Genomic DNA, 115,343 nt, shown 5'->3' with positions numbered 1-115,343 from the left:
GGTGTCGTACTCCTTCTTCGCGATCCGGTCCCAGGCCAGCGTGCGCAGGAACTCGTCGTTCTTGACCTGGCCCGCTCCGAACATCTCGGACAGCCGGCCCGAGGTCATGTGGCGGCGCACGTCCATCTCGTAGAACCGGTCCTGCGCCTGGACGAAGCCCTGGGCCATGAACAGGTCCGCGTCGGACGAGGCGTAGATCTGCGGGATCCCGTTGCCGTCGCGCTGCACGGTCACAGGCCCTGACAGCCCGTCGATACGAATGGATCCCTTGGTCTGCGGGAACGAGGCACGCACCGTGCTGATGCTCCAGTACGCGCCGAAGGCGATGCCCCCGATGATGGCGAGAACCAGGACAATCAAGAACAGTCGGGCTTTGCGCCCCTTCTTCCTGCCGGACTTGCCGGGCTGCTGGCCGGAAGAGGCGGTGGTGTTGGGGGGCATCGCTGTCCTTGCTGTCCTAACGCGAGCGGCAGGCGGTCCTGGAGTGCTGGGGCAACCATAGGCGCAGGGCCTACCGCGCCTTGACGCGGAGTAGGAAACCGGGGAGCACGACTGTTCGATCCTGCCTCCGGGAACGTCAAGAAAGCGTCAAGAGTTAGGTAAGGTAACGAAGTACTTGCATCGAAGTGGCCGGCTTCCGGTGCTCGGATCCGGAGGCCGCCCGCGGCGGGACCGGATCGGCGAGAAAGGAACAGCCCCTGACTGTCCACCACCTCAACCAGCTCCTGCTCGTGTGCTCGCTCGTCCTGCTCATCGCGGTGGCGGCGGTCCGGATCTCCTCACGCAGCGGGCTCCCCACGCTGCTCGTGTACCTGGGGATCGGCGTCGCGATCGGCCAGGACGGAGTCGGCGACGTTCATTTCAGCAATGCCGAACTGACCCAGGTCATCGGGTACGCGGCCCTGGTCGTGATCCTGGCCGAAGGCGGACTCGGCACGAAGTGGAAGGAGATCAGACCGGCCCTGCCGGCTGCCTCCTCGCTGGCAACGGTGGGCGTCGCGGTGAGCGTCGGTGTCACGGCCGCGGCCGCGCACTATCTGATCGGCCTCGAATGGCGCCAGGCGTTCATCATCGGGGCGGTCGTCTCGTCGACGGACGCGGCGGCGGTCTTCTCGGTCCTGCGGAAGATCCCCCTCCCCACGCGCGTGACGGGCATCCTGGAGGCCGAATCGGGCTTCAACGACGCCCCGGTGGTCATCCTGGTCGTCGCGTTCTCCACCGCGGGCCCGGTGGAGCACTGGTACGCGCTGCTCGGTGAGATCGCGCTGGAGCTGACCATCGGCGCCGCCATCGGCATCGCGGTCGGCTGGCTGGGCGCGTACGGACTGCGGCACGTGGCGCTGCCCGCCTCCGGCCTGTACCCGATCGCCGTGATGGCGATCGCCGTCGCGGCCTACGCCGCCGGCGCGCTCGCCCACGGAAGCGGCTTCCTCGCCGTCTACCTCGCCTCCATGGTGCTCGGAAACGCGAAGCTGCCGCACTGGCCCGCCACGCGCGGCTTCGCAGAGGGGCTCGGCTGGATCGCCCAGATCGGCATGTTCGTGCTGCTCGGCCTGCTGGTCACCCCGCACGAGATGGGCGACGACATCGTCCCGGCCCTCCTCATCGGCCTGGTACTGACGATGGTGGCGCGACCGCTGAGCGTGGTCGTGGGCCTGCTGCCGTTCCGCATCCCGTGGCAGGAGCAGGCGCTGCTGTCCTGGGCGGGGCTGCGCGGCGCCGTGCCCATCATCCTGGCGACGATCCCGATGGTGAGCGGCATCGCGGAGAGCGAGCGGATCTTCAACATCGTCTTCGTCCTGGTCGTCGTCTACACCCTCGTCCAGGGTCCGACCCTGCCCTGGCTGGCCCGCAAGCTCCGTCTCGGGGAGTCCGCCGGGGCCGCCGACCTGGGCATCGAGTCGGCCCCCCTGGAGCGGCTGCGCGGCCATCTGCTGTCCGTGGCGATCCCCGAGGGGTCGCGGATGCACGGTGTCGAGGTGGGCGAGCTGCGGCTGCCCCCGGGCGCGGCGGTCACGCTCGTCGTCCGTGAGGCGGAGTCCTTCGTGCCCATGCCCACGACGGTGCTGCGGCTCGGCGACGAACTGCTGGTGGTGGCGACCGACCCGGTCCGGGACGCGACCGAAAGACGCCTCCGCGCGGTGGGCCAGGGCGGCAAGCTCGCCGACTGGCTGGGCATCGGCGACGGCGGAACGGAGCACCGGACACAGCACAGAACAGGCCTGTGACGGTCTCGGGTGTCGAGGGTCCTACGAGGCCGTCGCGGGCGTCGAGAGCCGCCGCCGGCCCTTACGCGACACCGGACGGCCCCTTGCGAGATATCGAACGCGATCTCGAAAAGGATGGGCATTCACAGGCCCACGGCCACGGAGTGCTCTTTTTCACAGGCCCGGCACTACGGTCACCCCCTGTACGATGAAACGCACACCTTGATCGAACCAACTCTGCCTGACGCAGAGCTGGCGCGACCGTATGGCGGCCGAGACGTCCCTCCGCAGGGATGCCGGTATCTACCGCAGATCCGCGCAAGAGGACAGCTCTCGGCGCCCCCCGCACGGGCGCGCTACCAGGCGGCAGAAAGGCACGGGCCGTGGCATCCACGGTCACCTCCCGTCCTGGCTACGGACAGCTGCTGCGTACCCGCGGCGCCTGGACGTTCCTGCTCCCCGGCTTCGCCGCCCGGCAGCCGTTCGCCATGCTGACGATCTCCATCGTGCTGCTCGTGCAGCACACCACCGGCTCGTACGGCGCGGCCGGCGCGGTCGCGGCCGCCACCGGTGTCTCCATGGCGCTGTTCGCGCCCTTCACCGGGCGTCTGGCCGACCGGTACGGGCAGCGGGCCGTCCTGCTGCCCGGTGTCCTCGTGCACGCCGTGGCCGGCTTCACCCTGACCGCGCTCGCACTGGCGGACGCTCCCTTGTGGGTACTCTTCGTCGCCGCCGTGCCGACCGGTGCCTCGGTGCCGCAGGTCAGCCCCATGGTGCGGGCCCGATGGGGCGTGAAGCTCCAGGGCTCGCCCCTGATGCCGACCGCGGCCGCCTTCGAGTCCGTCACGGACGAGCTGACCTTCGTCTTCGGCCCCCTGCTCGCCACCGCGCTGTGCACGGCCGTCACCCCCGCCGCGGGCCTGCTGACCGAGGCGTCACTGACTCTGGTCGGCGGTCTGCTGTTCGCCGCGCAGAAGAGCACACAGCCCGCGGTCTCCCCCGCCGGGCACGCGCGCGTGGAGCACGGTTCCGCTCTGCGGATCCCCGGGGTGCGCGTTCTGATCATGACGTTCCTGGGCATCGGCTCCGTCTTCGGCGGCATGCAGGTCTCGCTGGCCGCGTACAGCGAGTCGATCGGCGAGCCCGGCCTGAACGGTGTCCTGTACGGCGTCTTCGCGGCGGGCAACATGCTCTCGGGCATCGTCTGCGGCGCGATCGCCTGGAAGGTGGCCCCGCAGCGACGGCTCGTCGTCGGGTACGCCGCCCTCGCGCTGGCCGCCTCCGGGCTGTGGGCCGCGAACTCGGTGATCGTGCTCGCCGGCCTCGGCCTCGTGGTCGGCATGTGCATCGCTCCGAGCCTGATCACCGGCTACACCTTGGTCGAGAGCCTCGTTCCGCAGGGCGCCCGCACCGAGGCCTTCACCTGGCTCACCGGTGCCGTCGCGCTCGGCCAGGCGGCGGCCGTCACGGTCGCCGGACAGCTGGAGGACAGGCTCTGGGACGGCGCGGGGTTCCTGGTGCCGATGGCCGGTACGGCACTGGCTCTGGCGACCCTGGTGGCGCTGCGTTCACGCCTCGCCTCACACACCCCGAGCCGCGCCGTCGCACGTGGCGTCGGTCACCGCGTGCCGGTGACAGTGGACTGATCTCGCGGAATACGTCAGTATGGACCGTCGTTAGCACTCACTGAGTGAGAGTGCCAGGAGGAAGACAAGTGCCGACCTACCAGTACCAGTGCACCGAGTGCGGCGAGGGCCTCGAGGCGGTGCAGAAGTTCACCGATGACGCCCTGACCGAGTGCCCCGAATGCAACGGCCGCCTGAAGAAGGTGTTCTCGGCCGTCGGCATTGTCTTCAAGGGCTCCGGCTTCTACCGCAACGACAGCCGCGGCTCGTCGTCGAGCAGCTCGCCCGCGTCGAAGCCGTCCACGTCCTCGACCTCGGACGCGAAGTCCTCGTCGTCGGCGTCCACCTCGTCGTCCTCGGACACGAAGTCGTCGAGCACCGGCTCGGCCGGCAGCTCCGCCGCTTAAGGACTCCTCGGTCCGGGGCTCCCGCCCCGGCCCGGCCGTCGCCGCCTTCGGGCCCACACGGCCGTCCAAGGCTTTCCACGGGACCCCGTCGTCGTACGACGACGGGGTCTTCGGCGTTCCTCCGTCCAAACAGCCCTTAGGGTGCCGTTCATGGCGAACACGGAGAACCCACAGACCCCGGCCGGGGTGCGGTCGACGGCTTCGGCCGAGATCGGCGTCATCGGCGGCTCGGGCTTCTACTCCTTCCTCGACGACGTGACCGAGCTGCGGGTGGACACCCCTTACGGGCCGCCCAGCGACTCCCTGTTCCTCGGGGAGATCGCCGGCCGGCGGGTCGCCTTCCTGCCCCGCCACGGCCGCGGCCACCATCTGCCGCCGCACCGCATCAACTACCGGGCCAACCTGTGGGCGCTGCGCTCCGTCGGCGCCCGCCAGATCCTCGGCCCCTGTGCCGTGGGCGGGCTGCGTCCCGAGTACGGGCCCGGAACCCTGCTCGTTCCGGACCAGTTCGTGGACCGTACGAAATCACGGTCGCAGTCCTACTTCGACGGGCTGCCGCTGCCCGACGGCACGGTGCCGAACGTGGTGCACGTGTCGCTGGCCGACCCGTACTGCCCCGTCGGACGTGAGGTCGCCCTGCGAGCGGCCCGTGGGCGGGACTGGGAACCGGTGAACGGCGGCACGCTCGTGGTCATAGAGGGTCCGCGGTTCTCCACCCGGGCCGAATCGCTCTGGCACCAGGCGCAGGGCTGGTCGGTGGTCGGCATGACCGGGCACCCCGAGGCCGCGCTCGCCCGCGAACTGGAGCTCTGTTACACGTCGTTGACGCTGGTCACCGACCTCGACGCGGGCGCCGAGAGCGGCGAGGGCGTCTCGCACGACGAGGTGCTGAAGGTGTTCGCGGCGAACGTGGACCGGCTGCGGGGCGTGCTCTTCGACACGGTCGCGGGACTGCCGGCGAACGGATCGCGGGACTGCCTGTGCACGAGCGCGCTGGGTGGGATGGATCCCGGCTTCGAGCTGCCGTGACCCGTGTCGAACGGGGGCGGAACCTCCCGTTCGGGTGAGGGGGTTGTCCACAACCCCTGGGTCGTCCACGGACGTCTGCGGGCTTCGCCGCGAGACCTCATCGTGGGATCGCAAGCCGGTCCCTCGTCGCAGGTGGTGGTCACCATGGCACAACTCTCCCCATACATCCGCCCGCCGGGCGCGGACACGCCTCCGACGTGCGAGGTGCCGCAGTTCGCGCCCGTCCGTGTGCGCGGCGGGCACGGCAGGCTGCGGCTCCTCGCACGGCACAGGAGGCGGGCGGCCGCCGCGGGCCTGGCCATGACGACGGCCGCGCTCGTGGCGGCCGGCCCCGGCGGCACCGAGGGGGCACGCGGGCATCCGGCGCCCACGCCCTCCGCGTCCGCCTCCACGGCTTCCGCACCGATGCGCGGCCCGGGCGCGGCCGAGACGGTGAGGGCGCCGGTCCGGATCGCCGACGGTGCCACGGTGAACCTGGTGCGTCCCGGCGACCGGGTCGACGTGGTCGCTGCGGGCAGCGGCGGCGAGGTGCGGGTGGTCGCGTCCGGGGCGAGGGTCACCGGGGTTCCCGACGTCGGCACCACCGACAGCGGAAGACTGCTCGTCCTGTCCGTTCCGCGTGCGACGGCCCTGCGGCTGGCCGGCGCCGGCACCACGTCACGGCTGGCGGTGACCCTGCGATGAGCGGCGAAACCGTGTCAAGTCTCTCCTTCGCGCTACCCAGTTGGACGGGCCCGGCACGCCCTGCCGTAGGTTGCGGAGCTGTTTGTTCCACAACCTGTGCGGAGGGGCCTCCTAGTGAGCGACAACAAGCAGCCCAGCGTCTGGGAGGGCTTCAAGGCCTTCCTGATGCGGGGCAACGTCATCGACCTGGCCGTCGCCGTGGTCATCGGCGCGGCCTTCACCAACATCGTCAACGCCGTGGTGAAGGGCATCATCAACCCGCTGGTCGGCGCTGTCGGTACGAAGAACCTCGACAGCTACAGCTCCTGTCTGGAGGGCCGCTGCACGGGCACCGGAGCGGACGCGGGCATCCGCATCATGTGGGGCTCGGTGCTGGGCGCCTCGCTCAGCTTCCTGATCACCGCCAGCGTCGTCTACTTCCTGATGGTGCTGCCGATGGCCAAGTTCCTGGCCCGGCAGGCGGCCCGCCAGAAGGCGAAGGAAGGCGCGAAGGAGGTCATGGAGGTGTCCGAGCTGGAGGTGCTGAAGCAGATCCGCGACGAGCTGGTCGCCCAGCGCGGTCAGGGGCGCCGCGACTACTGACGGCGAGGCCGGGGGCACGCGCCCGGGAACCCGTCGGGCACCGCCGCCGGGAGCCCGGGGGCGGCGCATCCCGGGGCGAGGACACCCGGGGCAGGGTTCAGAGGTGGTGGGGCGGCTTCTCGTCGAGGAAGCGCTTCAGGTCGGCGGCACTGTCACCGGTGCTGTCGGCCCGCTCGCCCCACCCGCGGTCCGTATCGTCCGAGGACTGCTGGTTCAACGGATCGTCGAAGACCAGTGCCGGCTTCGGATCGCGCGGTTCGGGGGCGGGGGCGGGACTCATGCCCCAAGCGTACGCCGCGGGGGCGCCGGCCCGGCCCGGCCGAGCAAGGGTCGCTCGTGAAGGCTTTCACAAGAATTTCCGGCACTTTTCTGCTGTGCTTGGCCCTATGACCTCCCGTTCCGCTCCGGAATCCGCCTCGGCACCACGGCCCGCGAGCCACCGGCCACTGCGCAGAATGAGCGCCCGGGGCCGTGACGAGGCACACCGGGTCGCGTCGCCGCTGGAGCTCCTGTTCGACCTGTGTTTCGTGGTGGCCATCGCCCAGGCGGGCGCCGAACTGGTGCACGCCGTGGCGGAGGGGCACGCGGGGCAGGGCATCCTCGACTACGCGATGATCTTCTTCGCCATCTGGTGGGCGTGGATGAACTTCAGCTGGTTCGCGTCGGCCTACGACAACGACGACGTGCTCTACCGGGTCGTCACGCTGGTGCAGATCGCGGGCGTCCTGGTGCTCGCGGCCGGGGTGTCCAAGGCCTTCGAGAACCATGACTTCCTGGTCGTCTGGCTGGGCTACGCGATCATGCGGTTCGCGATGATCGCGCAGTGGCTGAGAGTGGCCCGGTCCACCGAGGGGACCGAGAGAACCATGGCGCTGCGGTACGCGGGCGGTGTACTGCTGTGCCAGATCGGCTGGCTCGGCCTGCTGTTCGCGCCGGAAGCCGGCCGCCCGTGGGTCTTCCTGGTGGTGGCCGTCGCCGAGCTGTGCGTCCCGCTGTTCGCGGAGAAGGCCTTCACCACGCCCTGGCATCCGCACCACATCGCCGAGCGGTACGGCCTGTTCACGATCATCGTGCTGGGCGAGACGATCGCCGCCGCCACCGTCGCGGTGAAGTCGGCCGTCGACGAGCACGACGCGCTGGGCGAGCTGCTCCCCATCGCCGCGGGCGGCCTGCTGATCGTGTTCTCCGCCTGGTGGATCTACTTCGTGGTGCCGATCCACGGCCATCTGCAGTCCAACGGACAGGCCTTCCTCTGGGGGTACGGCCACTATCTGATCTTCGCGTCGGCCGCAGCGATCGGTGCGGGCCTGGAGGTCGCGGTGGAACAGACGGTCGGCACGGCGCACATCTCGGCACTCTCGGCGTCCGCCGCGGTGACGCTGCCGACCGCCCTGTACTTCCTCGCCGTCTGGGCACTGCACTCTCGCCACTTCAAGGTCGGCATCGCCCAGCAGATCGTCCTGCCGACCACCGCGCTGCTCGTCATCCTGTGCACCTTCCTGGGCGACTGGGCGGTGCTCGCCGCGGGGATCGTCTCCGCTCTGACCGTGGCGGTCGGGGTGGTGATGACCACGCGCGTGGTGACGGGGGAAACGCCAACCGGCGCGGCACGAAGCGCGTAGCCCGGCGCGCGCGAACACCCGCCGGGGCCCGCGGCCAGGGAAGACTGGAGGGTATGACAGTTGACGCTCTGACAGATGTCGCAGGTCTGCGGGTGGGGCACGCGACGTGCAGCGGGAACGGTTGGCTCACGGGGACGACGGTGGTACTCGCTCCCGAGGGAGGTGTGATCGCCGCCGTGGACGTGCGCGGCGGCGGGCCCGGCACCAAAGAGACGGACGCGCTCGATCCGCGCAACCTCGTGCAGAAGATCGAGGCGGTCGTGCTGACCGGAGGCAGCGCGTACGGGCTGGACTCGGCGTCGGGCGTGATGGCGTGGCTGGAGGAACGGGGACGCGGGGTGCGCGTGGGGCCGGACCCGGCGCACGTCGTGCCCGTCGTGCCCGCCGCCTGCGTCTTCGATCTCGGGCGCGGCGGCGACTTCCGGTCGCGGCCGGACGCCTCCACCGGGATCGCCGCGGTCGAGGCCGCCGCCGCGAGCGCGCTGCGCGCGCCGGTGCGGGAGGGCGGCGTGGGCGCCGGTACCGGGGCGGTGGTCGGTGCGCTCAAGGGCGGGGTCGGGACGGCGAGCGCCGTGCTGGAGTCCGATGTCACGGTCGCCGCGCTGGTGGTGGCCAACGCGGCGGGCTCGGCGGTGGAGCCCGAAACGGGGGTTCCGTACGGGGAGTTGGCGCGAGGGCGTACGGCGGGTCCGTCCGCCGCGGTGCGCGAGGCGGCCCGGCTGCGGCTGGCGGAGACCGCCGCGAGGAACGCGCCGCCCCCGTTGAACACCACGCTCGCCGTCGTCGCCACCGACGCCGGGCTGACGCGGGCGCAGGCACAGAAGCTCGCGGGTACGGCGCACGACGGAATCGCGCGTGCCGTACGGCCGGTGCATCTGCTGAACGACGGGGACACGGTGTTCGCGCTGGCCACGGGTGACCGGCCGCTCGACGCCGGGAACCCCCTGGCGCTCAACGAGATCCTCGCGGCGGGCGCGGACCTGGTGACGCGCGCGATCGTGCGCGCCGTACGCGCGGCGGAGTCGGTGGACGGGCCGGGCGGGGCGTGGCCGTCGTACGAAGAGCTTTACGGGGACGGCGGGTTGGGGGACCGTCCCGGTTCTCCCGCTTGACGGCGTACGGCTCGGGGCTGCGGGCGGCGGGTCGGCAGGGGCCCACGCCGGCGCGCGCTGCGCCGAGCCGCGCCGAGCCGGGCCACGGCCGAGCCGGGTCCGCGTGGTGGAGCGGGTCAGGACTCGCTCGCCGGGGTCGTCTTGTAGCGGTCGGGAACTGGTGCGGCAAGGGCACCTTGCCGGACAATGGGCGCAACGGCCGGAACCTTTCACGGGGTGCGTCGACCGCTGAAAGTGCCGTCTGACGAGGGCTTATTGACGTCCTGACGAGCCGCGGGGGAACTTACCGCGCGGCCCGCCCGTTTTCCGTCCGTACGTTTTCTCGGTTCGCGGACATGATGTCCGACCGAGGGGCTACGGTATGCACCCACAAGGTGACATGCAGCAACGCCGGGAGAAACCTTGAGCGTTCCGTACGAGACAGCAGCGTACGAACCACCCGAGTCGCCCGAGTCTCCGGAGGAGCATCTCGCACGACTTCTGGGCCGCGCCCTGAACTCGTTCGAGCTGCCCGACGAGGCGATACGACGGCTGGACTGCGCGCTGGCACACGACAGCTCGCTGCACTCCGCGCACCACAGCGCGGGGCTGCACCGGGAGACGTACCGGCACACCTGGCTGCTCGCCGACGGTTCCGCCGTCACGCTGTGGGAGCTGGTGCACAACACGGCGACCGGGCACGAAGCCCAGCACGAGGTCTACGTCGACGAGGAGGAGCTGCGCACCGCCACGGCCCGGCTCCCGCTCCCTCCGGACGCACCGGACTTCGAGCTGCCCGTGTTCGTGCAGCTGTCGTCGATCCCCGAGCCGCGTCACACCTATGTGCCCGACGACTCCGCCGATCACGCGCGCCGGCTCCTGCGGCGCGCGGAGAATCCGGACCGGCCGGGCGCCGACCTCACGTCGCTGCTGCTCCGGGAGGCGTTCGCGCACCAGATCACGCAGGCTTTCGGGCGCCCTTGCCGCGCCGGACAGGCGGGGCTGTGCTTCTCGCTCTACGAGCACGCGTTCCTGCTGCGCGACGGGCAGGAGATCTCCTTGTGGGAGGTCGAGCACACGGCGACCCCGGACCGGCGGCACATGTGCGAGGTGTACGCGACGGAGGACGCGGCCCGGGACGCGATGGAGCGCCGGGCGGCACGACTGGGCTGAAGCCGGAAGGGGCCCCGGCACCTGAGGTGCTGGGGCCCCTTCCGGCTCGGACCTCCGCGTCACGCGGTTGACGGCGGACCTGGGCGGAGATCAGCCCACGAATTCCGGCTTCCGGTCCTGCTCCTGCCCCTTGTCCTTGCCCAAGGCCCTGTCCTGGCTCTGGTCCTGGGCATCCGGCTCGTCCTGCGCACCCTCCACATGCTGGGCCGGCTGCTTCGGCAGGGCGAACATGAGCAGGAAGATGACGGTCAGCACCGCGGCGACCCAGCCCAGCGCGTGCTCGAAGGCGTTCGCGAAGGCCGGACCCACCTGGGCCGGGGTCAGCCGGTCGCTGATCTCGCCGAAGAAGACGACCGAGACCAGGCCGAGGCCGAGCGCGTTGCCCATCTGCTGCACGGTGTTGATCAGGCCCGACGCCGAGCCCGCGTGCTCACGCGGGACGTCCGAGAGCACCGCGTCCGTCAGCGGGGCGACGATGAAGCCCATGCCCGCTCCCATGACCACCAGCGGGAGGGCCATCTGCCAGGAGGCGATGTCCATGCCGTACCGGTCGGACTCCCAGATGTAGAGCAGCACGCCGAGCGCCATGACCAGGGCGCCCGCCTGGAGCACCTTGCGCCCGAAGCGCGGGACAAGCAGCTGCACGGACATGCCCGCCGCCGCCGAGACCGCGATCGAGAACGGCACCCCGGTGAGCCCGGCCCGCAGCGCGCTCCAGCCCAGCCCGAACTGCATGTACAGCGTCCAGACCAGGAAGAAGATGCCGAGCGCGATACCGAAGACGGTCTGTACGGCGATGCCAGCCGCGAAACTCTTCACCTTGAACAGCGACAGCTCGACCAGCGGTGAACCGTCCCGCGCCGTCTTCCGCTTCTCGTACGCCACCAGCCCCGCGAAGACCACGAGGGAGCCGGCCATCGAGACGTACCCCCACAGCGGCCAGCCCAGCTCACGGCCACGGGTCAGCGGGTAGAGGAGCATCAGCAGGCCGAGCGTGACGAGGGCGACGCCGACGAGGTCGAGCTTCAGGGCCTTCGGGGCCTTGGACTCGCTGATGAAGCGGCGGCCCAGGATCAGCGCGAGGATGCCGACCGGCAGGTTGATGAGGAAGATCGGCCGCCACTCCAGGCCGAAGAGGTTCCACTCGATGAGCAGTGCGCCGAGGAGTGGACCGGAGACCGCGCCCAGGCCGACGATCGCGCCGAAGAGGCCGAAGACCTTGCCCCGCTCGTGCGCCGGGAAGGTCGCGTGCACGATCGACAGCACCTGCGGCACCATCATCGCGGCCATGGCGCCCTGCAGAATGCGCGAGGCGACGAGCATCTCCGGGTTCGCCGCGAAGCCGCACAGCGCCGACGCGACCGTGAAACCGGCGATGCCGAGGAGGAAGAGCCGCTTGCGGCCGTAGATGTCGCCGAGCCGCCCACCGGTGACGAGTCCCGCGGCGAAGGCCAGCGCATAGCCCGCGGTGATCCACTGGATCTGGCTGAACGTGGCCCCCTCGTCCCGCTGGATCGACGGGATCGCGATGTTGACGATCGTGACGTCGACGAGGTCCATGAAGGCCGCGGTCATCACGATGGCGAGGGCGAACCAGCGCCGCCGGTCGGCCGCGTCGCCGGGTGCCGGGCTGCTGAGAGCTGTCTCAGAGGTGTCGGTGGAGGTCATGCCATAAAGGTAGGGCCCGATTAGGTCAGATCATGTCCTAGTTCTCCGGCACCCTGGAAACATGACGACCGATACTCCGGCCCGGCTTCTCCAGCTCCTCTCCCTCCTCCAGACGCCCCGCGAGTGGCCCGGCGGCGAGCTGTCCGAGCGTCTCGGGGTGTCCCGTCGTACGGTCAGGCGCGATATCGACCGGCTCCGCGAGCTGGGCTATCCCGTGCAGGCGACCAAGGGAGCGGACGGCGGTTACCGGCTGGTGGCGGGCACGGCGATGCCCCCGCTCGTCCTCGACGACGAGGAGGCCGTGGCCATCGCGGTGGGGCTGCGGGCCGGCGCCGGGCACGCGGTCGCGGGTGTGGACGAGGCCTCCGTACGGGCGCTCGCCAAGCTGGAACAGGTGCTGCCGTCCCGGCTGCGCCACCGCGTGTCCACGCTCCAGGCCGCGACCACGCCCCTGACCAGCGGAGACGGGGCGAGCATCGCGCCCGAGACGCTGACCGTGATGGCGTCGAGCATCGCGGGGAAGGAGCGGCTGCGGTTCGCGTACCGCTCGGGGGACGGAACGCCGTCGCGGCGGCTGACCGAGCCGTACCGGCTGGTCTCCACCGGCCGCCGCTGGTATCTCGTCGCGTACGACCTCGACCGCGGCGACTGGCGGACGTTCCGCGTCGACCGGGTGACCGAACCCTTCGCGACGGGAGCCCGGTTCACGCCCCGCGAGCTGCCGACGGGGAACGCCGCCGAGTTCCTGCGGCAGTCGATGTACCGGCGCCAGGACACGTACACGTTCGACGTCACCTTCGCCGCCCCGGCCGACTTCGTCGCGGCGCGCGTGCCCGCCTGGGTCGGCGTGCCCGAGCCGATCGACGGGCACAGCTGCCGGCTGCGGGCCTCCTCCAGCGACTCGATGGAATGGCTGGCGGTGCGGATCGCGATGGTCGACTGTGACTTCACGGTGCGAGAACCGCGAGAACTTGTGGATTACGTAAGGGAGTTGGGTGCGCGGCTGAGTCGGGCGGGGGGAGTGCCGCAGACTGACGGCGCTTGACGGTCGACCGTCCGCCACGGGGGGGCGGTGACACCCGGTGGACCGTCGGCGACGGCTGGTTACGCCGCTGTGGCAGAATCTGCCGTCCGGGTCACCCCGGGGTTCAGGTTCGGGGTGGCCCGTCCGCGTCCTGCCCGGAAACCCTCCGCGCTCGCCCGACCTCGTCGGAGTCGGCAACTCCCGTACCCCGGAACGAAAATGGAACCGAGCTCCGGCGCCGGGGGGGGGGAGGCGCCGAAGCTCGGCTCTGGGAGAGTCCCGGCGCGGGGGGGGGTGTGCGTCGGGACTCGGTTCTTGGGAGCGGGGTGCTTCCGTTCGGTGAATCCGCTGAGGACTTCCGCTCGGTGTTCCGCTCGGTGGTTCTGTTCGCTTCTTCCGCTCGGACGGGGCCCGAAGCGTGGGCCCTGAAGTCTTGTTCCCAGGGCCCGGCAGGTTGAAGCGGCCTTACATGGCCATGTCTGGTCGACTTGTGGCCATCGAGGCGAGGGTGCCCGTGCGCGGACTGGCACAGAGGGGTCCGGCGCCCGCGCGGCGATTCAACCCGTACGGCCCACTCGCCCCTCTCGCTCGGCCCGCCCCGTACGTTCCGCGCGCCTCGTCCCCGCTACGCCGCCGCGTCGAATCCGGTGTCGCGCGCCAGCTTCTTCAGTTCGAGCAGGGCGTGCTTCTCGATCTGACGGATGCGTTCACGCGTGAGCCCGTGCTCCTTGCCGACCTCCGTGAGCGTCCGCTCCCGGCCGTCCTCGATGCCGTACCGCATCTTGATGATGGAGGCGGTGCGCTGGTCGAGGTGGCCGATCAGATCGTCCAGCTCCTCACTGCGCAGCAGCGTGAGCACCGACTGCTCGGGCGAGACGGCGGAGGTGTCCTCCAGCAGGTCGCCGAACTGGGTCTCGCCCTCGTCGTCCACCGCCATGTTCAGCGAGACCGGGTCGCGGGCCCAGTCCAGGACGTCGCCCACGCGCTCCGGCGTCGAACCGAGCTCGGCGGCTATCTCCGTGTGCTCGGGCTCGCGCCCGTTCTCACGGTTGAACTCACGCTGCACGCGACGGATCCTGCCCAGCTCCTCGACCAGATGGACGGGGAGGCGGATCGTGCGCGACTGGTCGGCGATCGAACGGGTGATGGCCTGACGGATCCACCAGGTGGCGTACGTCGAGAACTTGAAGCCCTTGCGGTAGTCGAACTTCTCGACCGCGCGCACCAGGCCGGCGTTCCCCTCCTGGATCAGGTCGAGCAGGGGCAGACCGCTGCGCGGGTAACGGCGCGCCACGGCCACGACCAGCCGGAGGTTCGAGCGGATGAAGACGTCCTTGGCGCGCTCGCTGTCGGCGACCAGCGCCTCCAACTCCTCGCGGGACGCGTCCGCCTTGGCCTCGGCCTCACCGTCGAGGATCTGCCGCGCGAACACACCCGCCTCGATGACCTGGGACAACTCGACTTCCTTGGCGGCGTCGAGCAGCGGTGTACGCGCGATCTCGTCGAGGTACATGCCGACCAGGTCGCGATCGGCGATTTCGCCGCCTCCGGCGCGAACACTGCGTGCCGCGTCGGATGTCCCGCCAGTGGCGGACTTACGACGGGCGACGGCACGGGTTGCCATGCGTGCTCCCTTGCGTGGTGGGCTTGCGGGTGGTCCAGGACATCCGGTTTCACCCTCCCGGGTGCCCGGCATCCGATGGAAACAACGACTGGAATCAGGACAGAATTCCCAACCCGCACCTTGATTTTTCTGAGCATGCAGTACCCTGTCGCACCACTCGGGAGGTCTGATGCGGTCAGAACGTACAGATGTGCAGGTCAGGCCGGGGGTCGCAGCCGACCTGGGCGCGCTTACGGAGCTGTACAACCACTACGTCCGTGAGACACCCATCACGTTCGACACCATCGTCTTCACGCCGGAGCAACGTCGCCCGTGGCTGCTCTCCCACCCTGAAGACGGACCGCACCGCCTGATGGTTGCCACAAACGCGGATTCACAGGCGATTCTGGGGTACGCCACATCCAGCGCTTTTCGCGTGAAGCCCGCCTACGCGACCTCCGTGGAGGTGACGGTCTACGTCGCCCCCGACGCCGCACGCCGGGGCGTCGGCACGCTCCTCTACGAAGCCCTCTTCTCGGCGCTCGCCTCCGAGGACCTGCACCGGGCGTACGCCGGCATCGCGCTGCCCAACGAAGCGTCCGTGCGCCTGCACGAACGCTTCGGGTTCCGGCACATCGGCACCTATCGGGAGGTCGGCCGCAAGTTCGGCCGCTACTGGGACGTCGCCTGGTACGAGAAGGAACTCACCCGCGTCAACGACCCTGCGGGTCAATACAGCTAGGACGCACGCGAACGCCCGGACCGGGACCGTCGGGCGGTCGGACCGTCGGGCGTGATGGACGGCCCGACCATCGGACGTTACGGACGGTCGGGCCGTCGGCCGCTCAGTCGAACTGCACCGACCGCTTCGCCATCCCCAGCCAGAATCCGTCGATCACGGACCGCTGCCCGCCGAGCCCCCCGGCGGCGTCCGCCGCTCCCATGGTCACGAAGAGCGGGGCGAAATGCTCCGTGCGCGGGTGGGCGAGACGGCCCGCCGGGGACTTGCGCTCGAAGTCGAGCAGCGCGTCCACGTCACCGGCCTCCAGCGCGCGGTGCCCCCAGTCGTCGAACTCGCTCGACCAGGCGGGCACTCCCCCGCCGGTGTGCCGCAGGGCCGCGAGGTTGTGGGTGAAGAAGCCGGAACCGACGATCAGCACCCCCTCGTCACGCAGCGGCGCCAGCTTCCGCCCGATCTCGAACAGGCGGACCGGGTCGAGCGTCGGCATGGAGATCTGGAGCACCGGGATGTCGGCCTCGGGGAACATCTCCTTGAGGGGGACGTACGCGCCGTGGTCGAGTCCGCGGTCCGGGATGTCCTGCACCGGCGTGCCGGGCGCGCGCAGCAGCTTCCGTACGGACTCGGCGAGCTCCGGAGCGCCGGGGGCCGCGTACGTCACCTGGTAGTAGTGCTCGGGGAAGCCCCAGAAGTCGTACACGAGAGGGACCGTCTCGATCGCGCCGAGGGCGAGCGGGGCCTCCTCCCAGTGCGCGGAGACCATGAGGATCGCCTTGGGGCGGGGCAGGCCGGCGGACCATGCGGCGAGCTGGCCGGGCCAGACCGGGTCGTCGGCGAGCGGCGGGGCACCGTGACTGAGGTAGAGGGCGGGCATGCGCTCCGGCGCGGGGCGCTCCTCGGTGGCGGCGGACATGGCTGCTCCCTCCAGAGGGTTCCATCGTACGGCGGCAGTGCTTGATCTTTGAAGCACTTTACTTAAAGTCTCAAGTTCCAGGTCGAGACTACGACGCATTTGTTTAAGTTTCAAGAAGGGGCTCGTACAGTGGGGTCCATGAACACGGCACCCGCTCCCGCTGAAGAGCCGCGCTGGCTCACCGACGAGGAACAGCGCATCTGGCGTGCGTACATGCACGCCACGACCCTCCTGGAGGACCACCTCGACCGTCAGCTCCAGCGCGACGCGGGCATGCCGCACATCTACTACGGCCTGCTCGTGCAGCTCGGGGAGGCGCCGCAGCGCCGGCTGCGGATGACGGAGCTGGCCATGAACGCGAAGATCACCCGCTCGCGGCTCTCGCACGCCGTCGCGCGGCTGGAGAAGAACGGCTGGGTACGCCGCGAGAACTGCCCGTCCGACAAGCGGGGCCAGTTCGCGGTGCTGACCGACGAGGGCTACGAGGTGCTGCGGCGCACCGCGCCGGGCCATGTCGCCGCCGTACGCCAGGCACTGTTCGACCGGCTCGGGCCGAACCAGCGGAAGGCCTTCGGCGAGGCCATGCGGATCATCGCCGAGGGGCTCCAGCCGAAGGACGCGGGGGCGGATCTGCCCTGGCTGCGCTAGGAGCGGGCGGCCGGGGTGGCGGGCCCTGCTGACGAGTCCGGCCGGGGCGATGCGCCTCTGCCGCCGAGTCCGACCGGGCAGCGGACCGCCTGGACAGCAGACCGCCCGGACACGGGACCGCCCCGGTTCCGTCTGGCGTGGAACCGGGGCAGTCTCCGGAGTCGTACGGACGAGGCGTCCCCATCCCCGTCCGTACGCGAAGCACCGTCGTACGGACCGCGGAGGTACCGGGCCGTGGGCTACGGAAGTACCGGAGTACGGGGCGGGCGCCGGGTCAGTGAGCGACGACCGGCACCTTCAGCTCGTCCTCGGCGCCTTCGCCCGTGCCCGAGCCGACGATCGCGGAGGCGTCCGGACGGCCGGTGTTGATCAGGGTGAAGGCGATTCCCGCGGCGACCACGAGGATGCCGACGGCGAACCAGATCGCGTTGCTGTAGCCGTGCACCATGCCCTCCGCCTGGACCAGCTGCTGCTGCGCCTTGGTCCCGGCGCCCGCCATGTGGTCCTTGATGTAGGCGGTGGTCGCGGAGGCCGCGATCGTGTTCAGCAGGGCCGTGCCGATCGCACCGCCGACCTGCTGCGAGGTGTTGACCATCGCCGAGGCGACACCGGCGTCACGCGGCTCGATGCCGTGCGTGGCCAGCGACATGGCGGGCATGAACGCCGTACCCATGCCGAGACCGAGCAGCAGCATCGCCGGCATCACCAGGGAGACGTACGACGAACCGATCTCCAGCTGCGCCAGGAACAGCATGCCGACCGCGGCGACCAGGAAGCCGGGGCCCATCAGCAGGCGCGGCGCGACCCGGGTCATCAGACGGGCGCCGATCTGCGTGGAGCCCGTGATCATGCCCGCGATCATCGGCAGGAAGGCGAAGCCGGTCGAGATCGGCGAGTAGCCCTTCACGATCTGGAGGTAGTAGGTGAGGAAGAGGAACGTGCCGAACATCGCGATGATCGCGAGGCCGAGGGAGAGGTAGACGCCGCCGCGGTTGCGGTCGAGGACGACGCGCAGGGGCAGCAGCGGGGCCTTGACCTTGGACTCGGTGAAGACGAACGCGGCCAGCAGCAGGGCGGAGGCCACGAACAGGCCGACCGTCATGGAGTCGCTCCAGCCGTCGGACTCGGCGCGGGTGAAGCCGTAGACGAGGGAGACCAGACCGAGGGTGGACAGGACGACGCCCGGGATGTCGAGCGGCGAACGGTTGCGGCCGCCCTTCGGCTCACGGATGACGAAGTACGCGCCCGCGGCCGCGACGATCGCGAACGGGATGTTGACGAAGAAGGTCCAGCGCCAGTTCATGTACTCGGTGAGGACACCGCCGAGGATGAAGCCGACGGCGCCACCGCCACCGGCGATCGCACCGTAGATGCCGAAGGCCTTGGCGCGCTCCTTGGCGTCGGTGAACATCACGGCGAGCAGCGAGAGCGCCGCGGGTGCCAGCAGGGCGCCGAACACACCCTGAAGGGCGCGGGCGCCGAACATCATCGCGCCGCTCTGTGCCGCGCCGCCGAGGGCGGAGGCCAGGGCGAAACCGACCAGACCCACGACGAACGCCCGCTTGCGTCCCCACAGGTCGGCGATGCGGCCGCCGAACAGGAGCAGACCGCCGAAGGCGAGGGCATAGGCCGTGACGACCCACTGCCGGTTGCCGTCCGAAATACCCAGGTCCTGCTGGGCCGAGGGCAGGGCGATGTTCACGATCGTGGCGTCGAGCACCACCATCAGCTGGGCCAGCGCGATGAAGACGAGCGCTTTCCAGCGGTTGCTGTGCGCGTCGGACTCCAGGTCCGGAATCGCTTTGGACGTGCCTGTTTCAGACATGGGGGTACCCACTCCGGGACTTCGTAGCGAAAAATGCAGTGAAAAGGGACGGCTCGTCGACGGTGACGGCCGGGAACGCCTCGGCGCGGCTCGGCGCGGCTCGTCCCAGATGACGAGTGCGCCTCGCGCGTGACGCGTACGGGCCGTACGAGGTGTACGGGCTGTACGGGCGATGAGTCGTGCGTTATTGAGTACGAGTTCGGGTTACGAGTCCTGACTGCCGCCGGGCGCCGGACTCATCGGTCGCCGGTCGACCGATCACTTCGGCTGCCACTCCAGCACCGGTCACACTCGTCGCAGTTCCTCCAGGTTGGCGGCCACTCCGGGCAGTTCGGAGCGGGCCGGAGCCCGCATACCGTCCAGGAACAGCTGCAGATGACGGTGCACGAAGCGGTCGATGCCCTGGCACGCGGTGCCGGGCAGCGGCCTGGTGAGCTGACTGACGGCGATCATCAGATCGCCCAACTCGACGTCGGGGCGCAGCTGTCCGGCCTCACGCGCGCGGGCCATCAGCTGCTGCAGCAGATCGGTGATCCGGTCGCGCGCGGCGACCAGGTCGGGATGGTTCTGGTCGAAGTTCTCGGAGAGCATCGGGCACAGGGCACCGATCCGCTCGTCCGCGGCGAAGTGCACGAAGCCGCTCAGCGCCTCGAACGCGTCGCCGTCCACGGCGAGCGCCTCCTCGACCCACTCCGAGGTGCGGTCCATGACCGAGCACACGACCTCGCGGGCGAGTGCGTCGCGGTCGGGGAAGTTGCGGTACACCGTGGCGTTGCCGACACCGGCCCGGCGGGCGATCTCGTCGAACGGCACCTCGGCGCCGAACTCGACGAACATCTCGCGGGCGGCGGCGACGATCCGCTCCCGGTTGCGCAGGGCATCGGCACGGGGCCGGGCCACTCGGCGCTGCACGGGGGTCGCGGTCTCCACGGCGTCCTCCTCGGAACTTCTCGGAACGTGTATGCGATCCGGGGATTCCGTCCCCGTTTCGCTCGGACGTATGGCTAAACGGGGAAACGATCCCCGGTTATTTCCCGGATCGAGAAGAGAATGATGTGACCTACGTCACACATTCTTCCTCCCTTCGGCACCTCCCGCAGATGAACCCGATCGGGCCCATCCAGCGCGCGCCCGGCGAGTCGGCGACTCAGGGTGATCGAAAGGGTGCAGTCGGAGACCGGTGGCTGCCGTGGAGCGAAGGGCCCCTGCATGCTGCCGTCCAGCCGCCGCATACGCCCGCGCCGTGTGGCCGCGCTGGCCACGGTGACCGTTCTGACGCTGGCGGTCAGCACCTCCGCGGGCACCGGACATCTGACGGCCGGGTCCGCCACGGCGGGCTCCGCGGCGCTGGCCCGCTCCACGGCGCTCGGCCCCTGCCTGATCAACGGCCCGTCGGACGTCCAGATGGGGGAAGGGATTCCGACCGCACCCGGATACGCCCGCTCCACCGGCACCCTGCGGGCTCTGACGCTGATGGTCGACTTCTCCGACGCGCCCGGCAAGGGCAGCGCCCGCGACCGGTACGACGAGTTCTTCCCGAAGACGCAGGAATGGTTCCGCACCGCCTCCTACGGCCGCCTCGACTACCGGCCCAAGGCCCCCGTCCGGCACTGGCTGCGCATGCCCAAGCCCTTCAAGGCGTACGGGATAGAACGCGGCGCGCCCTTCGACCCCGGGTACCGCGAACTGGTCCAGGACATCGTGGCCACGGCCGATCCCGAGGTCGACTTCCGGTCGTACGACATCCTGAACGTGCTGGTCACACCGAATGCCGGGCCCTCCGCGCTGGACACCGTGCTGTCCGTGACCTTCGCCGGCAACACCGAGGCGCCGGTGGCCGACGGCGTCCCGGTCGCCAACGCGTCCTTCGTCTACAGCCGCCAGGACGACGGCTCGGGCTCCTACGCCGACACCGGCTACCGCGTACTCCCCCACGAGAACGGTCACACGTTCGGCCTGCCCGACCTCTACACCCAGGACGGCGGCGGCGCGGTCGGGCACTGGGACATCATGAGCGAGGACTGGGGGGCCGACAACGACCTGCTCGGCTGGCACAAGTGGAAGCTCGGCTGGCTCGACCCCTCCCAGGTGAGCTGCGCGGCCGCACACGGCACCAGCGAGTACACGCTGACCCCGATGGCCCTGCGGGGCGGCGCCAAGCTCGTCGTCATACCCGTCGGCCCCCGCAGCGGATACGTCCTCGAACTGCGCACCCGCGCGGGCAACGACTCCGCCGTCTGCCGTCCCGGCGTCCTCATCTACAAGGTCGACGCCGACGTGGACACCGGGAACGGGCCCGTCACGGTGTACGACTCCCACCGCGACAGCGGCGGATGCACCCGTTCACCCAACGTGCAGGCGGAACTCTCCGACGCGCCCTTTTCCCCCGGTGAGACCTTCAAGGTCGCCAAGGCGGGACTCACCGTCCAGATCGCGTCGACGGACGCCGCGGGGAAGTACCGGGTGTACGTGACGCGCCGCTGAGCACGGGGCGAGCCGCCGGACCAGCGGACGGACGATCGAACGGCCGGACGGCCGGACGGCCGAGCTCGGAGCGAGCCGCCGACGGCCCGGCGGGGAAGCCCGAGACAGCCGGACCGAGGCCCGAAGCCCAACCGGACGGGGCCCGAGGCACAGCCGGACGGAAGCCCGAAGTGCAGCCGGACGGAAGCCCGAGGCACAGTCGGACGGAGAGGGCGCGCGGCAGACCGGCGCCCGTGCCCAGAAGCGGCCCACCTTGCCCACCTGCTTCACCGGGCGGGCAAGCACTACCGTGGCTCTTCTGAGATCCGCCACCGGTGACTCGTCCGAGATCCGCCGCACAGTGACTCTTCTGAGAGCCCCACCGGAGAGCCCATGCCATCAAGCCCCAGGTCATCAAGCTCCAGGCCATCAGGTTCCAGGCCATCGAGCCCCACGTCGTCGTCCCCTGTCACGCCGGCGAACCGCGCGTCGGCCGGGACGGGCAACGGTTCCGCGGTGTCCGGCTCCGGAGCCGGGGCCGGGGCCGAAGTGCCGGACGAGGCGGTCACGCCGCTCATCCGCGGGCTCGCCGTGCTGCGCAGGATGACCGAGGCGGACGGTTCGGCCAGTCTGAGCGGACTCGAACGGGCCACCGGGCTCGCGCGGTCCACCGTCGACCGGATCACCGCGACCCTGGCGCGCATGGGCTACCTGCGCCTCGACGGCCGGGATGCCGTACTCGCCCCCCGCCTGATGGAGCTCGGCAACGCCTATCTCGCCGCCCTCCGGCTTCCCCGTGTCCTGGACGCGTACGCCGACGCCCTCGCCGACGAGCTCGACGAGTCGGTGTCCATCGCCGTCTGCGACCGGGACGGCATCCGCTTCATCCATCAGGCGACCCGGCGCCGCGCGATGTCCCTGAGGTTCCGCATCGGCGACCTGCTCCCCGCCGAACGCACCGCACCGGGACCGCTGTTCGCGTCCGAGTGGAGCGAGGAGGAGTGGACACGCTGGCGGAAGCGCCGCGCGGCCGATCCGGAGGACCGCGGCTTCCCGGCCGTTCCCGCGCGGAGCAGACCGTACGAGGGCATGGCGGACACCTCCACTCTGCCGGCTTCCCAACGCCCCACCCTCGGCGACGACTTCGAGCAACGGGCGGCCGAAGCGGGCGAGACCGGCTGGGCGTTGGACGACCAGCTCATCGAACCGGGCCTCGTCGCGCTCTCGATGCCCGTACGGGAGGCGGGGCGGATCGCCTGCGTGGTGAACGTGGTGAGCCATACGAGCCGGCACGGCGCCACCGAGCTGCGGGACGCGCTGCTGCCGCGCCTACGGACGGCCGTGGCCGAGATGGAACGGGCACTGGCACGGGACGACGAACCGACGCCGGAGCCGAAGGCCGAGCTCACGCAGAGCGACGCACCGACCGGAACGGGCGACGCGGGCGGTGCGAGCGGCACAGCCGACGCCGGAAGCCCCGGAACCGCGGGAATTCCGGGATCCGCGGGAAGCCTCGGAAGCGCACGGAGCGCGGAACCCCCGGGAAGCACGGAACCCCCGGGAAGCACGGAACCCTCGGGGAAGGCCACCACCCCCTCCGGGCTCGCCGACTGGACCGGCGCCTCCAAGCAGGAACTGGGGCGGGAGTTCATCGAGTCGCTGGCGCGGGGCCTGACCGTGATCACGGCCTTCGGCGAGGGGCGCGGCGAACTGACCCTCACCGCGGTGGCCCAGGCGACAGGACTCGCCCGCGCGACCGCGCGCCGCGCCCTGATCACGCTGGAACACCTCGGATACGTCACCACGCACGACCGCGTCTTCCGCCTCACCCCGCGCGTCCTGGGGCTCGGCTTCCCGCCACTCTCACGGACCACGCTCCCCGAGATCGCGGCCCCGCATCTGACCGAACTCTCCCAACGGCTGCGCGACTCGGTGTCGCTCGCGGTGCTGACGGGCGGCGAGATCCAGTACACCGGGCACGTCTCCACCCGGGGCATCATGAGCGTCCACGTCACCGTCGGCACACGGCTGCCCGCGTACGCCACCTCGCTGGGCCGGGCGATCCTGGCCGATCTTCCGGAAACCCGCGCGACGGAGATACTGGCCGGCGCGCCCGAGGCCGTCTCCGGGCGGACCGGCACGGACCCGGAGCTGTTCAGGGCCGAACTCGACCGGGTACGGACGGCCGGATACGCCCTGGTCGAGGCGGAGTTGGAGCAGGGACTGCGATCCATCGCCGTCCCGGTGCGCGACCTCGCCGGACGGACCGTGGCCGCGGTGAACGTCGCCATGCACAGCAGTCGCCGCACCGCCGAGGCCTGCGTCAGCGACGTGCTGCCCGAACTCCGAGCGACAGCGACCCGCGTCGAGGCGGACCTGCACATCGCGGGCCGCTTCCGCCGGGTGCCACAAAGCTGAGCGGAACACCGGGCCACCGGACTCCCCCACCCCTCTTCACTCTTCACTCTTCAACCAGCCATATCCCCAATGGAGTTACCACCTGGCGTGAAGATGATCTGCGCGGCACAGGCCCCGTTGACAGATCCAAAAGCGGGTTTCTAGCGTCTCTCGCGGCAGGACAAACAGCAGCCGAACGACAAGGGGCGTCCGGGTGATCGCGTCGTGGTGAGGCAGGAGAGGTCCGAGCGGACCAGGCACAACCTGATCCGGGCCGCCTCGACCGTGTTCGACCAGTCCGGCTACGAACGGGCCACCCTGTCCGCGATCAGTGAACGGGCTCAAGTCACCAAGGGCGCCCTGTTCTTCCACTTCGCGGCCAAGTCCGACCTGGCCCGTGCGGTCCAGGCGCAGGCCTGCACGACGTCGGGGGCCGCACTGAGGAAGCTGGCGCGGCGCGAGACGCCGGCGTTCGAGACAGCCACCGCCATGGCGCACACCCTCGTGGACCTCATCGAAAGCGACACGCTCGTTCGCGCGGGGGCACGTCTGGCCCAGGAGATCAGGACTCCCGACGACCCGTCACTCCACTGTCACACCAACTGGCTCGGGGCCCTGCACGGGATCCTGGACCGGGCCCGGAACGACGGCTCGCTGCTCCCCGACGTCGACGTCGGGGCGGCGGCCGTGCTGATGCTGTCCATGATCACCGGCACGACGGCCCTGCCCCGCCTCCCCGGCACTCCCCGGTCCCCTCACCCGCGACACACCTCGGCCCCCCACTTCGCCTCCCGCTCCCCCCAGGCGACGGGCGACCTGTGGCTGACCCGCATGCTCCACCTGACCCGCCCGGCTCTCTCGGGCCTCCCGACCAGCTGACCGACAGCCCCGAACGGCCGCCGCGACCACGAGGCCGGGGCGATTGTTCGGAACCGTCACACACCACCGACACCCAGCCACGTACCGCCCACCGCGCACCGAACCCACCGACCGGCCAGCGGACCGCCCGGCATCCAGTAGTCCTGCCACCGGGTGAGACGGTCGGCAGCCTGCTCGCCTCGCTCCGCCCGGCCGGCACCAGGCAGCAAGGCGGACGCACATGCCTGACGCGAGTCGGACCCGCCGGCCGTGGCGACAGGCACGACGGTGATCACGGACGGCACTCACCTCGGCATCGAGGTTTGACGGACCGAGTCGCCTGGCCCCTGCCTACGGGGCCGACGCGGCCCTGCTGATCTGCATCGGCTACGCCTGGCTGAGCAACTCCGTCGTCCGAGCCAAGATCACCCACGCCCTCGCCGCCCAAGCCAGTGCGCACATCTCTCCGCCCTCGGATCAGGCACCACCCGCTACACTGACCGCGGTGGCTATGCCCTCACGGGCTGCCGCCATGGCCTGTCGCCAAACAAGCCTGAGCGGTCCGCCGATCCCGGCAGACTTTCAGACACGTTTTCCGACAGATCCCGGCCTTCGTAGCTCAGGGGATAGAGCACCGCTCTCCTAAAGCGGGTGTCGCAGGTTCGAATCCTGCCGGGGGCACACGATTAAGGGCCAGTTCAGAGGCTTGATCCTCTCGAACTGGCCCTTTCGTATGATCGCGGCCGTGCCACACCCGTGCCACAAGGTCCGCTAGTCGTCTGTCTCGCCCCGCGTCTTGCGGATCATCGAGCCGAGCCGATCGGCGATCTCACGGTCACGGCCACTGACCACGTGCTGATAGATCAGCGCCGCGCGGGGCGTGCTGTGACCCATCCTGGTCATCAGCTCCCGCAGGCTCGCACCTGATGCGACCAGGGTGTTGCCGGTATGCCGTAGATCATGGAAGTGCACGTCTACGCTGATGCGCGCCTTGGCCCGCGCCTTGATCCAGTCGTCCCGGAAGTTGCTCCGCCGCAGCCGCCCGCCCTGGGGGCCCAGGAACACGTGTCCGTCACGGCCGGCCCCAGCGAAGCCGTCGAGGTGACCTTTCACGTCCGGCAGGAGTTCGGTCGGGAAGGCCACCGGCCGGACCCCGGCATCGGACTTGGGCGCCTTGTCGAAGAGCGCGCCCGTCTGCATCTCCGCCTGTGAGCGCTGGACCATGAGCGCCGCGTTCGTCGTGTCGACGTCCCGCTGGCGGAGCGAGGCCAACTCACCGAAGCGCAGTCCGGTGAACGCAGCCAGGAGAACGAGCAGCCGGTAGCGCGGGCCGATCGCGTCGGCCACGGCAAACACCTCCGCCACGGTGAGGGTGGGACGCTCCGGTACGTCGTAGCGATCGGCGCCCTTGATCCGACACGGGTTGCGGCGGATCAGCTCATCGTCAACGGCCGTGTTCAGGACCGCTCGCATGATCTGGTACGCCTTGACCACGGTCGGCTCACCGGTCCGCGCGAGGCACGCTGTACGCCAGGCCCGGACCTGCCCCGTCGTGATCGAGGACAGCGGACGTCCACCGAAGGTGGGCAGCAGGTGGAGCCGGATCACCGACTCGTGCCGCTCCCGCGACCGGGCAGCCAGCTTCCGGTCCTTGAGCCACGCCGTGGCGTACTCGCCGAACTGGACCTTGCCCGCGTCGGGATCGGACCACTGGCCGCGGGTTATGTCAGCCTCGATGTGGGTCAGCGCGACTTCCGCGTCGGTCTTGGTGGCGTACGTCTCCTCCGCGGTCCGGAGCTGCCCAGTAGCGGGGTCGCGGTAACGCGCCTGCCAACGACTGGATTTGAGCTGACGGACGGAACCGAAACGGCGACGCCTGCCCTGGTTGTTCGCCATCAGGCCACCCTCCGGAGCACGCCAGGCCGAACCGTCACCGGCTGAACGGTGTGCTCAGCGATGTAGGCGGACACAGCGCTCTCAGGTATGCGGACGTGCCGCCCAACCCTCACGAAGGCAATCCGGCGCTCTTCGATCAGGCGCCGGGGGAAGCGCACTCCCGTGCCGAGGAGTTCGGCAACGTGCTGCACGCTGAGAAGTCGATCCACGATCACCACTCCCCCTCTGTCTCGTGATCCGGCATGTCGGCCAGGGCTTCGCGTGCGGTCTCTCGGTTCAGGCGGATGTCCTTCGCGATCGAGGCGGCGAGCCAGGACTCACCGGGGGTGTGGCCCTGTCCGGCGTAGGTCCAGTGGGCGAGCACCAGCGTGGAGCCCTCCGAGTCGTCGAGGTCCTCGGGCAGGCCCCGTTCGCGGCGTTCCTGGCGTGCGCGGAAGTCGGCGCGAACCTGGCGCCGCTCGCCCAGGGTGGTGGAGTAGGCGCGGGACTTGGTCATGAAGTGGCCCCGGAAGCCGAGCATGTGGGCCCAGCGCCACAGCATCCGGTCCGGATAGGCGTCGTCCAGGTCCCGGCACGCTTCGATCAGCCGTCGCGTGTGCGGGGGCAGCGGCAGGCCGTCGAGTTCCGAGAGCTCCCCGATCCGGCGGTCCACGGTCTCGGTCGTCTCGGCTGCCTTGGTGGCGTACTTGGCGACGTAGGAGGCGACCGCCCCGTCGGTCAGCTCGATGCCCTCGATGCCGCCGATGGCCTGGACGTCGACCTGACTGCCCCAGCACAGGACACGGGCGGCGAAGGCGCCGGCGGACGGCACCGGAACCGAGACCCGACCGGCGGCAGCACGGATGGCGTCATCCAGGAGCGCGACCGTCGCCCAGGCCGGGGGCGGGGAGTCGGGCCCGTCCGGTCCGTCCATGCGCACCACCGCGTGGAAGTGCACGGCGCCGCGTTTCTGGAACTCGGCGACCTTGCCGAAGGAGACCCGGCACACCTCCTTCATGGCCGTCTGGGACAGCCCCGCACGAGCGGCGATCTCCCGGCGCAGGTAAATGGTGAAGCGGCGCCACAGATCCCCAGCATGGTTGTTCCACAGCACGGCGCCCGCGTAGTCGTACCGCGCCGGATCGAGGGCCGTGCCGAGCGCGGGATCGTCCTCCGCGTGGGAGCTCCCGCAGCGGCAGCGGCCGGACGCGGGCCGATTGTGCACGGGCCCGAACGAGGGCGCGGTCAGGGTGGCGAAGACACCGGGATGCTGACGGATCTCCCCGGAGATACCCATCCGGGAATCACCGGTGATCCCGGCACGGATCAGGTGGTAGACGTCTCCGGCGTAGGTCCAGGCGCACGACGGGCAGCGCGAGGCACGGCGGTTGCCGCACGCGACCCGGAGCATGCCGCCCGGCTCGTGCTCGGTGCTGTAGGAGTACAGGACGTCACCGGTCGCCCGGTCGCGAGTCACGGTCTGGCCCTGGAGCCGGATCGGGTGCGAGCAGCCTCCGGTACGACGTACCTGTTCCTGCCAGCGGTCGAAGTCCGGGGAGCCAGCGACCCGCAGGAGATCAGCGAGGGTCAGGGGGTCGGTGCCCATGGAGGCCGCAGCACCGGCCACGGCCTCCGGGGGGACGGGGAACACCGTCACGCGGCCACCTCCAGCGGCTCGACCACGGGCAGCGGAGCCGAGACGGGGGTGTAGCCGAAGGTGCGGTCCTTCGGGCAAATCAGGTCACCGTCGTGGGTGAGGATGCGCATGTCATCGGCGCGGACCCAGCGCCAGTGCGGGGCGTACGCCTCGCAGCCGGGGCAGACGGGCGGGACGGCGTCGAGCAGGTCGTAGCAGGACGGGAAGATGCTCATGCCGCCACCGCCTCAGCCGCCATGGCGCGCAGGTGACGTCGCACCGTCGACATCTGCCCCTTGGTCAGGGAGCAGTGGATGATCCGGTAGTTGTCGAACCGGGCGCGGTGAGCCGACCAGGCTTCAGCCGTGGAGGCGTCGTCGTCGCACATCTGCCAGAAGGCCACCAGGTGGCAGGTGCTGTTCATCAGCTCCGGCAAGCCCCACCGGTTGGCGCCATCGACCATGAAGGCCGCGACCTTCTCCAGGTCCGGACGCCGCTCGTGAACGTACTCCGAGGCGTACAAGGCGAGGATCAGCGCCACGTTCGGCAGACAGGCCAGAGCCGCAGGCGACAGCCGCACGGAGTGTGCGTGCGCGGCTAAGAGCTTCGAGTGCATGATGGTTGCTCCCTTTGAGGGACGTGGGGCGACGCATCTGCTTGGCGGTAGGGGCGTCGCCCTGCTGTGTGTCTAGGAGGCTTCACGAGACAACCTCTCTAGACATCTCCCATGAGAGCGCACATGTATAGAGACGTCAAGTCATCTGTATAGAGATGTTGGTCTGCGGTCGATTCGGGCTACACGCGCAGGGTGGCGCGTAGGCCTATGGCCTAGGCTGTCTAGAGAAGATGGGAGGGCTTTCGAATGGCCAGCACCGACGACGACCGTCGACCGAAGTACCAGCGGATCGCCGACTCTCTGCGCGAGGCGATCCAGTCGGGCGAATACGGTCCCGGTGATCGGCTTCCGGGCGAGAACGACTTGATGACCACCCATGAGGTGGCGCGCATGACTGCCCGCCAGGCTCTGAGCGTGCTCAAGGCTGAAGGCCTGGCCGAGTCCCGCAAGGGCGCCGGCGTCTTCGTCCGATCGTTCCGTCCGCTTAGGCGTCGAGGCATTCAGCGCCTGTCTCAACAGCAGTGGGGGAACGGCAAGTCCATCTGGTCGGCTGACATCGAGAATCGCGCGCTTGTGGTTGACCAAGTGACGGTGTCAGAGGAGTCGGCCCCTGATCACGTAGGTGCTGTCTTGGACCTGTCCGACGAGGACACAGTCTGCGTTCGGCGTCGACGCTTCGCGTTGGAAGAGAAGCCCGTCCTGCTCGCCACGAGCTACCTACCCATGTCTGTGGTGACAGGCTCGGCGATCACGGAGGAGAACCCCGGCCCGGGGGGCATCTACGCGAGGCTGGCCGAACTCGGTTACAAGCCCGTGCACTTCCGCGAAGAGATCCGCTCCCGCATGCCTTCCAAGGATGAGGCGGAGCAGCTCAGCATCTCCGCAGGAACGCCCGTGATCCTCATTTGCCGGACCGCCTTCGCGGACGAGGGGCGCCCTGTAGAGATCAACGAGATGACTCTGGATGCGGCTTCCTACGTCCTGGAGTACGACTTCGACGCGTGACCCGACGCAGGCCGTTACGGATTTCTCTACCTCATCAAGTGCCCGCGCGAGCGCGGGCTGGCCCTTGGGCTTGGCCCCTCTGCGCCTTCGGCGCCGGGGCCAAGCCCTGGGCCGCAGCGAGTGCGGGCCCGAGTCGAGAACGGTAAACACGCTGATGGGGCGGTTGGCTCCGAGACTTTAGGCAGCCACCATGGGGCGAGCCTCGAAGATCATGGCCCCAACGTCGTGCTTTACGGGCAGGTCCACAGACTGCCCGACTCGCGATGAGCTTACGGGGCCATGATCACTCGCCCCATGGCAGCTCCCGCCCAAAGTCTCGAAGCCAACCTCTCGACATCGTCGACTGCAGGTTAGTTACCTGAACAACCAACCGTGCCCGAATCGCGTGCAGTTGGCACGAGCGATAGCCTGTTAAGTGAGTCCAAATGCGGAAATTCCGTACTGGAGGTACAGCTATGGCTGTCGCAAAGGACGTCAGAGACGTTTGGACAATCAAGCAAAGCAATGGCCCCGAAGTACACTTCACCATCAATCAGCAAGATCACGATGGTACCTTCGCCTCGCCAGACAATACGGCGAAGTACAGCGACGATCACGGAACGATCGACGACGCCAGGGCTACCCTTGACGAGATCTCGTTCCGAGTGAATTGGAGCCAAGGGCCCAAGGGTCGGTACGTCGGACGGTTCGACTTCCAGGGACGTTTGACCGGCTTCTCCTTCGATGAAACCAATCCGGCAAGCCAGGCAACGTGGGTCTGCACCAGCAAGACCTTTGGCAACTTCGAGCCTTAGAGGCATGGTCTGCGCGGTTAACTTCCGGTTGACGCGGCACGGTTAGCTTCACCACCGGGGGCAGGCCGTCGTACAGCAGCGCAGTACCGCAACTTCAGCGACTGGTCCCGCTCGTTTCCGCCCCTGCGAGGCCGTGAGGCAACCAGCATGACCGTCGCTGACCGATCTATCTAGAGCTACGGATCAGAAGGCGTAGCGTGGTTGGCGGTGAGGTCGTCCGCACGGTAAAGGCCGCGACCCGGGGTGCGACAAGGGTCGGCTGCCTCACCACCACCTCAAGCCCGTGCCACTCTCGTGCCAGAACGGGCGGGGACTCACGGGGACTCGGCGACAACAACGGTGCATGAGCGCGCACTTACCCCAGTGCACGTCTCCGCAGCTCACCCCAGCAACCACCCAACCTCGCTCCTAAAGCGGGTGTCGCAGGTTCGAATCCTGCCGGGGGCACCAGGGAAAAGGTCCCGGACCGATCATGGTCCGGGGCCTTTGACATCCACGATTGACCTCAACGAGCACGGTCACTGTGGCTGAGGACCTCCATTGATCGCCTTTCGTCGTTCGCTCGCCTGATGGGTGCGAGGCCGTGTAGGCAGGTGGCATGTCACGCACGACACGGGGGCCGATCGCCCTCGCCGGGATCGCACTGGCGCTTGGGCTCGCAGGCGCAGCGGGCCGCTGGTGGGTGGGCGAATCCTGGGCCACCGTGATCACCATGTGCTGCTTCTCGGTGTTGATCCTTCTGGGCGCGGCGGGAACGCGGCGAGTGCGGCGGAAGCAGTAGCGACTCCCACGAAATCCGTCTTCAGAGAAGCGCGGCGATGGCTTCCGCCATGGGTGCCGGGACGCCGAGGCGGGCACGCGGGGGCGGGATGTCGATGGGCGTATCCGGTGCGGGTGTGGTGGTCGGCGACGCCTCCAGGTAGATCCCGGCCGCGCGTCCGATCTGGGCCAGACGGATAAGCTGGGTGACCATCTCGTCGCGCCGTTCCTCGTCCCTGCGAGGGGGGGCGTGGAGGAAGGGTTCGGCCACCTGGTCGACGAACAGGACGATGGGGATGGGGCGTACGTCCTCGGGGCCCCCGATGCCCGAGGTGACTCGCCCATGGAGACTCCACCGACTGCTGCGGGACCTGTCGTGATGGTCCCGGTCAGTACCCGGTTGCTCCTTGTGAAGATTCCTTGCCCGACGGGTCATCTTGATCGCGCTTCGGCCGGTTGGGCACATTCCCTCCTTCTGATCGCCCTCACTCACCCGTGCCCGGACTGTCATGCCCGCTGCGTGCCCGACCGCGGCGACCATCGGGGAACAGCGGTTCGGCGCCCGCCGGAGCGCAGCCGGCAACCTAGTTCTGCGGTGCCAGGGTGCGTAGGACGTCGAACTCGTTGCCCTCGGGGTCTGCCATGACCACCCAGTTCCGGTCCGGGCTTTGGCCCACGTCCGCCTTGGTGGCGCCGAGACCGAGCAATCTGGTCACCTCGTCCTCGGTGCTGCCGTCGATCGGGCTGACGTCGAGGTGAATCCGGTTCTTCACGGTCTTGCCCTCGGGCACCTGGATGAACAGCAGGGTGGGCGACATCTGGCGGGCCCGAACGTCCTCGACGGTCGGCACCCAGGAGCCGATCTCCACCTTGCCCTGGCTCCGGTCGATCACCTTGAAGTCCAGGACCTCGCACCAGAACGCCGCGAGCCTCTCCGGGTCGTGGCAGTCAACGACCAACTCGGTGAACCTACTTGTCATGCCTCTCCCAGATGGTTCGGACGGGCTCAGGGTATGCCGCCCGTCCGGCAGACCCGAGATCGTTGGCAACTCTGGGGCCTGTCCGCAGCCGCTGGCGACGATCCGATCAGGTCGGGAGACGTCAGCGATGCCGCAACCAATCCTCACGGTCGTTGAAGGACTTGGAGCTCCGTCGAGTATTCCGAACCATCGGATCCTTTTCACTGGCACACGAATTCCCGCACGGCGACTGGCCACGGGTTCTTCCTCAAATCGCGCTCAGAGAACTGTTCGTTTTCTTCAGGCGGCCTCGGTCGGCTCATAGTGTTCGGGGATCCGACAGGCCGGTGGGCCGTGGTCGTCATTTGGGGGCGCGTGGACAGCGGCAGCGGCAAGGTCCGGCGTGGGGTTCCGGGGTGTGTGCGGCTTCTTGGCTGGGTGTTGGTTCCGGGGCTGCTTCTGACGGGGTGTACGGCGGATCCTGAGCCGGGGGGTCGTCCCGTCGGTTCCTCGTCCCCCGACGGGCATCGCACGGCGCGGCAGACGGAGACGAAGCTCGCGGCAGAGGTCCAGTCGGCGCTCGATGCCGTTCCCGCCCAGGGGGCCATGGTCGAGTCAGGGGTGGAACGCGTGACCGAGGGCATCCACACGCGGCCCACTCTGGACGACGGGGCCGGCTACAGGCTCACCGTCGTGTGCGTAGGCAAGGGCGAGGCGGAGATCGCGTTCAGTCCGGCCGGAGCCGGCTCGGGGCGGATGGTCCCCTGTGACCGGTCCCTCGTCTTCGAGCGGCTCACCGGCCGGAGCGGGCTCGCTCTTGACGTCCGGGGCAGGCCGGACGCGGCGGGGATGATCGCCTGGCGGATCGAGAAGGTGTGAACGAACCCCGGGGCCTGTCCCGGCACCGGGGCTCGTCGCACATTTCGTGAGGACGCGCGAACACGCGTCCCCGGGATGGAGCGGGGCGGGATCGGCGTTTCCGTTTCCCTTCTCTACGCGGCGCCGCTGATGTCGGGGGCGATGTAGCGCCGGTGGAGCGGGTTGATGGAGGTGTCGGGGGCGCCGGTCATGCCGGCCTTCTGGATCGCGGGGGCGAGGCGTTCGGCGAAGAAGGCCTCGAACGCCTCCTGGGACTCCCAGACGTCGGTGACGTGCAGCCCCTGCGCGTCGAACCAGGCCACGTGCATCTGACCGCCGGCCCCCGGGACCTCCTCCCACTGCACCGCGTCCCGCACGGTGTCGTACTGCTCCGGCGTGGCTTCCGCCCAGTGCATCGACATCACGATTGCCATGTCCGGCCCCTTGCTGCTCGTAGTGGTGACGCGTTCTCGGACCAGCAGACATCCGCTCGCCACCGCTCACATCTCCACGGCGGCCAAAGGCGTTCCCCTGCCGGTACCGAGCATCGGGATCGTTCCACCCGCCGAGCCGCGCCGGACAGAGCGCGCGGAGGCACACCGGCGCCTGCGGCGAGCCTCGTACGCTCGCCTCGGGTGCTCCGCTCCCAGGGCGACGACGACACGGTCGCCGCCCCCTTCCACGGAGGCCTCCCCCGAGTCGGACCGGGCGCCCGCCGTCCGCCGTCCGCCGTCCGCTCAGTACCGGTAGACCCGGTTCAGTACTGGTAGACCCGGTCGGTTCCCGGGCCGCCGGAGAGGGTGTCCGTGCCGGAGCCCCCGTGCAGGAGGTCGTTGCCGCTGTTGCCATAGATCTTGTCGTTGCCGGCGCCGCCCTCGAGGCGGTCGTTGCCGCGGCCGCCCTCGATGTGGTCGGCGCCCGCGTTGCCGTAGACGATGTCGTTGCCGTCGTCGCCGAACAGACTGTTGTCGTAGTCCCGGTAGCTGCCGTCGGCCTCGCTCACTCCGCCGCTCAGCACGTCGTTGCCCGCGCCGCCGTGGCAGGTGTAGCCGCAGGAGCCGAGGACGTCGTTGCCCGCGCCGCCGAAGGCGCCCTCGCCGTAAACGCCGCCGCCCCCGTACAGGTGGTCGTTGCCGTCCTGGCCGTAGAGGACGTCACGGCCGTGGCCCGTCAGGGAGTCGTTGCCGGACCCGCCGTAGATGCGGGAGTAGCCGCGGTTGTCGGGGTCGACCGTCGCGGTGTCGTTGCCGTCCCCCAGGTTGACGATCAGGGTGTCGAGGTCGGAAGCCGAGGTGTTCGGCTCGGTGACCGTGCAGACCGCCTGGGTGGTGTCGCCCGATGCGGGACGGACACAGCCGGCGCCGAGGGAGATCTTCACGCTGTCGTCGAACGTGTAGATGAAGTCGGCGAGTTGGGAGTCGGGGTCGGTCGCGCCGAGCGCCCAGGAGATCTTCAGGTGGTTCGTCTGACCGGCGGCCGCCGTGTAGAAGAGCTTCTGGCCTGTGGACGCGGCGGTGGCGCTCGTGGTGGTCGCGGCGCTCGCCGGGGCCACGACCGCCGCGGAGACGGCTGCCGTGGCGGCGGCCATCACCAGCACTTTCGGAAGGACGGAGTTACGGCGACTGAACATGCTTCCCCCTCGGTGGGATTCCCCGGCTCGGCGGGCCTGACGGCGCCGCCGTTCCTGCGTTCCGGGCGCCCGGAACGTATGTGTCCGGACATTCCTTTCGACACCGGCGGAGGAAGGGTGGTTGTGACCCCTGTCGTACAACTTTCCTTGGTTCAGGGAGAGTTCACCTCGGATTGTTCCTCTTTTGGCGCGGACGGCTCCGGGCGTTGGCCCTCCGGGGGCGCTGCGCGGTGCCGGAGCAGCGAGGGGGCCAGGGTCAGCGTCACGGCGATCGAGGCGGCGGCCATCACGGTCATCGCCGCTGCTGGCGAGGCGAGTTGGGCGATCCCGCCCGCCAGCGCCGCGCTCACGCCCTGCATGGTGAGCATGCCCGCCGTGTGGAGCCCGAGGGCGTGGCCGCTGAGTTCGTCGGGGATCAGGGCCACCAGGCGTTCCTGCTGGATCAGGCTCGACCCGAAGCCGATCGAGGCTACGGCGACGAGAACGGCGGCGACCGCCACGCCCGGACGCAGGACGAAGAACAGGTACGGCGTCGCCAGGAGCAGCAGGAACGGGACGCCCAGGCGGGCACGGACCCGGGGCGGCAGCAGACGTCCCGTCGTCACGTCCCCGACGAACATGCCGAGGGCCGCGAAGGCGAACAGCGCGCCGGCCCGGCTCGGCGCGTACGACACGTACAGCGATTCGCAGCCGACGACCAGGCCGTTCGGCAGCCAGAGCAGGAGATAGAGGGTGCGGCGCTCCGGTGAGGAGAAGAGGCGGGCGTTGGTGTGCCAGGTCCGGGCGATGGACGGGCGGCCCAGGGCTCGGGGCGCCCTGGGTGTCAGGCCGAGCCGGGCGGTCAGGGCGGCCGCCAGGTACAGCCCGGCCGCCAGGAGGAGCGTGACGCGCGGGGACAGCAGGGCCACGAGGACGCCACCGGTCGCGAATCCGGCGATCTGGGCGATCCCGCTCATCATGTTGAACACCGAACGCCCCAGCAGATATCCCTCCTTGGCGAGGATCTCGGTCAGCAGGCCCCACAGGACCCCGCCGCCGAAGGACTGGATCAGGCCGAGGAGCAGGAGGAGGGCGAAGATCGTCCAGATCGGCAGCCCGGGGATCGCCATCGCCGCCGTGCCGAGTCCGAAGAGGAGCGCGATGCCCGCCACGGTCGCGCGCGGCGGCAGCCGGTCGGCGGCCGAGAGCATGGTGGCCGCGCCGACCATCTGGGCGAGCGAGGGCCCGAACATGCTCAGCGCGGTGAGCAGTGGCGAGTCGGTGGCCCGGTACACCAGGGTGCCGAGAGCCAGACCGCTCACCGTCGAGGCGGCGGTCCGGAAGCAGGAGGACAGGAAGAGCGGGGTGAACTCCCGCGTGCGGAAGAGCTCGGAGTAGCTGCGCATCCGCGGAGTCTGCGGGGTCGTACGGACGGTCGATATTGTTTCGCGCGGGCGCGAAAGGTTCAGGGAGAGCGGACGCGAAGGGCCGGGCCGGAGCGGACGCGAAGGGCCGGGCCGGAGCGGACGCGAAGGGCCGGGCCGGAGCGGACGCGAAGGCCGAGGCGCACGCGAAGGGGCCGGGCAGAGAAACGGGGGCCCGGCACGCGAAGGGCCCGGGGAGAACAGGGCCCGGCACGCGAGGTTCCGGGCCGAGGCGGGCGCGAAGAGTCCGGAAGAGAACAGGGCCGGCACGAGTGGGCCCGGGAGACAGGAGGCGGCCATGGGCTGGTGGCAGGTGAACGCGGACACCCTCGCCGGGAGCCGTTTCGTGCTGTCGCCGCTCGCCGAGACGTTCGCGTGCCTGAAGCTGCTGCACGCGGAAACCGCCACGCACCCCGGTGAACGCGCCTGGCTGAACGTCCATCTGCCGGCTTACCGCGGGCGGCTGGCCGCCGACCCCGTCACCGCGCTGCTCGTGCGCTGCGGGCTCGGGCAGGCGTGGATCGCCGACTTCCTCACCCCGACCCCGTACGGCGACGAGACCTTCGAGACCGAGGCCGCCCGGGTGCGGGAGGTCTCGCCCCGGGACGCCCACGGCCATCTCGTCCGCTCGGTGGGCGGCCCGCTGCCCGCGGCTCTCGCGGGCCGTGACGATCTGCCCGAGCGGGCCGCCGCGCTGCTCACCGCCGTCTGGGAGGAGTCCGTACGCCCTGACTGGGAACGGCGGCGGCGCGTCCTGGAGGCCGATGTGGTGGCCCGGACCGCGCGGTTGGGCCAGGGCGGCTGGGCGGCGGCGCTGAACGGGCTGCGGCCCGGGACGCGCTGGCTCGGCGGCAACCGGCTCCAGGTCAACCTCCACGAGTACCCGCCGCGCGAGATCTCCGGCGCCCAGCTCGTCTTCGTCCCCGTCACGCCGAAGGCCGGATGGGTGTCCTGGGAGGGGTCCAGCCGCTACGCCGTGGTCTACCCGTGCGCGGGGGCGCTGGCCGACGTACGGGCCGCGGTGGTGCCGGAGAGTCTGGGGGCGCTGCTCGGGACGGCGCGGGCCGGTGTCCTGGTCCGTCTCGACTCGCCCCTGTCCACCAGTCAGCTGGTCGCCGTGACCGGGCAGGGACTGGGGTCGGTCGGCCGTCATCTGCGGGTCCTGCTGGACGCGCGGCTCGTGGAGCGGCGGCGGGCGGGACGGTCGGTGCTGTACTCGCGCACGGCAGCCGGTGAGGTGCTCGTCACAGCGCAGCGCCAGGGCCCGGGCGGCGGACCGGAATCGCCGGACGGGCGCCGGGAGCGGACCGGCGGGACCGGCGGGACCGACACCTAGCGGAGTTAGCATCCGCTTATGACTACTGACAACACCGGTTCCTCTGTGCTCGCCGTCGAGATCGGAGCCCTCCAGGGGGGTTCCGCCGACCTGTCCCAGTACGCGGGCAAGGCCGTCCTCATCGTGAACGTGGCCTCCAAGTGCGGGCTGACCCCGCAGTACGCCGGCCTTGAGAAGCTCCACGAGCGCTACGCCGGCCAGGGCTTCACCGTCCTCGGCGTGCCCTGCAACCAGTTCCTCGGCCAGGAGCCCGGCAGCTCCGAGGAGATCGCCGAGTTCTGCTCCGCGACCTACGGCGTGACCTTCCCGATGACCGAGAAGGTCGACGTGAACGGGGACGCGCGGCACGGGCTGTACGAGCGTCTGGTGGGCACCGCCGACGCCGAGGGGCACTCCGGTGACATCCGCTGGAACTTCGAGAAGTTCCTGATCGGGCGGGACGGCACGGTCGTCGGCCGCTTCTCGCCGCAGACCGAGCCGGAGTCGGCCGAGCTGGTCTCCGCCGTGGAGAAGGCCATCGGCTGACTCTCGCGGCTCCACCGTTGACCTTGCCCCTGGGGCAAGGGGGAGCGTCCCTGTCACCGGGCGGAAGGCGCCCGGTGACGGAGGATGACAGGGTGGACAAGGACCTGCTCACCATCGGCGCGTTCGCCTCGCGGGCGCGGCTCTCGGCGAAGGCCCTTCGGCTGTACGACCGGCTGGGGCTGCTGACCCCGGCGTACGTCGACGAGGTCAGCGGCTACCGGTACTACCGGGCCGAGCAGACCGAACGGGCCCGGCTCGTCGCGCTGCTGCGCCAGCTCGACATGCCGCTGGCGCGGATCGCGGACGTGGTGGAGGCGCGCGGCACGGAAGCGGCCTCGCTGCTCGCCGCGTACTGGGACGGTGCCGAGGCCCGCTTCGCCTCGCAGCGGGCGCTCGCCGACTACCTCCGTGGACGTCTTTCCGGGAGGAGTTCCGAGATGTACGAGAAGTTCGTCGTCGAGACCGCCGAGGTGCCCGAGCAGGCCGTGCTGACCGAGAAACGGCACGTCCTGGCGCCCGAGCTGCCGGTGTGGATCCCCGCCTCGCTGGGCCGGCTGGAGGAAGGCGCCCGGGAGGCCGGGGGCATCACGGGGCCGCCGTTCGTCGTCTATCACGCCGAGGTCGGCGTGGAGAGCGACGGTCCGGCGGAGACGTGCGTGCCGGTGATCGACGAGGCCGCGGCACGGGCCTGGGCCGAGCGGCAGGGCCGGGCCACCGGGGCCGGAGTGCGGGTCGAGCCGGCCCGGCGCATCGCGTTCGTCCGCATCAGCAAGGCGCAGGTCGCCCACCCGCAGATCCTGGCCGCGTTCGAGGCGGTCGAGAGCTGGGTCACCGACCGGGGGCTGTCCGTCGACGGCCCGTGCCGGGAGATCTACTTCGCCGACTGGGACGCGGCGGGGCCGGAGGACCTGGTGTGCGACGTGGCGTTCCCGGTGAGGTGACCTGAAGGGACCGCGTCGAGGTGGGCGGGGCGCGCACTTTCGTGTGATGCCGCGCCCATCTCGCCCGGTGCAGCGCCCACCTTCGTGTGACATTGCGGGCACCGCACCCGGGAGACGTGTACGAGTGGGTGTTTCGGTGGTCTCGTCCCCTCTCGGGAGTTCGCTGTGCCTTCTGTCGCTTCCTCGGTCCATGTTCTCGTCCCGGTGCCGAAAGGCGTGGCATCCACGGAAGTGGCGGAGCACCGGCTCTCGTGGGAGGGCTACGGGTACACCGCGCGGGTCGCCCGCCACGGCCCCCCCGTCACGGAGCCGCTGCTCGTGCTCGGCGGGTCGGACCAGACGCGGTACTCGTGGATGCGGCACGAGCGGTGGCTCGGGGAACTCGGGACCGTCGTCACCGTGGATCTGCCCGGGTTCGGGGACGCGGACTTCCTGCCCGCCGAGCACGGGATCGACTTCCTGGCCGAGTGCGCGGGCCACATGCTGCGCCGGCTCGGGCTCGGCCCGGTCAACCTGTACGCGGGGTGCTACGGCGGGGCGGTCGGGCTCCGGCTCGCCCAGCGGTATCCGGAACTGCTGCGCCGGGTCGCCGTGCAGGGGATGTCGGACCATATTCCGGACTGGTTCGCCGAGGCGCTCGTGGGCTGGGTCCGGCTTCTGGAACAGGGACGCGTCGAGGAGACCGCCGAGGAGTTCGTACGGTGCTTCGTACCGCCGCCCGGCGACCGCACCGTACGCAAGCACGCCGCGCTGACCCGGCTCATGTACCAGCAGTTCGCGGCGCAGACCCCGCGCGATGTCACCGTCACGGTCGAGCGGAACCGGCGGCTGCTGGCCCACGAGTGGTACCGGCGGGCGCCCGTCCCCGCGGTCCCGTATCTCGTGTTCACCGGCGAGCACGACACGCTGACCACGCCCGGCATGGTCCGCTCGGTGGCGGCGGACCTGCCGGGCGCGTGGTTCACCACGATCGCGGAGTGCGGCCATCTGGCCCATCTCCAGCGGCCCCAGGACTTCTGCGATCTGCTCGTCCGCTTCTTCCGCGACGGACGGCCGCAGGACGCGGGCCTGTCCTACTGCGGGCCCTTCGAGCGGTACTAGTGCACCGACAGGCAACGTTCGCGCGACGGGGTGAACGTCGCCTGCCGGGGCACTGGAGCCGTCGCGGAGGGGTCAGCGCAGCTCCTCCGGGCACGGTGTCCCCCGCGGGAGCTGGTACGGCGCCGCGAGCCGGTAGGTGCCCGGCTTCGGGGCGAGCAGCTCCGTCCAGATGTCTCCCGCCGCGGTCTCCTCCGTCGGCGTCAGGCAGCCGTTGAGGTTCTCGTACGTCTTCGGGGCGTCGTCCGTGCGGCGCTTCGACGCCTTCGTCTCCTGGGGCGCCTTCAGGCTCTTGCCGTCCTCGTCGACGATGCTCAGCCACGGCGAGTACGGGATGCGGATGAGGATGCGGCCCGCTTCCTTCACCTCGATGGTCATCTCGCCCTGCTCGGCCAGGTCGACCACGGCGTGCGGCTCGGCGAGCGGAGTGGGGTCGGTGACGGTGAAGAGCTGCCAGTTGGCGTCGCCCCAGATCTGCCGCAGATACGGCATGCCCCGCTGGACGAGCTCGCGTTCGCGCTGGCCGCCGTCGCCGTCCGGTTCGCCCTTGGGCAGCACGACGTAGTGGATGGCCCAGCGCTGGAGCCACTCGTGGTAGTTCGCGGAGTTGAGCGTGTCGTCGTAGAAGAGCGGGTTGCGCTCCATGTCGGCCTGACGGTTCCAGCCGCGGGCGAGGTTCACGTAGGGGGCGAGGGCGGAGGCCTCGCGGTGCGAGCGGGCCGGGACCACCTCGACGCGGCCCTTCTCGGCGTCCGCGAGCTGGAGCTGGTTGACGAGCGGGGCCAGCTCGCGCGCCCAGGAAGCCGCCGGGGTCGTGTGCACGATGTCGTCGACCGTCTTGAAGCCGATCCAGCCGGTGAACACGGTGAGGGCGATGACGGTGGTGTACCACTTCCGTGACTTCGGCACGGTGAAGGGCAGCGCGGCGACCAGGGCGACTCCCGCGAACAGCATCGCGAGGCGCGTGATGTTCGAGCCGATCTGGGAGCTGATCAGCCAGACGAGGAGCACCGCGAGGCCGTACACCGCCGCCGTGATCCGTACCGTCGTCCACTCCTTGGGCACCACGTAGTAGACCGAGGCGGCGGACGCGAACGGCAGGATGACCGAGAAGAACGTCATCGGCTGGGTGCCCGAGAAGGGGAACAGCAGGGCCGAGAGCCCGACCACGACCGTCGGGGCGATACCGAGCGCGTAGGCACCGGGACGGCGCCTCTGGAGGAACATGGCCGCGGCCAGCAGGCCCACGAACAGTCCGGCGACCGGCGAGGCGGCCGTCGCGAGCGCGGCCAGCGGCGCCGCGCACAGGGCCTTCGCCCAGCGTTTGTAGCGCCAGCGGTGGGGCCAGCAGAAGACGACGGCGACCGCGCCGAGCGCGAACGCCGTGCCGAGGCCGTACGTCACCCGGCCCGAGATGGCGTTGCAGACCAGCGCGAAGACACCCGCGAGCGAGGTGGCGATCGGGTTCCGGACGACCCGGCTGCGCAGGAGGATCAGCGTCAGCAGGCCGGCCGAGACCGTCCCGGCGATCATCATCGTCGTCCGGACGCCGAGCACCGACATCAGGTACGGCGACACCACGCTGTAGGAGACCGGGTGCATTCCGCCGTACCAGGCGAGGTTGTACGCCGAGTCCGGGTGCCGGCCGACGAACTCCGCCCACGCGTCCTGCGCCGCGAGGTCACCACCACTGTTCGCGAACGTGAAGAACCACACAATGTGGAGCACGCCGGCGAAGGCGGTGAGGAGGAGGACGGGGTAACGGCGGAGAAGGCCGAGCGCCGCGGCTCCGGCCGTCGCGGCCTTCCCCGCCGACTCGGTCCCGCCGGTTTCCCCGGGCTCCCCGGCGGCGCCACCGGCCGGGTCCGCGGCTGCGCCCGCGCTCACGCCCGGGTCCGCGACTGTGTCCGTGCTCGCGCCCGTACCCGCGCTGGCGCCTGCGCCTGCGCCTGTGTCCGCGACTACGTCACGGACCACCTCGCGCGTGCCGGCGCGCAGCGGTATTCGCGGGCCCGTTCCCTGGCCCGCATCGGCGTCGTCGGCGTGTGTCGGCTCCGCTGTCGCCACTGCAAGGTTCTCCCCGTGTCCCGTTTGGTCCGTTCTGGGCCGGGACCCGCGGCTCGCGAGCAGCCCCGATTAGCGCGACGCTAGCACGCACTCCGCCGGACAGCCCCCGAGTGGGGCACCGTCCGGCGGAGTGCGGGTGCGGGTGCCGCTCCCCGCCGTACGTCACCGATGTGTGCGCGCGTACGTCACCGGTGTGCGTGTCCGCTCAGCCGACGCGGGTCACCTTCGCGCCGAAGCCGGGCTCGGCGAGGTCCGACTGGAGCGCGACGGGGATCCGCACGGCCTCGCTGGAACCGTCGCCGACCCTCAGCTCGCCGACGACCGTGCCCGCCTCGCCGGTGTGCGGGACGGCCGACTTGCCCTGGCCGATGCTCAGCTCGGTCTTCAGGCCGGGCCACCCGACCGCGGTCATGTTCTTGGTGGCGACGACCGGGGTCCGGCCGCCGAGCTGGTCGTCCACGTAGCCGACGACCTGGCCCTTCTTCACCACCGTGGCGGTGATCAGGCTCTTCTGGACCTTGTCGATCAGTTTCTGGCTGTTCGTGATCGCCAGCTGGAGGCTGTCCCAGAGCTTGCCGGTGCCGGCGTTCTGGTTCATCACCGCGCCGTAGATCGTCTGCGTCTTGCCGTCCACGACCTTGGTCGCGGCCCACACCAGGTTGCCGCCCGCGGGCGTCGACGAACCGGTCTTCAGGCCGATCACGCCGACCTGCTTCACCAGCAGGTCGTTGTTGTTGTAGATCGTGCCGGGCAGCCCCGGGATGTCCGCCTTGGCCATCCCGACGATGCCGCGGAACACGTCGTTCTTCATGACCCGCTTGGCCAGCTTGATCTGGTCGGTGGCCGTGCTGACCGTCGTCTTCTGCAGACCGCTCGGGTCCGTGTACGTCGTGTTCGTCATGCCGAGATCCTTGGCCGCGGCGTTCATCTTGGCGACGAAGCTCTTGGCGTCGGAGTCCCAGCGGCTCAGCAGCCGCGCCACGTTGTTGCTCGAGGGGATCATCAGCATCTGGAGCATCTGGCGCTCGGTGAACTGCTGGCCCTTCGTCATCGGCGCCTTCGACTCGTCCGGCAGCTTCGACTCGTCCTCGGCCTGCTGGTCGACGGTGATCTTCTCGCCGTCCTCGTTCCCCTTGAGCGGGTGCTCCTGGAGGATCACGTACGCCGTCATGATCTTGGCGACGCTCGCGACGGGGGCGGGGGTCTGCTTGCCGTCGGTACCGAGACTGCCCACGCCGTCCACCTCGATCGCGGACTGGCCCTGACCGGGCCAGGGCAGGTCGAGGGTGCCGCCGCCGAAGGTGTACGTGCTGTCGGCGCTGAGCGTGAGAGCCGGGGCCGGCAGCGGGCGGAAGGCCTGCGCGACTGCAAAGATCACCACGAGCAGCAGAACCAGCGGCGTCCAGATCTTGACCCGCCGTACGAGGGTGCGGACCGGGGTCTGCGGCGGCGGCGGAGTGTTCGTCAGCTCGGCGAGCAGGTCCAGCGGGGGCTTCGGCGGAAGCGGGAGCTGGGTGGTGCGCTCGGGGCCGACCTGCGGAATGGCAGCGGTGGCCGCCGCGGGCTTGTCGGCGAACTTGGGCGCGGGGGCGGGGGCAGGCGCGGACGCGGTCCGCTCGGACTTCGCGGCCCACTCGGGCTTCGCGGTCCGCTCGGGCTTCGCGGAGGGCTCGGGCTTCGCGGAGGGCTCGGGCTTCGCGGAGGGCTCGGGCTTCGCGGAGGGCTCGGGCTTCGCGGAAGGCTCGGGCTTCGCGGAAGGCTCGGGCTTCGTGGAAGGCTCGGGCGTCGGCTTCGGGCGCGCCGGAGGGGCGAAGTCGTCGAGCCGGTTGAGGGGGACGAACTTGCTGGTGCGCACGGGGGCACCGGCGGGCTTGGCGCCGGGCTCGTCGGTGGGCTGCTCGGCGGGCTTGTCGGCGGCCTTGTCCGCGGGGGTGTCCGTCGGTCCGGCAGCGGGCTTCCCGTCGGCCGGCTTCCGGGTGGCGCCGCCCAGCTTGAGCATGGTGGTGGGCTGATCCACGGCCGGGCGTCGCGGGGTCTTGAAGACGGCGGTGGGCTGATCGACGGGGGGCTCGGGGGTGGGGGCCTCGCCGGCCTCCGTGTCCGAGGGCTCGTCGGAGGAGTCGCTGTCGCCGTCGAGCCCGCCCTCGGGCGCGTCCGAGGGCTCGTCCTCGGGTTCGGCGTCGCTGCCGCTCCCGGGCTCGTCCTTGGAGGCGGACGCGGGCTCGTCGTCGTCCGCCTGGTCCGCCTGGTCCGCCTGGTCCGCCTGGTCCGCGGAAGTCTCGTCGGAGGCGGCTTCCGGCTCCTGGTCGGACTCGGGCTCCTGATCGGACTCGGGCTTCTTGCCGGTGTCGATATCGATGTCGAGGTCAGGGCCGAGGTCGGCGGCGGGTTCGGCGGCCTCCTCGTCCGTGCCGGACGCCACGTCGGACGCCGCGGGCTCGCCCGGCTCCTCGGCGAGCTCCGCCTCGGCGTCGGCGTCGGTGTCGGTGTCGGTGTCGGTGTCGTCACCCTCGACGGCGTCGGCCGGCTCCGTGTCGTCCGTGTCCGCGTCGCTCTCGCCGGCGTCGGCGTCAGCGGCTTCGGCGTCGTTCACGGCGTCGTCGCCGCCCGTGGGGCCGTCATCGTCCGCGGGCTCGTCGCCACTCCCGGAGCCGGCCCCGGTCGCGTCCGCCGGAGCGGGCTCGTCCGGTCCGGCGACCCACGCGGCCACCGCCGCGCGCAGCCGGGTGTCACCCTCGGCGTTCTTGCCCCCGGCCTCGCCCTCGCCGCCCGCGGACTCGGAGACACGCTCCGGTTCCGTCGTGCGGGCCTTCTCGGCCGAGAACGCCTTCGTGGAGAACACCGCCGTCGCCTGATCCACCCGTACCGTGGCGGCCCTCTCGCGGGCCATCGCCATCCGGGGGTCGGCCGGAGCCGAGCTCTGGGTCGACGTCGACGCCGGAGCGCCCGACCGCGCCGGACTCGGAACCGACGCCGGGGTCACCGGCGTCGCTTCTGCCGACGACGCCGACGACTCGTGCTGCTTCGACCTGTCGGGGGACTCGCCCGCCACCGATGCCTCCTCCATGCGGCGCGCGCCCGCCGCGCGCCGAAAACGAACCGTCAAACCCTTGAACCGCCGCCCGGACACCGCTGCCCGAACCATGTACCAGTGTCCTGTGCGAGGGCTCGACTCTTGCGGTAGACGAGAACGACATACCTGCCGGTTCCCTCATATTCCGGTCACGCGCTCTCGACAGACCAATGTGAGAGGGGTCACCCTGTCATTCATCCACGCGGGGAGGCATGGATGGGCAAGAGCCGCAGAACAATTCCGGAGGAGCTTCTGCTGCTGGCGTTGGACCCGACCACGGGTACCACCGCGCAGCCGCAGTCGCTCGACCTCGGTCTGGCCGGAGCACAGCTAGTGGAGCTGGCGCTGGCCGGACGGATAGCCCCAGACGGGGATCGTATCGCCGTGGTGGTGCCACGGCCGACCGGAGATCCAACACTGGACTGTGCGTTGGAACTCCTTCGGCGGCGCGGGGCACCCGTACGCGCGGTCAACTGGATCGGCGGACCCCGCCTGGGGCTCCGCCAGACCTACCTCTCGCATCTGGAGAGGTGCGGCATGGTCCATGCCGTGGCCGGCCAGATGTGCGGGGTGCTTCCGACGACTCGCTACCAAGCGACGGACACGGATATCAGCCGGGAGATCCGAACCCGGCTGGACAACGCGATCCGCACCGGCGTACCGCCGGACCCGCGGACCGCGGCGCTCGCCGCGCTGGCCCACGCGGTCGGTCTCGGCAAGCACCTGTATCCGGGGAACGAGGGACGTTCGTCCCGCTCCCGGCTGCGGGACCTGATCAGGCACGACCCCATGGGCGGCCTCGTGGCGCACGCCGTGATGGACGTTCAGAGCGGTGTGGCGGCACAGCCGCGCCGCAACCCGGCACCGGCAGGCCGCCCGGCCACCGCCGGCGTCAGGTCCGCACCGGAAACCGCACGCGGTGTTCCGATGCAACCGCGCCATGGCTCGATGGCGCGCGCCGTGGCGCACTGAACCACGGGCCCACGCGGCCCGTGTCACGCACCGTCGGCAACACTCGCACCGCCAGCACCGCCGCAAGACACCAGCGCCGCACCGCAGTCCCCATGATCCGGTTCGGGAGCCGCAGGCTCGCGCGGGGTGGCTGGGACCGTACGTCCGGACGACGACACGGTCCCAGCCACCCCGCGCGACCGCATCCGAGGATGCGTCCCCTCCCTGAGGGAGCCGGGCGCACCCGGGCGGCAGGCCGGGAATGACCACGCGTCGGCGGCGATCTTCCTTATGTCCCAGGGGAGTTCGCGGGGTCCGCGCCGACGGTGACGGCGACGGCGGTGACGGTGACGGCGGTGACGGCGGTGACGACGACAACCGCGGTGACGACGACGGCGTACGGCCGCGTATACACGCCGAATCTGCGAACTTGCGCCCACCAGGCGCATATACGCCGTTTCCCAGCGGTAGAAAGCACCTTGGTGGCAATCTGCTCAACAGCAGATACGCAAAGTACAGGCCCGCAGCCGGAGGTGCACGTCCCGTGGCGTCAAGTGTCAATCCCACCGTCCGGCGGCGCCGGCTGGGCCAGGAGCTTCGGCGGCTCCGCGAGCTCAAGGGCATGACGGCCGAAGAGGTCGCCGAGCGCCTGCTGGTGTCACAGTCGAAGATCAGCCGGCTGGAGAACGGCCGGCGCAGTATCAGCCAGCGCGACGTCCGCGATCTGTGCGGGGTCTACGAGGTCGAGGACCACCGGATCGTCGACTCGCTGATGCAGATGGCCAAGGACTCGCGCCAGCAGGGCTGGTGGCACTCCTTCGGCGACATCCCGTACAGCGTCTACATCGGTCTGGAGACCGACGCCGCGAGCCTGCGCGTGTACGACCCCCAGGTCGTCCCGGGCCTGTTGCAGACCCGGCAGTACGCCGAGGCGCTGATCGCGGGGGCGCTGCCGGAGACCGCGCCCGTCGACATCGACAAGCGCGTCCAGGTGCGGATGAAGCGGCAGGAACGAATCTCCGCCCCCGACAACCCGCTGCGCCTGTGGACCGTCCTCGACGAGTCCGCCCTGCGCCGCGCCGTCGGCAACCGCTCGCTGATGCGCGAGCAGCTCGAATACCTCGTCGAGCAGTCCCAGCTTCCGCACGTCACCGTGCAGGTGATCCCCTTCGACATGGGCGCGCACCCGGGCCTCAACGGCCAGTACGCGATCCTGGAGTTCCCCGACGCGGCCGACTCCAGCGTCGTCTACATCGAGGGCGTGACGAGCGACCTGTACCTGGAGAAGGCGAACGACGTCCAGAAGTACAGCGTGATGTACGAGCACCTGCGAGCCCAGGCCCTGAACGTGGAGCAGTCGCGCCAGTTCATCGCGGACATCGCGAAGGAGTACGCGCGCTGATCGGCACGGGGGCGGCCTCGAAGGGCGCCCCCGCCGATGAGTGGCCGGACCCTACACTGTCGCCGCACCAACGGGGAAGACCCCCATGGAATATGCCATCCAGTCGAGTGAATAGTCGCTTCGCCAGCCGATGTTGGCGAGTAGCGTCGATCACGCCATCGAGCAACAACGTTGGCGCAATCCGGACCGCGGGTCTCCTGACGGATCCACGGTCCGGTGGCAATGCGCCAATGGCTTCGTGGCGGCAACTCATCGACGAACGACAGCTTTCTGGAGCGATCATGGCAATTCAGCAGGGCGCCCTCGACACCTGGACCAAGTCTTCCTACTCCACCGGCAACGGCGCCTGCGTCGAGGTCAAGTCCCCTGTCCTCTCGGCGATGGCCGTCCGGGACTCCAAGGTTCCCGCCGGCCCCACGCTCGCCTTTCCCGCGGATGCCTGGAACGCCTTCGTCACCGAGGTGAGTCACGGAGCGTCCAGCCTCGTCTGACCCACATGGACGGGACAATTTCATACGCTCCACCGACAGAGCCCTCTCGACCGGCCCGCCGTCCTGGCCGAGGGGGCTCGGCCCTCTCTTTTTCGGGGCTCGGTTCGCCTCCGGGGCGCTGAAGCCGGTGTCCCTTCGGCCCACTCGCCGAAGGGCACCCTTCTTCAGCGCAGGCGGTCCACGTAGGTGTCCGTCCCCGGCACCGTGGGGATGAATGGGGCCACCAACTCCACACGCCCCAGGCCCGATTCGGCCACGGCCTCGTCCAGGCCCGTGAAGTGCGCCTCCCAGCAGTCGCGCGGATCCGCCTGGAGGAACCACAGCAGGGTGAGCCGGGTGTCCACGCCCTCGACCTGCTTGACATAGGTCATGCGGTCGCCGGGGAGCGGGGTCGGCCGGAAGACGGTGACGAGGGCGGCGGGTGAGCCCGCCAGCCGCCCGGGGAGATGGCGGGAGCGCAGCCACTCCAGCAACTCGGCTCGCCGGTCGGCGGATTCGGCGTCGACGACCTCGACCACGAGACCGGCGTAGGGGTGGTCGAGGGCGTGGAAGTCGCGGGGGCCCGCGGCGCCGTCGCGGTAGACGGTGGCCTCGTGGTCCTGGAAGGCCGTGAAGACGTGCGTACGGTCCTGGTAGACGCGGCCGTCGCGGTTCAGCCGCCTGTTGATGCCGACGGTCCACTTCATGTGGTCGTCGTAGCGGCCGTCGGTGACCCAGTAGGTGGAGATGTAGCAGCCCGCGGTGACCGGCTGGGCGACCGCCGACTTCTCCGGGTAGCGCAGCAGCTGGAGGTCACGGGTGGCCACCCAGCGGCGTCCGGCGTACATCCAGGGCATGGCCATCGCGCCCGCGTAGTAGTGATCGTCCTCGTACCAGCGGTTGTAGGCGTACTCGTGGCCCGGGTGCGGTTCGACCAGGGTGATCAGGGCGTGGCCCGGGTGGACGCCGTACGGGCCGAGGGCGGCCAGTTCCGCGTAGGTCTCGCTGCGGGTCTCCTCCGGCATGACGAACCCCTTCCTCGGTGGAACGTGCGCGGGACTTCCTTCCTCCGCCGGACGCCCATACTCTGACGCCCCGTCAGGCAATGCGCCAGAGTCGCGTCGGGGCCAGTGCGCCGGACGGGGCGCGCCACGGGCGGACCGGGCCACGAGATGAGGGAGGCCGCAGATGTCACTGCTCGCGGGGAAGACGGTCGTCGTGTCGGGTGTCGGAGCCGGGCTCGGTCATCAGGTCGCGGCCGCCGTGGTGCGTGACGGCGGCAACGCCGTCCTCGGGGCGCGCACGGAGGCGAATCTCGCCAAGGCGGCGGCCGAACTGGACCCGGACGGCACGCACACGGCGTTCCGCGCGACGGACATCACCGACGAGGGGCAGTGCGACGCCCTCGCGGCACTCGCGGCCGAACGCTTCGGGCGGATCGACGCGGTGGTCCATGTCGCCGCCTGGGACAGCTACTTCGGCGGCCTGGAGGACGCCGACTTCGCGACCTGGCAGTCGGTCATCGATGTGAACCTGCTCGGCACGCTGCGGATGACCCGCGCGTGCCTCCCCGCACTGAAGGAGCGTGGCGGCTCCGTCGTCATCGTCGGGACGCAGTCGTCGGTCGCCGCGCCGAGCCAGGTGCGACAGGCGGCGTACGCGGCCTCGAAGGGCGCTCTGACGAGCGCGATGTACTCCCTGGCGCGGGAGCTCGGCCCGCACCGGATACGGGTCAACACCGTGCTGCCCGGCTGGATGTGGGGCCCGCCGGTCGAGGCGTACGTGCAGTTCACGGCGTACACCGAGCAGGTGCCCGAGGCGGACGTCCTGAAGCGGCTCACCGAGCGGATGGCCCTGCCCGAGCTGGCCACGGACGGGGACGTCGCCGACGCCGCGGTGTTCCTGGCGTCCGACCGGGCGCGGGCGATCACGGGCCAGTCCCTGCTCGTGAACGCGGGCGAACTCATGCGGTAGTCGATCCGGCCGGCGGCTCCTCTCGCAGGCGCACGGGACCCGCATCCCGTACGGCTGTCGACTTGTCATTGCTGCTGTGGGTCTGACGAAGTGCCCGCTCATGGTGTGGTCCACGTCACGAGCACGACAACAGCCCGGTGGGTAAAGTAGAGGCAAAATCGTTCTGCTTTCTGATCTGTGTTCATATCTGTGACCGCGCGAGGTCTTGACCGGCCGGTCGAACCAGCGGTTCAATCCCCAAGTCCCCGCTCCCGCACGGGGGCGCCGCCCTCCCCCGAGCAGGGGGGAACCACGCGTACTGGCGAAGTGCCGTCCGGTATCTGCAAGTTCACAAGGCGGACCCCTGGAGGGGGCACATGAACGGTCTCGACTGGGCCGTCCTGGTCGCGTACTTCGGCGTGATGACCGCGATCGGTGTCTGGTCCCACAAGCGTGTGGACGATGTCAGCGACTTCTTCACCGCGGGCGGCAAGATGCCGTGGTGGCTGTCCGGCATCTCGCACCACATGTCGGGCTACAGCGCGGTGATGTTCACCGGCTACGCCGGCATCGCGTACACCTACGGCATCACCTCGTACGTCACCTGGGCGCTGCCCATCGCCATCGGCGTGGCCATCGGCGCCAAGGCCTTCGCGCCCCGGCTCAACCGGCTGCGCTCACGGCTGCACGTCGCCTCACCGCTCGAATACCTCAAGGACCGCTACAACGTGCCGACGCAGCAGGCGCTGGCCTGGTCCGGCATCCTGCTGAAGATCGTGGACGTCGGCGCGAAGTGGGCGGCCATCGCCACCCTGCTCAGCGTCTTCACCGGCGTCACGCTCACCCAGGGCATCATCATCACCGGCGGCATCACGGCCGTGTACTGCACGATCGGCGGGCTGTGGGCCGACGCGCTGACCGAACTCGGCCAGTTCATCATCCAGTTGATGGCCGGTCTGGCGATGCTGGTCATCGCGCTGAACAAGATCTCCGACCAGGGCGGTCTCTCCAAGGCGCTGGACTCGCCGAAGCTGCACGGTCACGCGAACGGGTTCGCGGGCCCGTACCTGACGGTGTTCTTCATCGCGTACCTGTTCATCAAGCTGTTCGAGTACAACGGCGGCATGTGGAACCAGGCCCAGCGCTACATGGCCACGGGCAGCGCCAAGCAGGCCACGCGCTCCGCGTTCCTGTCCGCCGGGCTCTGGTTCGTGTGGCCGGTCATCCTGTTCATCCCCATGTGGCTCTCGCCGCTGCTCGTCACGGCGCAGAAGCCGGACGGCTCGGACGCGTACGGCCTGATGGCCGACCAGCTGCTGCCGCACGGGCTGCTGGGCCTGGTCGTGGTCGGGTTCTTCTCGCACACGATGGCCATGTGCTCCTCGGACGCGAACGCCATCGCGGCCGTGTTCACCCGGGACGTGGCGCCGGTGCTCTCCAAGGCCGCGCGCTCCTGGGACACCCGTGCCGGGCTCATCGCGGGCCGTGTCACCACCGTCGCCTTCCTCGGCTTCTCCATGGCGGTGGCCACCCAGGTCAACTCCCCCACGTTCAAGGACATCATCACCGTCGTCATCAAGTGGGTGGCGGGGCTCATGGGACCGATCGCGATCCCGTTCATCCTGGGTCTGCTGCGGCCGTTCCGTAAGTCCGGCCCGACGGCGGCGCTGACCAGCTGGGCCTGCGGTCTGCTCGCCTTCTTCTTCGTCAACTACAACCTGGACTTCTCCCAGCGCACGGACGTGAAGCTGGAGTACCAGGTCTCCGTGCCGATGGTCATCTCGCTCGTCCTGTACATCCTCATCGGCTTCCTGAAGCCCGAGGACACCCCGGAGCGGGACGCCCTCATCGAGATCATCAACACGGACGACGACGGATCGGCCGCCGCGGCGATCCCGGCACCGGCGGGTGCGCCGGACGGGGTGGTGGGCACGCCCGTGAAGGACTAGTGCCCCGACCGGAACCGGGGCCCGTCGTGTCTCCGGCTCAGGCGCGGGGGTAGCGGGCGAGCCAGCCCGGGGACGATCCGGCGGGCCCGTGCAGCGCGGGCCCCTGGGTCATCTCCATCGCGAAGTCGTCCGCGAGGACCAGCACCGTGGGACGGCCCTCCAGTTCGGCCAGCCAGGCCGGCGGGAGGGCCGTCTCGCCGTGCAGGGCGCCCAGCAGACCTCCCGCGAGGGCGCCGGTGACGGCGGAGGGCCCGCCGTGGTTCACCGAGAGGCACAGACCGTGCCGGACGTCCTCGCCGACGAGCACGCAGTACACCGCGGCGGCGAGCGGCCCCTCGGCAATGCCGCTCACGGCGAGCTCCTGGACCCGCTCAGGTGAGGGCATGCCCTGCCGTACGGCGCCCAGGGCGTGCTGAAGCGCGGCGGCGACCGGCTGGTGCCCGGGCCGGGCCGCGAGCAGCGCGAGGGCCTGCTGCACGGCCGCGTCGGGGTTCTCGCCGCGGGCGAGCGCGTGCACGATCACGGCGTACGCGCCCGCCGTCAGGTACGCCGAGGGGTGGCCGTGCGTCTGGGCGGCGCACTCGACGGCGAGCTGCATCACGAGCTGCGGCTCCCAGCCGACGAGCAGCCCGAAGGGCGCGGAACGGGCGGCGGCCTCGGGACCCTGCTCGCCGGGGTTCTTGGGCGCGTCCAGCGTCCCCATGATGTCGTCGGCGAGGCCGAGCAGGCAGGCCGTGGCGGGGTCGCGGCGGGCGTAGAGCCACTCCTCGCGGGCCAGCCAGCCGTCGTCCTTGCGGCGTTCGTCAGGCCCCCAGTCGCTCTGGGTGGCCGCCCAGCGGCGGTAGGCGCGGTGCACGTCGGAGGGCGGATGCCAGGCGCCTGTGTCGCGGCGCACCTGGGCGCGGATGAGCCCGTCGACGCCGAACAGGGCGAGCTGGGTGAGATGGGTGACGGCGCCGCGCCGCCCGTACGCGGGGGCCGGTCCGACGAGGCCCTCCGCGCCGTGGGTCTCCCGGATCCTCTCCAGCGAGAGCCCGTCGACCGGGGCGCCCAGCGCGTCGCCGACGGCCGTGCCCAGAAGCGTCCCGCGGACCCGGCTCCGGAAGTCCTGCTGCTCCCCGCGGCCCCAGACGGCTGTCGCACCCACCGAGACCTCCTGAGGCACTGTCCGTACGCACGTCCGACAGGGCAGCACTGTAATCGAACGGGAACGGTCGGCTGAGGCCCCGGATCCAGAAAGGGGATGTGCTTCCGGTGTCCCCGAATGATCGGGTCCGGGCGGTCTTCGGGAGAAGGCCGGTCGGGTCCAGGCGGTCTTCGGGAGAAGGCGCGGGCTTCGGCCCGCCCGCCGTCAGTGCGTGTAGCGCGCCCGGATCGCGTCGCGGGCCGCGGTGACCGCCGTGAGGCGCGGGGTGAGGCGGGAGGGATCGGCGCCGGGGCCGGCGAGGAGTTCGGTGAGGATGTCCGCGAGCTCGGCCAGATCGTCCCATTCGTGTTCCATGGCCAGGGCCTCGGCCAGCCCCCGGTCGGCGTCGGCCCAGTCCCCGAGGGCCCAGCCGATGATGCACCGGCCCGACCGGCGGGTGAACTCGTCCGGGGCGTCCGTGTCCAGGAGCCGTTCCAGCTCACGCCACCAGGGTTCCGCGGCCGCCCTGCCCCGGGACCGCGTTTCGGTCATCGCCAGCTGGAACGTGCCGGGCAGCGGTTCCTCGGCACGGAGCCGTTCCGCGAGGTGTCGGGCCCGCGCCCACTCCCCGGTGTGCCGGAGGACCTCGACGCGCACGTAGTCGAGGTCGAGATCGAGCGGGTCGTCCGGGCCCGGCTCAGGGCCCGCCTCGGACAGCCGGGCCATCGCCTCGTCCCGCCGGCCGCAGTGGATCAGCGTCTCCACGATCCTGCAGCGCGCCTTGTCCCCGTCCGAGCCCAGGGCGATCAGCCGTTCCCAGTCGGCGAGGGCCCGCTCGGTCCGTCCGGTCGCCAGGAACACCTGGGCCCGCTTCTCGTAGGCGAACGCGTAGTCCGGGCCGTCGGCCAGGGCCCGGTCGAGCCAGGTCAGCGCCTCCTCGTAGTCCTTCAGGTCACGGTAGGTCGCTCCCAGGCAGCCGAGCGCCGAGGCGTTGCCGGGGTCCCGGTCGAGGACGTGCCGGAAGACGGTGATCGCCTCCTGGTGCCTCTTCTCGAGCCGGAACACGTTGCCCAGTTCGACCTCGATCCAGTCGGCGTCCGGACTCGCCGCGAGCGCGCGCCGCAGATCCTCGGTCGCGCCGGACAGGTCCTCAAGACCCCACTTCACCCGGGCCCGCATCACCAGGGCCCAGGAGTAGTCCGGCTCCAGCGCGACGGCGCGGTCGAGATCGGCCAGTGCCCGCGCGCTGTCGCCGAGCTCGTGGTGCGACACCCCGCGGCCCGCCAGGGGCGAGGCGTAGTCGGCCTTGAGGCCGACGGCCCGGCCGAGTTCGGCGACGGCCTCCTCGAAACGGCCGGCGAGCCGGTAGGTGTCACCCCGTTCCGACGCGACCCAGGCGGAGTCCGGCTCCAGGCGGGCGGCCCGGTCCAGATCGGCGAACGCCTTGTCCCATGCGTCCGTGTCACGGTGCAGCCGGGCGCTGCGGACGAGCGCCCAGACGTGGGTCCCGTCCATGCCCAGCGCACGGTCGAAGTCGGCGCGCGCCGCCTCGCACTGATCGAGGGCGTGCCGGCACACCGCTCGGGAGGCCAGCGAGTCGACGGCCGTCGGGTCGAGGGCGACGGCCCGGTCGAAGTCGGCCACCGCCTCCTCGAAGCGGCCCGCCAGGCGGTGTGTCTCCGCCCGCTCCGCGATGATCCACCCCGTGCCCGGCCTCAGTTCGTCCGCGCGGTCGAAGGCGGCCAGCGCCGCGGTGAAGTCACCCCGCAACTGGTGGGTGAACCCACGGCCGTAGTGCACCCGCGCCTCGTCCGGATCGATCTCGACCGCCCGGTCGTACTCGGCCAGGGCCCGCTCGTACTCCCCGGCGTTGCGCAGTTCCCTGGCCCGCACCCCGTGTGCCAGGGCGCGGCCGGCGCCGTGCAGCGCGGGGCGGGCCAGCAGCAGGCCCATGGCCGCGGCCACCCCGTCCTCGTCGTCCGCCAGCGCCCCGGTCAGTCCCCGGCCCAGGTCGCGCAGAGCCGGGTCACCCGCCGCGTCCCCGGCTTCCTCGATCATCCTGGCCCAGTTGCGTCCGGTCACCTGACCGGTCCGGCAGGCCTCGACCACGTCGCTCAGCGCGTCACCCAGCGCCGCGCGCGGCCGGGCGCACAACCGGTGGTACGACGCCTCCAGCCGCAGCCGCCGCCACGGCTCGTGCTTCCACAGCTCGTCGGGATCGAGCAGGCCGGTCCCCGCCTCGTCGCACCAGTGGCCGAAGACCTCCGCGAGCCTCTCGTGGCGCTCGGTCCAGCCGCGCGGGGAATGGCGCCGCTGCAGCCGGAGCATCGGCTCGCGGACCAGGCCGTGGTACCGGACCCGGTCGCCGCGGCCGTCCACGAACGGCAGCCCGCGCAGCCAGCCGAACAACGCGTCGGCGTCCTCGTCGGGGCACTCCACGGCGGCCCGGAACACATCCAGGTCGAGGCTCCGGGGAAGGGCGCAGGCGAGGGCCACCGCCCGGCGGACCGGGTCCGGTTCCCACTTCAGGAAGCGTTCGACGGCGGTGGCCGAGGGATCGCCGATGTCGTCGGGGTCGGCGGGGCGCTGCTCGGCCAGCGTCGAGACCAGCAGGGGCAGTCCGCCCGTCAGACGCAGCACCTCCTCGACCACGGGCTCCGCCACGACCCCCTTGTCCGCGAGGAGGCCGCGCGTCTCGGTCTCCGTGAAGGGACCGAGGGGCAGGTCGGTGACGAAGTCGGCGAAGCCGCCCCAGCGGGAGGTGTCGAAGGGACGCTGCCCCGCGGTCACCACGACGACGGTGGCGGGCAGCAGGCCGTGCTCCCGGGTCGCCATCACCGCGTGGAGCCAGGCGTCGAGGAACGGTCCCGTCCGTTCGTAGGTGTCGAAGAACAGGACGATCCACGGTACGGCCGACGCCGCCTCGGAGAGCTCCCTGACGAGGACCGGGGTGAGCACGGCGTGCGGCGACAGGACCAGCCGCTCGTCCTCCTCGTTGCGCAGGCGTGCGCCGAGTCCTGCCCTCAACCGGTCTGCTCCCTGGGCCAGTTGGGCGGGGTCCAGGACTCCGGCGAAGGCGCCGACCCCGGGCACCATTCCCAGCCCCACCAGTCCGACCCGCGCCACCGTCAGGCTGCCCGCCGAGGGTCCGGTCCGCTCGGGCTCGTGCGGGGCGAGGAGGGCGGCCTCCGCCTCGTGCCGCCGCTCGTGGTACGCGGTCAGCAGGCGGTCCAGTTCCTTGAAACGGTGCCCCTGCGCGGCGAACCGGCGGCTCAGCGCCGCCATGGCCTCGGGCAGGCTGCCGACGCTCTCGTCGACGTAGGCCGTCAGCGCGCCGCGCTCACGCGCCAGTTGTTCCATCTCGCGGACCAGGAACGTCTTGCCGACGCCCGCGTTGCCGTGCACGTGGAACAGGAACCGGTGCCGCTCGTCCTCGGGAGGCAGGTCGAAGTTGGCTCGGAACGTGGCCCGTTCGGCCCCGCGCCCGACGAACCCGTGCCGCCTCCGCCCCTCGATCAGCTCCTGCATCGACGGCTGCCCCCGCACCATGCGCCTCTTCCCTCCTCCACCACACCGGCCCGCCCGACCCGGCATCCCCAGTCTGGCCCAACTCGCCTCCCAGCGACCGGCGGTAAGGGCGGCCGGTGCACGGACGCCCCGCCGGAACCCGGGGTTCCGGCGGGGCGCCGAGAGGACAGGGCCGCCGTCAATGCCGAAGCGATGCCGGTGATTCAGCGCACCGGTGCAGGTGGGCGCCGTAGGGAGACGTCACTTGCCGTCCCGCCCGGCCGACAGCCCGGTTCGCCGTCAGACCTGGGGTTGCGACAGCTCCGCCGCGGCGTCCGTGCGCAGGGCGGGAAGGTCGCCGTACAGCGTGGTGCCAGGGCACTCGGTGGAGAGCCAGTCACGGTGGCCGTTGATCATCTGGACGTTCTTGCTGACGCCGTTGACCGGGTTGACGAAGGTGACGGCGGCCTCGGGGTCGAAGTCGTGGTACGAGGACAGCGCACCCAGCAACCGGACGAGCGACTGGCGGGCCGCGGCCGTCGGGGGCTGTTCGTTCGAGTTGCAGAGCAGGGCGATGCCGAGGTTGCCCGAGTTGTTGCCGGAGGTGTGGAAGGCGGTCACCATCTTCCCGCTCGCGTCATGGGCGGGGATGCCGTCCGTGCCCGAGTATCGGCCCTCGTAGACGAGGCCGGCCTCGTCGATCAGGTAGTGGTAGCCGATGTCGCCCCAGTCGTTCGTGATCGCGTGGAGGTAGTAGTACGACCGGATGGTGGCCGCCGGGTCGGGGTCGCCGTTGACGCCCGCCGTGTGGTGCACGGTCATCACCTGGGCCGGATAGTAGGCCTGCGGCGAGTTCTCGGTGCCGTCCGCCTTGAAGCGGAGGGACTCGTCGGCGCCCCACCCGGCTCGGGTGATGTACTCGACGTCCGCGATCCGCCCCACAGTCGCGGCCGTGGCGACCTTCGTGGACGGCCCGTTGACCGTGTCGATGGCGGTGGAACGTATGTCGGTCGCACCGTCCGGCAGCCGCAGTTCGTACCCGGCGGCCCCGCCGGCCGGCACCAGCGCGCTCACGCTCTTCGCCGGGTCCCCGGCATCCCCGTCGGCACCGGCCCCGCAGACCGGCTGCAGCGCCGTCCACGCGCCACGGCTGCCGTCCTGGCCTATCAGCCGGATGCTCGCGCCCCGCCTGGGCCCGGTCCAGCTGACGCCGACGTGCCCCACGGGGAATTCGGCCTGTACGGTCCGCGCGGCGGCACCGGTGACGGACTTCGCACGCGTACGCGGCACACGGACCGTACGCGCGCCCGAAGTCGTCGTGGCGGGGGTTGTCGTGGCGATCGCCGGAACGGCTACCAGGCCGGTCGCGACACCGGCCGCGGCACCGGCCGCCATGAGGACGGCACGACGGTCAAAAAGAAGCCTCTTGCGCACAATGGATCCTTTCAAGTGGCGCAGAGCTGGGGGAACCTGCCACCCGTCCCCACCCACGGACCGCATGCCGGGCGGGTCGCAGAGGGCAGACAGGAAGCGGTCTCCCTCAGCGCTGACTCTTTACTGACTCTTCATACGAGGCAGCGGTACGCATCACTCGACCGGGGACGCATCTCTCTGCCCAAAAGCCGTTCAGACATGGGGAGTTGTCCGCCAGAACACACAAGGTGGCTCTGTCGTGCACGGATATGACACTCCGCCGGCAGTGATGCAGGCCCCCTTGCGGACGGTCGGATCCCGGTCGGTCTTCTTTCCTCGGTCCAGTACCGGCGGCCTCGGGCAGATGTCCGTCCGAGGCCCGCCGGTATGACGGTCGGGGTTCAGGACCCCAGGACCCTGACCCTCGATGCGTTCAGGACCTCCAGGGTCTCCGGGGCCGTCGGCGTCACGGGGTGACGTCGGTTCCCATGCCCAGCTGGGCGATCTTCGAGTCGCTCAGGACCCCCTCGAAGGCCTGCACCTCGTCCACGTCACCGCGCAGGTACTCGGTCCAGCCGTCACCGGCCTTGGCCCGGCCGACCTGGAGCGCGCCGGTGCTGTGCCAGCCGTTCGCGAAGTCGGCCCTGGCCTGTGCGTCGAGGCTGCCGTCGACGTAGAGCCCGATCGTGTCGGCCGCGTCGTCGTAGACCACCGCGATGCGATGGCCGAGACCCTCGCCGCCGTCCGCGAACTCCGCCTGGGACACGACCTTCTCCGGGGCTCCGGCCTCGTCCTTCTCCGGCATCACGAGCTGCCAGGTGCGCGAGGACGGCTCGTAACGCACCTTGAAGGCGTCGGTGTGCTCACCCGCCTGGGAGAGCACGGTCATGGGGTGGTCGGGCTCGAAGTCGGCGAGGCGTACGACGACACCGACGGTGAAACTGTCCCCGGTGTCCACAGCCGGTCCGTCGGTGGCGGCGTACCCGCTCTCGCCGTCCAGGTGCAGATGCCCGTCGCCGACCAGCGCCATCGGCGGGCAGTCCGGGTCGATGTCCGGGAGACAGGAGCCGTCGGAGCCCCGGTAGAGCGTCGCCCCGGCGCCGAGCCGCAGCGGCGAGCCGCCCGCCTGCTCGGGGCTCGCGCCGTCCGTCGCGTTCTCCAGCGACCAGCGGCCGAGCTTCTTCGGCGTGCGGTGTGCCAGTTCGGAGACCTCGCCCGGTACGACGACCCGGTCGTGGACCCGTACGTCACCGAGGTCGCCGTGCCAACGGTCGCGGTAGCCCGAGGCGTCGCGCTCGCGGCCGATCTGGAAGGCCCCGGCCGCCTCGGCGGGCGTCGCGGCCGCCGCGGTGCCGGTCTCACGGCCGTTGACGTACAACCGCGCCTTGCCGGTCTCCGCGTCGTACAGGCCCAGGACGTGGGCCCATTCGCCGGTCTCGGGCACGCCTCCGGAGACCCGCGCGCCGCCGATCGCGAACGACCAGGCCGGGCCGGAGTCCTCGGCGCGCAGGCCGAGCGAGAAGCCGGGCGAGCCGTCCGCGTCCTGGGAGGCGGCCGTCATGGTCCGGCCGGTCTCGGCGGGCCGCACCCAGGCGCTGACCGCGAAGGACTTGCGGGTGTCGGCGGCGGGGGCGTCCGGGGTGAGGAAGCCGTCGCCGCTGCCGTCCAGCGAGACGGACGAGGTGATGGAGGTGCCCGCGGGCGCGGTGCCGCCGAAGGTCACGCCGGTGCCCGCGCGGGCGGCGGTGCCCGTCTCGGCGGCGGCCGAGCCGGACCCCGCGGGGTCGGTCAGCTTCCAGCGGGCGACGGGGGCGCGGCCGGACTTCACGTTGAAGTCGTAGGTGGTCTGCCCGCTGCTGCGGCCGGCCAGGTCGATCGCGCGGACCTGGAGGTACTTCGGCCCGCTGCTGAGCGGCAGGTACGGGATGGTCACGGCCGCCCCGGGCCGCCCCGCGGAGACCGTTCCGCCCGGGCCGCCCAGGAAGCTGTACACGTACGACACCACGTCGTCCGAGGGCGAGTCCATCGTGAAGTGGCCGTAGACGCCGACGCCGTCCACCCAGAACTCCTGCTCCGGGGTGGGGTATTCGGGCGAGGCGACCGTCGCGTTGGCCGGATTCGCGTCATCGACCACGAACGAGCAGACCGAGCCGTCGCCCTCGTCGCTCCACGCCGAGGTGGCCTTGCCGTCGTTCGCGCGGACGTGCCAGGAGACGGCCGTGTTCGCCGGGACGTCGTCAGGCACGGTCCAGTCGTGGCGTGACCCCGACCCCTTCGCGAGGCCGGTGTAGGCACGGCGCTGCTCCACCCCCGCCGAGTCCGTCCACCAGGCCTCGAACTCGCCCTTGACCGGGCTGAACTCGGAGGGCTGATTGTCATCCTCCGAGTCGTACAGCACCGCGCTGAGCCGGGGCCGCTCCGCGACGTACGCGGTGTTGTCGCCGCTCCCGCACGCCTTGCCCCCCGACGTCAGGTCCTTCACCAGCGGCCGCTCCGGCGGCAGGTTGTCCACGGCATACGCGGTACCGGCCACGGTGGTCAGCAGCGCCACCGCGCAGCACCCCACCGCCAGCCCCCCGCGTCCGGCCATCCTTCCGAAATTCTTCAAGTCGCCCTCCCCTATTGGTACTTGGGGCTCGTTGATCAAGCGAGCCGCATGAACCTAGCAGGGGTCGCCGACAGGGGGGAAAGGGATTTCCCCGGGTCTCAGTCGAGCACCGGCAGCAGCTCCGGCAGGTGACCGTCCGAGGCCTTTGCCGCGCGCTGCCGCTCCTGGGGCACCTCGCCGTAGAGGGTGGTGCGGGGCCTGGCGGGGCGGCCCGCGGCTTCGGCCACCGCGACCAGTTCCTTGACCGACTTGTAGGAGCCGTAACTGGAGCCCGCCATACGGGAGATGGTCTCCTCCATCAGAGTGCCGCCCAGGTCGTTGGCGCCGGAGCGGAGCATCTCGGCCGCACCCTCGGTGCCCAGTTTGACCCAGCTGGTCTGGATGTTGGGGATGTGCGGGTGCAGCAGGAGGCGGGCCATCGCCATGACCGCACGGTTGTCGCGGGTCGTCGGGCCGGGCCGGGCGATGCCGGCCAGGTAGACGGGGGCGTTGGTGTGGATGAAGGGGAGGGTCACGAACTCCGTGAAGCCGCCGGTCTGCTGCTGGATGCGGGAGAGCGTGCGGAAGTGTCCGAGCCAGTGGCGGGGCTGGTCGACATGGCCGTACATCATGGTGGAGGACGAGCGGATGCCGAGTTCGTGGGCCGTGGTGACCACCTCGATCCAGGTCGCCGCGGGCAGTTTGCCCTTCGTCAGGACCCAGCGGACCTCGTCGTCCAGGATCTCCGCGGCCGTGCCGGGAATGGTGTCCAGGCCCGCCTCCTTGGCCGCCGTCAGCCATTCACGGATGGACAGGCCGGTGCGGGTCGCGCCGTTCACCACCTCCATCGGGGAGAAGGCGTGGACGTGCATGCCGGGGACGCGTTCCTTGACCGCCTTCGCGATGTCGAAGTAGGCGGTGCCGGGCAGGTCCGGGTGGATGCCGCCCTGCATGCACACCTCGACGGCGCCCAGGTCCCAGGCCTGGGCGGCGCGGTCCGCGACCTGGTCCAGGGAGAGCGTGTAGGCGTCGGCGTCCGTGCGGCGCTGGGCGAAGGCGCAGAAACGGCAGCCGGTGTAACAGACGTTGGTGAAGTTGATGTTGCGGGTGACGATGTACGTCACGTCGTCGCCGACCGCCGCCCTGCGCACGTCGTCGGCGATCCGGCACAGGGCGTCCAGCGCCGGTCCGTCGGCGTGCAGCAGCGCGAGGGCCTCGTCGTCGGTCAGCTTCGTCGGGTCGTCGGCCGCGGTCGCGAGCGCGGCGCGTACGTCGGTGTCGATGCGGGACGGCACCATCCCGGGGGCCGCGGCCTCCCGCAGCGCCTCCCAGTCGCCGTACACGGTGTCGAAGTCGTCGCGGCGGTCGCCGGTGCGGCCCTCGGTGTCGATGGTGTGGTGCAGATCGGTGCGCCCCGAGGACGTGAAGGCCTCCTCGGGCTCCTGCCACGGATGGCCCTCCACGACCGCGTCCGGGAGCGCGAGGCCCGTCTCCGGGTCCGCCAGGGCCCGTACGTGGGGCAGCAGGCGGGGGTCCAGCCAGGGCTCGCCGCGCTGCACGAACTCCGGGTAGACACAAAGTCGTTCGCGGAGTTCGAAGCCCGCCTCGGCCGACCGCTCGCGCAGCAGCTCGATCTGCGGCCAGGGACGCTCCGGGTTGACGTGGTCGATGGTCAGCGGCGAGACCCCGCCCCAGTCGTCGATCCCGGCGCCGATGAGCCGCCCGTACTCGCTGTCGACCAGGTTGGGCGGGGCCTGGAGGCAGGCGGCCGGGCCCATGATGTGCCGGGCGACGGCGACGGTGGCGATCAGCTCGTCCAGCTCCGCGTCCGGCATGCCGCGCATCGCGGTGTCCGGCTTGGCGCGGAAGTTCTGGATGATCAGTTCCTGGATGCCGTGGTGGGACCGGGAGACGCGGCGCAGCGCGAACAGGGAGTCGGCGCGCTCCTCGTAGGTCTCGCCGATGCCGATCAGCAGTCCGCTGGTGAAGGGGACGGAGGAGCGGCCGGCGTCCTCCAGGACCCGCAGCCGGACGGCGGGCTCCTTGTCCGGGGAGCCGTGGTGCGGGCCGCCGGGCTCGGACCACAGCCGGGTCGCGGTGGTCTCCAGCATCATGCCCATCGACGGGGCGACGGGCTTGAGCCGCTGGAAGTCGGTCCACGACATCACACCCGGGTTGAGGTGCGGCAGCAGGCCCGTCTCCTCCAGGATGCGGATCGAGATGGCCCGTACGTAGGCGATCGTGTCGTCGTAGCCGTGCGCGTCCAGCCATTCGCGGGCCTCGGGCCAGCGGTCCTCGGGCTTGTCGCCGAGGGTGATCAGGGCTTCCTTGCAGCCGAGTTCGGCTCCCCGGCGGGCGATGTCGAGGACCTCGTCCGGGGACATGAACATCCCGTGGCCGGCCCGGCGCAGCTTGCCGGGGACGGTGACGAAGGTGCAGTAGTGGCACTTGTCCCGGCACAGCCGGGTCAGCGGGATGAAGACGCTCTTGGAGTACGTGATGACACCGGGCCGGCCGGCCGCCTCCAGGCCCGCGTCCCGGACCCGCGCGGCGGAGGCTGCCAGGTCGTCCAGGTCCGTGCCGCGCGCCTGGAGCAGCACCGCGGCCTCGGTCACGTCGAGCGCGACGCCGTCCCGGGCGCGCCTGAGCGCTCGCCGCATGGAGTTCGCCGTCGGCCCGGATCCGGGGGTCGTGCCCGTAGCGGAGGTCGTCATCCTTCGAGCATACGGTCGAGGTGATCAGGTATCGGCGGGCGTGCCCGATTCGAGGCGCGCGTCATCTGTCGGTCTCCCCGCAAGCCGTCGATTCCCCCGGTGTGCACCCGCGTTCACCGCCCGCTCGCACAGTGGTCCGTGGCACTTCGCATCACTCATGTCACTGTCACACCCGGCCCCAGGGGAGCAGCAGTATGTGCGAGGACGACCACGGCATCGGCAGACGCGCGCTGTTCGTGACGGGAGCGGCGGCCGCGCTTACGTTGGGAAGCGTGACCTTCCCCAGCGGCGCGCACGCGGAAGCGGCGGACGACCAGGAGACGCGGACGGTGCGCGGCACCCTCCCCACCGGCTCCCCCGACTTCGTGTATCTCCCGGTCGAAGTACCGGCCGGGGTCGCGGAGATCAAGGTCTCCTACACCTACGAGAGGCCGTCCGTCCCGGCCGGCACGGCGGGCAACGCCCTGGACATCGGCATCTTCGACGAACACGGCACGGAGCTGGGCGGCAGGGGTTTCCGGGGCTGGTCGGGCGGCGCGCGCACGGAGTTCTTCATCCGCTCGGACGACGCGACCCCCGGCTACATCCCCGGGCCGGTCCGCCCCGGCACCTGGCACATCGCGCTCGGCCCGTACACGGTGGCGCCGCAGGGACTGGCGTACGAGGTCACGATCACCCTCACGTACGGGAAGCCCGCTCCGGCTCCGGAACCGGTGTACCCGCCCTCGCGCGCCAAGGGCCGCGGCCGTGCCTGGTACCGGGGCGACTGCCATCTGCACTCCTGGTACTCGGACGGCCGCCGCACCCCCGCCGAGATCGCGGCGCTGGCGCGGGCGGCGGGCCTGGACTTCATCAACTCCTCGGACCACAACACGCATGCCGCGCATCCGCACTGGGCGGACCAGGCGGGCGACGATCTGCTGATCATGCTGGGCGAGGAGGTCACCACGCGCAACGGACACGTGCTGGCGCTCGGCACGGAGCCCGGGACCTTCGTCGACTGGCGCTACCGGGCCCGCGACAACCGTTTCGGCCGGTTCGCGCGCCGTATCCGCGGCGCCGGCGGGCTCGTGGTGCCCGCGCACCCGCACGCCACCTGTGTCGGCTGCGGCTGGAAGTTCGGCTTCGGCGAGGCGGACGCGGTCGAGGTGTGGAACGGCCCGTACACCCCCGACGACGAGGTCGCCCTCGCCGACTGGGACAGCATGCTGGTCGCCTCCGTGCGCGGGGGACACGACTGGCTCCCGGCGATGGGCAACAGCGACGCGCACCGCTCCCCCGACCCGGTCGGCAGCCCGCAGACGGTCGTCCTCGCCGACGACCTGACCCGTGAGGCCATCCTGGAGGGCATCCGCGCGGGCCGCTCCTACGTCGCCGAGTCCAAGCTGGTCTCCCTCTCCTTCACGGTGTCCGGCGCGAAGGGCGAACACGCGGGCATCGGGGAGCGGTTGAGGGTCGCTCCGGACACCCCGGTCACCGTCCGCCTGGAGGTCACCGGCGCCCCGCGCTGCACGGTCCGTTTCGTCACCGACCAGGGCGTGCTGTTCACCAGCGACCCGTTGCCGGTCGCGGGCTCCGGCACGGTGGAGTGGCGTACGACGGCGTCCTACGCGGCGTACGTCCGCGCGGAGCTGCGCCACGAGACGGCGGCGGGGCCGGTACCGGGGGCACTGGCGGCGTTCACGAATCCGGTCTTCCTGGGGTCCTAGGGCCTGTCTGACAATTCGCGTCGTCGCCCGAAGGGCGGCCCGGCGGCGTCATGGGGGTCCCCCCTGCTCGAGCGAAGCCGAGAGCTCGGGGGAGCGTGCTCTGGGGGTCCCCCCGGCCGAAGGCTGGGGGAGTGCCGGCCCCAGACCTGCGTACTGGACGTACTCGGGTCTGGGGCCGGTGCGGCGAGTGGGGGTCCCCCCTGCTCGAAGAGCTTGGGGGAGCGTGCATGGCGTCGCCGGGCAGACGGGAATTGTCAGACAGGCCCTGGCCCAAGGGGAGCGTGAGGGAGACCGTGCTCCCTCACGCCCGCCCCTGAGGGCCCTGAGTTCGCGCTGATCTGGGGCTGGTTCGGGCTCTGGCTCTGGCTCTGGTGCCGGCTCTAGCTCTGGTAGACCTTGTCGGTTCCCGGGCCGCCGGAGAGCGTGTCCGTACCCGTGCCGCCGTGCAGCAGGTCGTTGCCGCTGTTGCCGTAGATCTTGTCGTTGCCGCTGTCGCCGTACAGCTTGTCGTTGCCCCTACCGCCGGAGATCTTGTCGTTGCCGCTGCCGCCGTACAGCTTGTCGTTGCCGTTGCCGCCGTCGACGACATCGGCACCGGCGGCGCCGTGGATGACGTCGTCGCCGTCCCCCCCGAACAGGCCGTTCGAGTCCTGCCCCGTCGCGGTGCCGGTGAGACTGTCGTTGCCGGGCCCTCCTGAGCACCCGTCCTCGCAGTTGGTCATCGTGTCGTTGCCCGCCCCGCCGAACGAGCCCTCGCCGTACAGGCCCCCACCGCCGTCGATGCGGTCGTTGCCGTCGTCCCCGAAGAGCACGGCGCCGGAGTCGCCCTTGATGACGTCGTTGCCCTTGCCGCCGGAGATCGTGGCCAACACGTCGGTGACCGTCGCGGTGTCGTTGCCGTCGCCGAGGTCGGCGCCGTATCGGTCCGAGTCGTCGGCGTCCACCGTGCACTCGGCGACCTTGTGGTTGGTCGCCGACGGGTATCTGCACACGCTCGTGGGGATCGTGATGTCGAACTTGTCGCGGAAGGTGATGACGACATCGTCACCGTACGCCGAAGGGTCGAGGTCGACGTACTTCGCGGTGACCGTCAGGTTGTTGGCCTGTCCGGCGCCGGCTGAGTACCAGAGTGCGCCGCCGGAGGCACGGATAGAGGCCGAACTCGCCGTGGCCGCCTGGGCGGCGGACACCGAGAACAGGCTTCCGCCGAGGGCGAGAGCGAGAGCGGCCGTGGCGGAAATTGTCCTTAACGTGCGCATGCGGAAATAACCCTTCGCGGAATCAGTGATGATCAGGCCCGACGAAGAAAAGCGCCGGTGAATTCGCCGTCACCGCCGCCACCGTCGTCACGGCGGTCGGTGATCGGTGATCGGTGATCGGTGATCAAGTCGTGAGCCCGCACCTGTGTGCGGGGCTGTTGTTGTTTCTGGTTCGCACGTTTGGACACCGCACCCCGGGCGGGGGTTGTAGCGGAATTCCACTCAGTTCTCGCAGGCGACCTTGATTTCCCTGCCATTAACCGGCCGGACACCGGCCCGCGGCCTTCCCTTCGCTTTATCAGGTCCCCGCCCCGCCCCCGCACTCCGCCCACAGCAGTTTCCCGCCTCTCGACGCGCCCATCTCACGCAGCACGGACACACCCCACGCGTCGGCGCAGGCCCGTACGAGGTGCAGGCCGCGGCCGTGTTCGGCATCCGCCGGGGGCACGGAGGCGCGGGGCTGCCCGTAGCCGGGCGGGACTCTCGGGTCGGTGTCCCAGACGGCGACCGTCAGCCGGTCCGGCTCGTTCGAGAGGACGCGGAGGGCGTACGGACCCCGGGTGTGCAGGTGGGCGTTGGTGAGCAGTTCGGACGCCAGGAGTTCGGCGGTGGGAGCGAGTTCCGTGAGGTCGTGCGCGGCGAGGACGGTGCGGAGGGTGGCTCGGGCGATACCGGGGGCGCGGGGATCGTGCGGGAGTTGGAGGGTGTAGGCCCAGGGCGGCGATACGGTGGCCATCGGAAGTCTCCGATCACGAGAGGGGGTTGACTCTTCGTCTCCGGTGCCCAGTGACCTGGCCGCTCCGTCGAACGGGGTTCTTCTGGGCGGGCGTCTGCTTACACAGTAGGGGCACTCGCAAAGCAGCTTTGCTGAAACCCATGAGATTCCGTGCGGAACCGCTCGCGTGGGTGATATCCCGAACAGAGCTTTGTTTCAGGAGGAGTTGCATGGCGGACAGGCCAGCACCGACGGCCCGTCGCATCCGCGTCGCCACCGAGCTGCGCAAACTCCGTGAGCGGGCGGGCATGACGTCGACCGAGGCTGCACGCCGGCTCGGTACCGGCTCCGGGCAGCTCAGCAATGTCGAAACAGCCCGGTTCGGGGTCAGCGCCGACCGCATCCGCGCCATGGCCTGCACCTACGACTGCTCCGACCAGGCCTTCGTGGACGCGCTGATCAACCTGGCGGGCGACAAGACGCGCGGCTGGTGGGAGCAGTACCGCGGGATCCTGCCGGCCGGTCTGCTCGATCTGGCCGAGCTGGAGCATCACGCCATCGCCCTGCGCACCGCGTTCACCGCTCACGTGCCCGGGTTGCTCCAGGTCAACGACCACGCCCGGGAGATCTTCCGTCACGTCATCCCCGCGCCCACCCCTCCCGAAGTCGAGCACCGGGTCTCGTACCGGATCAAGCGACAGGACGTCCTCTACCGAGTGGACCCCGTCCCGTACCGGACGGTGATCCACGAAGCGGCCCTGCGAATGAAAATCGGCGGTCCTGAAGTGGCTCGCGCCCAGCTTGAGCATCTGCTCGACATGAGCGAGCGGGACCACATCGCCATCCGGGTGCTCCCCTTCGACGTGGGCGCCTTCCCCGGCTCAGGCCAGTCGATCAACTACGCGTACGGGCCCGTGCATCAGCTCGACACCGTGCAACTGGACCAGTTCCACGGGCCGGTACTCCTCGACGCCGAAGCACACTTGGACAAGTACCGGCGGCTGCTCGACACCGTGGAGGCCGTAGCCCTGACTCCGACGAAGTCACGGGATTTCATCCACGCCATCGCTCGACAACTCTGAAGGGACCCTGCATGGACACCCACGAGTGGCAGAAGTCGTCCTATTGCCAGGAAGGCGAGGCCTGCCTCCACGTCGCCGTCTCCGGCGTCGCAGAAACGGTCCATCTGACCGAGAGCGGCGACCCCGCCCACTCCATACTCTCGGCCACCCCGGCCGCCTTCGGCGCCCTTCTCCGAGCGCTCAAGAGAGACGCATGAACAGAGCCGACACCGCATTCGTCACGTGCGACGGACCGGGTCCGTGATTCCGCCGGGGCACGCGAGCGCCGCGATGTCCCATCCGGCGCGTCCGGCCCCGGCCTGGTAGGCACTTTCGTAGAAGGCGAGCACGGCGGCACGTGGATCGGCCTCGGCGCGGGCCGCGTCGTAGCGCAGCACGGCCAGGTGGCTGTCGCCGCTCGCCACCCACTGCGCGGACGCCGGACTGAGCGGCGCTTCGGTCAGGCTGACGGGCTCGGGCGCGGTGTACGAGTAGAACGCGGGCTCGGCGAAGGTGTCGTCGCCGAACCAGAAGCCGAAGCTGATCACTTCCGAGGAGTACGCCTCCCGAGTGACCGGGTCGACCTGCCCGGGCTGGTCGGCCAGGCGCCCGGAGAACCGGCTGTGGGCGATGTCGAAGGTGTGCCAGAAGTGGTGCACCGAGCTGGCTTTCCCCGAGAAGCCCGCCGCGAACTCCTCCAGCACGGACGCAACCTGGCTCAGCACCCGCCAGTAGCGGTTTGCGGCCACCGGGTCGTAGACCGCGTGCTCGGTGTCCTCGGCGAACGGCCGGTCGGCGTCGGGCAGATCGAAGGGCCTGGGGATAGCGATGTCTGCTCGGACGCCCAGCGCGGCCAGAGCGGCCAGGGTCTGGTCGTAGAAGGACGCGACGGACTGGCCCGGAAGCGGAAAGGACCGCTCTTCGCCGTCCAGCATCATGACGACGAGCCGGTGGCCGACGAAGTCGAAGTCGATCGTGAAGATCGGATTCCCGTCGACCTGACCCATCGGACGGGTGGTGATGCCGCGCCCAGTGACATGGAACGGGACGTTCCACCAGTGGTTGCGCCGGGCGCTCGCGGCCAGGCGGATCTTGCCGACGATCTGCGCGAAGCGGTGCAGCGTCTCCTTGGTGTCCCGCCACTCCGCCAGCGGCACCGGCGGGAACAGATCCATCGCCTGCCCCTTTCCGCCCGGCGCTCACGCGGCGGCCGGGCAGTCTCATCATGACCCCGCAGGAAACATCCGGCACGCCGTCGAGGGAGCGGTTCAGCCCGGAGCCGCCGCACGGCCGCCGCTCAGGTCACGCCGTCGTCCGACCGCGGACGAGGTGACGTGGGGGCGGTCGGCCCCCGGTCACCGGAGCGGGAGTGCACCAGGATGTGACACAGCTCCTCAGGACGTGTCCTGACCGCCCTGAGGGAGGGACAGGTCGGCCACGACGGCCGCGTGGTCCGAGGGCCACACCCCGTCGACCGGCCCGTCCCCGGCCCGCCGTACCGACCGGACGTGCCCGAGGCCGCCGGGGCCGGGCGGGCCGACGTGGACGTAGTCGATGCGCGCTGCGGGGCTGTGCGGGCCGACATGGGCGTTCGCCGGGTCCCAGGTGGCCCAGGGTGCCGTCGGGTCGGCGTACTCCCAGGCGTCGAGGAAGACCTGTCCGGGAACCGCGGGGGACGTCTTGTATCCCCCGAACAACCGGATCTCGTCGGAGTCCGGCCAGGCGTTGAAGTCGCCCGTGACGACCGGGGGGAAGTCGGTTCCGCTCCGGTGCGCGGCGACGAACTCCGCGAGGGCGGTGATCTGTTCGCGGCGTACGCCCGAGGCGTGGATGGCCGAGGTGAGGTGGGTGGTGAAGAAGGGCACCTCGTGGGTGGGCGTGGCCAGGCGGGCGTGAAGGGCGAGCCGTCCGTCGTACAGCTCTTCGGGGGCGGGCAGCCGCAGCACCTCCTGCGCCACCACCGGCCAGCGGCTCAGCACGGCGTTGCCGACGTCGACCGTGGTGTCCCCGATCCGCCGCTGCCAGCGGTCCGAGGCGTCGGAAGCCGCCCAGGTCCAGTGCATTCCGAGCTCGTCCGCGAGCCACCCGGCGAGGTTCTGGCCGCCGCACTCCCAGACCTCCTGCAACCCGACCACGTCGGGCCGCAGTTCGCGCAGCACGGCCAGGATGGCTTTCTGCCGTTCTTCCCAGGGCCCGAACCGCCACCAGAGGTTCCAGGTCACAACCCGCATCCGCAGCCACCTGCTCCTGTCGCGCGACATCGGGGACCATTGAAACAACTCCCTTGTGCCACACACCAGCCCGGACAGGAGCCCCACGGACCATGGCCCGTCTCAACGACCTCAGGTTCCGCACCACGACCGCCTTCCAGCGGCACCTCGTCAACCCGCTCGCGCGCCGGATGCCGTTCCAGACGCTCCTGGAGACCACCGGCCGTGTCTCCGGCCTGCCCCGGCGCACCCCGCTCGGCGGCCGCCGCGTCGGTGACGCCTTCTGGCTGGTCTCGGAGTTCGGGGAACGGTCGCAGTACATACGCAACATCCAGGCGGACCCGAGGGTGCGGGTGCGGCTCCGCGGCCGCTGGCACGAAGGCACGGCGCACCTCCTCCCGGACGACGACCCGGTGGCCCGGCTGCACACCCTGCCCCGGGGCAACAGCACGGCGGTACGGCTCATCGGTACGGGGCTGCTGACGGTGCGGGTGGACCTGCGGGGGTGAGGCGGCCGGAGGTCCTCGCATCCCGGAAAGGCATCCCAGGCTTCCGCGTTTCCGCAGGTCATCCGGGGTGGGATGGTTCCACCGTCCCGGGTTGGGGGGCAGCTGTTGCCCCAGCTCCGCGAGGAATCCCATGCTGTGGATGTCGCACCGGCTGAGCAGGTCGTCCGCTCGGCAGCGCCGACACCCCGGCCCGCCCGTCCACAGGGACACCCATGTCCTCATGCACTCAGGACGGGCGGATGCCCAGGGCGGATTCCCAGCGTGGGTGCCCGGCCGTCGGCGCGTGCGACCTCCATACGGATCGGAAAAGGAAACGGGGACACCATGAACACGCCTGCCCGCAGGAACCACAAGAGCCCGAGGAACTGGAAGTCCTACGCCCTCGGGGCCGCGGCGGCCGCGGCGCTGCTCGCGACCACGGCGTGCGATCCGGGCGCGGCCGAAGGTTCGGACAGCTCCAAGTCCTCGGCCCAGCCGAGTGCGACGGCTTCGGCGAAGCCGGGCGGTGCTTCGGGCAGCACGGGCGGCGACGGGACCGAAAACGGTGCCGGCAGCGCGGGGAGCGGTGCCAGCAGCGCCGGGAGCAGCGCGGGCAGCGGTGGCAGTAAGGGCAGCAGCACGGGCAGCGGCGGGGGCACGAGCAGCGCCGGCGGCACTGGCGGCACGAGCAGTGGTGCCACCGGCAGCAGTGGCGGCACCTCGGGCAGTGGTGGCAGCACCGGCGGTGGCGGCAAGGAAGCGATCGCCGCCTGCTCCCAGACGGAGCTCGGGGTGTCCGCTGTGAAGGAGCGGGATGCCAGGCACCTCGTCCTCACCGTCCAGAACGCGAGCACCAAGAAGTGCAACCTCTACCGCTACCCCCTCGTGCGGCTTGGTGACGGCACCCGGAACACGCCCGTGATCAAGGACAGCGACCCGGACCCGGGCGTGCCCGTCACCCTCGCCCCGGGCCAGGAGGCCTACGCCGCTCTGCTCGTCGCCGGCGGCGCCAGGGACGAGTACGAGGCGAAGAACATCACCCTCACCCTCCAGGGCAGCACACCCGGCAGCAGCGCGGGCAAGCCGATCGACGTCCCCATGCCCGTCAGCACGCTCTACGCGGACGACGGTCAGCTCGTCACCTACTGGACGACCGCTTCCGGCTACGCCCTGGACTTCATCATGTCGAAGTGACGAAGTGACGGACCCGGGCCGGGACTTCAACCCGAGTTGGACAGGCGGTCCAGCCACTCGGTGAACAGGGCCGTCTCGGCGGAGGTGAAGGCGGGGCTCGGGTCCTGCCGGAACAGCGCGCCGAGGCGGGTCGCGGCGGCGGGGACGCCGGGGGCGGCGGAATCCGCCGGAGCGCCGGGGGCGGTCACGTCCGGGGTGAAGACCACCGCGTGCACCGCGTCCCGTACCCGGCGCGACAGGGTCTCGTCCGTGAACGTCGCCGGGCGGGAGACCAGCATCAGACAGACGCCGACGTTGGCGGACATGATCATCTGCGCGGCGAGTTCGGGGGCCAGGCGCAGCTTGCCCTGTCCGGCGGCGCGGCGCAGGTCGGCGGTGAGGATGCGGTGGGCCTCCAGGGCCGCGGCCGGCGGGGTCCGCATCGCCGGGGAGTTCATCAGGCGGTAGAGGTTCGGGTTCCGCAGGGCGAACTCGGTGTGGCCGTCCCAGCCCTCGCGCAGGTCCTGGACCGGGTCCGTGCCGGGGTGCCGTTCCCGCTTGGCCGCCAGGTAGCGCTCCCAGCCGTGGTCGACGACGGCCGACAGCAGGCCTTCCTTGTCGCCGAAGTGGCGGTAGAGCGCGGGGGCGCCGACCCCGGCCGCCTCGCACACGGCCCGGGTCGAGACGTCACCGTCCGGGGACCGCGCGACCAGTTCTGCGGTCACGGCGAGGATGCGCGCTCTGGTGCTCACGGGCGCGTCGGTGGCGGGGCCGGCCTCGCCGGGGGTACTGGCGTCGCTGCTCATCTCGGGGGTTCCTGACGTCGTCGGGGCCGGAGGACCGTCGGGTGTCAGGCGATGCCGCCGTTGGCGCGCAGCACCTGGCCGTTGACCCAGCGGCCTCCGGGGCCCGCGAGGAAGGCGACGACGGAGGCGATGTCCTCGGGGGTGCCGAGACGTTCCAGGGGCGGCTGGGCGGCCATCCGCGCGATGGTCTCCTCGTCCTTGCCTTCCAGGAAGAGGGCGGTGGCGGTCGGGCCGGGGGCCACGGCGTTGACGGTGATGTCCCGGCCGCGCATCTCTCGGGCGAGGATCAGGGTCATGGCCTCGACGGCGCCCTTGGTGGCGGCGTACGCGGTGTAGCCGGGGATCGCGAGGGCCAGCACGGAGCTGGAGAAGTTGATGATCGCGCCGCCCGTGCGCAGCCGGCGCGCGGCCTGCTGGTCCACGACGAACGTGCCGCGGATGTTGGTGCGGTGCATCCGGTCCAGGGCGTCGAGGTCGAGGTCGACGAGCGGGGCCAGGGTCATGACGCCGGCCGCGTGGACGACGACGTCGACGCCGCCGAAGGTCTTCTCGGCGGCATCGAAGAGGGCGGCGACCTCCGCCTCCTCGGCGACGTCGGCCCGGAAGGCGACGGCCTGCCCGCCCGCCTCACCGATCGCCGCGACCGCCTTGTCGGCCTCGGCGGCGTTGCCCGCGTAGTTCACGACGACGGCGTATCCCTCACGGGCCAGCCGCTCGGCGCTCTCGCGGCCGATGCCGCGGGACCCACCGGTGACGATCGCGACGCGCGGGGAGGTGCTCGGCTGCTCACTCATGGCGTTGCTCCTTGTCTCGGCCGGGGTAGCGGTGTCCACCATCCCGATGAGAGCAACGCTAACACTTACGCCGTAGCGTCGCTACCGGAGGCCCGCCGCTTCACCCCGGCCACACGATCGCCTGGGTCTCGCTGTACGCGTGCAGGGCGTACGAGCCCACGTCGCGGCCGACTCCGCTCTTCTTGAAGCCGCCGAAGGGGGCCTCCATGTTGCGGCCGACGGTGTTGACGCCGACTCCGCCCGCGCGCAGCCGGCGGGCGACGCGGAAGCCGCGGGCCACGTCCCCGGACCAGACGTAGTCGATCAGGCCGTAGTCGGAGTCGTTGGCGAGGGCGATCGCCTCCTCCTCGTCGTCGAAGGGCAGCACGACGACGACCGGGCCGAAGATCTCCTCCCGGACCACCCTCATGTCCGGTGTGCAGTCGGCGAGAAGAGCGGGTGCGACGTAGAACCCGCTGGGCAGGGACGGCCGTTCACCGCCGGTCACCACGCGTGCGCCTTCCTTGCGGCCGAGTTCGACGTAGGACTCGACGCGGTCGCGGTGGGCCGCCGAGATGACCGGGCCGACCACCGTGCCCCGCTCCCGCGGATCGCCCACCTTCAGGTGCCCGGCGTAGGCGGCCAGTTGCCGCACCAGCCGGTCGTGCGCACCCCGCTGGACCAGTACCCGCGTCGGCGCCGTGCAGATCTGTCCGCTGTAGAAGGAGAAGGTCGTACCGATGCCCGACACCGCCGACTTCAGGTCCGCGTCCTCGAAGACGATCGCCGCGCCCTTGCCGCCCAGTTCCATGAGCTGGCGTTTCATGCCGCGCCCGCACACCTCGGCGATCCGCTGTCCGACCGCAGTCGAGCCGGTGAAACTGACCATGTCGACGTCCGGGGAGTCGACCGCCGCCTCGCCGGACTCCGCCGTCGAACCGCTGACCACGTTCACCACGCCCGGCGGCACACCCGCGGCCTGCAGCGCCTCGGCCATCCGGTACACGGACAGCGGGTCCTGCGGGGCCGGCTTGACCACCACGGTGTTGCCCATCGCCAGGGCGGGGGCGATCTTGCCCGCCGGGTTGGCCCAGGGATTGTTGTACGAGGTGATGCAGGTGACCACGCCGACGGGCTGGCGCACGGCCAGCGCGCCCATCACGGCGGCTCCGCCGAAGGGACCCGCCTCGTTGATCTGCGGCGGCAGCGCCCTCTCGACCGGTTCGGGCCGCGCGTAGCGCCGGAAGCGGGCCACCCCGACCCCGACCTGCATGCCGCGCGCCGTCCCGGTGGTGGCGCCGCTCTCCGCCTGCGCGAGGTCGGCGTACGGCACGAAGTCGCGCTGGATGAGGTCCGCCGCCCGCGCGAGGACGGCGGCCCGTTCCTCGGCGGGCGTGCGCGACCACGGCCCGAAGGCCTCGCGGGCCGCCGCCGCGGCCGCGTGCACCTGCGCCCGCGACGCCTCGGGGGCGAGCCCGACGGCCTTCTCCGTCGCCGGGTCGGTCACCTCGTAGAACCCGTTGTCCGGCGCCACCCACGATCCGCCGATGAACAGCCGCTGCCCGGTGCTCCCGGAGGCCGTCACCGGGTGCTCACCGTCCGGGTGTCGCGGCCCGACCGCAGCACCTTGCCCGGCACGGCGCCCGTCACCACGTCCTCGCGGATCGCCTCGACCCCGTTGACCCACACGGCCCGCACCCCGATCGCCCGGGAGTCCAGCCGCGGACTGTCACCCGGCAGGTCGTGCACCAGGGTGGCCTTGCCGGCGTCGATCCGCTCCGGGTCGAAGAGCACCAGGTCCGCATGGAATCCCACCTCGACGCGTCCGCGGTCGCGCAGCCCGAACAGCCGCGCCGGGTCGTCCGTCAGCATCTTCACCGCCTGCTCCAGGGAGGCGAGCCGGCGTCCGCGCAGGCAGTCGCCGAGGAACCGGGTGGTGTACGGGGCCCCGCACATGCGGTCCAGATGGGCGCCCGCGTCGGAGCCGCCGAGCAGGACGTCCTGGTGCTGCCAGGTCTCGGCGCGCAGCGCCCAGGAGTCCGGGTCGTTGTCGGTGGGCATGGGCCACAGGACCGTGCGCAGCTCGTCGGCCGCGCAGATCTCCACCAGGCACGCGAAGGGCTCCTGGCCGCGTTCGGCGGCGATGTCCCGCACCACGCGCCCGGTCAGGCCCTCGTTCGCGGCGCTGTAGGTGTCGCCGATGACGTACCGGCCGAAGTCGGCCAGGCGCCGGAAGACGCCCGCCTCCCTGCTCTCCGCGCGCCTCAGCATCTCGGCGCGGACCTCGGGGTCGCGGAGTCTCTCGATGCGCTCGGGCACGGGCAGCGCGAGGACCGGTCCCCAGCCGGGGATCAGGTTCAGGGCGCAGAAGGTGCCGAGCGACATGTTCATCGGGGTGAGGATCGGCATGGTGAGCGCGACGACACGGCCGCCGGACTTGCGGGCGCGTTCGCTCGCCTCCAGCTGGCGCGGGACGCGCTCGGGGACGGCGGCGTCGATCGTCAGCACGTTCCAGTTGAGCGGGCGGCCCGCGGCCGCGCTCATCTCCACGAACAGATCGATCTCGGCGTCGCTGAACTGGTCCAGGCAGCCGGCCACGATCGCCTCGATCTGGGTGCCCTCGTGCTCCCCCACGGCCTGCGCGAGGGCCAGCAGTTCGGCGGGGCCGGCGTGCCGGGAGGCGACCGGCTTCCCGTCGCCGTCGGAATGGGTGGAGGACTGGGTGGTGGACATACCCCAGGCGCCCGCTTCCATGGCCTCGTGGAACAGCCGCAGCATGGCGTCGAGCTGTTCCCGTGTCGGCTGTCCGCCCACGGCGTCGGGGCCCATCACGTACCGCCGCAGCGCGCAATGGCCCACCATGAAGCCCGCGTTGACCGCGATCCGGCCTTCCAGGGCGTCGAGGTAGTCCCCGAAGGTGTTCCAGTTCCAGGGCGCGCCCTCCTCCAGGGCGACCAGGGACATGCCCTCGACCTTGGACATCATGCGGCGCGTGTAGTCGGCGTCCTCGGGGCGCTCCGGGTTCAGCGGGGCGAGGGTGAAGCCGCAGTTGCCGCCCGCGACCGTGGTGACGCCGTGGTTGAGGGACGGGGTCGCGTACGGGTCCCAGAAGAGCTGGGCGTCGTAGTGCGTGTGCGGGTCCACGAAGCCGGGGGCGAGGACGAGTCCGTGCGCGTCCTCGCTCGTCCGGGACGGCTCGGTGACCGTGCCGATCACGGCGACACGGCCGTCCCGCAGGCCCACGTCCGCGGTGCGGGCGGGCGCTCCCGTCCCGTCCACGACGGTCGCGCCCTTGATCACGTGGTCGAGCATCGCGGAAGTACCTCCTGGACCTAGACGGCGGCTTGGCGGAAGCGGGTCGTGCGGTGCACCGGGTCCGTGTCGATCTTCGGGATCACGTGCTCGCCGATCAGCCGGATCGTCTGGAGCGTCTCCTCCTTGGGGACGCCGACGGGCAGTCCGAAGCTGAGCTGGTCGGCGCCGGCCTGCTCCCAGCGCTCGCACTGGGTGAGCACCTCGTCCGGGTCGCCGCAGATCAACAGCTCCTCCTCGATGAGGAGTTCGACGAACTCCGCGTTGTACTCGGGGAGCGTCTCGGGCCAGACGGGGAAGCCCTCGGGGCGCGGGAAGGTGTCGTGGTAGCGGAAGACGAGGGAGGGCAGGTAGTGCAGCCCGCCGCCGACCGCGATCCGGATCGCCTCGTCGTGGGTGGGCGCGCAGATGGCGGTGGTGGTCACCATGACGTTGTCGTTGACGAAGTCGCCGATGGGCTCGGCGTTCACGACGGCGGTCTTGTACTGCTCCAGGACCCACTCCATGTCGGAGACCTTCTGCACGCTGAAGCCGAGCACGCCCAGGCCCTTGCGGGCGGCCATGGAGTACGAGGGCGGCGACCCGGCGGCGTACCACATCGCGGGGTGCGACTTCCCGTACGGCTTGGGCAGGATCTTGCGCGGCGGGAGCGACCAGTGCTTGCCCTGGAAGCCGACGTACTCGTCCTGGAGCCACATCTTCGGGAACTCCGCGATGGTCTCCTCCCAGATCTCCTTGGTGAAGTTCATGTCGGTGATGCCGGGGAGGAAGCCGAGGATCTCGTGCGAGCCGGCACCGCGGCCGGACCCGAACTCGAAGCGGTTGCCGGTGAGATGGTCGAGCATGGCAACCTTCTCGGCGACCTTGACCGGGTGGTTGACCTGGGCGAGCGGGTTGAAGATGCCGGAGCCGAGGTGGATGCGGTCGGTGGCGTGCGCCAGATAGCCGAGGTAGACGTCGTTGGCCGAGAGGTGCGAGTACTCCTCCAGGAAGTGGTGCTCGGACGCCCAGGCGTACTTGAAGCCGGACTTGTCCGCCTGGATGACGTACTCGGTCTCCTCCATCAGCGCCTTGTGCTCCGCGAGCGGGTCGGTCAAGGCCCGCTTGCCCACGTATCCCTGTACAAAGAGCCCGAATTCCAAGGAGGTTCACCGTCCCCATCCAGTTATCTGACATACCGTCAGATTCTTTGAGCCGACTGTTCCACCGCGTGCGTGGACCGTCAATAGCTGATGCGTCGTCAGAGAACGCTGACGCCGGCGAGCCAGCCGCCGTCGATCACGAAGGGCTGCCCGGTGATGTACGAGGAGTCCTCGCCGGTCAGGAACAGGGCCAGCCTGGCCACGTCCTCGGGGCGGCCGATCCGGCCGAGCGGGACGAGCTTGCCGTAGAACGCGTCGAGCGCCTGCGAGGCCTCCTCGCCGTCCGCGCCGGAGGAGAGCTGCGCCGGGTTGCTCATGGCCGTGTCGACGGCGCCCGGGCAGACCGCGTTCACCCGGATCCCCTTCTCCGCGAGCTCCAGCGCCGCCACCCGGGTGAGTCCGACGATGGCGTGCTTGGTCGCCGCGTACGCGCCCACGTACGCCATCCCCGTGAGCCCGGTGAAGGACGCCGTGTTCACGATCGTGCCGCCGCCGGCCTCGGCGATCTCGGGCGCGAGGGTCTTGATCCCGAGGAACACACCGACCTGGTTGACCTGCACGATCTGCAGGAACTCGGCCAGCGGGGTGTCGACGAGCGCGTTGAAGCGCAGGATGCCGGCGTTGTTGACCAGCCCGTCGATCCGCCCGTACGCGGCCTTCGCCGAGGCGACCGCCGCCGTCCAGTCGGCCTCCTGGCTCACGTCCAGATGGACGTAGTGCGCGCCGATCTCCTCGGCGAGCTCCCGCCCCTGGTCGTCGAGCACGTCGGCGACGATCACGCGCGCGCCCTCCGCCGCGAAGAGCCGCGCCTCCTGTTCGCCCTGCCCCCGCGCGGCGCCGGTGATGAGGACGACCCGCCCGTCCAGCTTGCCCATGCCCTGACTCCCTAGTTGAGGTGGGGCGCGACGTCCGCGCCGAACGCCGCCATCTGGTCCGTGAGTTCGTCGCGGCTCCGGCTGCGGAACCGCACCTGGATCTGGTGCACGCCCATCGCGCCGTACTCCCGCAGCGACGCGGCCAGGGCCTCGGGCGGACCGCTCAGCGCCCGCCGCCCGACCTCCCAGCCGGGCTCGCCCACGTACAGCGGCTCGGTGATCGCGCCGATCGTGAGAGGTTCCCCGACGCCCGCCTCGGCGCGCAGGCTCGCGAGCCGGGCGATCTGGGCCGGCAGCCGGTCGCGCGGATCGCCCTGCGGAAGCCAGCCGTCGCCGCGCAGCGCGGCCCGGCGCACGGCGGCGGGCGAGGAGCCGCCCACCCACACGGGCACGCGCTGCTGGGCGGGCCGGGGCCGCTGCCCGAGGCCCTCGAAGTCGTAGGTCTTGCCGTGATGGACGGGGAACTCGTCCGGCCCGAGCGCGGCGCGCAGCGCGTCGATCGTCTCGTCGAGGACGGCCCCCCGGCGCTCGAAGTCGGCCCCGACCGCCTCGAACTCCTCCCGTACGTGCCCGGCGCCGACCCCGAGGATCAGCCTGCCGCCGGAGAGGTGGTCCAGGGTCGCGTACTGCTTGGCGGTGACGAGCGGATGCCGGAGCCCGACGACCGCGACATGACTGAGCAGCCGGACGCGCTCGGTCACGGCCGCGAGGAAGGCGAGCGTGGCGACCGGGTCGTACCAGATCGTGCTCATGGCGTCCGCGAGCCTGCGCGGAATCGCGACGTGGTCGCAGCTCGCGACGTAGGCGAATCCGGCGCGGTCGGCGGCGCGGGCGATCTCGACGAGGTCGTCGGGACCGGCGGCGGCCTCCCAGGGTTCCGCGTAGATGGTGCTCTGGGACTGGACGGGGAGCTGGATGCCGTACGCCAGCCGCCCTTCGGGCAGTGTCTGCATCGGCCCGCACCTCTCATCTGACGGTCCGTCATTTGTTGGGCTGCGCCGCCATACTCATCGCTGACGCATCGTCAGACAAGGGGTCGGCGGGTATCCGGGCGCACGGCCCCGGGCGGGGCCGGGGCGCACGCCTCGCGCGGCCCCTCAGCCCGCCCAGAGGCCCTCCGCCGTCAGCCCCAGCAGCTCGATCGCGTTCCCCCGCACGATCCGCTCGACGACGTCCGGGGCCAGGTGCCCCATCTGGGCCTCGCCGACCTCCTTCGACTTCGGCCAGGTGGAGTCGGAGTGGGGGTAGTCGGTCTCGTACAGGACGTTGCCGACGCCGATCGCGTCGAGGTTCCGCAGCCCGAACGCGTCGTCGAAGAAGCAGCCGTACACGTGGTCGGTGAACAGCTCGGACGGCGGCCGGTGGACCTTGTCGGCCACCCCGCCCCAGGCGCGGTTCTCCTCCCACACCACGTCGGCGCGCTCCAGGATGTACGGGATCCAGCCGATCTGGCCCTCCGCGTACATCACCTTCAGGTTCGGGAAGCGCTCGAACTTGCCGCTCATCAGCCAGTCGACCATCGAGAAGCAGCAGTTGGCGAAGGTGATCGTGGAGCCGACCGCGGGCGGAGCGTCGGCCGAGGTCGACGGCATCCGGCTGCTGGAGCCGATGTGCATGGCGATGACGGTGCCGGTCTCGTCGCACGCGGCGAGGAAGGGGTCCCAGTCGTCGGTGTGCACGGACGGGAGCCCGAGGTGCGGCGGGATCTCGGAGAAGGCCACCGCGCGCACACCGCGGGCGGCGTTGCGCCGCACCTCGTCCGCCGCGAGCCGGGCGTCCCACAGCGGTACGAGCGTCAGCGGTATCAGACGCCCCCGGGCGCTGGGCCCGCACCACTCCTCCACCATCCAGTCGTTGTAGGCCCGCACCGCGAGAAGGCCCAGATCACGGTCGGCGGCCTCGGTGAACGTCTGCCCGCAGAACCGGGGGAAGGTGGGGAAGCAGAGGGCGGACTGGACGTGGTTGACGTCCATGTCGGCCAGCCGCTGTGGCACGTCGTACGAGCCGGGGCGCATCTGCTCGTACGTGATGATCTCGAGCCGGATCTCGTCACGGTCGTAGCCCACGGCCGTGTCGAGGCGGGTGAGGGGCCTGTGCAGGTCTTCGTAGACCCACCAGTCGCCGACGGGGCCCTCGTCGCCCGGAGCGCCCATCACGGGGGCGAACTTCCCGCCCAGGAAGGTCATTTCCTTCAGGGGCGCGCGGACGATGCGGGGGCCTGTGTCCTGGTACTTCGCGGGCAGCCGGTCCCGCCAGACGTCGGGCGGTTCGACCGTGTGGTCGTCCACCGAGATGATCCTCGGGAAGGCGGTCGCTGCGTCCGCCGAGGGGCTCTGCGCGGTTTCCGTGGTCTCCATACCGGCCACGGTAGCGCTGATCTGACGACCCGTCAGCTACCCGTCGGCCACCTGTGGACGGCCCGCCCTGCCTCCGGCGGAGCACCCGGCCGACGGCGGCGCGCGGATGAATGCGCGAGGAAGTGTGAGGAGCCTGTGTGAGGACCGTGTGACCTACCGGGTCACGCCTTGTGATCGCTGTCTCGCACGGCTGACGCATCCGCCATGAACAAGGCAAACTGGCCTCGTTGTACCGACAGTTCGGCAGGGGGACAGCGATGGACGGTGTGCCGCGCGTACCGAAGCAGTGGCATCCGGGCTCCGAGGAGCCCGCGGCGTTGCGCTTCAGCGTGCTCGGCCCGGTGCGCGCCTGGCTCGGCGACGATCCGCTGCCGGCCGGGTCCCCGCAGCAACGCGCCCTGCTGGCCGCGCTGCTTCTCCGCGACGGCCGCACCGCCACGGCCTCCGAGCTCATCGACGCCCTGTGGGGCGACGAGCCCCCGTCCCAGGCGCTGGCCGCCCTGCGGACGTACGCCTCCCGGCTGCGCAAGACGCTCGGCGCCGCGGTGCTGGTGAGCGAGTCCGGTGGCTACGCCATCCGCTCCCTGCGCGAGGGCGCCCTCGACCACGTGAACGCCCAGGAACTCGCCGCCGACGCCGAGAAGGCGCGCGCGGCGGGCGATCTGTCCCGCGCCCGCGACCTGCTCCGGGACGCCCTCGCCCTGTGGGACGGCGAACCGCTCGCGAGCATCCCCGGCCCCTACGCGGAGACCCAGCGGGCCCGCCTGGAGGAGTGGCGCCTGCAACTCCTCGAATCCCGGCTCGACATGGACCTGGAACAGGGCTTCCACGCGGAGGCGGTCTCCGAACTCACCGCGCTCACCGCGGCGCACCCGCTGCGCGAACGCCTGCGGGAACTGCTGATGCTGGCGCTGTACCGCTCCGGCCGCCAGGCCGAGGCCCTCGCCGTGTACGCGGACACCCGGCGGCTGCTCGCCGACGAACTGGGGGTGGACCCGCGGCAGGGGCTGAAGGAACTCCAGCAGCGCATACTCCAGGCGGACCCGGGTCTCGCCGAGCCCTCCGCCCCGAAGGCGGAGCCCGTCGTCGCCCTCGTCCGCCCGGCCCAGCTCCCGGCGACCGTCACCGACTTCACCGGCCGCGCGTCCTTCGTACAGGAACTGAGCGACGTCCTCGCCGCGGCGTCCACCGAGGAGGGCCGCGTCATGGCCGTCTCGGCGCTCGCGGGCATCGGGGGCGTCGGCAAGACCACCCTCGCGGTGCACGTGGCCCACCAGGCGCGCGCCGCCTTCCCCGACGGACAGCTCTACGTCGACCTTCAGGGCGCCGGGTCGCGGGCGGCCGAACCGGAGACGGTCCTCGGCGCCTTCCTGCGGGCCCTCGGAACAGCGGACTCCGCGATCCCCGACTCGCTGGAGGAACGCTCGGCCCTCTACCGCTCCGTCCTCGACGGGCGCCGCGTCCTGGTCCTGCTGGACAACGCCCGCGACGCCGCCCAGGTGCGGCCGCTGCTGCCCGGCATGGAGGGCTGCGCCGCCCTGGTGACCTCGCGCATCCGGATGGTGGACCTGGCGGGCGCCCATCTCGTGGACCTCGACGTGATGTCCCCCGAGGAGGCGCTGCAGCTCTTCACGAAGATCGTGGGCGAGGAGCGGGTCGCCTCCGAGCGGGAGGCCGCCCTCGACGTGGTCGCGGCCTGCGGCTTCCTCCCGCTGGCCATCCGGATCGCCGCGTCCCGGCTCGCCGCCCGCCGCACCTGGACGGTGTCGGTGCTCGCGGCGAAGCTCGGCGACGAGCGCCGCCGGCTGGACGAACTCCAGGCCGGCGACCTGGCCGTCAAGGCCACCTTCGAACTCGGCTACGGCCAGCTCGAACCGGCGCAGGCGCGCGCCTTCCGCCTGCTGGGCCTCGCCGACGGCCCGGACATCTCCCTGGCCGCCGCCGCGGCGGTGCTCGACCTCCCGGCCGAGGCCACCGAGGACCTCCTGGAGTCCCTCGTCGACACCTCCCTGCTGGAGTCGGCGGCCCCCGGCCGCTACCGCTACCACGACCTCGTCCGCCTCTACGCGCGTGCGTGCGCCGAACGCGACGAACAGCCCCCGAGCGAACGGGCGGCGGCCCTGTCCAGGCTGCTGGACTTCTACCTGAGCACCGCGGCCGGGGTCTACGCGATCGAACGCCCCGGCGACCGCCTGGTGGACCATCTGGAACCGACGGCGTACGCCGGGCTGACGTTCGAGGACCGGCACCGGGCGCAGGACTGGCTGTACTCGGAGGCGATCTCCCTGCTGGCGTGCGTCCGGCAGTCCACCAAGGACGGATTCCTCCGGCGCTCGGTCGACGCCCTGTGGGCCTCCGTGGACCTGGCGGAGTCCGGCACGAACTCCAAGGCGTACGAGGGGGTCGCCTCCGCGCTGCGGGAAGCGGCCCAGGAGGCCGCCGACGCGCACGCCGAGGCTCGGTCCCTGGTCACCCTGGCCTACGTCCACTACTACACCGGCCGGTTCGACCCGGCCCGCGAGGCAGCCGCGCAGGCCCTCGAACTGGCCGCCGAGACGGACCACCTGACGAGCTGCTGGGCCTCCAACACCCTCGGGGTGATCGCTCTCCTGCAGAACCAGTACGAGGACGGCGAGGCGCATCTCACGCGGGCGATCGAGAGCTTCCGGGCCTGCCAGGACCGGGCCGGCGAGGCCAGCGCCCTGTGCAACCTCTCGCGCATCCACCTCGCCACCGGACGCACCGGCAGCGCCGTGTCGCTGGCCCAGCAGGGCACCGACATGTACGACGACATGGGCCACGCGCTGAAGGGCGCCAACGGCCGTTACGCGCTGGGCCTCGCCCTCACCCAGAGCGGCCGGCTGGCGGAGGCGACCGCCCGTCTCGGAGAGGCGCTCGCGGTGTTCCGCAACAGCCGCCAGCGGCTGTGGGAGGGCATGTCCTTGTTCCGCCTCGCGGAGGCCGATATCGCCGCCCAGCGCCCGGCCGCCGCGGCGACGAACGCCGAGACGGCCCTGACGGTGCTGCGCGGCATCGGCGGCGAGTGGCGCCGGGGCAATGTCCTCGTCGTGCTCGGGCAGGCGCTGAACGCGATCGGCCACTCCGGCCGGGCCCAGGTCTGCTGGCGCGAATCCCTGGACATCTTCCAGACGTTGGGGGCTCCGGAGGCCGCCACGGTCAGGGCGCTCCTCAATCCGCTGGCCATCGCCTAAGGGCTGTCCGGGAGTTCATAGGCGTTCGCATGCCGGGGCGTTCATCGTTCGTTTATCGCGGCCCGGCAGTCTCTGTGTTGTCGATCCGTCGCGTCGGGGGGCAGACGGGACGACCTGAGGCCGTAGCACTAAGGTAATCGGCCCCGAGTGCCCGTCCGGCGGCCCACGGGGGAGCTGCCGGACGGGCCGCTCCAAACAACGCACCAAGACTGTCAGGGGGACAGCCACCATGAGCGACACCAACAGCACCGACAACATCCACGCCACGGACGAGCCGACGGGCGGGGCTTCCACGGACAACATCCACGCCACGAGCGAGCCGCTCACCGGCAAGAGCCTGATCACCAAGGACGACGGCACCGGCGACGCCTCGACGGACAACATCCACGCGACGGACGAGCCGGTCTAAGTCCCACCTGGGGGGGCGGACTTACACCACACGGGGATCGACCGCGGCGGCGCGGAGGGGGAGCCGCCGCGGTCGCCGTGCGTCCGGGGGCGCGGCACCCGACTACCGCCCCCGCAGCTCCCCCTTCACCACCTTCCCGCTCGCGTTGCGGGGCAGTCCGGTGACGAAGGCGATCGTGCGGGGCACCTTGTAGTTGGCCATTTCGCGGCGGGACCAGGTGATCAGGTCGTCGGCCGTGAGGGTGGAGTGCGGGCGGCGGACGACGTAGGCCCTGCCCACCTCGCCGAGGCGGCTGTCCGGTACGCCGACGACCGCCACGTCGGCGACATCGGGGTGCAGGCCGAGCAGTTGCTCGATCTCCGCGGGGTAGGCGTTGAAGCCGCCGACGATGAACATGTCCTTGATCCGGTCGGTGATGCGGAGGTTGCCCTCGGGGTCGAGGACGCCCACGTCGCCCGTGCGCAGCCAGCCGTCCGGTGCCAGGACCTCCGCCGTGGCCGCCGCGTCCTCGAAGTAGCCGCTCATCACGTTGAAGCCGCGGACCAGGACCTCGCCGGGGGATCCGGGGGCCGCCGGGGCTCCCGAGGCGTCCACCACCCGCACCTCGGTGTCCGGGATCGCCCGGCCCGAGGTCGAGGCGATCACCTCCGGCCGGTCCCCCCTGCGGCACATGGTGACGATGCCGCTCGCCTCGGAGAGGCCGTACGCCGTCAGGACCGTGTCCACGCCGAGCTCCGTGCGCAGGCGCTCGACCAGCCGCAGCGGGACCACGGCGGCGCCGGTCACCACCAGCCGCAGCGCGGAGAGGTCGTAGGTGTCGCGGGCGGGGTGGTCGAGGAGGGACTGGTGGAGGGTGGGCGGCCCGGGGAGGACGGATATGCGTTCCGCGGCCACGTTCGCGAGCACCGTGTCCACGTCGAACACCGGCTGCGGCACCATCGTCGCCCCGCGCATCAGACAGGCGATGATCCCGGCCTTGTAGCCGAAGGTGTGGAAGAACGGGTTCACGATCAGATAGCGGTCGCCCTCGCGCAGACCGGCGAGGTCGCTCCAGATCGCGTAGCCGCGCAGGGTCTGCGCGTGCGTGATCAGGGCGCCCTTGGGCCGGCCCGTGGTGCCCGAGGTGAAGATGATGTCGGAGGGGGAGGCACCGGACACGGCAGCGCCCCGGCGGCGCACCTCGTCGCTCCCCACACCCTCCCCGTCCGCCAGGAAGTCCTTCCAGGTACGGAAGTCGGCGGGAGCGTCGTCCGCGAGGACCACCACCCGCTCCAGGTGCGGGAGTCCGGGGAGCGGACCGGCGGCGGGTCCGGGGCCCGCTTCCCCGGGCTCCCCCGCCGCCCGGCGCAGCGACGCCACGTAGGACGTGCCGAGGAACGTTCCCGTCACGAAGAGCAGCTTCGCCCGGCTCCTGGCCAGCACGTACGCCGCCTCGGCGCCCTTGAAGCGGGTGTTGAGGGGGACCAGGACCGCCCCGGCGGACACGGCGCCGAGGGCGGAGACGATCCAGTCGAGGGTGTTCGGGGCCCAGATGGCCACGCGGTCGCCCACGCGGACACCGCTCGCCATGCAGGCGGCCGCGGCGCGCTCCACCCGCGCGCCCAACTCCGCGTAGGAGACGCGTGTCCGGCCCTCGACGACCGCCTCGCGGTCCGCGAAACGGGCCGCCGCCGACCGTACAAGACCCGGGACGCCGCCCCACTTCAGGTCACCGCGCATCGTGCACCTCCCGCCGAAGCACCACTAGCTGACTGACCGTCAGATTAGCTGTAGCCTGACGGACTGTCAGCAGCCGGGACCGTGTGCGGAGGTCATCCATGCCAGGGCTCAAGGACGCCACAGCCGTCGTCGGAATCGGACAGACACCCTTCGCGAAACAACTCCCGGAGTCCGAGAAGACGTTGGCCTGCCGGGCGATCCTCGCCGCCCTCGACGACGCCGGCATCGCGCCCGCGGAGGTCGACGCGCTCGCCTCCTACACCATGGAGGAGACCGACGAGGTGGAGGTCGCCAAGGCCGTCGGGCTCGGCGACCTCACCTTCTTCAGCAAGGTCGGCTACGGGGGCGGCGGTTCCTGCGCCACCGTCGCGCACCTCGCCGCCGCCGTCACCACCGGCCAGGCGACGGTGGGCGTGGCCTGGCGCTCGCGCAAGCGGGGCAGCGGGCCGCGTCCCTGGAAGAACACGGCCGTCCAGCTCCCCACCCCGGCCCAGTGGACCCGGCCCTTCGGACTGCTGCGGCCCGCCGACGAGATCGGAATGCTCGCGCGCCGGTACATGCACGAGTACGGGGCGACCCGCGACCACCTCTTCAACGTGGCGCTGGCCTGCCGCAACCGGGCCAACCAGAACCCGGCCGCGATGATGTACGAACGCCCGCTGACCCGCGAGATGTACATGACCGCCCGCTGGATCAGCGAGCCGCTCTGCCTCTTCGACAACTGCCTGGAGACGGACGGCGCGCTCGCCTGCGTGATCGTGTCCGCCGAGCGGGCCCGCGACTGCAGGCAGCGGCCCGTGTACGTCCACTCGGCCGCCCAGGGCCTGCCCGCCCAGCACCACGGGATGGTCAACTACTGGAACGACGACCCGCTCACCGGGCCCGCCTGGACCGCCGCCCGGCACCTGTGGAAGCACGCCGACCTCACCCCCGAGGACGTGGACGTGGCGCAGATCTACGACGCGTTCACGCCCCTGATACCCCTCTCGCTGGAGGGATACGGCTTCTGCGGGCGCGGTGAGGGCGCGGCCTTCACGGAGGGCGGCGCCCTGGAGATCGGCGGACGGCTGCCGGTCAACACCGGGGGCGGCGGGCTCAGCGAGGCCTACGTGCACGGCTTCAACCTCATCAACGAGGGCGTGAAGCAGTTGCGGGGCACGAGTACGGCACAGGTGCCGGGAGCGGCGACCTGTCTGGTCACAGCGGGGGAAGGGGTCCCGACCTCCGCACTCCTGCTGAGGAGCTGAGGAGCCGGGATGGCTGAGATGGCTGAGATGGCCGACATGACCGGGACGGCCGGCACGGCCGAGGGTTCCGGGGCCGACGGGACGGACCGGATGAAGGAGCCTCTGCTGTCCCCCGTCCCCGACGACGACGGGGCACCCTTCTGGCAGTACGCCGCCCGGGGCGAACTCCGCGTCCAGGCCTGCGCCGGCTGCGGTGAACTCCGCTTCCCGCCGCGCCCCTGCTGCCCGCACTGCCACTCCTTCGCGGACGAGTGGCGCAGGATGAGCGGGCGGGGCCGGATCTGGTCGTACGTCGTCCCGCATCCGCCGCTCCTTCCCGCCTACGCGGCGCTGGCCCCGTACAACGCGATCGTGGTGGAGCTGGACGAGGCGCCGCGGATACGGCTGGCCGGGAACCTGGTGAGCGGGCCGGACGAGCCCATCGGCTCCGTTCCGGCCCGGCGGATCCGGATCGGGGCCCGGGTGCAGGCCGTGTTCACCGAGGTGAACGGCGTCACCGTGCCGCGCTGGGTCCTGGAGCGGGCGTGAGCGGGCGGGCCGGAGCCGGCGGGCTCGTGGTGAGCGCCGACAAGGACACCGGAGTCGCCGTCCTCACGCTCGACCGGCAGGACCGGCTCAACGCCATCGACCTTCCGACGGCCGCCGAACTGGTCGCCGCCTGGCGCGAGTTCCGGTTCGACGACACCGTACGGGCGGTCGTGGTCACCGGCGCGGGACGGCGGGCCTTCTGCACCGGGATCGACCGCGGCGCCGAGGTGCCGCAGCCCGGCTCCCCTTACATGGTGGACGATCCGCTGGCCGCGATCGGGCCGAAGGCCAACGGTCTGTGGAAGCCGGTGATCGCCGCCGTGAACGGGATCGCCTGCGGCGGTGCCTTCTACCTGCTGGGCGAGTCGGAGTTCGTCGTCGCCGACGAGGAGGCCACCTTCTTCGACCCGCACACGACGTACGGAATGGTCAGCGCGTACGAGTCCGTCTACCTCGCGCAGCGGATGCCGTTCGGGGAGGTGGCGCGGATGGCGCTGATGGGAACCGCCGAGCGGGTCTCGGCGCGGCGGGCGTACGAGGTGGGGCTGGTGTCCGAACTCGCCCCGCCGGGCGGGGCGTTGGCGGCGGCCGTCGGGTGCGCGGCGGTCATCGCGTCCTACCCGGCCGAAGCCGTCCAGGGGACCGTACGGGCGCTGTGGTCGGCGCAGGAGGCGACCCGCGCGGCGGCCCTGGCGCACGCTCCGCAGCTCGTCTCCCTCGGAAACCTGCCGGGTGAGCGGCAGGCGGAACTGTTCTCGGCCCGCCGGCCGGGGTTCCGGCTGCGCTGAGGGCTGCCCGGACGCCGGGCGGTCGAACCGCGCTCCCGTCCGGCCGGAGAAACCCTCGAACCGGGCCGGACCGGGCCTCGCTCCCTGTGGCGGGCCGGTCACTCCGGGCGTAGCCTCGGCACCCGGAACGGCTTCCGCAAGGCCGTCCGCGTGAACGACGGCCGCCGTCCGGAGACCCTTCCGTGCCCGGTACGGCGGCCGTCACAGAGCTTTTGCCCCGCTCACGTGGTGCGGGCGGTCCCGGTGCCCTTCTCCGCGTCCAGCGCGTACACACAGCGGTCCTTGCTGCACGCGTACACGACGCCGTCCTTGACCACGGGCGCCCCGGTGATCTCGCCGCCGGTGGCCAGCTTCCAGCGCAGGCGCCCGTCGTCGGCCTTCAGGGTGTACAGCAGGTGGTCCGTGGAGCCGAAGTGGATACGGCCCTCGGCCACCGCGGGGGCGCCCACCAGGTCGCCACCGGCCTGGAAGCGCCACTTCGGGGTGCCGGTGACGGCGTCCAGCGTGTACAGGCCCTTGCCGCTGCCCACATGGACGTGTCCGGCCGCCACCAGGACCGGCTCGGTGGAGGCGCGGGACTCGGTGGCGATGCGCCAGCGGTCGCGGCCGTCGGTCGCGTCCAGGGCGTACACCGTGCCGAGGTAGTCGGCGAGGTAGACACCGCCGCCCGTCACCGCCGGGCCCGGGGCGAAGGTGGGCGGGGACAGGAAGACTGCCGGGGCCTCGAAGTGCCAGCGGACGTGACCGCTCGCCGTGTCCACGGCGAGTACGCGGGTGCCGGCGGAGATGTAGACGTAGCCGTCCGGCGCGTGGGTCATACGGACCGGTACGCCGCCGCAGGAAGCCGCGTCGCCGATCGGGTACGACCAGCGCTCCTCGCCCGTACGGGCCTCCAGGGCGCGCAGCCGCGCGTCCTTCCAGACGTACACCGTGCCGTCGTGGATCGACGGACCGGCCTCCGGGGACTCGAAGTCCGTCTGGGCGCCGCTGATCTCCCAGAGCTTCTGGCCGTTCGCCGCCTCCCAGGCCTGGACGCCACCGCCGCGCGTGCCGGTGACGACCGTTCCGCGGTCGGCCTGGAGGGAGTAGACCCAGGCGTCCGTGGACAGGCGCCACAGGTCCGCGCCCTCCCTGGCTTCGAGCGCGTACAGCGTCGGACCGTCGGACGCGTGGATGCGGCCGTCCGCCACCGCCATGGACCACGCCACGTCACGGGTCTTGAAACGGCGGCGGCCGGTCGCCACGTCGAGGGCGTGGACCTCGAAGGAGGTGACGTACACGAGGTCGCCGGCGACCGAGGGGGTGCCCCAGACGTCGTTCGACATCCGGAAGCGCCAGGGGCGCCAGCCGGCCGGAGCGTCGGGCGCCGGAGGCGCGACCACGGGCACCGGCGCCGGTTCGGCGCCGTTCACACCGATGCGCGGCCGGGACCAGGACGCCGCGAGCCCGGCTTCCGGAGGCGGCGCCTTCACGGCCGCCGCGCGGGCGTCGAGCACCCGGGGACCGGGACCGATGGGCACCGGGGCCCCCGCGAGACGCACGGGCCCGGTGTCGGGTGCGCCCACGGGCACCGGGGCGTGCGACGGGGGCGGAGGCACCGTGGCGCGCCCCCCGCCGCTGCGTCCGCTTCCCCCGGCAGGCTGCTTGACCGGCGGACGGCCGCCGCGCCGGGTCTCGATCAGGCCCACCGCGCGCTCGGGCAGCCACGCCGACGCCGTGCCGCTGTCGTCGGAGCCCGAGCCGAAGAGGTGGGGTGCGAGCTGGGCCTGGAGGTCGGCGGGGTTGGGGCGGGCCGTGGCGTCCATCTGCATGCAGGACTCGATGAGCGGGCGCAGCTCGTCGGGGAGGCCTTCCAGGTCCGGGCCCTCGCGGAGCAGCATGAACACCGTCTCGACGGGGTTGGCGCCGTGGAAGGGGGCGTGTCCGGTGGCCGCGAAGACGAGCATCGAGCCGAGCGAGAAGACGTCGCTCGCGCCGGTGACGCTGCGCGAGTCCTTCGCCTGCTCGGGCGACATGTAGGCGGGGGTGCCGACCGCGACGTTGGTCATGGTCAGACGGGTGTTCGAGACGCCGGACGCGATGCCGAAGTCGATCACGCGCGGCCCGTCCTCGACCACGAGGACGTTCGAGGGCTTCAGGTCACGGTGGACGAGTCCGGCGCCGTGGATCGACTGGAGCGCCTCCGCGACACCCGCCGCCAGCCAGCGCACGGCCTGGGCCGGGAGCGGCCCGCACTCATTCACTATCTCTTCGAGCGAGGGCGCGGGCACGTAGGCGGTGGCCAGCCACGGCACGGCGGCACGGGCGTCGGCGTCGACCACGGCCGCCGTGTAGAAGCCCGACACGGCGCGGGCCGCCTCGACCTCGCGCGAGAAGCGGACCCGGAACAACTGGTCCTCTGCGAGCTCGGTCCTGACCGTCTTGATCGCCACGCGCCGGCCGGAGGCCGAGCGCGCGAGATAGACCAGCCCCATGCCGCCGGCACCCAGCCGTCCCAGCACCTCGAACGGCCCGATCCGGCGCGGATCGTGCTGCGTCAGCTGATCCACCACTTGCCTGCCACCTCCCCGTACGGGTCGCGTCATCCACGTATGAACGCGGCCCAGTGCAGCGTCTCACCACCGCACCGCCATGGCGGCACGCACCCCGATTCTTCCTGGCCGAGCCGCCGGTTGCGAACCCGGGGCAGGATCGGGGTGTCTCGTGACAAAACAACCGCCCCGGCAGGAGTACGGCCGCCAGGGCGCCACTGTTCAGGGCCGAAATGTGCCCCTCACCCCAGAAGTACCCCGCCCCGGCCCCCGGAAGTGCCGTCCCTCACGTCGAAATGCCTTACCCCTGACCGCAGAAGCGTTTCGGCCTGATCCGTCGAAGCGTCCCCCGATGTCTTTGAACGGTGAAGCACCCTCACCGCCGGTACGACATCACCGCTGGTCGGAGAACCCTCACCGTTCGAGCACGGCGAACGACGCACCCTGATTGTCCGTGACGACGGCCACCCGCCCGTACGACGTGTCGAAGGGTGTCACCTGGACACGGCCGCCGAGCCTGTTCACCGTCCCGAGTGTCTCCTCGCAGTCCTCGACTCCGAAGTGGACGAGGAAATGGGGCGGCATCTCGGCCGGAAAGACGCCCGTCACGGGAACGCGGCCGAAATCGGGGGTCGCGTCGGGCCCGAACAGCGCGTCGTGGAACAGGTTGCCGTAGAAACGGTCGACCGTCGCGGTGTCGCGCGCGTACAGCTCGGCCCAGCAGAACGTGCGGCGCTCGTGCCGCTTGGCGAAACCGGGGTGGGTGCCGGGCTGCCAGAGGCCGAGCACGGCGCCCTCCGCGTCGGTGACGAGGGCGGCCGTGCCCAGCTCGCCCGACGCGCCCACCGCCGTGGGCACGGAGATGATCCGGCCACCGGCCGCCACGATCCGCCGGGTGAGCGCCTCGACGTCCGGCGTCGCGAAGTACACCGTCCACACGGTGGGCATGCGCCCGTCCAGTTTGGGCGTGAGCGCGGCGACCGGCTCGCCGTCCAGCTCCGCCCAGCCCTCCGGACCGGACTCCTCGGGGAACGTCCAGCCGAAGAGCTCACCGTAGAAACGCTTGCCCGCCTCCACGTCGGGAAGCTGCGCGTCGACCCAGCAGGGCACACCCTCGGAGAACCCGGCGACAACGGCTGATTCGGCCATGCGGCCAAGTTAACGGCCCTTCCGGTATCCCGCAGAGCGTGCGCACCTGCTCCGGTGACGCCCCGTCCCTGCTCAGGGGCCCGCACGGGCTCGCGGGCCGTGCGTCGAGCGGGCCCGGAAAGCTCTCGCAGGCTCTGGCGAACTCCTCGCCGAACGTCCCCCGAACCCCCGTCGGACCCCCGCGACGTACGGCCGCACCCCATTTGCAGTCGGCCGAATCGCGCTCCGATCACCCCTCGGTAAGCTGACGGCATGACAGGACAAGTGCGTACCGTCGACGGCCGCGTGGCCGGACGACGTGGGCAGGCGACCCGGCAGAAGCTGCTCGACTGCCTCAGCGAGATGCTCAGCTCATCGCCCTACCGGGACGTCAAAGTCATTGACGTCGCCCGGAAGGCGGGCACTTCACCGGCGACCTTCTACCAGTACTTCCCGGACGTCGAAGGCGCCGTCCTGGAGATCGCCGAGGAAATGGCCGCCGAGGGCGCCGCGTTGACCCGGTTGCTCGAAGGCCGTTCCTGGGTCGGCAAGGCCGGCTGGCAGACCGCCCAGGAACTCGTCGACGGCTTCCTGGAGTTCTGGCGGAAGAACGACGCGATCCTGCGGGTCGTCGATCTCGGCGCCGCCGAGGGCGACAAGCGGTTCTACAAGATCCGCATGAAGATCCTGAACTCCGTGAACAACTCCCTTACGGATTCGGTCACCGAACTCCAGGCCAAGGGAAAGGTCGACAAGGACGTGAACCCGGCCGCGATGGCCGGTTCCCTCGTGGCCATGCTCGCGGCGGTCGCCTCGCACCAGAAGGGGTTCCAGTCCTGGGGGGTCAAGCAGGCCGAACTCAAGCCGAACCTGGCGCTGTTGGTGTATCTGGGTGTGACCGGGAAGAAGCCGACGAAGTAGATCCCCGCGTCTGAACGCTCCAGCTCCTGTCATGCGGGCGGCAGTTCGTTCCGGAGAACCATCCGGCGGACTGCCGCCCGCTGCGCTGCACGGGCACCGCCGAGGATCCGGCCGGACCGCCTGTACAGGCGCGCCGCCCGTTCAGCCCGGCCGCCCGGTCATCCGGAACGGAACGCCCGTTCAGCCCGACCCGGCCTCGCCGTTCCCGGCCTCGCCGTTCCCGGAGTCGGCCGGCACCGCCCGGCGCACGATCCTGAAGAGCCGGATCTCCCGGTCCACCCGCGCCTGATAGGTGGCGTACGGCGGCCAGAACGCCAGCACCGTCGTCCAGACCGCGTCCCTCTCCTCGCCCGTGAGGAGCCGGGCGGTCACGGGAATGTCCTCGCCCTTCCAGTTGATGACGGCGTCGGGGCGGGCGAGCAGGTTCGCGGTCCAGGCGGGATGACCCGTACGGCCGAAGTTGGACCCGATGAGGATCCAGCCGGACCCCGTCGCACCGGCCCCCTCACCCGAGGTGCCCGTCTCCGGCATGCAGGCCAGCGGGGTACGGCGCTCCAGACCGCTCCTGGCGCCGCGCGCCGTCAGGACGACCCCGGGCAGCATCTGGGCGCTGAGCAGCACCTTCCCGCGGGTGAGCCGGTGCACGGCGCGGTCGAGGGCCGGGATGAGGTGCGGGGCCACCCTGGCGAACGTCCGGGTGGAGGAGACCCGCTGCACCAGCCGCACACCGGGCATCCTTCTCGCCCCGGTCCCCGCCCGGGCCCTCCCGCCGTCGCCGTCGCCCGTACCGCTCCCCGTACGCGAACGCCCGGACGCCGCCATCAGACCGTCACCTCTCCGCCGTCGAAGAGCCGCGCCGCGTCGGCCGCGTGCGCGCGCAGCCGGTGGACGGGGCCGAAGAGCAGTTCGTCGCCGGACGCGCGCTTGAAGTAGAGGTGGACGTCGTGCTCCCAGGTGAAGCCGATGCCTCCGTGCAGCTGGATGCCCTCGGAGGCGGCGGTGCGCAGCGCCTCCAGCGCCTGGGCCAGCGCGAGGGCGCCCACCCGTTCGCCGCCCGTCCCCGTGGCCCAGGCCGCGTAGTACGCCGCCGAGCGGGCCGACTGCACGCCCACGTACACGTCCGCGAGCCGGTGCTTGACGGCCTGGAAGGAGCCGATCGCCCGCCCGAACTGCTCACGCCGGCCCACGTGTTCGACGGTGCGTTCCAGTACGCGGTCGGCGGCGCCCACGGCCTCCACGGCGAGGACGGCGGCGGCGGCGTCCCCGGCCGCGGCCAGGGCCGCGGGCACGTCGGCCTGGTCGTCACCCAGCAACTCCGCCTCCACGTCACGCAGTTCGAGCCTGGCCTGCGGCCGGGTCGGATCCAGGGAGGTCTGCCGTGCGCGTACCAGCCCGCCGGCGTCGCCCCTCACCAGGAACAGCAGCGTCCGCGACCGCGCGAACCCGCCGGTGTGCGCGGCCACCACCAGCAGCCCGGCGCTGTGCCCGTCGAGCACCTGCGCCGCCTGCCCGTAGAGCCGCCACACGCCGTCCGCCCGGCGCGCCTGGACGCCCCCGGCGCGGCCGCCGCCGGCCCAGTCGCCGCGGTTGTCGCCGGTCAGCGCGAGGGCGGTGGCCAGGCCCGTGCCGGGGACCGCGAGGGCGGCGGTCAGCGCGCCCGAGGCCAGCGCCGGCAGCAGTGCGGCGCGCTGCGCCCCGGTGCCGAGGGCCAGGATCAGCGGGGCGGCGAGAACGGCGGTGGAGAGCAGCGGCGAGGGGGCGAGAGCGCGGCCAGACTCCTCGCAGGCCAGGGCGAGTTCGGTCATCGAGCAGCCGACACCGCCGTACGCCTCGGGGAGGGCGAGTCCGGGCAGCCCGAGCCGGCGCGCGAGGGTCTCCCAGAGTGCCGGGTCGTAGCCGGCGGGGGTCGGCTCGGCGGCCCGCAGCTCCCGCGGGCCGCACCGCTTCACCAGCAACTCCCGCAGCGTACGACGGATCTCCTCCTGCTCCGCGGTGAGACGGGTGTCCATGGGCGGGCTCCTCCCTCGTCGGGGGGCTGATCCGGGAAGCTGATCTGACGGGCCGTCATGTTAGGGCGGGGGGTCCCAGATGCACAGGGGTGCGACGGCTCCCGGAGGGACAGTTATCTGATGTACCGTCAGATTTATGACGCATGCCACCCCGGGTCACAGCCGTCGAAAGGCCGCCGTCGTCGGCGTATCCCTGTCCGACTGCGGCCGCGTGGACGAGGCGACCCCGTACGCGCTGCACGCCCAGGCCGCGCGCCGCGCGCTGGCCGACTCCGGCCTGGACCGCTCGGTGATCGACGGCTTCGCGTCGGCGGGCCTCGGCACCCTCGCACCCGTCGAAGTGGCCGAATACCTGGGGCTGCGGCCCACCTGGGTCGACTCGACCTCCGTCGGCGGCTCCACCTGGGAGGTCATGGCGGCCCACGCGGCCGACGCCATCGCGGCGGGCCACGCGAACGCCGTCCTGCTCGTCTACGGCTCCACCGCCCGCGCCGACATCAGGGCGGGCCGCCGCACCGGCAACCTGTCCTTCGGCGCCCGGGGCCCCCTGCAGTTCGAGGCCCCGTACGGCCACACCCTCGTCGCCAAGTACGCGATGGCCGCGCGCCGCCACATGCACACGTACGGCACCACGCTCGAACAGCTCGCCTCGGTGGCCGTCCAGGCCCGCGCGAACGCGGCCCGCAACCCGGAGGCGATGTTCCGCGACCCGGTCACCGTCGACGACGTCCTGTCGGGGCCGATGATCGCGGACCCCTTCACCAAGCTGCACTGCTGCGTCCGCTCCGACGGCGGCGCGGCGGTCCTGCTGGTGGCCGAGGAGTACGTGCGCGACTGCCGTACGGCCCCGGTGTGGGTGCTCGGAACCGGCGAACACGTCTCCCACACCACCATGTCCGAGTGGGCGGACTTCACCGTCTCCCCGGCGGCGGTGAGCGGCCGGCTCGCCTTCGAACGCGCCGGAGTCCGCCCGGCCGAGATCGACTTCGCCGAGATCTACGACGCCTTCACCTACATGACCCTGGTGACCCTGGAGGACCTCGGCTTCTGCGCCAAGGGCGAGGGCGGAGCCTTCGTGGACGCGGCGAAGGGGCGGCTGCTGGTGGGCGGGGAACTGCCGGTGAACACGGACGGGGGCGGACTGTCGGCCCAGCACCCGGGCATGCGCGGCCTGTTCCTGCTCGTGGAGGCCGTACGGCAGTTGCGCGGCGATCTCCCGGAGGAACGGCAGGTACGGCGCCCCGACGGCACGCTGCCCGAGCTGGCGGTGGCGTCCGGGACGGGAGGCTGGTTCTGCTCGTCGGGGACCGTGGTGCTGGGGCGGGGGTGAGGGGTACGGGGTACGGGGTACGGGGTGGTGCCATGGGGCATCGGACCGCACCGGGTGATACTCGGAGCCATGGAACCGGATCTTCATGAGCTGCTGAGATCGCTGCGGGTGTGGGACACCGAGCTGCCCGGCTTCGCCCCGGAGGGTGCTCCGGCGGACCCGCTGACCCTGTTCACCCGGTGGTTCGCGGAAGCGGTGGCGGCCGGGCAGGCCGAGCCGCACACGATGACGCTCGCGACGGCCGACGAGGACGGTCTGCCCGACGTCCGGACGGTGATGCTGCACGGCGCGGACGACGACGGCTGGGCGTTCGCCTCGCACGTGACGAGCCGCAAGGGACGCCAGCTGGCCGCGCGGCCGTACGCCGCCCTCGGCTTCTACTGGCCCGCGCAGGGGCGTCAGATCCGCCTCCGCGGCCCGGTCGCCGCCGCGTCCCCCGAGGAGAGCCAGGCGGACCTGCACGCCCGCTCCACGGGTGCGCTGGCCGCCGCTCTGGTGGGCCGGCAGAGCGAAGTCCTGCCCTCACGGGACGAGTTGGACCGGGCCTCGGACGCGGCCTGGGCGCGGGCCGAGAGCGCCCCGCACTCCCCCGCCCCCACCTGGACGCTCTACCGCCTCCGCCCGGACGAGGTCGAGTTCTTCCAGGGTGACGCCCGCAGGCGCCACGCCCGGTTCGTCTACCGCCGCACGGAGACCGGCTGGGACACCGGGCTGCTGTGGCCGTGACACCGCCGGTGACCACGGACACGGCCCCTGATCCCGCCGGGCACACCCCGCCCCGGCCCGCCCGGCCTACGCCTCGTACGTGAAGTCGTACGTCGCGAAGTCGGAGACGGGGCGGTAACCGATGCGCTGGTACAGGCCGTTGCTGGTCGGATTGGCGAGGTCGGTGAAGAGCAGCACCTCCTGGACACCGGCGGCGACCGCGGCGCGGCTCACCTCGGCGGTGACGGCACCCGCGTATCCCCTGCCGCGCAGGTGCACCGGGGTGTAGACGGGGGCGACCCGCAGCTGTCCGGCGACCGGCGGTGTCGCGCCCGCCATGGCGACGGGCGTGCCGTCGGGGTCCTCCCAGAGGGTGATGCCGCCGTAGGAGATCCGGTCGTCGGCCCAGGTGCCACCGTCGCGGAGCGCACCTTCACCGATGGCTTCGGCGAACTCCGTGTACCAGCGGGCGAGGAGGTCCCGGTCACTCTCGTCGGCGACCCTGGGACGGCCGGGCGGCGCGGGCTCGGGCGCCGTCAGGCCGTCGAGCCGGTACAGCCGCTCGCTCCGGAGCAGCGCCGCTCTCGCTCCGGTCCGCCGCCCCCAGGCCCGGGTGAACGCCTCGACAGTGTCCGTGTCGGCGGAGACCCCGGGCACCTCGACCTCCGCCTCCGCCAGCAGCGCGGCGAGCGTGTCCGCGCCCCGCTCGTCCAGCGGGGTGAGGTTCAGCCGGTACGGCGGCGTACGGAAGAAGGCCGCGCGGACCGCCCCGCCCCGCTCCAGAGCTCCGAAGACCGGCGCGCTCTTCCCGTACTGGCGCATCCCCCGCCTGCGCAGCGCGTCCGTCACGGTCAGCGCGACGGTGTGCTGCGCGGGCCGCGACCGGAGAAAGTCTCCGGCGCCGGCGAGAAACGTGTCGAGGTCACGGGTGAGCCGCCAGTCGTACGTCACGGAGGTCATGCCCGATGATCCCGTGCGGCCACGGCGCCGTGCCTCCGAATTTCGGCGCCGCCGAAGGCATCCCGCCGTCTCCCGGTCCCGTCCCGATCCAGCCGTCTCCCGGTCCCACCGCCGTCCGCGCCCTGTCCGTGTTCCCGGTCGGCTGCCCCTTTTCGGTGAGCACGGACCGTTCAGGCAGTGACCCGTGAGCCCGGAGGGGCTTGAATGGCTGGATGGCCGACGCCCATGTGCAGTTCTCCGTCCAGCCCGCCCCGGAACTGACGGGCCTCGGGCTGCTGCTCCGACCCTGGGACCCGGAGTCCGACGCCGACGTGTCGGCGTATCTGCACGGACTGACGGATCCCGAGTTCCAGCGCTGGAACACCCCGCTCAGGTTCGTCCGGGACATCGACACCGCCCGTGAGGCGCTGCGGACGCGCGTCGCGGCGGCGACGAGCGGCACCGGGATCTCCTTCTGCGTCACCGATGCCGGGACCGGCGAGACGCTGGGCCATATCGGCCTCAACGAGATCGACCACGTCATGAGCTGCGCCCGCGTCGGCTACTGGGTCCTCCCGGAGTGCCGCGGCCGCCAGGTCGCCACCCGCGCCCTCACCCTCACGGCCCGCTACGCCTTCACCGACCTCGCGCTGCACCGCCTCGACCTGGGCCATGCCGTGGGCCACGAGGTGTCCTGCCGGATCGCCGAACGCTGCGGATTCCGGCACGAGGGGACGCTGCGCGGAGCGATGTTCGAGGCCGGCCGCCATGACGCGTTCCGCGACGTCCACGTCCACGGACGGCTGGCGACGGATCCCGAGCCGGCGCCCGACCGGAATCCTTCACCCCCCGGCACGTGACGCGGGCCGGAACACGGGGATCCCCGACCGGAAGGCCACCTCCAGTTCCATCCCGATCCGCAGCGCCGCTTCCTCGCACTCGACCACCTCGGTCATCATCCGGGGGCCCTCGGCCAGGTCGACGACGGCGGCGGCGTACGGCACGCGCCCGCCGAACGGCGGCAGATCGTTGCGGTGGACGACGGACCAGGTGTAGAGCGTGGCGCGTCCGCCGGCGGGGCACCAGTTCACGTCCTCGCTCCAGCAGTGCGGGCAGAACTCGCGGGGGTAGTGGTGAACGCGGTCGCAGGCCGCGCAGTGCCGGATCAGCAGCCGCCCCTCGGCCGCCGCGTCCCAGTACGGCCGGGTGAAGGCGTCGGCCTCGGGGACGTCGAACCCGCCACCGGAACCCGCCGCGCCCACCGGACCCTGCGCACCCACCGAGGCCCTCGCACCCACCGAGGCCGTCGCACCCCCGGAAGGCACCGGGCCCTCGCTCGCCGCGCCCCGGGCGGTCGCGCTCACCGGAAGAGTCCCAGGGCGTCGTCCAGGGACCACGTCTGCCAGGACATCCCGAACAGACCGACGGCCGAGACCAGCGCCATCATCGCGTTCTGCCCCTGTTCCGCCCAGTCGTGGATCATGAGAGTGAAGTAGAGGACGTTGAGGAGCAGGCCCGCGACCAGCGCGACGGGAGTCAGCAGTCCGGCCACCAGGCCGAGACCGAGTGCCAGCTCCGCGTACACGACCACGTACGCCATCGTCCGGGGGCGCGGTGCGACGATCGTGTCGAAACCGGACCGCACGGCGTTCCACCGGTGCTTGGACGCGACGTCCGCCGCCCACGCGATACCGGTCCCGCGCTCGAACCAGCCCTTCTTGTCCTTGTGCCGCCAGCTCTCGAGCCACCACAGCCCGAGCCCGATACGGAGCAGGGCCAGCCATTCCGCCCCGCCGAGCCAGATCGTGTCCATGGCCGAACCTCCCGCAGAACCAACGTATCTGACGGAACGTCAGTTTCGACTCTCCGGGACGCCCGCACAAGAGGCCGGCACCCACCGGCGGGGACCGCGCGACCGGCCCGCGATCACCCGCCACCGCCCCACCCCTCCCAGGGGGCGCGCGGAGCCGATTCCGCGCTCCCGCGCAAGGCGTACGCCCTGGCGCCCACCTGCGACGACAGCACGCTTTCTCCGCATCCCCACCCCATCGAAGTGACCTACGCCACCATGCCCACCCACCTCTCCCACAGTCGTGACCACTTCGCAACCGATTCCCCTCTTGACCGAGACCTATCAAGCAAAGGCGTGATTACGCTCGCGCTATGGCCGACTCGACTGCTTCCACGACCTCCCGCACGGTGCCCTCCCACGAGGACCGCCCCGTGTACGTGATCGGAGGCGGTCCCGGGGGACTCGCGGCGGCGTACGCCCTGCGCGCCCGGGGCGTACGAGCCGTCGTACTGGAGAAGTCGGACCAGGTCGGCGCGTCCTGGCGGGGCCACTACGACCGGCTGCACCTGCACACCACCCGGCGGCTGTCCGCGCTGCCGGGGCTGTCGATGCCGCGCTCGTTCGGCCGCTGGGTGGCGCGCGACAACGTGGTGCGCTACCTGGAGAAGTACGCCGAGCACCACGGCCTGGAGATCGTCACGGGTGTCGAGGTCTCCCGCGTCGAGCCCGCTCCGGGCGGCGACGGCTGGCTGCTGCACGCCACCGGCGGACGTGAACTGACCGGCAGCGCGGTGGTCGTCGCGACCGGCTACAACCACACCCCGCGCGTCCCCGACTGGCCCGGCCGCGACACCTACACCGGCGAGCTCCTGCACGCCGGCGAGTACCGCAACCCCGCCCCCTATGCGGGCCGCGACGTCCTCGTCGTCGGCATCGGCAACACCGGAGCCGAGATCGCCGTGGACCTGGTCGAGGGCGGCGCCTCGCGCGTCCGGCTGTCCGTTCGCACCACGCCGCACATCGTGCGCCGTTCGACGGCGGGCTGGGCGGCGCAGTTCACGGGCATCGCCGTACGACGACTGCCGGTACGCCTCGTGGACGCGCTGGCCGGGCCGATGGCGAAGCTGAGCGTGCCCGACCTGGCGGCCCAGGGCCTGCCCCGCCCCGACACCGGGCTCTACTCCCGCGTCAACGAGGGCTCCATCCCCGTCCAGGACGTCGGCCTCATCGACGCCGTCCGCAAGGGGAAGGTCGAGATCGTGGCCGCGGTGGAGGGGTTCGAGGACGACAAGGCCGTCCTCGCCGACGGAAACCGGATCGACCCGGACGTGGTGATCGCCGCGACCGGATACACCCGAGCCCTGGAAGGCATGGTCGGACACCTCGACGTGCTCGACGGCCGCGGGCACCCGGTCGCACAGGGCGGCCACACCCCGAAGAACGCGCCCGGCCTGTACTTCACCGGCTTCACCAACCCCATCAGCGGCATGTTCCGCGAACTCGCCCTCGACGCGGAGAAGATCGCGAAGGCGGCAGCCCGCCACACCTCCACCACAGGGCCCGCCCCCCAGCCCACCCGCTGAGGCATCGACGTTTTTTTCGCCCCCTCCGCCCCTACCCGTCCCGCACCTGGGGCTCCCGCCCCAGACCCCGCCCCTCAAGCGCCGGAGGGGCTGAAATTTCCCCGGCCGGGGCTGAAATGTGGACCGGCCACCACGACGCACCCGCAGCCGGGCGCGCGTCAAAGGGATCGGCTCGGCCACCACGACGCATCCGCAGTCGGCCACGCGCGGGAGGGGCCGTGCCGGTACATCGATGCCCGTCGCCACCGACGGCCACACCTCACCCAACGGCGACGGGCTGATGCACCGGCACGGCCCCGACCCACAACGCACCGCACCGCACCCGCACCCGCACCCGCGAACGCCGGCGCAGCGAACCGGCCGGGACCGCGGTAGTCCAGACCCCCCGCCGGGTACCTAACAGAAGCCCACCCCTGCACAACGGTTCCTGACACGGCGTCAGTTAAGTAATCTGACAGTGCGTCAGTTAACCATTGGCTGTCACACAGGAGCGGGCGGACCGATGCTTGGATCAACCCACGGCACCCTCACCACCGACTCCCGCCGGGCCAGGGTCATCGCCTGCGGCGAGCAGCCCTCGCCGGTCGTGCACGGACGGCCGGCCGAGGTCGACGACCTGGACGTCAGCGGTCGCCCGCTGTACGCCGCCGTCCCCGACCTGGACCGCTTCTTCCGTCCCGGGTCCATGGCCGTCATCGGCGCCTCGGACGCCGAGGGACGGCCGAACACCGGGATCACCCGGCAGCTGATCGGCTGGGCCGAGCGGGTCGGCGCCCGGCTCCACCCGGTGCATCCCACCCGCCGGTCCGTCTTCGGCCTGCCGTGCCTCCCGTCCGTCGCGGACCTGCCCGAGCAGGTGGATCTGGCGGTGCTCCTCCTCGGCGACCCCCTTCCGGTGATCGGTGAACTGGCCGAGGCCAAGGTGAGGTTCGCGGTCGCCTTCGCCTCCGGATTCGCCGAGACCGGGGCCGAGGGCGCCGCCGCGCAGACCCGGCTCGCGGCCGCCGTGCGCGGCTCCGGCCTGCGGCTGCTCGGGCCCAACACCAACCTCAACGCGTTCGAGAACTTCCGCGACGACCTCGACGGCCCCGCGATCGCGCTCATCACCCAGTCCGGCCACCAGGGCCGCCCGGTGTTCGCGATGCAGCAGCTGGGCGTCCGCATCTCGCACTGGGCGCCCACCGGCAACGAGGCCGACCTGGAGACCGCGGACTTCATCTCCTACTTCTCCGAGCGGCCCGAGGTCGGCGCCATCGCCTGCTACGTCGAGGGGCTCAAGGACGGCCGTTCCTTCCTGCTCGCCGCCGACCGCGCGGCCCGGCGCAAGGTGCCCGTCGTCGCGGTGAAGGTCGGCCGCACCGAGACCGGCGCCCGGACCGCCGCCTCGCACACCGGCAAGCTGACCGGCGCCGACACCGTGGTGGACGCGGCGATGCGGCAGTTCGGCGTGATCCGCGTCGACGGACTCGACGAACTCCAGGACACCGCGGCCCTGTTGGCGCGAGCCCGCCCGCCGCAGGCCGACGGGGTCGTCGTCTATTCGATCTCGGGCGGCACGGGCGCGCACTTCGCGGACCTGGCGACCGAGGCGGGTCTCGACCTGCCGGTCCTCTCGGAGGCCAAGCAGGCCGAGCTGCACACCTGGATACCGGAGTACCTGAACGTCGCCAACCCGGTCGACAACGGGGGCCACCCGGTCGGCGACTGGCGCGGCCGGAAGATCATCGACGCGATCCTCGCCGACCCCGCCGTCGGCGTGCTGGTCTGCCCGATCACCGGGCCCTTCCCGCCGATGAGCGACAAACTGGCGCAGGATCTGGTGGACGCGGCGGAACAGACGGACAAGCTGGTGTGCGTGGTGTGGGGGTCGCCGGTCGGCACCGAGGCGGCCTACCGCGAGACCCTGCTCGGTTCCTCCCGGGTCGCGACCTTCCGTACGTTCGCCAACTGCATCACCGCCGTCCGCGCCCACCTCGACCACGCGCGGTTCACCGCCGCCTACCGCTCCCCCTTCGACGAGGCCCCGCGCACCCCGTCGCCCTCCTTCCGCAAGGCGCAGGCCCTGATGCGTCCGGGTCAGCAGCTCAGCGAGCACGGCGCCAAGCAGCTTCTGCGGGCGTACGGGATCCGCGTGCCGCGCGAGCAGTTGGTGACCAGCGCGGCGGCGGCCGTGCGGGCGGCGAGCCAGGTCGGCTACCCGGTGGTCATGAAGGCCTCCGGCGCGCAGATCGCCCACAAGACCGAACTCGGCCTGGTCAAGATCGGGCTGACCTCCGCCAGCCAGGTCCGCGACGCCTATCGCGAGCTGACCGACATCGCCCGCTACGAGGGAATCTCGCTCGACGGGGTCCTCGTCTGCCAGATGGTCGAGCGGGGCGTCGAGATGGTCGTCGGTGTCACGCACGACCAGCTCTTCGGGCCGACCGTGACCGTCGGGCTCGGCGGGGTCCTCGTCGAGGTGCTGCGGGACACCGCCGTGCGCGTGCCGCCCTTCGGTGACGACCAGGCGCGGGCCATGCTGTCCGAGCTGCGGGGACGGGCCCTGCTCGACGGGGTGCGCGGGGGCCCGCCGGTGGACGTGGACGCGCTGGTCGAGGTCGTGATCCGGGTCCAGCGCATGGCGCTGGAACTCGGTGACGAGATCTCGGAGCTGGACATCAATCCGCTGATGGTGCTGCCCCGGGGACAGGGCGCCGTGGCCCTGGACGCGCTGGTGATGTGCCGCTGAGCCGAGGCCGACCCCGACGCGGGCCCGCCCTCGTACGAGACGGGCCCATCCCCGTACGAAACGGAGCACCTTCATGACCGACTCCCCCCGTGTGTCCCGTGAAACTCCTGAATCCCCTGAATCTCCCGTACCAGCCGAAAAGTCCCTCGACTCATTGATACGGCACGCCACTGACAACGCGGTCTCGTGGATCACCCTCGACCGGCCCGAGACGATGAACGCGCTCACCTGGGACCAGCGCGAGCGCGTGATCGATCTGCTCGCGGCGGCGTCCGCCGACCCCGGCGTGCGGGCCGTGGTGATCACCGCCACCGGTCGCGGGTTCTGCGCCGGAGCGGACCTGCGGGGCGGTCCGCCCGCCGGGGAACGGGTGCCGGGTGATGTCGCCCGTACCATCCGGCTGGGCGCGCAGCGCCTGATCGCCGCCGTCCTCGACTGCGAGAAGCCGGTGATCGCGGCGGTCAACGGCACGGCGGCCGGGATCGGCGCGCACCTCGCCTTCGCGTGCGACCTCGTCCTCGCGGCCGAACCGGCGCGGTTCATCGAGGTGTTCGTGCGTCGCGGTCTCGTACCGGACGGCGGCGGGGCCTATCTGCTGCCCCGCCTCGTCGGCCCGCAGCGGGCGAAGGAGCTGATGTTCTTCGGCGACGCGCTGAGCGCTTCGGACGCCGAACGGATCGGGCTCGTCAACAGGGTCGTACCGGCCGAGGAGTTGGAGAAGACGGCCCGCGTGTGGTCCGAGCGGCTCGCCGCCGGGCCCACCCGTGCCCTCGCCCTCACCAAGCAGCTCGTCAACGCCTCCCTCGACTCCGACCGCGCCGGCGCCTTCGCCGCGGAGGCGGCGGCGCAGGAGATCAACATGACGACGGCGGACGCCGGCGAGGGTGTGAAGAGCTTCGTGGAACGCCGGGCCCCCCGCTTCGAGGGCCGCTGACAAACCGCACCCGGCGCACCGGCGCGGCCCCGACCCCCCACCGGCCGAACCCGGACGCGGGCCCCTTCACCCCCGCCGCAATATGCGCAGATCCCCCGCGTCGGGGTCGCCGAAGAGGACGAAGAGTTCCGGGTGGGCCTCGGTGCCGCCGATGGTCCAGTACGTGTCGTGGCCGCAGTCGCCGACGCGCACGACCACGCCGTCCCGCCGGTCGGAGACGGACCCGTCGGCGTACGGGTCGTAGCGGCCGGCGGTGTCGAGGAACCAGGTGCCGGCGCCGTCGCAGCGCGTGAACTCCTTGGTGGTCACGTCCCCGAACTCGGGCTGGGCGGGCACGGCCGAGAGCTCGGCCCGCCCGCCCGCGCGCAGCCGCAGCTCGGCCCCGTGATCGCCGCGCCAGACGCCGGTGAGCCGGTCGGCGCCGAGCTTCGGGGGCTCGTACTCCTGGATGAGTCCCGTGGCCAGCCCCACGGTGCCCGCCGCCACGACCAGCACGCACGCCCCGAGGGTCACGAGCGCCGAGCGGAGCCAGACGCGGTCGGCGCCCGGCGGGCGTCCGGTGACGCGTTCGCGCCGCCGCACGAAAGCGACACCCAGCGTCGGCGGGACACCGGACACGGCGATCAGCAGGGCCGTGGTGCCGGTGGGCGCGAGGCCGCCGAGCGTGACCGCGAGAGCGGCCCAGAGCGTGCCGAGCGCCAGCACGAAGGCCAGGTGCCAGGCGCCCTCGGGACCGGGTGCGCGCCGGGTCGCCAACCGGGCGAGCGTGGCCGCCGGCATCGTATACATCGCCGTGTGCAGCAGTCCGAGGACGGCGAGCAGCGGCGGCCCGAAGACCAGCATGCACAGGAACCCGGCGCCGGCGAGTCCACCGCCCAGTCCCACGCCGTGGTCGTCGTCGTCGAACGTACCGACCCACTGGACGGTGAGGACGACCGCGAACTGCGCCGCGCAGATCGCCGCGGCGAGGTTCACCTCGCCGTCCGCCCACGCCAACCGGGAGCGCGCGCGCTTCCCTGAGTCTCCCCACCCCATGAGGCGAAAGATACGCGGGCGAAACACACGGCTCCCCTAGGGGTTCCCGCGGGCCGCTCCGGCGGACCTCGCGGGGCCTTCGCCCCTGACCTGTCGCGCTCCCGCCCTCCGGGCCTCGCCCACCCCTTCCTATCTGACATGCCGTCAGCTTCAATGGAAGGCGTGATGGGACACGCAGGGATGGCCGCCGCCGCCGTCCGCTACCTCAGGTCGGCCGGGGCCCCCACCGTCGCGGGGCCCGTCGAGGCGTTGCCGCGCCCGGATCTGCGCGCGGTCGGCGAGGACGAGCGGGCGCCGGTCGATCCGGTCCGATTCCGGTCCGTGCTGGGCCACTTCGCGACCGGCGTGACCGTCGTGACGGCACCGGCCGCGGGCCCCGACGACCCGGCGGGCCCGGCCGGGTTCGCCTGCCAGTCGTTCGCCTCGCTCTCCCTGGACCCTCCGCTGATCTGCTTCATGGTCGGCCGTACGTCCACGACCTGGCCGCGCATCGCCCGTGCCGGCGTGTTCTGCGTCAACGTACTCGGCGCGCACCAGGGCGACTTGTGCCGCGGCTTCGCGGTGAGCGGCGCGGACAAGTTCGCCGGGGTGGTCCACGACGCCGCTCCGGTGTCCGGCTCCCCCCGCCTCGCGGGCGCCGCGGCCTGGATCGACTGCACGATCCACGCGGTGCACACGGGCGGGGACCATCTGATCGTGGTGGGCCGTGTGGACGCCCTCGGCGCGAGCGGCGACGGCGTCGAGGGCGCGGAGGTGCCGCCGCTGCTCTTCCACAAGGGCCGGTTCCTCGCCTGACGCAGGGACGGACCGCCCGTCACGCGGGGGCCGGTGCCACCGCCGGGGCCGGGACCGCCGGACGGCGGCGGATCACGAGGGCCATCAGCGCGGCCGCGGCGCACAGCGCGCCCGAGGCGTACCAGACCACGTCGTACGAGCCGAACCGGTCGCGGGCGAAGCCGCCGAGGAAGGCGACGAGGGCGGCACCGACCTGGTGGGAGGCGAGGACCCAGCCGAAGACGATGGCGCTGTCCTCGCCGTACCGCTCACGGCACAGGGCCAGGGTGGGCGGGACGGTGGCCACCCAGTCGAGGCCGTAGAAGACGATGAAGAAGATCATCGGCGGGTGCACGGTGGGGGCCAGGAGCATGGGGAGGAACAGCAGCGAGATGCCGCGCAGGGCGTAGTACACCGCCAGCAGACGGCGCGGCTCGAAGCGGTCGGTGAACCAGCCAGAGGCGATCGTGCCGATCACGTCGAAGACACCGATGACGGCGAGGAGCGAGGCGGCCGCGGTGATGGGCATGCCGTGGTCGTGGGCGGCGGGCACGAAGTGCGTCTGGACCAGGCCGTTCGTCGAGGCGCCGCAGATCGCGAACGTCCCGGCCAGCAGCCAGAAGGGGCCCGTGCGGACGGCGGAGAACAGCACGGTCACCGCGCGCCGGGCGGCCCCCCGCACCGGCTCCGGCTTCGGTACGAACTCCGTCGCCCCGTACGGCATCTGGCCCACGTCGGCCGGGTGGTCGCGCAGCAGCAGCCAGACGAAGGGGACGACCGCGAGGGCGGCGAGGGACACGGTCACCGCGGCCGGGCGCCAGTCGTGTTCGGTGACGATCCAGGACAGCAGCGGCAGGAAGATGAGCTGTCCGGAGGCCGAGGCCGCCGTCAGGATGCCCGTCACCAGACCCTTGCGTTCGGTGAACCAGCGGTTGGTGACCGTGGCCGCGAAGGCGAGTGCCATCGAGCCGGACCCCAGGCCCACCAACAGGCCCCAGCACAGGAGCAGTTGCCAGGCCGCCGTCATCCACACCGTCAGCCCGGAGCCGACCGCGATCACGGTGAGGGCGACCGCCACCACGCGCCGGATGCCGAAGCGGTCCATGAGCGCCGCCGCGAACGGCGCCGTGAGTCCGTAGAGCGCGAGGTTGATCGAGACCGCCGCGCCGATCGTGCCGCGTGACCAGTGGAACTCCTGGTGCAGCGGGTCGATCAGCAGTCCGGGAAGCGACCGGAAGGCCGCCGCGCCGATGATCGTCACGAAGGTGACGGCGGCGACGAACCAGGCGCGGTGGACGCGGTGAGAGGGGGCGGGGCGGACGGGCCGGGAGTCCTCCGGGGCCTGCGCGGCTTCGGTTGTCTGGGTCACGTCATAGAGCTTCGGGGAGCGGGCACCGGTGAACCACTGGCCCGAGAGACAGCATTCGTTAGGATCGGGCCATGGCCATTTCCGGTACGTCGCCCCGGCACCGCGTCGTCGTCCTCGCTCTGGACGGTCTGATCCCCTTCGAGCTGGGCATTCCGCAGCGCATCTTCGGCAAGGCGCGGGACACCGACGGGCGCCCTCTGTACGAGGTCGTCACCTGCTCGGTCCGGCCGCCGGGCCCCGTGGAGACGGACGCGGACTTCTCGGTCCTCGTCGGCAACGGACCCGAGGTGCTGGCCACCGCCGACACCGTCGTCGTCCCGGCCTCGTACGAACTGGGCCCCGTGGAGCAGGAGGGCATCCTGACCCCGGAGCTGGCGGCCGCCCTCACCCACATCCGTCCCGGCACCCGCCTCGTCTCCATCTGCACCGGCGGCTACGTCCTGGCCGCCGCCGGATATCTCGACGGCCGCCCCGCCACCACGCACTGGATGCACGCCGAGCACTTCCAGCGGCTCTTCCCGAGCGTCAGCGTCGACGCGGACGTGCTCTTCGTCGACGACGGAGACGTCCTCACCTCGGCCGGGGTCGCGGCCGGGATCGACCTGTGCCTGCATCTCGTACGCCGCGACCACGGCGCCGCCGTCGCCAACGAGGTGGCCCGCCGGACCGTCGTACCGCCGCACCGCGACGGCGGCCAGGCCCAGTACATCCAGCGCCCGGTCCCGGAGGCCGGGTCGGCCACCACGACCGCCGCCCGCGCCTGGGCGCTCGGCCGCCTCCACGAGCCGATCCAACTGCGCGACATGGCCGAGCAGGAGTCCATGTCGGTGCGCACCTTCACCCGGCGCTTCCGCGAGGAGGTCGGTGTCAGTCCCGGCCAGTGGCTCACCCAGCAGCGTGTGGAGCACGCCCGCCATCTCCTGGAGTCCAGCGACCTGTCCATCGACCACGTGGCCCGCGACGCCGGCTTCGGCACGGCCCAGTCGATGCGCCAGCACCTCCAGGCGACCCTCGGTGTCACCCCGACCACCTACCGGCGCACCTTCAGGTCGGGCACCGGGGCCGATCGATGACCTCCGGACGACTGCCCCGGGACCCGTCCGCCCCCTCCCGTGCGAGGTCCTGCCCGCCGGGGCGCTAGATGTATTGACCCGCAGCGTTGTTCACACGGCTGATGGGTGGCTGGCCTCCGAGGGCGGTGTGGCAGCGATGGTAGTTGTAGCCGTGGAGGAAGTCGTCCAGGGCGGCCGTGCGTTCGTCGTTGCTGGTGTAGGGCCGCAGGTAGGCCCATTCGTCGAGCAGGGTGCGGTTGAAGCGTTCGACCTTGCCGTTGGTCTGCGGCCGGTAGGCGCGCGTCAGCTTTCCGGTCGCGCCGATCTCGGCGAGGGCCTGTTTCCAGGCCAGGCCCTTGCGGTAGGCCCAGGCGTTGTCGGTGAGCACGCGTTCGATGCGGGTGATGCCGTGCGTGTGGAAGAACGCAGCCGCGCGGGTGAGGAAGCCCGCGCAGGTGGCGACCTTCTCGTCCGGGTGGATCTCGCTGTAGGCGAGGCGACTGTGGTCGTCGACGGCGGAGTGGACGTAGTCGAAGCCCATGCTGCTGCGGGTGGCGCGGCCGGCCTGGCGTCCGAGGACTTTGTGGCCGCCGCCGTCGGGGATCCGACCGAGCTTCTTGACGTCGATGTGGATCAGTTCGCCGGGCCGGTCGCGTTCGTAGCGGCGGATGACCTGGCCGGTGGGCCGGTCCAGGTGGGCCAGGCGGTTCAGGCCGTGGCGGGTCAGGATCCGGTGGATGGTCGAGGCGGGCAGGCCCAGGATCGGGCCGAGCCGTGCGGGACCGAGTTTGCGGGCCTGCCGCAGTTGGCAGACCCGGGCCTCCAGGGCCGCAGGTGTGCGATGCGGTGTCGTCCGGGGCCGGCTGGAGCGGTCGGCGAGGCCCGGTTCGCCCTCGTCCCGCCAGCGGCGGACCCACTTGTGGGCCGTGGCTCGGGAGACGCCCATCTCGGCCGCCACATGAGCGACCGGGCGGCCCGCGCAGACACGTTCGACCAGCAGCCGCCTGCCATGAACGGTCAGCCGGGCATTACGGTGGGACACGAAGACCTCCGTGCGGTGCAGTCCTAGACAGCTCCACCACATCGGAGGTCTTCGCCATGTTCAAGACCCGCCAGTGTCAACAACGCTCGTGATCAATACAGCTAGAACGTCAGCACCGCCCGCGCCACCTTCCCCGCGTGCGCGTCCTCGGCCGCCCTCTCGAAGTCCTCGACCGGGTACGTCGCCGTCACCAACTCGTCGAGCAGCAAACGGCCTTCGCGGTACAGCTCGGCGTACAGGGCGATGTCCCGCTGGGGGCGGGACGAGCCGTAGCGGCAGCCCAGGATGGACTTGTCGAGGTACATCGAGGAGACGAGGAAGGAGGCCTCGGCCGTCGCCGGGGGGACGCCGAGCAGGATCGCCTGGCCGTGCCGGTCGAGCGCGTCGACGGCCTGGCGGATGAGTTCGACGCGGCCGACGCACTCGAAGGCGTGCTGGGCTCCGGTGGGCAGGATGTCCTTCACCCCGTCCACCGAGGTGAGGAAGTGCGTTGCGCCGAACCGGCGGGCCACGTCCTCCTTGGCCGGATTGGAGTCGACGGCGACGATCCGCAGGGCGCCCGCGAGCCGGGCGCCCTGGATGACATTGAGACCGATGCCGCCGGTGCCGATGACCAGGACGGTGTCCCCGCGGTCGACCCGGGCCCGGTTCAGGACCGCTCCGACGCCCGTCAGGACCCCGCAGCCGATCAGCGCGGCCGACGTCAGCGGAATGTCCTTCGGGATCCGGACCGCCTGCACCGCCTTCACCACCGTGCGCTCCGCGAAGGCCGAGTTGGCGGCGAACTGGTGGAGCGGCTCGCCCGAGCGCGTGAACGGCCGCTGCGGCATGCCGATCGCCTTGCGGCACATCGTGGGCCGCCCCCGGTCGCACTCCGCGCAGGTCCCGCAGTTGGCGAGGGTGGACAGCGCCACGTGGTCGCCGGGCCCGACATGGGTGACGCCCGCGCCCACGGCCTCCACGACGCCCGCCCCCTCATGACCGAGGACCACGGGGAGGGGGAAGGGGATGGTCCCGTCCACCACGGAGAGATCGCTGTGGCAGAGTCCCGCCGCGACGATCGCCACCTGAACCTCTCCGGGCCCTGGATCGCGTATCTCCAGGTCGTCCACGACCTGGGTCCTCTTCCCGTCGAAGATCACGCCTCGCATCGCACCGGCTCCCCTCTTCCCGGGCCGACCCGGGCTGTTCGTGGGCTGTTCCTGGGCTGTTCCCGGTCCGCGCCGGGCCGTTCTCGTGCCGCACCCGGCTGTCCTGCCCGCTCACGGCCGGCCCCGGGGTTCCCTCGGCAGGCCGAGCGCGCGCTCGGCGATGATCGTGCGCTGGATCTCGTCCGAGCCGCCGTAGATCGTGTCGGCCCGGCTGAAGAGGAACAGGTGCTGGGCGGCGTCCAGTTCGTAGGGCAGCGCGGCCGACCGGTCCGCCGGACCCGCCGCCGCGGCGGCCCCCCGTACCTGGACCGCCAGTTCACCGAGCCGCCGGTGCCAGCCGCCCCACAGCAGCTTCGCCACGCTCGGCGCCCCCTCGCCCCCGGAGCCGCCGGCACTCCCGGGGCTTCCCGGGCCCTCGGAACCGCCCAGGGTGCGCAGGGCGTTCCATCGCATCGTGCGCAGCTCGGCCCACGAGCGCACGAGCCGGTCGCGTACGACGGGATCCCCGGCCGCTCCCGTCGCGACGGCCGTCCGCAGCACGCGTCCCAGCTCCTCGGCGAATCCGATCTGCTGGGCCAGCGTGGAGACCCCGCGCTCGAAACCGAGCAGGCTCATGGCGACCCGCCAGCCGTTCCCCTCGCCGCCGACCACGTGCCCGGCCCGGGCCACCGCCCCGTCGAAGAACACCTCGTTGAACTCGCTGGTGCCGGTCAGCTGGCGGATCGGACGGACCTCGACGCGGCCGGGCTGGTCCATGGGGACGAGGAGGAAGGACAGGCCGTGGTGGCGGGTGGACCCCGGCTCCGTGCGGGCGAGCACGAAGCACCAGTCGGCCTCGTGGGCGAGCGAGGTCCAGATCTTCTGCCCCGTGATCCGGTACGCCCCCGTGTCCGTCGCCCGTGCGGCGGTCGTCCGGACGCCCGCCAGGTCGGAGCCCGCGCCGGGTTCGCTGTACCCCTGGCACCACAGCTCCCGGCCCTCGGCGATCGGCGGCAGGAAGCGGCGCTTCTGCTCCGGTGTCCCGTGCGCGATGAGCGTGGGCGCCAGCAGGTTCTCCCCGATGTGCCCGGAGCGGGCCGGCGCCCCGGAGCGGGCGTACTCCTCGGCCCACACGACCTGACGGGGCAGGTCCGCACGCCGGTTGCCGTACCCGTCCTCCTGCCAGCCGAGTCCGATCCAGCCACCCTTCCCGAGTTCCCGCTCCCAGTCGCGGCGCCCGGGGGCGCCGGTCAGACGCTCCTCCAGCCAGGCCCGCGCCTCGCGCCGGAAGTCCTCGTCCTCGGGACCGAATGCGAAATCCACGCGCTCTCCTCCCCACCGGACCCGGGGCACCCGGACCGGGAACGGTCACGCGTTGGGGCGCGCCTTGTCCGCGGCCGCCCTTGCCATCGCCTCGAGTTGCTCCAGCAGCGGCATCGGATCGACGCCGACGGTCCCGGGCAGGAAGTCGGCGATCCTCTCCGGGGTCCAGGCGCCCTCGGCGTACCCGGCGCGCAGTTCGCGCGGCTGGGCCCATACGGCGATCTTGGGTCCGGCGATCGTGTAGACCTGCCCGGTGATGCGTTCCGCACGGGCGCGGTCCGACAGCAGGTAGACCACGAGCGCGGCCACGTCCTCCGGTTCGCCGATCTCCTTCAGCTCCATGGGCACGTTGGCCGACATGCGGGTACGGGCGACGGGCGCGACGGCGTTCGCGGTGACCCCGTACTTGTGCAGTCCGAGGGCCGCGCTGCGCACCAGCGAGATGATCCCGCCCTTCGCCGCGCTGTAGTTGGCCTGTGCCACCGACCCCTGGTGGTTGCCGCTGGTGAAGCCGATCAGCGTGCCCGAGCCCTGCTTGCGCATCACCGCCGAGGCGGCCCGGAAGAGCGTGAACGTGCCCTTGAGATGGGTGGCGACCACCGGATCCCACTCCTGCTCGGACATGTTGAAGAGCATCCGCTCGCGCAGGATGCCGGCCACGCACACCGCACCGTCGATCCGCCCGTACGAGGCGAGCGCGGTGTCGACGACCCGCTGCCCGCCCGCCATCGTCGAGATGTCGTCGGCCACCGCGACCGCTTCCCCGCCAGCCGCCTCGATCTCCTTGACGACGGTGTCGGCGACCGAACTCGTGGGCTCGGCGCCCTCGACGGACACGCCGTAGTCGTTCACGACGACGCGTGCGCCCTCGGCGGCCGCGGCGAGGGCGACCGCCCGGCCTATCCCCCGGCCCGCGCCCGTGACGGCGACGACCTTGCCCGCAAGGAAGTTCCCCATGCCCGGCCCCTTCCCGCAGTTTCTGACGGTCCGTTAGATTCAACTCGGATTCTACGACCCGTCAGATACCTGGAGACAAGCCCCCGGGGAGGACTCATGTCGCGGCCGACGCTTCATCCGGAGTTCCACGAGATCGCGAAGCGCGTCAACAACTGGGGGCGCTGGGGGGCCGACGACGAGATCGGGACGCTGAACCTCGTCACCGACGAGGTGGTGCGGGAGGCCGCCGCGACGGTACGGACGGGGCACCGCGTGCCGCTCGCCCTGCCGCTCCAGCAGGACGGTGTGCAGACCGGGATGATCCCGGGGCGGGTCAATCCGCTGCACGCGATGGTGCAGATCAACCAGGAGATCTTCGGCCCCGGCACGGTGGCGTGCAGCGACGACGCCGTGACCATGGGCCTCCAGGCGGCCACCCACTGGGACGCGCTGCCCCATGTCTCGCACTCCGGCAGGCTCTACAACGGACGCCCCGCCTCCACCGTCACCCCGCACGGCGGCGCCGGGTTCGGCGGGATCGACAAACCGCGGCACATCGTCTCGCGGGGCGTCCTGCTCGACGTGGCACGGGCGCGCGGCGAACACCGGCTGGCCGGCGGGCACGCCGTCACCCCCGAAGACCTGGAGGCCGCGGAGGAGTTGGCGGGCACACGGGTGAGGGCGGGCGACATCGTGCTCGTACGGACCGGACAGATCCAGGTGTATCTGGCGGGCGACAAGCACGGGTACGGGTATCCGTCGCCGGGCCTGTCGGTGCGCACTCCCGAGTGGTTCCACGCGCGCGATGTCGCGGCGGTCGCCAACGACACCCTGACGTTCGAGATCTTCCCGCCCGAGATCGAGGACCTGTGGCTGCCCGTGCACGCGCTCGATCTGGTCGAAATGGGGATGATGCAGGGCCAGAACTGGAATCTCGAAGAGTTATCCACAGCCTGTGGACAAGAAAACCGTTACGCCTTCCTGCTGTCGGCGATGCCGGAACCCTTCGTCGGCGGCACCGGCACCCCGGTGGCACCCGTGGCCATCCTCTGACGATCCGTCCGCCCCGAGGGGTGGCTCCAGGGGTTCGGCCG

Annotated in this window: 98 protein-coding genes, 1 tRNA gene and 1 pseudogene (1 of these 100 cut by a window edge); 48 read left to right on the top strand and 52 right to left on the bottom strand. The window is 71.3% G+C overall.

Going from position 1 to position 115,343, the window contains the following annotated elements; all coding sequences use genetic code 11:
* Nucleotides 1-441, bottom strand: partial view of a penicillin acylase family protein gene (locus tag OG780_RS24350; protein ID WP_328451498.1) — the 5' portion only. It extends 2,328 nt beyond the left edge of the window; only the first 441 of its 2,769 coding nucleotides appear in the window; its start codon is at nt 439-441; its stop codon lies beyond the left edge, outside the window.
* A 185-nt stretch (nt 442-626) separates the two neighbouring features.
* On the opposite strand from OG780_RS24350, the gene OG780_RS24345 reads away from it, so the two are divergent.
* From OG780_RS24345 to mscL, 6 genes are all read left to right on the top strand, one after another.
* On the top strand, nt 627-2,228 hold the full coding sequence (locus OG780_RS24345) for a potassium/proton antiporter (protein WP_326787226.1): 1,602 nt from the start codon (nt 627-629) through the stop codon (nt 2,226-2,228).
* 362 nt (nt 2,229-2,590) lie between these two features.
* On the top strand, nt 2,591-3,853 hold the full coding sequence (locus tag OG780_RS24340) for an MFS transporter (protein WP_328451496.1): 1,263 nt from the start codon (nt 2,591-2,593) through the stop codon (nt 3,851-3,853).
* Nucleotides 3,854-3,921: 68 nt separating this feature from the next.
* Nucleotides 3,922-4,239 (top strand): FmdB family zinc ribbon protein, encoded by a 318-nt coding sequence (locus tag OG780_RS24335; RefSeq protein ID WP_326787224.1) that lies wholly within the window; start codon nt 3,922-3,924, stop codon nt 4,237-4,239.
* Between the two features lie 150 nt (nt 4,240-4,389).
* Nucleotides 4,390-5,268 (top strand): S-methyl-5'-thioadenosine phosphorylase, encoded by an 879-nt coding sequence (locus OG780_RS24330; protein WP_328451493.1) that lies wholly within the window; start codon nt 4,390-4,392, stop codon nt 5,266-5,268.
* Between the two features lie 144 nt (nt 5,269-5,412).
* On the top strand, nt 5,413-5,952 hold the full coding sequence (locus tag OG780_RS24325; protein ID WP_328451491.1) for a hypothetical protein: 540 nt from the start codon (nt 5,413-5,415) through the stop codon (nt 5,950-5,952).
* A 114-nt stretch (nt 5,953-6,066) separates the two neighbouring features.
* Nucleotides 6,067-6,534, top strand: a complete 468-nt coding sequence (gene mscL, locus OG780_RS24320) for a large conductance mechanosensitive channel protein MscL (RefSeq protein WP_328451489.1) — start codon at nt 6,067-6,069, stop codon at nt 6,532-6,534.
* A 97-nt stretch (nt 6,535-6,631) separates the two neighbouring features.
* Here the strand turns inward: mscL and OG780_RS24315 are convergent, their stop codons facing one another.
* Complete coding sequence (locus tag OG780_RS24315; protein WP_328451487.1) at nt 6,632-6,814, bottom strand: hypothetical protein; 183 nt, start codon at nt 6,812-6,814, stop codon at nt 6,632-6,634.
* Nucleotides 6,815-6,920: 106 nt separating this feature from the next.
* On the opposite strand from OG780_RS24315, the gene OG780_RS24310 reads away from it, so the two are divergent.
* The 3 genes from OG780_RS24310 (at nt 6,921) to OG780_RS24300 (ending at nt 10,420) form a co-directional block, all read left to right on the top strand.
* A complete protein-coding gene (locus OG780_RS24310) occupies nt 6,921-8,156 on the top strand; it encodes a low temperature requirement protein A (RefSeq protein ID WP_328451485.1) in 1,236 nt (411 codons plus the stop codon).
* A gap of 53 nt (nt 8,157-8,209) precedes the next feature.
* Nucleotides 8,210-9,268: a P1 family peptidase gene (locus OG780_RS24305; RefSeq protein ID WP_328451483.1), complete on the top strand. Its 1,059-nt coding sequence runs from the start codon at nt 8,210-8,212 to the stop codon at nt 9,266-9,268.
* Nucleotides 9,269-9,670: 402 nt separating this feature from the next.
* Nucleotides 9,671-10,420: a DUF6227 family protein gene (locus OG780_RS24300; RefSeq protein WP_326787217.1), complete on the top strand. Its 750-nt coding sequence runs from the start codon at nt 9,671-9,673 to the stop codon at nt 10,418-10,420.
* Between the two features lie 90 nt (nt 10,421-10,510).
* Here OG780_RS24300 and OG780_RS24295 read toward each other — a convergent pair whose 3' ends face one another.
* A complete protein-coding gene (locus tag OG780_RS24295) occupies nt 10,511-12,088 on the bottom strand; it encodes an MFS transporter (RefSeq protein ID WP_328451480.1) in 1,578 nt (525 codons plus the stop codon).
* 61 nt (nt 12,089-12,149) lie between these two features.
* Between OG780_RS24295 and OG780_RS24290 the strand changes: the two genes are divergently transcribed.
* Nucleotides 12,150-13,133 (top strand): helix-turn-helix transcriptional regulator, encoded by a 984-nt coding sequence (locus OG780_RS24290; protein WP_328451478.1) that lies wholly within the window; start codon nt 12,150-12,152, stop codon nt 13,131-13,133.
* Between the two features lie 604 nt (nt 13,134-13,737).
* Here OG780_RS24290 and OG780_RS24285 read toward each other — a convergent pair.
* A complete protein-coding gene (locus OG780_RS24285; protein ID WP_328451476.1) occupies nt 13,738-14,736 on the bottom strand; it encodes a sigma-70 family RNA polymerase sigma factor in 999 nt (332 codons plus the stop codon).
* A gap of 169 nt (nt 14,737-14,905) precedes the next feature.
* Between OG780_RS24285 and OG780_RS24280 the strand changes: the two genes are divergently transcribed.
* Entirely contained in the window at nt 14,906-15,457 is a 552-nt protein-coding gene (locus OG780_RS24280; RefSeq protein ID WP_328451474.1) for a GNAT family N-acetyltransferase, read from the top strand.
* A 103-nt stretch (nt 15,458-15,560) separates the two neighbouring features.
* Here the strand turns inward: OG780_RS24280 and OG780_RS24275 are convergent, their stop codons facing one another.
* On the bottom strand, nt 15,561-16,367 hold the full coding sequence (locus tag OG780_RS24275; RefSeq protein ID WP_328451472.1) for a dioxygenase family protein: 807 nt from the start codon (nt 16,365-16,367) through the stop codon (nt 15,561-15,563).
* Between the two features lie 138 nt (nt 16,368-16,505).
* On the opposite strand from OG780_RS24275, the gene OG780_RS24270 reads away from it, so the two are divergent.
* The gene (locus OG780_RS24270; RefSeq protein WP_328451470.1) at nt 16,506-17,015 is read left to right on the top strand and encodes a MarR family winged helix-turn-helix transcriptional regulator; all 510 of its coding nucleotides are present in this window, start codon (nt 16,506-16,508) and stop codon (nt 17,013-17,015) included.
* 274 nt (nt 17,016-17,289) lie between these two features.
* On the opposite strand, the gene OG780_RS24265 is transcribed toward OG780_RS24270, so the two are convergent.
* Both OG780_RS24265 and OG780_RS24260 read right to left on the bottom strand, forming a co-directional pair.
* Nucleotides 17,290-18,840 (bottom strand): MFS transporter, encoded by a 1,551-nt coding sequence (locus tag OG780_RS24265; RefSeq protein WP_328451468.1) that lies wholly within the window; start codon nt 18,838-18,840, stop codon nt 17,290-17,292.
* A gap of 285 nt (nt 18,841-19,125) precedes the next feature.
* A complete protein-coding gene (locus OG780_RS24260) occupies nt 19,126-19,770 on the bottom strand; it encodes a TetR/AcrR family transcriptional regulator (RefSeq protein ID WP_328451466.1) in 645 nt (214 codons plus the stop codon).
* Between the two features lie 279 nt (nt 19,771-20,049).
* Here OG780_RS24260 and OG780_RS24255 point away from each other — a divergent pair, with 279 nt between their 5' ends.
* The 4 genes from OG780_RS24255 to OG780_RS24240 all read left to right on the top strand — a co-directional run bounded on the left by OG780_RS24255 (nt 20,050) and on the right by OG780_RS24240 (nt 25,239).
* Nucleotides 20,050-21,324 (top strand): M6 family metalloprotease domain-containing protein, encoded by a 1,275-nt coding sequence (locus tag OG780_RS24255; RefSeq protein WP_328451464.1) that lies wholly within the window; start codon nt 20,050-20,052, stop codon nt 21,322-21,324.
* Nucleotides 21,325-21,696: 372 nt separating this feature from the next.
* Nucleotides 21,697-23,721, top strand: coding sequence for an IclR family transcriptional regulator domain-containing protein (locus tag OG780_RS24250; protein ID WP_443062197.1), 2,025 nt, complete (start codon nt 21,697-21,699; stop codon nt 23,719-23,721).
* A 207-nt stretch (nt 23,722-23,928) separates the two neighbouring features.
* Entirely contained in the window at nt 23,929-24,579 is a 651-nt protein-coding gene (locus OG780_RS24245) for a ScbR family autoregulator-binding transcription factor (protein ID WP_328451460.1), read from the top strand.
* A gap of 587 nt (nt 24,580-25,166) precedes the next feature.
* Nucleotides 25,167-25,239, top strand: a tRNA-Arg gene (locus OG780_RS24240).
* A 90-nt stretch (nt 25,240-25,329) separates the two neighbouring features.
* On the opposite strand, the gene OG780_RS24235 is transcribed toward OG780_RS24240, so the two are convergent.
* The 5 genes from OG780_RS24235 to OG780_RS24215 are packed head-to-tail and all read right to left on the bottom strand — an operon-like array spanning nt 25,330 to nt 28,685.
* On the bottom strand, nt 25,330-26,454 hold the full coding sequence (locus OG780_RS24235; protein ID WP_328451458.1) for a tyrosine-type recombinase/integrase: 1,125 nt from the start codon (nt 26,452-26,454) through the stop codon (nt 25,330-25,332).
* A complete protein-coding gene (locus tag OG780_RS24230) occupies nt 26,454-26,666 on the bottom strand; it encodes an excisionase family DNA-binding protein (RefSeq protein ID WP_328458339.1) in 213 nt (70 codons plus the stop codon). The genes OG780_RS24235 and OG780_RS24230 overlap by 1 nt, the downstream gene beginning before the upstream one ends.
* Entirely contained in the window at nt 26,666-28,060 is a 1,395-nt protein-coding gene (gene repSA, locus OG780_RS24225) for a replication initiator protein RepSA (RefSeq protein ID WP_443062328.1), read from the bottom strand. The genes OG780_RS24230 and repSA overlap by 1 nt, the downstream gene beginning before the upstream one ends.
* 26 nt (nt 28,061-28,086) lie before the next feature.
* A complete protein-coding gene (locus OG780_RS24220; RefSeq protein WP_328451456.1) occupies nt 28,087-28,305 on the bottom strand; it encodes a hypothetical protein in 219 nt (72 codons plus the stop codon).
* Nucleotides 28,302-28,685, bottom strand: coding sequence for a hypothetical protein (locus OG780_RS24215; RefSeq protein WP_328451454.1), 384 nt, complete (start codon nt 28,683-28,685; stop codon nt 28,302-28,304). Before OG780_RS24215 ends, OG780_RS24220 begins: the two co-directional genes overlap by 4 nt.
* Before the next feature lie 246 nt (nt 28,686-28,931).
* Here OG780_RS24215 and OG780_RS24210 point away from each other — a divergent pair, with 246 nt between their 5' ends.
* On the top strand, nt 28,932-29,690 hold the full coding sequence (locus OG780_RS24210) for a GntR family transcriptional regulator (RefSeq protein ID WP_328451452.1): 759 nt from the start codon (nt 28,932-28,934) through the stop codon (nt 29,688-29,690).
* 455 nt (nt 29,691-30,145) lie between these two features.
* Complete coding sequence (locus tag OG780_RS24205; RefSeq protein ID WP_328451450.1) at nt 30,146-30,484, top strand: hypothetical protein; 339 nt, start codon at nt 30,146-30,148, stop codon at nt 30,482-30,484.
* A gap of 913 nt (nt 30,485-31,397) precedes the next feature.
* Here the strand turns inward: OG780_RS24205 and OG780_RS24200 are convergent.
* A pseudogene (locus OG780_RS24200) lies at nt 31,398-31,580 on the bottom strand (FtsK/SpoIIIE domain-containing protein); the annotation flags it as partial.
* A 247-nt stretch (nt 31,581-31,827) separates the two neighbouring features.
* A complete protein-coding gene (locus tag OG780_RS24195; RefSeq protein WP_328451448.1) occupies nt 31,828-32,223 on the bottom strand; it encodes a VOC family protein in 396 nt (131 codons plus the stop codon).
* Between the two features lie 609 nt (nt 32,224-32,832).
* On the opposite strand from OG780_RS24195, the gene OG780_RS24190 reads away from it, so the two are divergent.
* Nucleotides 32,833-33,081 (top strand): hypothetical protein, encoded by a 249-nt coding sequence (locus tag OG780_RS24190; protein ID WP_328451446.1) that lies wholly within the window; start codon nt 32,833-32,835, stop codon nt 33,079-33,081.
* A gap of 113 nt (nt 33,082-33,194) precedes the next feature.
* On the opposite strand, the gene OG780_RS24185 is transcribed toward OG780_RS24190, so the two are convergent.
* The 3 genes from OG780_RS24185 to OG780_RS24175 all read right to left on the bottom strand — a co-directional run bounded on the left by OG780_RS24185 (nt 33,195) and on the right by OG780_RS24175 (nt 36,075).
* Nucleotides 33,195-33,494, bottom strand: coding sequence for a hypothetical protein (locus OG780_RS24185; protein ID WP_328451444.1), 300 nt, complete (start codon nt 33,492-33,494; stop codon nt 33,195-33,197).
* A 323-nt stretch (nt 33,495-33,817) separates the two neighbouring features.
* The gene (locus OG780_RS24180) at nt 33,818-34,690 is read right to left on the bottom strand and encodes a calcium-binding protein (protein ID WP_328451442.1); all 873 of its coding nucleotides are present in this window, start codon (nt 34,688-34,690) and stop codon (nt 33,818-33,820) included.
* Between the two features lie 152 nt (nt 34,691-34,842).
* The gene (locus OG780_RS24175) at nt 34,843-36,075 is read right to left on the bottom strand and encodes an MFS transporter (protein WP_328451440.1); all 1,233 of its coding nucleotides are present in this window, start codon (nt 36,073-36,075) and stop codon (nt 34,843-34,845) included.
* A gap of 316 nt (nt 36,076-36,391) precedes the next feature.
* Between OG780_RS24175 and OG780_RS24170 the strand changes: the two genes are divergently transcribed.
* The 4 genes from OG780_RS24170 to OG780_RS24155 all read left to right on the top strand — a co-directional run bounded on the left by OG780_RS24170 (nt 36,392) and on the right by OG780_RS24155 (nt 39,996).
* On the top strand, nt 36,392-37,429 hold the full coding sequence (locus OG780_RS24170; protein ID WP_328451438.1) for an ArsR/SmtB family transcription factor: 1,038 nt from the start codon (nt 36,392-36,394) through the stop codon (nt 37,427-37,429).
* Between the two features lie 18 nt (nt 37,430-37,447).
* Complete coding sequence (locus OG780_RS24165) at nt 37,448-37,954, top strand: glutathione peroxidase (RefSeq protein ID WP_328451436.1); 507 nt, start codon at nt 37,448-37,450, stop codon at nt 37,952-37,954.
* A 74-nt stretch (nt 37,955-38,028) separates the two neighbouring features.
* A complete protein-coding gene (locus tag OG780_RS24160; RefSeq protein WP_328451434.1) occupies nt 38,029-38,895 on the top strand; it encodes a MerR family transcriptional regulator in 867 nt (288 codons plus the stop codon).
* Nucleotides 38,896-39,111: 216 nt separating this feature from the next.
* Complete coding sequence (locus OG780_RS24155) at nt 39,112-39,996, top strand: alpha/beta fold hydrolase (protein WP_328451432.1); 885 nt, start codon at nt 39,112-39,114, stop codon at nt 39,994-39,996.
* 72 nt (nt 39,997-40,068) lie between these two features.
* On the opposite strand, the gene OG780_RS24150 is transcribed toward OG780_RS24155, so the two are convergent.
* The gene (locus tag OG780_RS24150; protein ID WP_328451430.1) at nt 40,069-42,060 is read right to left on the bottom strand and encodes an MFS transporter; all 1,992 of its coding nucleotides are present in this window, start codon (nt 42,058-42,060) and stop codon (nt 40,069-40,071) included.
* A gap of 205 nt (nt 42,061-42,265) precedes the next feature.
* The gene (locus OG780_RS24145; protein ID WP_328451428.1) at nt 42,266-45,112 is read right to left on the bottom strand and encodes a D-alanyl-D-alanine carboxypeptidase family protein; all 2,847 of its coding nucleotides are present in this window, start codon (nt 45,110-45,112) and stop codon (nt 42,266-42,268) included.
* A 237-nt stretch (nt 45,113-45,349) separates the two neighbouring features.
* On the opposite strand from OG780_RS24145, the gene OG780_RS24140 reads away from it, so the two are divergent.
* On the top strand, nt 45,350-46,105 hold the full coding sequence (locus tag OG780_RS24140; RefSeq protein WP_326787196.1) for a GOLPH3/VPS74 family protein: 756 nt from the start codon (nt 45,350-45,352) through the stop codon (nt 46,103-46,105).
* A 268-nt stretch (nt 46,106-46,373) separates the two neighbouring features.
* Here the strand turns inward: OG780_RS24140 and OG780_RS24135 are convergent, their stop codons facing one another.
* Nucleotides 46,374-46,499 (bottom strand): hypothetical protein, encoded by a 126-nt coding sequence (locus tag OG780_RS24135; RefSeq protein ID WP_328451426.1) that lies wholly within the window; start codon nt 46,497-46,499, stop codon nt 46,374-46,376.
* A gap of 129 nt (nt 46,500-46,628) precedes the next feature.
* Between OG780_RS24135 and OG780_RS24130 the strand changes: the two genes are divergently transcribed.
* Together OG780_RS24130 and OG780_RS24125 are read left to right on the top strand one after the other, a co-directional pair.
* A complete protein-coding gene (locus OG780_RS24130) occupies nt 46,629-47,486 on the top strand; it encodes a helix-turn-helix domain-containing protein (protein ID WP_328451424.1) in 858 nt (285 codons plus the stop codon).
* Between the two features lie 281 nt (nt 47,487-47,767).
* Nucleotides 47,768-47,977 carry a DUF397 domain-containing protein gene (locus tag OG780_RS24125; protein WP_328451422.1) on the top strand — a complete coding sequence of 70 codons (210 nt, stop codon included), beginning with the start codon at nt 47,768-47,770 and terminating at the stop codon, nt 47,975-47,977.
* A gap of 164 nt (nt 47,978-48,141) precedes the next feature.
* On the opposite strand, the gene OG780_RS24120 is transcribed toward OG780_RS24125, so the two are convergent.
* Nucleotides 48,142-48,981, bottom strand: a complete 840-nt coding sequence (locus OG780_RS24120) for a hypothetical protein (protein ID WP_328451420.1) — start codon at nt 48,979-48,981, stop codon at nt 48,142-48,144.
* A gap of 163 nt (nt 48,982-49,144) precedes the next feature.
* Between OG780_RS24120 and OG780_RS24115 the strand changes: the two genes are divergently transcribed.
* Nucleotides 49,145-49,930 carry an SDR family oxidoreductase gene (locus OG780_RS24115; RefSeq protein WP_326787192.1) on the top strand — a complete coding sequence of 262 codons (786 nt, stop codon included), beginning with the start codon at nt 49,145-49,147 and terminating at the stop codon, nt 49,928-49,930.
* A gap of 356 nt (nt 49,931-50,286) precedes the next feature.
* Nucleotides 50,287-51,858 (top strand): sodium:solute symporter family protein, encoded by a 1,572-nt coding sequence (locus tag OG780_RS24110; RefSeq protein WP_328451417.1) that lies wholly within the window; start codon nt 50,287-50,289, stop codon nt 51,856-51,858.
* Between the two features lie 37 nt (nt 51,859-51,895).
* Here the strand turns inward: OG780_RS24110 and OG780_RS24105 are convergent, their stop codons facing one another.
* From OG780_RS24105 to OG780_RS24085, 5 genes are all read right to left on the bottom strand, one after another.
* A complete protein-coding gene (locus OG780_RS24105) occupies nt 51,896-53,005 on the bottom strand; it encodes an ADP-ribosylglycohydrolase family protein (RefSeq protein WP_328451415.1) in 1,110 nt (369 codons plus the stop codon).
* Between the two features lie 204 nt (nt 53,006-53,209).
* Nucleotides 53,210-56,533 (bottom strand): tetratricopeptide repeat protein, encoded by a 3,324-nt coding sequence (locus OG780_RS24100; RefSeq protein WP_328451413.1) that lies wholly within the window; start codon nt 56,531-56,533, stop codon nt 53,210-53,212.
* Between the two features lie 258 nt (nt 56,534-56,791).
* On the bottom strand, nt 56,792-57,925 hold the full coding sequence (locus OG780_RS24095; protein WP_328451411.1) for a peptidoglycan recognition protein family protein: 1,134 nt from the start codon (nt 57,923-57,925) through the stop codon (nt 56,792-56,794).
* A 445-nt stretch (nt 57,926-58,370) separates the two neighbouring features.
* Entirely contained in the window at nt 58,371-60,494 is a 2,124-nt protein-coding gene (locus OG780_RS24090; RefSeq protein ID WP_328451409.1) for a LamG domain-containing protein, read from the bottom strand.
* A 116-nt stretch (nt 60,495-60,610) separates the two neighbouring features.
* Nucleotides 60,611-63,205: a bifunctional FO biosynthesis protein CofGH gene (locus OG780_RS24085; RefSeq protein ID WP_328451407.1), complete on the bottom strand. Its 2,595-nt coding sequence runs from the start codon at nt 63,203-63,205 to the stop codon at nt 60,611-60,613.
* Nucleotides 63,206-63,399: 194 nt separating this feature from the next.
* On the opposite strand from OG780_RS24085, the gene OG780_RS24080 reads away from it, so the two are divergent.
* Nucleotides 63,400-64,914: a CehA/McbA family metallohydrolase gene (locus OG780_RS24080; protein ID WP_328451405.1), complete on the top strand. Its 1,515-nt coding sequence runs from the start codon at nt 63,400-63,402 to the stop codon at nt 64,912-64,914.
* A gap of 380 nt (nt 64,915-65,294) precedes the next feature.
* Here OG780_RS24080 and OG780_RS24075 read toward each other — a convergent pair whose 3' ends face one another.
* Both OG780_RS24075 and OG780_RS24070 read right to left on the bottom strand, forming a co-directional pair.
* On the bottom strand, nt 65,295-66,173 hold the full coding sequence (locus tag OG780_RS24075) for a calcium-binding protein (RefSeq protein ID WP_328451403.1): 879 nt from the start codon (nt 66,171-66,173) through the stop codon (nt 65,295-65,297).
* Between the two features lie 298 nt (nt 66,174-66,471).
* Nucleotides 66,472-66,909 (bottom strand): ATP-binding protein, encoded by a 438-nt coding sequence (locus OG780_RS24070; protein WP_328451401.1) that lies wholly within the window; start codon nt 66,907-66,909, stop codon nt 66,472-66,474.
* Nucleotides 66,910-67,118: 209 nt separating this feature from the next.
* On the opposite strand from OG780_RS24070, the gene OG780_RS24065 reads away from it, so the two are divergent.
* A complete protein-coding gene (locus OG780_RS24065) occupies nt 67,119-67,970 on the top strand; it encodes a helix-turn-helix domain-containing protein (RefSeq protein WP_328451399.1) in 852 nt (283 codons plus the stop codon).
* Between the two features lie 11 nt (nt 67,971-67,981).
* Entirely contained in the window at nt 67,982-68,167 is a 186-nt protein-coding gene (locus OG780_RS24060; RefSeq protein WP_328451397.1) for a DUF397 domain-containing protein, read from the top strand.
* 21 nt (nt 68,168-68,188) lie between these two features.
* Here OG780_RS24060 and OG780_RS24055 read toward each other — a convergent pair whose 3' ends face one another.
* Complete coding sequence (locus tag OG780_RS24055) at nt 68,189-69,124, bottom strand: DUF5996 family protein (protein WP_328451395.1); 936 nt, start codon at nt 69,122-69,124, stop codon at nt 68,189-68,191.
* Nucleotides 69,125-69,343: 219 nt separating this feature from the next.
* Complete coding sequence (locus OG780_RS24050) at nt 69,344-70,180, bottom strand: endonuclease/exonuclease/phosphatase family protein (RefSeq protein WP_328451393.1); 837 nt, start codon at nt 70,178-70,180, stop codon at nt 69,344-69,346.
* A gap of 92 nt (nt 70,181-70,272) precedes the next feature.
* On the opposite strand from OG780_RS24050, the gene OG780_RS24045 reads away from it, so the two are divergent.
* Nucleotides 70,273-70,668 (top strand): nitroreductase/quinone reductase family protein, encoded by a 396-nt coding sequence (locus tag OG780_RS24045; RefSeq protein WP_328451391.1) that lies wholly within the window; start codon nt 70,273-70,275, stop codon nt 70,666-70,668.
* 324 nt (nt 70,669-70,992) lie between these two features.
* Nucleotides 70,993-71,841, top strand: coding sequence for a DUF4232 domain-containing protein (locus OG780_RS24040; RefSeq protein WP_328451389.1), 849 nt, complete (start codon nt 70,993-70,995; stop codon nt 71,839-71,841).
* Between the two features lie 26 nt (nt 71,842-71,867).
* On the opposite strand, the gene OG780_RS24035 is transcribed toward OG780_RS24040, so the two are convergent.
* From OG780_RS24035 to OG780_RS24000, 8 genes are all read right to left on the bottom strand, one after another.
* Nucleotides 71,868-72,626 carry a TetR/AcrR family transcriptional regulator gene (locus tag OG780_RS24035; RefSeq protein WP_328451387.1) on the bottom strand — a complete coding sequence of 253 codons (759 nt, stop codon included), beginning with the start codon at nt 72,624-72,626 and terminating at the stop codon, nt 71,868-71,870.
* Between the two features lie 44 nt (nt 72,627-72,670).
* Nucleotides 72,671-73,420 carry an SDR family oxidoreductase gene (locus OG780_RS24030; RefSeq protein ID WP_328451385.1) on the bottom strand — a complete coding sequence of 250 codons (750 nt, stop codon included), beginning with the start codon at nt 73,418-73,420 and terminating at the stop codon, nt 72,671-72,673.
* Between the two features lie 100 nt (nt 73,421-73,520).
* Complete coding sequence (locus OG780_RS24025) at nt 73,521-74,984, bottom strand: aldehyde dehydrogenase family protein (protein WP_328451383.1); 1,464 nt, start codon at nt 74,982-74,984, stop codon at nt 73,521-73,523.
* Nucleotides 74,981-76,711, bottom strand: a complete 1,731-nt coding sequence (locus tag OG780_RS24020; protein WP_328451381.1) for an N-acyl-D-amino-acid deacylase family protein — start codon at nt 76,709-76,711, stop codon at nt 74,981-74,983. Before OG780_RS24020 ends, OG780_RS24025 begins: the two co-directional genes overlap by 4 nt.
* Nucleotides 76,712-76,731: 20 nt before the next feature.
* A complete protein-coding gene (locus OG780_RS24015) occupies nt 76,732-77,853 on the bottom strand; it encodes an LLM class flavin-dependent oxidoreductase (protein ID WP_328451379.1) in 1,122 nt (373 codons plus the stop codon).
* Between the two features lie 98 nt (nt 77,854-77,951).
* A complete protein-coding gene (locus OG780_RS24010; protein ID WP_328451377.1) occupies nt 77,952-78,728 on the bottom strand; it encodes an SDR family NAD(P)-dependent oxidoreductase in 777 nt (258 codons plus the stop codon).
* A gap of 11 nt (nt 78,729-78,739) precedes the next feature.
* On the bottom strand, nt 78,740-79,681 hold the full coding sequence (locus OG780_RS24005) for an LLM class F420-dependent oxidoreductase (RefSeq protein WP_328451375.1): 942 nt from the start codon (nt 79,679-79,681) through the stop codon (nt 78,740-78,742).
* Nucleotides 79,682-79,825: 144 nt separating this feature from the next.
* Nucleotides 79,826-81,085, bottom strand: coding sequence for an amidohydrolase family protein (locus tag OG780_RS24000; RefSeq protein WP_328451373.1), 1,260 nt, complete (start codon nt 81,083-81,085; stop codon nt 79,826-79,828).
* Nucleotides 81,086-81,342: 257 nt separating this feature from the next.
* Between OG780_RS24000 and OG780_RS23995 the strand changes: the two genes are divergently transcribed.
* Together OG780_RS23995 and OG780_RS23990 are read left to right on the top strand one after the other, a co-directional pair.
* Nucleotides 81,343-84,297: an AfsR/SARP family transcriptional regulator gene (locus OG780_RS23995; RefSeq protein ID WP_328451371.1), complete on the top strand. Its 2,955-nt coding sequence runs from the start codon at nt 81,343-81,345 to the stop codon at nt 84,295-84,297.
* A gap of 229 nt (nt 84,298-84,526) precedes the next feature.
* The gene (locus tag OG780_RS23990) at nt 84,527-84,706 is read left to right on the top strand and encodes a hypothetical protein (RefSeq protein WP_328451369.1); all 180 of its coding nucleotides are present in this window, start codon (nt 84,527-84,529) and stop codon (nt 84,704-84,706) included.
* Between the two features lie 102 nt (nt 84,707-84,808).
* Here the strand turns inward: OG780_RS23990 and OG780_RS23985 are convergent, their stop codons facing one another.
* The gene (locus tag OG780_RS23985) at nt 84,809-86,425 is read right to left on the bottom strand and encodes a FadD3 family acyl-CoA ligase (RefSeq protein WP_328451367.1); all 1,617 of its coding nucleotides are present in this window, start codon (nt 86,423-86,425) and stop codon (nt 84,809-84,811) included.
* 98 nt (nt 86,426-86,523) lie between these two features.
* Between OG780_RS23985 and OG780_RS23980 the strand changes: the two genes are divergently transcribed.
* The 3 genes from OG780_RS23980 (at nt 86,524) to OG780_RS23970 (ending at nt 88,988) form a co-directional block, all read left to right on the top strand.
* On the top strand, nt 86,524-87,672 hold the full coding sequence (locus OG780_RS23980; RefSeq protein WP_328451365.1) for a lipid-transfer protein: 1,149 nt from the start codon (nt 86,524-86,526) through the stop codon (nt 87,670-87,672).
* Nucleotides 87,673-87,774: 102 nt separating this feature from the next.
* Nucleotides 87,775-88,200 (top strand): Zn-ribbon domain-containing OB-fold protein, encoded by a 426-nt coding sequence (locus OG780_RS23975; RefSeq protein ID WP_443062327.1) that lies wholly within the window; start codon nt 87,775-87,777, stop codon nt 88,198-88,200.
* A complete protein-coding gene (locus tag OG780_RS23970) occupies nt 88,197-88,988 on the top strand; it encodes an enoyl-CoA hydratase/isomerase family protein (protein WP_328451363.1) in 792 nt (263 codons plus the stop codon). Before OG780_RS23975 ends, OG780_RS23970 begins: the two co-directional genes overlap by 4 nt.
* 221 nt (nt 88,989-89,209) lie before the next feature.
* Here the strand turns inward: OG780_RS23970 and OG780_RS23965 are convergent, their stop codons facing one another.
* Both OG780_RS23965 and OG780_RS23960 read right to left on the bottom strand, forming a co-directional pair.
* The gene (locus tag OG780_RS23965) at nt 89,210-91,540 is read right to left on the bottom strand and encodes a serine/threonine-protein kinase (RefSeq protein WP_328451361.1); all 2,331 of its coding nucleotides are present in this window, start codon (nt 91,538-91,540) and stop codon (nt 89,210-89,212) included.
* Between the two features lie 393 nt (nt 91,541-91,933).
* Complete coding sequence (locus OG780_RS23960; RefSeq protein ID WP_328451359.1) at nt 91,934-92,668, bottom strand: VOC family protein; 735 nt, start codon at nt 92,666-92,668, stop codon at nt 91,934-91,936.
* A 252-nt stretch (nt 92,669-92,920) separates the two neighbouring features.
* On the opposite strand from OG780_RS23960, the gene OG780_RS23955 reads away from it, so the two are divergent.
* On the top strand, nt 92,921-93,568 hold the full coding sequence (locus OG780_RS23955) for a TetR family transcriptional regulator (RefSeq protein WP_326787161.1): 648 nt from the start codon (nt 92,921-92,923) through the stop codon (nt 93,566-93,568).
* Between the two features lie 180 nt (nt 93,569-93,748).
* Here the strand turns inward: OG780_RS23955 and OG780_RS23950 are convergent, their stop codons facing one another.
* Nucleotides 93,749-94,303, bottom strand: coding sequence for a nitroreductase family deazaflavin-dependent oxidoreductase (locus OG780_RS23950; protein WP_328458333.1), 555 nt, complete (start codon nt 94,301-94,303; stop codon nt 93,749-93,751).
* Nucleotides 94,304-94,389: 86 nt separating this feature from the next.
* Entirely contained in the window at nt 94,390-95,577 is a 1,188-nt protein-coding gene (locus OG780_RS23945) for an acyl-CoA dehydrogenase family protein (protein ID WP_328451356.1), read from the bottom strand.
* A 136-nt stretch (nt 95,578-95,713) separates the two neighbouring features.
* Between OG780_RS23945 and OG780_RS23940 the strand changes: the two genes are divergently transcribed.
* The gene (locus OG780_RS23940) at nt 95,714-96,907 is read left to right on the top strand and encodes a thiolase C-terminal domain-containing protein (protein WP_328451354.1); all 1,194 of its coding nucleotides are present in this window, start codon (nt 95,714-95,716) and stop codon (nt 96,905-96,907) included.
* Between the two features lie 69 nt (nt 96,908-96,976).
* Nucleotides 96,977-97,633: a pyridoxine/pyridoxamine 5'-phosphate oxidase gene (locus OG780_RS23935; RefSeq protein ID WP_328451352.1), complete on the top strand. Its 657-nt coding sequence runs from the start codon at nt 96,977-96,979 to the stop codon at nt 97,631-97,633.
* 66 nt (nt 97,634-97,699) lie between these two features.
* On the opposite strand, the gene OG780_RS23930 is transcribed toward OG780_RS23935, so the two are convergent.
* A complete protein-coding gene (locus OG780_RS23930; RefSeq protein ID WP_328451350.1) occupies nt 97,700-98,572 on the bottom strand; it encodes a GNAT family N-acetyltransferase in 873 nt (290 codons plus the stop codon).
* A 212-nt stretch (nt 98,573-98,784) separates the two neighbouring features.
* On the opposite strand from OG780_RS23930, the gene OG780_RS23925 reads away from it, so the two are divergent.
* Nucleotides 98,785-99,411, top strand: coding sequence for a GNAT family N-acetyltransferase (locus OG780_RS23925; protein WP_328451348.1), 627 nt, complete (start codon nt 98,785-98,787; stop codon nt 99,409-99,411).
* On the opposite strand, the gene OG780_RS23920 is transcribed toward OG780_RS23925, so the two are convergent.
* Both OG780_RS23920 and OG780_RS23915 read right to left on the bottom strand, forming a co-directional pair.
* Nucleotides 99,394-99,813, bottom strand: coding sequence for a Zn-ribbon domain-containing OB-fold protein (locus tag OG780_RS23920; RefSeq protein ID WP_328458331.1), 420 nt, complete (start codon nt 99,811-99,813; stop codon nt 99,394-99,396). The two genes, OG780_RS23925 and OG780_RS23920, sit on opposite strands and share 18 nt — an antisense overlap.
* A 98-nt stretch (nt 99,814-99,911) precedes the next feature.
* Nucleotides 99,912-100,364, bottom strand: a complete 453-nt coding sequence (locus tag OG780_RS23915) for a DoxX family protein (protein WP_328451346.1) — start codon at nt 100,362-100,364, stop codon at nt 99,912-99,914.
* Nucleotides 100,365-100,714: 350 nt separating this feature from the next.
* Between OG780_RS23915 and OG780_RS23910 the strand changes: the two genes are divergently transcribed.
* From OG780_RS23910 to OG780_RS23900, 3 genes are all read left to right on the top strand, one after another.
* Nucleotides 100,715-101,926: a flavin-containing monooxygenase gene (locus tag OG780_RS23910; RefSeq protein ID WP_328451344.1), complete on the top strand. Its 1,212-nt coding sequence runs from the start codon at nt 100,715-100,717 to the stop codon at nt 101,924-101,926.
* Between the two features lie 502 nt (nt 101,927-102,428).
* The gene (locus OG780_RS23905; protein ID WP_328451342.1) at nt 102,429-104,654 is read left to right on the top strand and encodes an acetate--CoA ligase family protein; all 2,226 of its coding nucleotides are present in this window, start codon (nt 102,429-102,431) and stop codon (nt 104,652-104,654) included.
* Between the two features lie 73 nt (nt 104,655-104,727).
* On the top strand, nt 104,728-105,588 hold the full coding sequence (locus tag OG780_RS23900; protein WP_328451340.1) for an enoyl-CoA hydratase/isomerase family protein: 861 nt from the start codon (nt 104,728-104,730) through the stop codon (nt 105,586-105,588).
* A gap of 66 nt (nt 105,589-105,654) precedes the next feature.
* On the opposite strand, the gene OG780_RS23895 is transcribed toward OG780_RS23900, so the two are convergent.
* The gene (locus tag OG780_RS23895) at nt 105,655-106,623 is read right to left on the bottom strand and encodes a hypothetical protein (RefSeq protein ID WP_328451338.1); all 969 of its coding nucleotides are present in this window, start codon (nt 106,621-106,623) and stop codon (nt 105,655-105,657) included.
* A 165-nt stretch (nt 106,624-106,788) separates the two neighbouring features.
* On the opposite strand from OG780_RS23895, the gene OG780_RS23890 reads away from it, so the two are divergent.
* Nucleotides 106,789-107,418, top strand: a complete 630-nt coding sequence (locus OG780_RS23890) for a flavin reductase family protein (RefSeq protein WP_328451336.1) — start codon at nt 106,789-106,791, stop codon at nt 107,416-107,418.
* A 19-nt stretch (nt 107,419-107,437) separates the two neighbouring features.
* Here the strand turns inward: OG780_RS23890 and OG780_RS23885 are convergent, their stop codons facing one another.
* Nucleotides 107,438-108,766, bottom strand: coding sequence for an MFS transporter (locus OG780_RS23885; protein WP_328451334.1), 1,329 nt, complete (start codon nt 108,764-108,766; stop codon nt 107,438-107,440).
* A 71-nt stretch (nt 108,767-108,837) separates the two neighbouring features.
* Here OG780_RS23885 and OG780_RS23880 point away from each other — a divergent pair, with 71 nt between their 5' ends.
* Nucleotides 108,838-109,839, top strand: a complete 1,002-nt coding sequence (locus tag OG780_RS23880; RefSeq protein ID WP_328451332.1) for a GlxA family transcriptional regulator — start codon at nt 108,838-108,840, stop codon at nt 109,837-109,839.
* A 64-nt stretch (nt 109,840-109,903) separates the two neighbouring features.
* On the opposite strand, the gene OG780_RS23875 is transcribed toward OG780_RS23880, so the two are convergent.
* The 4 genes from OG780_RS23875 to OG780_RS23860 form a co-directional block, all read right to left on the bottom strand.
* Nucleotides 109,904-110,860, bottom strand: coding sequence for an IS481 family transposase (locus OG780_RS23875; RefSeq protein WP_328451330.1), 957 nt, complete (start codon nt 110,858-110,860; stop codon nt 109,904-109,906).
* A gap of 101 nt (nt 110,861-110,961) precedes the next feature.
* Nucleotides 110,962-112,011 carry a Zn-dependent alcohol dehydrogenase gene (locus tag OG780_RS23870; RefSeq protein ID WP_328451328.1) on the bottom strand — a complete coding sequence of 350 codons (1,050 nt, stop codon included), beginning with the start codon at nt 112,009-112,011 and terminating at the stop codon, nt 110,962-110,964.
* Nucleotides 112,012-112,122: 111 nt separating this feature from the next.
* Nucleotides 112,123-113,313 carry an acyl-CoA dehydrogenase family protein gene (locus OG780_RS23865; protein WP_328451326.1) on the bottom strand — a complete coding sequence of 397 codons (1,191 nt, stop codon included), beginning with the start codon at nt 113,311-113,313 and terminating at the stop codon, nt 112,123-112,125.
* Between the two features lie 45 nt (nt 113,314-113,358).
* Nucleotides 113,359-114,270, bottom strand: a complete 912-nt coding sequence (locus OG780_RS23860) for an SDR family oxidoreductase (RefSeq protein WP_328451324.1) — start codon at nt 114,268-114,270, stop codon at nt 113,359-113,361.
* 96 nt (nt 114,271-114,366) lie between these two features.
* On the opposite strand from OG780_RS23860, the gene OG780_RS23855 reads away from it, so the two are divergent.
* Entirely contained in the window at nt 114,367-115,302 is a 936-nt protein-coding gene (locus tag OG780_RS23855; RefSeq protein WP_328451322.1) for a cyclase family protein, read from the top strand.
* Nucleotides 115,303-115,343 lie beyond the last annotated feature (41 nt).

This window comes from Streptomyces sp. NBC_00386, assembly GCF_036063235.1.
In the GTDB taxonomy this organism is placed as follows: domain Bacteria; phylum Actinomycetota; class Actinomycetes; order Streptomycetales; family Streptomycetaceae; genus Streptomyces.
Note: the sequence above shows the minus strand (reverse complement) of the source record. Positions and strands in the feature narration are given on the sequence as shown.

Coding starts and splice junctions, on each gene's coding strand:
- OG780_RS24330 (WP_328451493.1), top strand. CDS start 4,390: ATGGCGAACACGGAGAACCCACAGACCCCGGCCGGGGTGCGGTCGACG.
- OG780_RS24325 (WP_328451491.1), top strand. CDS start 5,413: ATGGCACAACTCTCCCCATACATCCGCCCGCCGGGCGCGGACACGCCT.
- OG780_RS24315 (WP_328451487.1), bottom strand. CDS start 6,814: ATGAGTCCCGCCCCCGCCCCCGAACCGCGCGATCCGAAGCCGGCACTG.
- OG780_RS24310 (WP_328451485.1), top strand. CDS start 6,921: ATGACCTCCCGTTCCGCTCCGGAATCCGCCTCGGCACCACGGCCCGCG.
- OG780_RS24305 (WP_328451483.1), top strand. CDS start 8,210: ATGACAGTTGACGCTCTGACAGATGTCGCAGGTCTGCGGGTGGGGCAC.
- OG780_RS24295 (WP_328451480.1), bottom strand. CDS start 12,088: ATGACCTCCACCGACACCTCTGAGACAGCTCTCAGCAGCCCGGCACCC.
- OG780_RS24290 (WP_328451478.1), top strand. CDS start 12,150: ATGACGACCGATACTCCGGCCCGGCTTCTCCAGCTCCTCTCCCTCCTC.
- OG780_RS24285 (WP_328451476.1), bottom strand. CDS start 14,736: ATGGCAACCCGTGCCGTCGCCCGTCGTAAGTCCGCCACTGGCGGGACA.
- OG780_RS24280 (WP_328451474.1), top strand. CDS start 14,906: ATGCGGTCAGAACGTACAGATGTGCAGGTCAGGCCGGGGGTCGCAGCC.
- OG780_RS24275 (WP_328451472.1), bottom strand. CDS start 16,367: ATGTCCGCCGCCACCGAGGAGCGCCCCGCGCCGGAGCGCATGCCCGCC.
- OG780_RS24270 (WP_328451470.1), top strand. CDS start 16,506: ATGAACACGGCACCCGCTCCCGCTGAAGAGCCGCGCTGGCTCACCGAC.
- OG780_RS24265 (WP_328451468.1), bottom strand. CDS start 18,840: ATGTCTGAAACAGGCACGTCCAAAGCGATTCCGGACCTGGAGTCCGAC.
- OG780_RS24255 (WP_328451464.1), top strand. CDS start 20,050: ATGCTGCCGTCCAGCCGCCGCATACGCCCGCGCCGTGTGGCCGCGCTG.
- OG780_RS24250 (WP_443062197.1), top strand. CDS start 21,697: ATGCCATCAAGCCCCAGGTCATCAAGCTCCAGGCCATCAGGTTCCAGG.
- OG780_RS24235 (WP_328451458.1), bottom strand. CDS start 26,454: ATGGCGAACAACCAGGGCAGGCGTCGCCGTTTCGGTTCCGTCCGTCAG.
- OG780_RS24220 (WP_328451456.1), bottom strand. CDS start 28,305: ATGAGCATCTTCCCGTCCTGCTACGACCTGCTCGACGCCGTCCCGCCC.
- OG780_RS24215 (WP_328451454.1), bottom strand. CDS start 28,685: ATGCACTCGAAGCTCTTAGCCGCGCACGCACACTCCGTGCGGCTGTCG.
- OG780_RS24210 (WP_328451452.1), top strand. CDS start 28,932: ATGGCCAGCACCGACGACGACCGTCGACCGAAGTACCAGCGGATCGCC.
- OG780_RS24205 (WP_328451450.1), top strand. CDS start 30,146: ATGGCTGTCGCAAAGGACGTCAGAGACGTTTGGACAATCAAGCAAAGC.
- OG780_RS24195 (WP_328451448.1), bottom strand. CDS start 32,223: ATGACAAGTAGGTTCACCGAGTTGGTCGTTGACTGCCACGACCCGGAG.
- OG780_RS24185 (WP_328451444.1), bottom strand. CDS start 33,494: ATGGCAATCGTGATGTCGATGCACTGGGCGGAAGCCACGCCGGAGCAG.
- OG780_RS24180 (WP_328451442.1), bottom strand. CDS start 34,690: ATGTTCAGTCGCCGTAACTCCGTCCTTCCGAAAGTGCTGGTGATGGCC.
- OG780_RS24175 (WP_328451440.1), bottom strand. CDS start 36,075: ATGCGCAGCTACTCCGAGCTCTTCCGCACGCGGGAGTTCACCCCGCTC.
- OG780_RS24170 (WP_328451438.1), top strand. CDS start 36,392: ATGGGCTGGTGGCAGGTGAACGCGGACACCCTCGCCGGGAGCCGTTTC.
- OG780_RS24165 (WP_328451436.1), top strand. CDS start 37,448: ATGACTACTGACAACACCGGTTCCTCTGTGCTCGCCGTCGAGATCGGA.
- OG780_RS24140 (WP_326787196.1), top strand. CDS start 45,350: ATGGGCAAGAGCCGCAGAACAATTCCGGAGGAGCTTCTGCTGCTGGCG.
- OG780_RS24125 (WP_328451422.1), top strand. CDS start 47,768: ATGGCAATTCAGCAGGGCGCCCTCGACACCTGGACCAAGTCTTCCTAC.
- OG780_RS24120 (WP_328451420.1), bottom strand. CDS start 48,981: ATGCCGGAGGAGACCCGCAGCGAGACCTACGCGGAACTGGCCGCCCTC.
- OG780_RS24115 (WP_326787192.1), top strand. CDS start 49,145: ATGTCACTGCTCGCGGGGAAGACGGTCGTCGTGTCGGGTGTCGGAGCC.
- OG780_RS24110 (WP_328451417.1), top strand. CDS start 50,287: ATGAACGGTCTCGACTGGGCCGTCCTGGTCGCGTACTTCGGCGTGATG.
- OG780_RS24100 (WP_328451413.1), bottom strand. CDS start 56,533: ATGGTGCGGGGGCAGCCGTCGATGCAGGAGCTGATCGAGGGGCGGAGG.
- OG780_RS24090 (WP_328451409.1), bottom strand. CDS start 60,494: ATGGCCGGACGCGGGGGGCTGGCGGTGGGGTGCTGCGCGGTGGCGCTG.
- OG780_RS24085 (WP_328451407.1), bottom strand. CDS start 63,205: ATGACGACCTCCGCTACGGGCACGACCCCCGGATCCGGGCCGACGGCG.
- OG780_RS24080 (WP_328451405.1), top strand. CDS start 63,400: ATGTGCGAGGACGACCACGGCATCGGCAGACGCGCGCTGTTCGTGACG.
- OG780_RS24075 (WP_328451403.1), bottom strand. CDS start 66,173: ATGCGCACGTTAAGGACAATTTCCGCCACGGCCGCTCTCGCTCTCGCC.
- OG780_RS24070 (WP_328451401.1), bottom strand. CDS start 66,909: ATGGCCACCGTATCGCCGCCCTGGGCCTACACCCTCCAACTCCCGCAC.
- OG780_RS24065 (WP_328451399.1), top strand. CDS start 67,119: ATGGCGGACAGGCCAGCACCGACGGCCCGTCGCATCCGCGTCGCCACC.
- OG780_RS24060 (WP_328451397.1), top strand. CDS start 67,982: ATGGACACCCACGAGTGGCAGAAGTCGTCCTATTGCCAGGAAGGCGAG.
- OG780_RS24055 (WP_328451395.1), bottom strand. CDS start 69,124: ATGGATCTGTTCCCGCCGGTGCCGCTGGCGGAGTGGCGGGACACCAAG.
- OG780_RS24050 (WP_328451393.1), bottom strand. CDS start 70,180: ATGCGGGTTGTGACCTGGAACCTCTGGTGGCGGTTCGGGCCCTGGGAA.
- OG780_RS24045 (WP_328451391.1), top strand. CDS start 70,273: ATGGCCCGTCTCAACGACCTCAGGTTCCGCACCACGACCGCCTTCCAG.
- OG780_RS24040 (WP_328451389.1), top strand. CDS start 70,993: ATGAACACGCCTGCCCGCAGGAACCACAAGAGCCCGAGGAACTGGAAG.
- OG780_RS24035 (WP_328451387.1), bottom strand. CDS start 72,626: ATGAGCAGCGACGCCAGTACCCCCGGCGAGGCCGGCCCCGCCACCGAC.
- OG780_RS24030 (WP_328451385.1), bottom strand. CDS start 73,420: ATGAGTGAGCAGCCGAGCACCTCCCCGCGCGTCGCGATCGTCACCGGT.
- OG780_RS24020 (WP_328451381.1), bottom strand. CDS start 76,711: ATGCTCGACCACGTGATCAAGGGCGCGACCGTCGTGGACGGGACGGGA.
- OG780_RS24010 (WP_328451377.1), bottom strand. CDS start 78,728: ATGGGCAAGCTGGACGGGCGGGTCGTCCTCATCACCGGCGCCGCGCGG.
- OG780_RS24005 (WP_328451375.1), bottom strand. CDS start 79,681: ATGCAGACACTGCCCGAAGGGCGGCTGGCGTACGGCATCCAGCTCCCC.
- OG780_RS24000 (WP_328451373.1), bottom strand. CDS start 81,085: ATGGAGACCACGGAAACCGCGCAGAGCCCCTCGGCGGACGCAGCGACC.
- OG780_RS23995 (WP_328451371.1), top strand. CDS start 81,343: ATGGACGGTGTGCCGCGCGTACCGAAGCAGTGGCATCCGGGCTCCGAG.
- OG780_RS23990 (WP_328451369.1), top strand. CDS start 84,527: ATGAGCGACACCAACAGCACCGACAACATCCACGCCACGGACGAGCCG.
- OG780_RS23985 (WP_328451367.1), bottom strand. CDS start 86,425: ATGCGCGGTGACCTGAAGTGGGGCGGCGTCCCGGGTCTTGTACGGTCG.
- OG780_RS23980 (WP_328451365.1), top strand. CDS start 86,524: ATGCCAGGGCTCAAGGACGCCACAGCCGTCGTCGGAATCGGACAGACA.
- OG780_RS23960 (WP_328451359.1), bottom strand. CDS start 92,668: ATGGCCGAATCAGCCGTTGTCGCCGGGTTCTCCGAGGGTGTGCCCTGC.
- OG780_RS23955 (WP_326787161.1), top strand. CDS start 92,921: ATGACAGGACAAGTGCGTACCGTCGACGGCCGCGTGGCCGGACGACGT.
- OG780_RS23950 (WP_328458333.1), bottom strand. CDS start 94,303: ATGCCCGGTGTGCGGCTGGTGCAGCGGGTCTCCTCCACCCGGACGTTC.
- OG780_RS23945 (WP_328451356.1), bottom strand. CDS start 95,577: ATGGACACCCGTCTCACCGCGGAGCAGGAGGAGATCCGTCGTACGCTG.
- OG780_RS23940 (WP_328451354.1), top strand. CDS start 95,714: ATGACGCATGCCACCCCGGGTCACAGCCGTCGAAAGGCCGCCGTCGTC.
- OG780_RS23935 (WP_328451352.1), top strand. CDS start 96,977: ATGGAACCGGATCTTCATGAGCTGCTGAGATCGCTGCGGGTGTGGGAC.
- OG780_RS23930 (WP_328451350.1), bottom strand. CDS start 98,572: ATGACCTCCGTGACGTACGACTGGCGGCTCACCCGTGACCTCGACACG.
- OG780_RS23925 (WP_328451348.1), top strand. CDS start 98,785: ATGGCCGACGCCCATGTGCAGTTCTCCGTCCAGCCCGCCCCGGAACTG.
- OG780_RS23915 (WP_328451346.1), bottom strand. CDS start 100,364: ATGGACACGATCTGGCTCGGCGGGGCGGAATGGCTGGCCCTGCTCCGT.
- OG780_RS23910 (WP_328451344.1), top strand. CDS start 100,715: ATGGCCGACTCGACTGCTTCCACGACCTCCCGCACGGTGCCCTCCCAC.
- OG780_RS23905 (WP_328451342.1), top strand. CDS start 102,429: ATGCTTGGATCAACCCACGGCACCCTCACCACCGACTCCCGCCGGGCC.
- OG780_RS23900 (WP_328451340.1), top strand. CDS start 104,728: ATGACCGACTCCCCCCGTGTGTCCCGTGAAACTCCTGAATCCCCTGAA.
- OG780_RS23895 (WP_328451338.1), bottom strand. CDS start 106,623: ATGGGGTGGGGAGACTCAGGGAAGCGCGCGCGCTCCCGGTTGGCGTGG.
- OG780_RS23890 (WP_328451336.1), top strand. CDS start 106,789: ATGGGACACGCAGGGATGGCCGCCGCCGCCGTCCGCTACCTCAGGTCG.
- OG780_RS23880 (WP_328451332.1), top strand. CDS start 108,838: ATGGCCATTTCCGGTACGTCGCCCCGGCACCGCGTCGTCGTCCTCGCT.
- OG780_RS23870 (WP_328451328.1), bottom strand. CDS start 112,011: ATGCGAGGCGTGATCTTCGACGGGAAGAGGACCCAGGTCGTGGACGAC.
- OG780_RS23860 (WP_328451324.1), bottom strand. CDS start 114,270: ATGGGGAACTTCCTTGCGGGCAAGGTCGTCGCCGTCACGGGCGCGGGC.
- OG780_RS23855 (WP_328451322.1), top strand. CDS start 114,367: ATGTCGCGGCCGACGCTTCATCCGGAGTTCCACGAGATCGCGAAGCGC.